The sequence below is a fragment of the Parabacteroides bouchesdurhonensis genome (assembly GCF_900186615.1).
GTDB classification, from domain to species: Bacteria; Bacteroidota; Bacteroidia; order Bacteroidales; family Tannerellaceae; genus Parabacteroides; species Parabacteroides bouchesdurhonensis.
In genome coordinates, this window is sequence record NZ_LT896588.1 from 2,035,442 (window position 1) to 2,150,784 (window position 115,343).

At 40.5% G+C, this 115,343-nt stretch carries 103 protein-coding genes, 9 tRNA genes and 3 pseudogenes (2 of these 115 running past the window's edge); 52 read left to right on the plus strand and 63 right to left on the minus strand.

Annotation, left to right across the window (positions count from 1 at the left end; genetic code table 11):
- The 9 genes and pseudogenes from C1721_RS08725 to C1721_RS08765 all read right to left on the minus strand — a co-directional run.
- A protein-coding gene (locus C1721_RS08725; RefSeq protein ID WP_102408008.1) for an acyltransferase family protein crosses the window boundary here: on the minus strand, positions 1–690 show its 5' portion. The gene continues 465 nt to the left of window position 1, outside the view; 690 of the gene's 1,155 nt are visible here — the first part of the coding sequence; it begins with the start codon at positions 688–690; its stop codon lies beyond the left edge, outside the window.
- Positions 691–712: 22 nt separating this feature from the next.
- The gene (locus C1721_RS08730; RefSeq protein ID WP_102408009.1) at positions 713–1,810 is read right to left on the minus strand and encodes a carbohydrate-binding family 9-like protein; all 1,098 of its coding nucleotides are present in this window, start codon (positions 1,808–1,810) and stop codon (positions 713–715) included.
- A gap of 25 nt (positions 1,811–1,835) precedes the next feature.
- A complete protein-coding gene (locus C1721_RS08735) occupies positions 1,836–2,945 on the minus strand; it encodes a carbohydrate-binding family 9-like protein (protein ID WP_102408010.1) in 1,110 nt (369 codons plus the stop codon).
- Positions 2,946–2,950: 5 nt separating this feature from the next.
- Positions 2,951–3,499: pseudogene (locus C1721_RS08740) on the minus strand (BRO-N domain-containing protein); the annotation flags it as partial.
- Positions 3,500–3,510: 11 nt separating this feature from the next.
- Entirely contained in the window at positions 3,511–4,689 is a 1,179-nt protein-coding gene (locus C1721_RS08745) for a serine hydrolase domain-containing protein (protein ID WP_102408011.1), read from the minus strand.
- Positions 4,690–5,217, minus strand: a complete 528-nt coding sequence (locus tag C1721_RS08750) for a gamma carbonic anhydrase family protein (RefSeq protein WP_102408012.1) — start codon at positions 5,215–5,217, stop codon at positions 4,690–4,692.
- Positions 5,218–7,005, minus strand: a complete 1,788-nt coding sequence (locus C1721_RS08755; protein WP_102408013.1) for an aminopeptidase P family protein — start codon at positions 7,003–7,005, stop codon at positions 5,218–5,220. It abuts the gene before it with no gap.
- A 68-nt stretch (positions 7,006–7,073) separates the two neighbouring features.
- Positions 7,074–7,814: an SGNH/GDSL hydrolase family protein gene (locus C1721_RS08760; protein ID WP_102408014.1), complete on the minus strand. Its 741-nt coding sequence runs from the start codon at positions 7,812–7,814 to the stop codon at positions 7,074–7,076.
- A gap of 146 nt (positions 7,815–7,960) precedes the next feature.
- A complete protein-coding gene (locus C1721_RS08765) occupies positions 7,961–9,676 on the minus strand; it encodes an FAD-dependent oxidoreductase (protein WP_102408015.1) in 1,716 nt (571 codons plus the stop codon).
- Positions 9,677–9,899: 223 nt separating this feature from the next.
- Between C1721_RS08765 and C1721_RS08770 the strand changes: the two genes are divergently transcribed.
- The 22 genes from C1721_RS08770 (at position 9,900) to C1721_RS08875 (ending at position 28,998) form a co-directional block, all read left to right on the plus strand.
- Positions 9,900–10,733 carry a hypothetical protein gene (locus C1721_RS08770; protein WP_227472112.1) on the plus strand — a complete coding sequence of 278 codons (834 nt, stop codon included), beginning with the start codon at positions 9,900–9,902 and terminating at the stop codon, positions 10,731–10,733.
- Positions 10,734–10,738: 5 nt separating this feature from the next.
- The gene (gene mtnA, locus C1721_RS08775) at positions 10,739–11,761 is read left to right on the plus strand and encodes an S-methyl-5-thioribose-1-phosphate isomerase (protein WP_102408016.1); all 1,023 of its coding nucleotides are present in this window, start codon (positions 10,739–10,741) and stop codon (positions 11,759–11,761) included.
- Between the two features lie 98 nt (positions 11,762–11,859).
- On the plus strand, positions 11,860–12,051 hold the full coding sequence (gene rpsU / locus C1721_RS08780; protein WP_102408017.1) for a 30S ribosomal protein S21: 192 nt from the start codon (positions 11,860–11,862) through the stop codon (positions 12,049–12,051).
- 74 nt (positions 12,052–12,125) lie between these two features.
- Positions 12,126–13,031 carry a tyrosine-type recombinase/integrase gene (locus tag C1721_RS08785; protein ID WP_102409357.1) on the plus strand — a complete coding sequence of 302 codons (906 nt, stop codon included), beginning with the start codon at positions 12,126–12,128 and terminating at the stop codon, positions 13,029–13,031.
- A complete protein-coding gene (gene hpf / locus C1721_RS08790; protein ID WP_102409355.1) occupies positions 13,021–13,320 on the plus strand; it encodes a ribosome hibernation-promoting factor, HPF/YfiA family in 300 nt (99 codons plus the stop codon). The genes C1721_RS08785 and hpf overlap by 11 nt, the downstream gene beginning before the upstream one ends.
- A gap of 98 nt (positions 13,321–13,418) precedes the next feature.
- Positions 13,419–13,492 (plus strand) — tRNA-Thr (locus tag C1721_RS08795).
- Between the two features lie 17 nt (positions 13,493–13,509).
- Positions 13,510–13,592, plus strand: a tRNA-Tyr gene (locus C1721_RS08800).
- 18 nt (positions 13,593–13,610) lie between these two features.
- Positions 13,611–13,683, plus strand: a tRNA-Gly gene (locus C1721_RS08805).
- 6 nt (positions 13,684–13,689) lie between these two features.
- Positions 13,690–13,761, plus strand: a tRNA-Thr gene (locus C1721_RS08810).
- A 54-nt stretch (positions 13,762–13,815) separates the two neighbouring features.
- Positions 13,816–15,003, plus strand: a complete 1,188-nt coding sequence (gene tuf / locus C1721_RS08815) for an elongation factor Tu (RefSeq protein ID WP_102408018.1) — start codon at positions 13,816–13,818, stop codon at positions 15,001–15,003.
- 51 nt (positions 15,004–15,054) lie between these two features.
- Positions 15,055–15,127 (plus strand) — tRNA-Trp (locus C1721_RS08820).
- 19 nt (positions 15,128–15,146) lie between these two features.
- A complete protein-coding gene (secE, locus tag C1721_RS08825; protein WP_007654183.1) occupies positions 15,147–15,341 on the plus strand; it encodes a preprotein translocase subunit SecE in 195 nt (64 codons plus the stop codon).
- 12 nt (positions 15,342–15,353) lie between these two features.
- Entirely contained in the window at positions 15,354–15,896 is a 543-nt protein-coding gene (gene nusG / locus C1721_RS08830) for a transcription termination/antitermination protein NusG (RefSeq protein ID WP_102408019.1), read from the plus strand.
- A 64-nt stretch (positions 15,897–15,960) separates the two neighbouring features.
- Complete coding sequence (gene rplK / locus C1721_RS08835) at positions 15,961–16,404, plus strand: 50S ribosomal protein L11 (RefSeq protein ID WP_102408020.1); 444 nt, start codon at positions 15,961–15,963, stop codon at positions 16,402–16,404.
- 15 nt (positions 16,405–16,419) lie between these two features.
- Positions 16,420–17,118 (plus strand): 50S ribosomal protein L1, encoded by a 699-nt coding sequence (gene rplA / locus C1721_RS08840; RefSeq protein WP_102408021.1) that lies wholly within the window; start codon positions 16,420–16,422, stop codon positions 17,116–17,118.
- A 15-nt stretch (positions 17,119–17,133) separates the two neighbouring features.
- Positions 17,134–17,658, plus strand: coding sequence for a 50S ribosomal protein L10 (rplJ, locus tag C1721_RS08845; RefSeq protein WP_102408022.1), 525 nt, complete (start codon positions 17,134–17,136; stop codon positions 17,656–17,658).
- A 49-nt stretch (positions 17,659–17,707) separates the two neighbouring features.
- On the plus strand, positions 17,708–18,085 hold the full coding sequence (rplL, locus tag C1721_RS08850) for a 50S ribosomal protein L7/L12 (RefSeq protein ID WP_102408023.1): 378 nt from the start codon (positions 17,708–17,710) through the stop codon (positions 18,083–18,085).
- A 107-nt stretch (positions 18,086–18,192) separates the two neighbouring features.
- On the plus strand, positions 18,193–22,005 hold the full coding sequence (gene rpoB / locus C1721_RS08855; RefSeq protein ID WP_102408024.1) for a DNA-directed RNA polymerase subunit beta: 3,813 nt from the start codon (positions 18,193–18,195) through the stop codon (positions 22,003–22,005).
- Positions 22,006–22,079: 74 nt separating this feature from the next.
- The gene (gene rpoC / locus C1721_RS08860) at positions 22,080–26,369 is read left to right on the plus strand and encodes a DNA-directed RNA polymerase subunit beta' (RefSeq protein ID WP_102408025.1); all 4,290 of its coding nucleotides are present in this window, start codon (positions 22,080–22,082) and stop codon (positions 26,367–26,369) included.
- 143 nt (positions 26,370–26,512) lie between these two features.
- Positions 26,513–27,376: an endonuclease/exonuclease/phosphatase family protein gene (locus tag C1721_RS08865; RefSeq protein WP_102408026.1), complete on the plus strand. Its 864-nt coding sequence runs from the start codon at positions 26,513–26,515 to the stop codon at positions 27,374–27,376.
- 7 nt (positions 27,377–27,383) lie between these two features.
- Positions 27,384–28,271 carry an AraC family transcriptional regulator gene (locus C1721_RS08870; protein WP_102408027.1) on the plus strand — a complete coding sequence of 296 codons (888 nt, stop codon included), beginning with the start codon at positions 27,384–27,386 and terminating at the stop codon, positions 28,269–28,271.
- A 415-nt stretch (positions 28,272–28,686) separates the two neighbouring features.
- The gene (locus tag C1721_RS08875) at positions 28,687–28,998 is read left to right on the plus strand and encodes a DUF3467 domain-containing protein (RefSeq protein WP_102408028.1); all 312 of its coding nucleotides are present in this window, start codon (positions 28,687–28,689) and stop codon (positions 28,996–28,998) included.
- Between the two features lie 109 nt (positions 28,999–29,107).
- Here C1721_RS08875 and C1721_RS08880 read toward each other — a convergent pair whose 3' ends face one another.
- Complete coding sequence (locus C1721_RS08880; RefSeq protein ID WP_102408029.1) at positions 29,108–30,061, minus strand: N-acetylornithine carbamoyltransferase; 954 nt, start codon at positions 30,059–30,061, stop codon at positions 29,108–29,110.
- 343 nt (positions 30,062–30,404) lie between these two features.
- Positions 30,405–32,618, minus strand: a complete 2,214-nt coding sequence (locus tag C1721_RS08885; protein WP_102408030.1) for a RelA/SpoT family protein — start codon at positions 32,616–32,618, stop codon at positions 30,405–30,407.
- A 170-nt stretch (positions 32,619–32,788) separates the two neighbouring features.
- On the opposite strand from C1721_RS08885, the gene C1721_RS08890 reads away from it, so the two are divergent.
- The 7 genes from C1721_RS08890 to C1721_RS08915 all read left to right on the plus strand — a co-directional run bounded on the left by C1721_RS08890 (position 32,789) and on the right by C1721_RS08915 (position 39,536).
- Positions 32,789–34,309 (plus strand): DUF4301 family protein, encoded by a 1,521-nt coding sequence (locus C1721_RS08890; RefSeq protein WP_102409358.1) that lies wholly within the window; start codon positions 32,789–32,791, stop codon positions 34,307–34,309.
- A gap of 287 nt (positions 34,310–34,596) precedes the next feature.
- Positions 34,597–35,688, plus strand: coding sequence for a PCMD domain-containing protein (locus C1721_RS08895; RefSeq protein WP_102409360.1), 1,092 nt, complete (start codon positions 34,597–34,599; stop codon positions 35,686–35,688).
- A 12-nt stretch (positions 35,689–35,700) separates the two neighbouring features.
- Positions 35,701–36,480 (plus strand): porin family protein, encoded by a 780-nt coding sequence (locus C1721_RS08900; protein ID WP_102408031.1) that lies wholly within the window; start codon positions 35,701–35,703, stop codon positions 36,478–36,480.
- A gap of 54 nt (positions 36,481–36,534) precedes the next feature.
- A complete protein-coding gene (locus C1721_RS08905; RefSeq protein ID WP_102408032.1) occupies positions 36,535–37,470 on the plus strand; it encodes a sugar phosphate isomerase/epimerase family protein in 936 nt (311 codons plus the stop codon).
- Positions 37,471–37,622: 152 nt separating this feature from the next.
- Positions 37,623–38,735, plus strand: coding sequence for a DUF4855 domain-containing protein (locus C1721_RS08910; protein ID WP_159063564.1), 1,113 nt, complete (start codon positions 37,623–37,625; stop codon positions 38,733–38,735).
- 163 nt (positions 38,736–38,898) lie between these two features.
- Positions 38,899–39,069, plus strand: a complete 171-nt coding sequence (locus C1721_RS16170; RefSeq protein ID WP_187117310.1) for a hypothetical protein — start codon at positions 38,899–38,901, stop codon at positions 39,067–39,069.
- 41 nt (positions 39,070–39,110) lie between these two features.
- The gene (locus tag C1721_RS08915) at positions 39,111–39,536 is read left to right on the plus strand and encodes a DUF5053 domain-containing protein (RefSeq protein WP_102408034.1); all 426 of its coding nucleotides are present in this window, start codon (positions 39,111–39,113) and stop codon (positions 39,534–39,536) included.
- Between the two features lie 27 nt (positions 39,537–39,563).
- Here C1721_RS08915 and C1721_RS08920 read toward each other — a convergent pair.
- A tRNA-Ala gene (locus tag C1721_RS08920) sits at positions 39,564–39,637 on the minus strand.
- 84 nt (positions 39,638–39,721) lie between these two features.
- On the opposite strand from C1721_RS08920, the gene C1721_RS08925 reads away from it, so the two are divergent.
- Together C1721_RS08925 and ruvC are read left to right on the plus strand one after the other, a co-directional pair.
- Positions 39,722–40,036 carry a DUF4286 family protein gene (locus C1721_RS08925; protein ID WP_102408035.1) on the plus strand — a complete coding sequence of 105 codons (315 nt, stop codon included), beginning with the start codon at positions 39,722–39,724 and terminating at the stop codon, positions 40,034–40,036.
- Complete coding sequence (gene ruvC, locus C1721_RS08930) at positions 40,033–40,590, plus strand: crossover junction endodeoxyribonuclease RuvC (protein WP_102408036.1); 558 nt, start codon at positions 40,033–40,035, stop codon at positions 40,588–40,590. The genes C1721_RS08925 and ruvC overlap by 4 nt, the downstream gene beginning before the upstream one ends.
- A 67-nt stretch (positions 40,591–40,657) precedes the next feature.
- On the opposite strand, the gene gdhA is transcribed toward ruvC, so the two are convergent.
- Complete coding sequence (gene gdhA, locus C1721_RS08935; protein ID WP_102408037.1) at positions 40,658–41,992, minus strand: NADP-specific glutamate dehydrogenase; 1,335 nt, start codon at positions 41,990–41,992, stop codon at positions 40,658–40,660.
- Positions 41,993–42,444: 452 nt separating this feature from the next.
- Between gdhA and C1721_RS08940 the strand changes: the two genes are divergently transcribed.
- Positions 42,445–45,402 carry a PEP/pyruvate-binding domain-containing protein gene (locus C1721_RS08940; RefSeq protein WP_102409362.1) on the plus strand — a complete coding sequence of 986 codons (2,958 nt, stop codon included), beginning with the start codon at positions 42,445–42,447 and terminating at the stop codon, positions 45,400–45,402.
- Positions 45,403–45,449: 47 nt separating this feature from the next.
- On the opposite strand, the gene C1721_RS08945 is transcribed toward C1721_RS08940, so the two are convergent.
- From C1721_RS08945 to C1721_RS09025, 17 genes are all read right to left on the minus strand, one after another.
- Positions 45,450–46,178 carry a nucleotidyltransferase family protein gene (locus tag C1721_RS08945; protein WP_102408038.1) on the minus strand — a complete coding sequence of 243 codons (729 nt, stop codon included), beginning with the start codon at positions 46,176–46,178 and terminating at the stop codon, positions 45,450–45,452.
- Positions 46,175–47,605: a RapZ C-terminal domain-containing protein gene (locus C1721_RS08950; protein ID WP_102408039.1), complete on the minus strand. Its 1,431-nt coding sequence runs from the start codon at positions 47,603–47,605 to the stop codon at positions 46,175–46,177. Before C1721_RS08950 ends, C1721_RS08945 begins: the two co-directional genes overlap by 4 nt.
- Before the next feature lie 181 nt (positions 47,606–47,786).
- The gene (locus C1721_RS08955) at positions 47,787–49,121 is read right to left on the minus strand and encodes an NADP-specific glutamate dehydrogenase (protein WP_102408040.1); all 1,335 of its coding nucleotides are present in this window, start codon (positions 49,119–49,121) and stop codon (positions 47,787–47,789) included.
- 163 nt (positions 49,122–49,284) lie between these two features.
- Entirely contained in the window at positions 49,285–49,467 is a 183-nt protein-coding gene (locus tag C1721_RS08960; RefSeq protein WP_102408041.1) for a hypothetical protein, read from the minus strand.
- A 13-nt stretch (positions 49,468–49,480) separates the two neighbouring features.
- The gene (locus tag C1721_RS08965; RefSeq protein WP_102408042.1) at positions 49,481–49,870 is read right to left on the minus strand and encodes a putative signal transducing protein; all 390 of its coding nucleotides are present in this window, start codon (positions 49,868–49,870) and stop codon (positions 49,481–49,483) included.
- A gap of 70 nt (positions 49,871–49,940) precedes the next feature.
- On the minus strand, positions 49,941–51,317 hold the full coding sequence (gene hemG / locus C1721_RS08970; protein ID WP_102409363.1) for a protoporphyrinogen oxidase: 1,377 nt from the start codon (positions 51,315–51,317) through the stop codon (positions 49,941–49,943).
- A gap of 12 nt (positions 51,318–51,329) precedes the next feature.
- A complete protein-coding gene (gene hemN / locus C1721_RS08975; protein WP_102408043.1) occupies positions 51,330–52,697 on the minus strand; it encodes an oxygen-independent coproporphyrinogen III oxidase in 1,368 nt (455 codons plus the stop codon).
- Positions 52,694–53,899 (minus strand): MFS transporter, encoded by a 1,206-nt coding sequence (locus tag C1721_RS08980; RefSeq protein WP_102408044.1) that lies wholly within the window; start codon positions 53,897–53,899, stop codon positions 52,694–52,696. The genes hemN and C1721_RS08980 overlap by 4 nt, the downstream gene beginning before the upstream one ends.
- Positions 53,900–53,939: 40 nt before the next feature.
- Positions 53,940–56,015 (minus strand): TonB-dependent receptor, encoded by a 2,076-nt coding sequence (locus tag C1721_RS08985; RefSeq protein ID WP_102408045.1) that lies wholly within the window; start codon positions 56,013–56,015, stop codon positions 53,940–53,942.
- A 46-nt stretch (positions 56,016–56,061) separates the two neighbouring features.
- The gene (locus C1721_RS08990; RefSeq protein WP_102408046.1) at positions 56,062–58,407 is read right to left on the minus strand and encodes a TonB-dependent receptor; all 2,346 of its coding nucleotides are present in this window, start codon (positions 58,405–58,407) and stop codon (positions 56,062–56,064) included.
- Positions 58,408–58,490: 83 nt separating this feature from the next.
- On the minus strand, positions 58,491–59,072 hold the full coding sequence (locus C1721_RS08995; protein ID WP_102408047.1) for a response regulator transcription factor: 582 nt from the start codon (positions 59,070–59,072) through the stop codon (positions 58,491–58,493).
- Between the two features lie 9 nt (positions 59,073–59,081).
- Positions 59,082–59,771 carry a helix-turn-helix transcriptional regulator gene (locus C1721_RS09000; RefSeq protein ID WP_199830429.1) on the minus strand — a complete coding sequence of 230 codons (690 nt, stop codon included), beginning with the start codon at positions 59,769–59,771 and terminating at the stop codon, positions 59,082–59,084.
- 26 nt (positions 59,772–59,797) lie between these two features.
- Entirely contained in the window at positions 59,798–60,751 is a 954-nt protein-coding gene (locus C1721_RS09005) for a sugar phosphate isomerase/epimerase family protein (RefSeq protein ID WP_102408048.1), read from the minus strand.
- Positions 60,752–60,761: 10 nt separating this feature from the next.
- The gene (locus C1721_RS09010; protein ID WP_102408049.1) at positions 60,762–62,180 is read right to left on the minus strand and encodes a Gfo/Idh/MocA family oxidoreductase; all 1,419 of its coding nucleotides are present in this window, start codon (positions 62,178–62,180) and stop codon (positions 60,762–60,764) included.
- Positions 62,181–62,216: 36 nt separating this feature from the next.
- Complete coding sequence (locus C1721_RS09015; protein ID WP_102408050.1) at positions 62,217–63,800, minus strand: SUMF1/EgtB/PvdO family nonheme iron enzyme; 1,584 nt, start codon at positions 63,798–63,800, stop codon at positions 62,217–62,219.
- Between the two features lie 213 nt (positions 63,801–64,013).
- A tRNA-Trp gene (locus C1721_RS09020) sits at positions 64,014–64,086 on the minus strand.
- 82 nt (positions 64,087–64,168) lie between these two features.
- Positions 64,169–64,531, minus strand: coding sequence for an ABC transporter permease (locus C1721_RS09025; protein ID WP_234347399.1), 363 nt, complete (start codon positions 64,529–64,531; stop codon positions 64,169–64,171).
- Positions 64,532–64,592: 61 nt separating this feature from the next.
- Between C1721_RS09025 and C1721_RS09030 the strand changes: the two genes are divergently transcribed.
- On the plus strand, positions 64,593–64,994 hold the full coding sequence (locus tag C1721_RS09030; protein WP_102408052.1) for a tyrosine-type recombinase/integrase: 402 nt from the start codon (positions 64,593–64,595) through the stop codon (positions 64,992–64,994).
- 39 nt (positions 64,995–65,033) lie between these two features.
- Here C1721_RS09030 and C1721_RS09035 read toward each other — a convergent pair whose 3' ends face one another.
- Positions 65,034–65,237 carry a hypothetical protein gene (locus tag C1721_RS09035; protein ID WP_102408053.1) on the minus strand — a complete coding sequence of 68 codons (204 nt, stop codon included), beginning with the start codon at positions 65,235–65,237 and terminating at the stop codon, positions 65,034–65,036.
- An 86-nt stretch (positions 65,238–65,323) separates the two neighbouring features.
- Between C1721_RS09035 and C1721_RS09040 the strand changes: the two are divergent.
- The 6 genes and pseudogenes from C1721_RS09040 to C1721_RS09065 form a co-directional block, all read left to right on the plus strand.
- Positions 65,324–67,720: pseudogene (locus C1721_RS09040) on the plus strand (efflux RND transporter permease subunit); the annotation flags it as partial.
- Positions 67,707–68,954, plus strand: coding sequence for a TolC family protein (locus C1721_RS09045; protein ID WP_102409367.1), 1,248 nt, complete (start codon positions 67,707–67,709; stop codon positions 68,952–68,954). The pseudogene C1721_RS09040 and the gene C1721_RS09045, both read left to right, overlap by 14 nt.
- A gap of 806 nt (positions 68,955–69,760) precedes the next feature.
- Positions 69,761–71,020 carry a putative DNA modification/repair radical SAM protein gene (locus C1721_RS09050; protein ID WP_102408054.1) on the plus strand — a complete coding sequence of 420 codons (1,260 nt, stop codon included), beginning with the start codon at positions 69,761–69,763 and terminating at the stop codon, positions 71,018–71,020.
- 4 nt (positions 71,021–71,024) lie between these two features.
- Complete coding sequence (locus tag C1721_RS09055; protein WP_102408055.1) at positions 71,025–71,789, plus strand: TIGR03915 family putative DNA repair protein; 765 nt, start codon at positions 71,025–71,027, stop codon at positions 71,787–71,789.
- Between the two features lie 100 nt (positions 71,790–71,889).
- Entirely contained in the window at positions 71,890–74,682 is a 2,793-nt protein-coding gene (locus tag C1721_RS09060; RefSeq protein ID WP_102408056.1) for a hypothetical protein, read from the plus strand.
- A gap of 30 nt (positions 74,683–74,712) precedes the next feature.
- Positions 74,713–74,979: a GNAT family N-acetyltransferase gene (locus C1721_RS09065; RefSeq protein ID WP_102408057.1), complete on the plus strand. Its 267-nt coding sequence runs from the start codon at positions 74,713–74,715 to the stop codon at positions 74,977–74,979.
- Between the two features lie 6 nt (positions 74,980–74,985).
- On the opposite strand, the gene C1721_RS09070 is transcribed toward C1721_RS09065, so the two are convergent.
- Positions 74,986–75,633 carry a pentapeptide repeat-containing protein gene (locus tag C1721_RS09070; protein ID WP_102408058.1) on the minus strand — a complete coding sequence of 216 codons (648 nt, stop codon included), beginning with the start codon at positions 75,631–75,633 and terminating at the stop codon, positions 74,986–74,988.
- 73 nt (positions 75,634–75,706) lie between these two features.
- Positions 75,707–75,780 (minus strand) — tRNA-Pro (locus tag C1721_RS09075).
- Positions 75,781–75,964: 184 nt separating this feature from the next.
- Here C1721_RS09075 and C1721_RS09080 point away from each other — a divergent pair.
- Both C1721_RS09080 and C1721_RS16580 read left to right on the plus strand, forming a co-directional pair.
- Positions 75,965–76,037 (plus strand) — tRNA-Phe (locus C1721_RS09080).
- Positions 76,038–76,270: 233 nt separating this feature from the next.
- Positions 76,271–76,333 (plus strand): annotated as a pseudogene (locus C1721_RS16580) (tyrosine-type recombinase/integrase); the annotation flags it as partial.
- Between the two features lie 327 nt (positions 76,334–76,660).
- Here C1721_RS16580 and C1721_RS09085 read toward each other — a convergent pair.
- Both C1721_RS09085 and C1721_RS09090 read right to left on the minus strand, forming a co-directional pair.
- A complete protein-coding gene (locus C1721_RS09085) occupies positions 76,661–77,236 on the minus strand; it encodes a CatB-related O-acetyltransferase (protein WP_102408059.1) in 576 nt (191 codons plus the stop codon).
- A gap of 13 nt (positions 77,237–77,249) precedes the next feature.
- Positions 77,250–78,542 carry an MATE family efflux transporter gene (locus tag C1721_RS09090; protein ID WP_102408060.1) on the minus strand — a complete coding sequence of 431 codons (1,293 nt, stop codon included), beginning with the start codon at positions 78,540–78,542 and terminating at the stop codon, positions 77,250–77,252.
- 344 nt (positions 78,543–78,886) lie between these two features.
- Here C1721_RS09090 and C1721_RS09095 point away from each other — a divergent pair, with 344 nt between their 5' ends.
- Entirely contained in the window at positions 78,887–79,744 is an 858-nt protein-coding gene (locus C1721_RS09095; RefSeq protein WP_102408061.1) for an AraC family transcriptional regulator, read from the plus strand.
- Between the two features lie 100 nt (positions 79,745–79,844).
- Here C1721_RS09095 and C1721_RS09100 read toward each other — a convergent pair whose 3' ends face one another.
- Entirely contained in the window at positions 79,845–80,174 is a 330-nt protein-coding gene (locus C1721_RS09100) for a hypothetical protein (protein ID WP_102408062.1), read from the minus strand.
- On the minus strand, positions 80,174–80,479 hold the full coding sequence (locus C1721_RS09105; protein WP_102408063.1) for an FtsB family cell division protein: 306 nt from the start codon (positions 80,477–80,479) through the stop codon (positions 80,174–80,176). Before C1721_RS09105 ends, C1721_RS09100 begins: the two co-directional genes overlap by 1 nt.
- Before the next feature lie 71 nt (positions 80,480–80,550).
- Between C1721_RS09105 and C1721_RS09110 the strand changes: the two genes are divergently transcribed.
- On the plus strand, positions 80,551–82,323 hold the full coding sequence (locus C1721_RS09110; protein WP_102408064.1) for a DNA polymerase III subunit gamma/tau: 1,773 nt from the start codon (positions 80,551–80,553) through the stop codon (positions 82,321–82,323).
- Positions 82,324–82,417: 94 nt separating this feature from the next.
- Here the strand turns inward: C1721_RS09110 and C1721_RS09115 are convergent, their stop codons facing one another.
- The 3 genes from C1721_RS09115 to queC form a co-directional block, all read right to left on the minus strand.
- Positions 82,418–83,200, minus strand: a complete 783-nt coding sequence (locus C1721_RS09115; protein ID WP_102408065.1) for a 3-keto-disaccharide hydrolase — start codon at positions 83,198–83,200, stop codon at positions 82,418–82,420.
- 90 nt (positions 83,201–83,290) lie between these two features.
- Entirely contained in the window at positions 83,291–83,755 is a 465-nt protein-coding gene (queF, locus tag C1721_RS09120) for a preQ(1) synthase (protein WP_102408066.1), read from the minus strand.
- A 4-nt stretch (positions 83,756–83,759) separates the two neighbouring features.
- A complete protein-coding gene (queC, locus tag C1721_RS09125; protein WP_102408067.1) occupies positions 83,760–84,431 on the minus strand; it encodes a 7-cyano-7-deazaguanine synthase QueC in 672 nt (223 codons plus the stop codon).
- A gap of 118 nt (positions 84,432–84,549) precedes the next feature.
- Here queC and C1721_RS09130 point away from each other — a divergent pair, with 118 nt between their 5' ends.
- Entirely contained in the window at positions 84,550–85,734 is a 1,185-nt protein-coding gene (locus C1721_RS09130; RefSeq protein WP_102408068.1) for an AAA family ATPase, read from the plus strand.
- Here the strand turns inward: C1721_RS09130 and C1721_RS09135 are convergent.
- On the minus strand, positions 85,728–86,288 hold the full coding sequence (locus C1721_RS09135) for a sugar O-acetyltransferase (protein WP_102408069.1): 561 nt from the start codon (positions 86,286–86,288) through the stop codon (positions 85,728–85,730). The genes C1721_RS09130 and C1721_RS09135 overlap by 7 nt on opposite strands.
- 95 nt (positions 86,289–86,383) lie before the next feature.
- Here C1721_RS09135 and C1721_RS09140 point away from each other — a divergent pair, with 95 nt between their 5' ends.
- Positions 86,384–87,133 (plus strand): nitroreductase family protein, encoded by a 750-nt coding sequence (locus tag C1721_RS09140; RefSeq protein WP_102409370.1) that lies wholly within the window; start codon positions 86,384–86,386, stop codon positions 87,131–87,133.
- On the opposite strand, the gene rpiA is transcribed toward C1721_RS09140, so the two are convergent.
- The gene (gene rpiA, locus C1721_RS09145; RefSeq protein WP_102409371.1) at positions 87,130–87,834 is read right to left on the minus strand and encodes a ribose 5-phosphate isomerase A; all 705 of its coding nucleotides are present in this window, start codon (positions 87,832–87,834) and stop codon (positions 87,130–87,132) included. The two genes, C1721_RS09140 and rpiA, sit on opposite strands and share 4 nt — an antisense overlap.
- Before the next feature lie 114 nt (positions 87,835–87,948).
- Between rpiA and C1721_RS09150 the strand changes: the two genes are divergently transcribed.
- A complete protein-coding gene (locus C1721_RS09150) occupies positions 87,949–88,665 on the plus strand; it encodes a DUF5036 family protein (RefSeq protein ID WP_102408070.1) in 717 nt (238 codons plus the stop codon).
- Between the two features lie 29 nt (positions 88,666–88,694).
- Here the strand turns inward: C1721_RS09150 and C1721_RS09155 are convergent, their stop codons facing one another.
- From C1721_RS09155 to C1721_RS09175, 5 genes are read right to left on the minus strand one after another with little or no spacing between them, the layout of a single operon-like run.
- A complete protein-coding gene (locus tag C1721_RS09155) occupies positions 88,695–90,728 on the minus strand; it encodes a right-handed parallel beta-helix repeat-containing protein (RefSeq protein ID WP_159063565.1) in 2,034 nt (677 codons plus the stop codon).
- A 4-nt stretch (positions 90,729–90,732) separates the two neighbouring features.
- A complete protein-coding gene (locus tag C1721_RS09160) occupies positions 90,733–91,602 on the minus strand; it encodes a nucleoside phosphorylase (RefSeq protein ID WP_102408072.1) in 870 nt (289 codons plus the stop codon).
- 4 nt (positions 91,603–91,606) lie between these two features.
- Positions 91,607–92,599, minus strand: a complete 993-nt coding sequence (gene floA / locus C1721_RS09165) for a flotillin-like protein FloA (protein ID WP_102408073.1) — start codon at positions 92,597–92,599, stop codon at positions 91,607–91,609.
- Between the two features lie 29 nt (positions 92,600–92,628).
- Positions 92,629–93,102, minus strand: a complete 474-nt coding sequence (locus tag C1721_RS09170) for an NfeD family protein (RefSeq protein WP_102408074.1) — start codon at positions 93,100–93,102, stop codon at positions 92,629–92,631.
- 12 nt (positions 93,103–93,114) lie between these two features.
- The gene (locus tag C1721_RS09175; protein ID WP_102408075.1) at positions 93,115–94,554 is read right to left on the minus strand and encodes a tetratricopeptide repeat protein; all 1,440 of its coding nucleotides are present in this window, start codon (positions 94,552–94,554) and stop codon (positions 93,115–93,117) included.
- Between the two features lie 440 nt (positions 94,555–94,994).
- Between C1721_RS09175 and C1721_RS09180 the strand changes: the two genes are divergently transcribed.
- A complete protein-coding gene (locus C1721_RS09180; protein ID WP_102408076.1) occupies positions 94,995–95,738 on the plus strand; it encodes a tRNA 2-thiocytidine biosynthesis TtcA family protein in 744 nt (247 codons plus the stop codon).
- Here C1721_RS09180 and miaA read toward each other — a convergent pair.
- Positions 95,717–96,619, minus strand: a complete 903-nt coding sequence (miaA, locus tag C1721_RS09185; RefSeq protein ID WP_102409373.1) for a tRNA (adenosine(37)-N6)-dimethylallyltransferase MiaA — start codon at positions 96,617–96,619, stop codon at positions 95,717–95,719. The two genes, C1721_RS09180 and miaA, sit on opposite strands and share 22 nt — an antisense overlap.
- Positions 96,620–96,766: 147 nt before the next feature.
- Between miaA and C1721_RS09190 the strand changes: the two genes are divergently transcribed.
- Positions 96,767–97,138 (plus strand): DMT family protein, encoded by a 372-nt coding sequence (locus tag C1721_RS09190; protein WP_102408077.1) that lies wholly within the window; start codon positions 96,767–96,769, stop codon positions 97,136–97,138.
- 30 nt (positions 97,139–97,168) lie between these two features.
- Positions 97,169–97,906: an SDR family NAD(P)-dependent oxidoreductase gene (locus tag C1721_RS09195; RefSeq protein WP_102408078.1), complete on the plus strand. Its 738-nt coding sequence runs from the start codon at positions 97,169–97,171 to the stop codon at positions 97,904–97,906.
- Positions 97,907–97,956: 50 nt separating this feature from the next.
- Here C1721_RS09195 and C1721_RS09200 read toward each other — a convergent pair whose 3' ends face one another.
- The 8 genes from C1721_RS09200 to C1721_RS09235 all read right to left on the minus strand — a co-directional run bounded on the left by C1721_RS09200 (position 97,957) and on the right by C1721_RS09235 (position 106,176).
- Complete coding sequence (locus C1721_RS09200; protein WP_102408079.1) at positions 97,957–98,517, minus strand: IS1096 element passenger TnpR family protein; 561 nt, start codon at positions 98,515–98,517, stop codon at positions 97,957–97,959.
- A 139-nt stretch (positions 98,518–98,656) separates the two neighbouring features.
- A complete protein-coding gene (gene lpxA, locus C1721_RS09205; protein WP_102408080.1) occupies positions 98,657–99,442 on the minus strand; it encodes an acyl-ACP--UDP-N-acetylglucosamine O-acyltransferase in 786 nt (261 codons plus the stop codon).
- Positions 99,443–99,453: 11 nt separating this feature from the next.
- On the minus strand, positions 99,454–100,839 hold the full coding sequence (locus C1721_RS09210) for a bifunctional UDP-3-O-[3-hydroxymyristoyl] N-acetylglucosamine deacetylase/3-hydroxyacyl-ACP dehydratase (protein ID WP_102408081.1): 1,386 nt from the start codon (positions 100,837–100,839) through the stop codon (positions 99,454–99,456).
- Positions 100,840–100,848: 9 nt separating this feature from the next.
- Positions 100,849–101,889, minus strand: coding sequence for a UDP-3-O-(3-hydroxymyristoyl)glucosamine N-acyltransferase (gene lpxD / locus C1721_RS09215; protein ID WP_102408082.1), 1,041 nt, complete (start codon positions 101,887–101,889; stop codon positions 100,849–100,851).
- 89 nt (positions 101,890–101,978) lie between these two features.
- Positions 101,979–102,821, minus strand: a complete 843-nt coding sequence (gene pyrF / locus C1721_RS09220) for an orotidine-5'-phosphate decarboxylase (RefSeq protein WP_102408083.1) — start codon at positions 102,819–102,821, stop codon at positions 101,979–101,981.
- Between the two features lie 29 nt (positions 102,822–102,850).
- Complete coding sequence (gene prfA, locus C1721_RS09225) at positions 102,851–103,960, minus strand: peptide chain release factor 1 (protein WP_102408084.1); 1,110 nt, start codon at positions 103,958–103,960, stop codon at positions 102,851–102,853.
- Positions 103,961–103,969: 9 nt separating this feature from the next.
- Positions 103,970–105,136: an AIR synthase related protein gene (locus C1721_RS09230; protein ID WP_102408085.1), complete on the minus strand. Its 1,167-nt coding sequence runs from the start codon at positions 105,134–105,136 to the stop codon at positions 103,970–103,972.
- A gap of 128 nt (positions 105,137–105,264) precedes the next feature.
- Positions 105,265–106,176 (minus strand): glucosaminidase domain-containing protein, encoded by a 912-nt coding sequence (locus C1721_RS09235; RefSeq protein ID WP_102408086.1) that lies wholly within the window; start codon positions 106,174–106,176, stop codon positions 105,265–105,267.
- 131 nt (positions 106,177–106,307) lie between these two features.
- Between C1721_RS09235 and C1721_RS09240 the strand changes: the two genes are divergently transcribed.
- The 3 genes from C1721_RS09240 to C1721_RS09250 all read left to right on the plus strand — a co-directional run bounded on the left by C1721_RS09240 (position 106,308) and on the right by C1721_RS09250 (position 108,943).
- Positions 106,308–106,862 (plus strand): Crp/Fnr family transcriptional regulator, encoded by a 555-nt coding sequence (locus C1721_RS09240; protein ID WP_102409375.1) that lies wholly within the window; start codon positions 106,308–106,310, stop codon positions 106,860–106,862.
- An 83-nt stretch (positions 106,863–106,945) separates the two neighbouring features.
- Positions 106,946–108,319 (plus strand): MATE family efflux transporter, encoded by a 1,374-nt coding sequence (locus C1721_RS09245; RefSeq protein ID WP_102408087.1) that lies wholly within the window; start codon positions 106,946–106,948, stop codon positions 108,317–108,319.
- 132 nt (positions 108,320–108,451) lie between these two features.
- Positions 108,452–108,943: a cytidine deaminase gene (locus tag C1721_RS09250; RefSeq protein WP_102408088.1), complete on the plus strand. Its 492-nt coding sequence runs from the start codon at positions 108,452–108,454 to the stop codon at positions 108,941–108,943.
- Here the strand turns inward: C1721_RS09250 and C1721_RS09255 are convergent.
- The 7 genes from C1721_RS09255 to hisA form a co-directional block, all read right to left on the minus strand.
- Positions 108,932–110,101, minus strand: coding sequence for a glycosyltransferase (locus tag C1721_RS09255; RefSeq protein ID WP_102408089.1), 1,170 nt, complete (start codon positions 110,099–110,101; stop codon positions 108,932–108,934). The genes C1721_RS09250 and C1721_RS09255 overlap by 12 nt on opposite strands.
- Before the next feature lie 15 nt (positions 110,102–110,116).
- Positions 110,117–111,274, minus strand: coding sequence for a diaminopimelate decarboxylase (lysA, locus tag C1721_RS09260; protein ID WP_102408090.1), 1,158 nt, complete (start codon positions 111,272–111,274; stop codon positions 110,117–110,119).
- 64 nt (positions 111,275–111,338) lie between these two features.
- Complete coding sequence (locus C1721_RS09265; protein WP_102408091.1) at positions 111,339–112,655, minus strand: aspartate kinase; 1,317 nt, start codon at positions 112,653–112,655, stop codon at positions 111,339–111,341.
- A gap of 118 nt (positions 112,656–112,773) precedes the next feature.
- Complete coding sequence (locus tag C1721_RS09270; protein WP_102408092.1) at positions 112,774–113,448, minus strand: cell division ATP-binding protein FtsE; 675 nt, start codon at positions 113,446–113,448, stop codon at positions 112,774–112,776.
- A gap of 8 nt (positions 113,449–113,456) precedes the next feature.
- Positions 113,457–114,053, minus strand: coding sequence for a bifunctional phosphoribosyl-AMP cyclohydrolase/phosphoribosyl-ATP diphosphatase HisIE (gene hisIE / locus C1721_RS09275; RefSeq protein WP_102408093.1), 597 nt, complete (start codon positions 114,051–114,053; stop codon positions 113,457–113,459).
- 13 nt (positions 114,054–114,066) lie between these two features.
- The gene (gene hisF / locus C1721_RS09280; protein ID WP_102408094.1) at positions 114,067–114,822 is read right to left on the minus strand and encodes an imidazole glycerol phosphate synthase subunit HisF; all 756 of its coding nucleotides are present in this window, start codon (positions 114,820–114,822) and stop codon (positions 114,067–114,069) included.
- Positions 114,823–114,838: 16 nt separating this feature from the next.
- A protein-coding gene (gene hisA, locus C1721_RS09285) for a 1-(5-phosphoribosyl)-5-[(5-phosphoribosylamino)methylideneamino]imidazole-4-carboxamide isomerase (RefSeq protein WP_102408095.1) crosses the window boundary here: on the minus strand, positions 114,839–115,343 show its 3' portion. Its footprint extends 215 nt past the window's final position; the window shows 505 of its 720 coding nt (coding positions 216–720); its start codon lies beyond the right edge, outside the window; the stop codon is at positions 114,839–114,841.

Genomic DNA, 115,343 nt, shown 5'->3' on the forward strand with positions numbered 1-115,343 from the left:
GAGCATCCGTACCAACCCGCCCAGGAGGTTCACGCTGTCCAGTGTCCAGCCCACGCCGAAGTTGCCGTATCCGGAGACATTAAAGGTGGTGAACACAAACAGTGCCACGCCCATGCCGCAGATGAACAGGGTCAGCAGCTTGTTGGACAGACGGCGGATAAACAGGGCATAAAGGATATTGCCGATGTACTCGAAGAAGAGCGACCAGCTGGGGCCGTTCAACGGGAACATCTCGCCATTCCCTCTTACCTCGTATCCTGCTCCCGGCAGGGCGGGGATGAAGAACAGCGCGCACAGTACGGACAGCATGATCATGGAAGTGGAGACGTGCGCCCCGTCCCATTGTACGCGTCCCTGGATGCAGAAGCTGATAACTCCCAGAACGATGCCCATCACCACCATCGGGTGGAGGCGGATCAGGCGGCGCTTGAAGAAGTCTTTCATCGTCAGCGTCTTTTTCCAACGGTCGTCGTAAGCGTAGCCGATCACGAAACCGGACAGGATGAAGAAGAAGTCCACCGCCAGATAACCGTGGTTGATGCCTTTGATGATAGGGCTGCCTCCGGCAAAAGCGTAGCCTTCGAATACGTGATACCATACGACCAGAAGGGCGGCGACCCCTCTTAATCCGTCAAGAAGGTCGTAGTGGGGTTTAGAGTCTGCAAATGTGGCAGAAGAGTGTGTTAGCATGGTAGAGATATGATTTAGATTATTACTGTGTGACTTCGTGGGAATCCCAAACCAACCCGTCTTGCCGGATATGCCATACCGTTCCGTCGGGAGTCGGTGCGGTTATCTCGTATAGGGATGGTGTGGTGTGCAATGTCAGTTGTCGGGCTTGTTCGAGTGAACAGAGTTCCTCCGGCTTTAGCTCCGTAAGGGTGGAGGCGTAGCTGCCAAAGGTTGCTGCATACTCGTTCTGCCGGTAGTACAGGTTGCGGAGTAGCCATTTGGTTTCTTCCGCCGGGTTCTTTACAAACGGCGTTTCGCCTGTGCCTGCAACTTTGTCGGACAGTTGTACGTATCCCCAGTATTCGGGCAGATGGATACTAACGATGCCCATAGGGGCCCATACCCAGTAGTTCTCGCCCTTTCCGGTCTTGACGTATTTCCCGTCTTTTACCTCCGGCGACCATTGTACGCGCATAAAGTTCATGCGGAGTACGTCGCCGGCTGCGAACTTATCTTTGCCTCGTGTCATCTGGCGGATGGAGCTCCACGGAAAGAATATCTCTATGCTCCACGACTTGTCGGTGTCTTTCGGATTGTTGAGCGTGCCGTCTATATGGACAGCCGATTTCATTCCGGCTGTTTCCCAATTACTCAGCGTTTGCGCTCCGTCCCGATAGGGTTTGGTGAGGAACAAGTCCCATACCGTACCGAGGGCGTTCACTTCGTATTCCAGATAGTTGTGCGTGTTATTATCCGGGTCTATAAACAGTTCGAAAGCATTGTCCAGATAGATAATGGAGTCGTGCTTGGTGATGGTAGCCCATACATGCGGCTCTTCCAGAATGGCACCAACATACAGCCCTTGATCGTCGTAGGCAATCTTTACTTGTGTTTGCAATTCCGGTGCGGGGCGGCTGCCTCCTTCTATATCGGTGAAGTCGGAAACTACCGGAATAGCGCCCCATTCTTCGTCGGTTAGCCTGCCGTCTATGTGGATGGGGGCAGGTGCTTTGTAGCAGACATACGTTGGGGGATTATAGTCCGGTACTTGTTTGTAATCTATCGCTTTGTCTTTAGAGACAGGCTGACTGCATGAAGCAAGCAAAAGCAGCGCGGTCCACAGGTTGTTTTTAATCATGCTATTCGGTTTTAAAGTTTGAAAGCTATTTAGACCAGACCAATCCGTCTTGCCGGATGTGCCATATCGTTCCGTCGGGAGCCGGTGCGGTTATCTCGTATAGGGATGGTGTGGTGTGCAATGTCAGTTGTCGGGCTTGTTCGAGTGAACAGAGTTCCTCCGGCTTTAGCTCCGTAAGGGTGGAGGCGTAGCTGCCAAAGGTAGCTGCATACTCGTTCTGCCGGTAGTACAGGTTGCGGAGTAGCCATTTGGTTTCTTCCGCCGGGTTCTTTACAAACGGCGTTTCGCCTGTACCTGCTACCTTGTCGGACAGTTGTACGTATCCCCAGTATTCAGGCATGTGGATATTGATGACGCCTGTAGGTGCCCATACCCAGTTGTATTCGCGTATATTGTCTTCTCCTCGGATGGGTACTTTTACGTATTTTCCATCTTGTGCCTGGGTGGTCCATTCCACTCGCGAGAAGTTGACGCGTATCTGTTCGCCGGGTTGTGGCTTTTCCTTGCCTCGCATCGTCTGGTAGATCGTGCTCCACGGAAAGAATATCTCTATGCTCCACGACTTGTCGGTGTCTTTCGGATTGTTGAGTGTGCCATCTACATAGACGGCCGATTTCATTCCGGCCAGTTCCCAATTATCCAGTACTTGCGGATTATCGCGGTATGGCTTTGTGAGAAATAAGTCCCATACCGTGCCTAGGGCGTTCACTTCGTATTCCAGATAGTTGTGCGTGTCGTTGGACGGGTTGAGGAATATCTCGAAGTCGTTATCATGGAATATCACAGCGTCGTGCTTAGTGATGGTAGCCCATACATGCGGCTCTTCCATCAATACGGCAAAGTACATGCCTTGGTCGTCGTAGGCCATTTTGGCGCGTGTCTGCAAGAAGGGCTTGGGTTGTTTGTCTCCTTCGATATCTACAAAGTCGTCAGTCCAGGGTATGGCGTCCCATTCTCCATCGGACAATTTACCGTCTATGTGGATAGGGGCAGGCGTTTTGTAGCATACATATGTAGGAGGATCGAAAGGGGGTTGAGGCGTATAGGTGATATCTTTCCCTTTCTCCTGTGGCGCTTGTGCACAAGAAAGTAATATTAGGGCGGTAACTGAGACAGTTAAAACAGTTTTCTTCATTTGTTGTTTGATTTAGTTTGATAGATAATATCAGTTAATGTGGCGAATTGTACTCCTTCCTGCAGTCCGTGCCGTTTCCATTCGTCTGTCAGCTCTTTGCGGATTTCGATGCTTTTTAGCCTTTGGTTGATCCAGTTGTCGGAATAACCAAGCCGTTTATAATCCATTAATGCCTGGTTTATGGATAATTCCGGGTCTTGTATCTGGTCAAGTCTCTCTTTGGCGACCTGAGCCATCCATAGTTTGAAAGGTTCGGCTTTGGGAGAGGGGACGGATTGGATGAGGCGGAATAATTGTTCGGTTGTGGCTACATCGGTTTTATACAATTTTCCATCTGATGCCGGTAATTTCAGTTGTCCGATATCTTCGGACAACTGACTCCCTTCTTTTTTTAGCTTCCTTTTCAAGTCATCCCAATACTTTCTGGGACGTTCACTTTCTGTTAATACTGCAATAACGTCAATCACCGAGAAATACCATTCCTCTGTTTGATCGTCCCATACTGCGCGAACTTTCTTCTCTTCAAAGATTTTGATTGCATTTGTTTGTGTCATATTATATATAGTTAAAAGGTTTGATTAGAATTACTCGTATTGTCTGATTTCTGTATAATATCCATAGCTGCATCCAGCCATGTGTCTATATCTTGTGGATAGTGCTGGGAGGTGTATTCTTTATCTCGTTTATGACCTAGACGTACCACCACAGCGTTTCTTTCAGGAATAACAAATACGTATTGTCCCAGGATACCTCGCATGTATGGGATCTGTATTCCGTCATGGTTGAGGCTCCAGAACTGGAAGCCGTAGCTTTTGTTAGGCTCGTCTGTATCGTTATATAATAAAGAGGAGTCGGGGGTTATTGCTTCTTCAAGGTATGATGCGGAAATAAGTTGCTGTCCGTTCCAGCTTCCTTTGTTTAACAGAAGCTGACCGAAGCGGGCAAAATCCCGCGCGTTGCTGTTGAAGCAGCAGTAGGCTTTTTCGATGCCGTCTTTCCTGTCCATACTCCATAGAGCATCTTCTTCGGCATGCATGGGAGTCCATAGTTTGCGTGAGACGTACGATGAGAGAGGTTCACCGGTTGCCTTCTCTAGAATGAAGGCTAGTAATTGGGTTACTCCGCTTTGGTAGTTGAAGCGCTTTCCGGGTTCTTCTATCTCTTTCATTCCAAAAGCGATCTCTTGCAGGTTGTTGCTGTAATATAGCTTTGTGGTGGGTGAGAAGGGAGAGGAGTAGGCTTCCTGGAAATCTATCCCGGCGCTCATGGTTAGAAGATGACGCAGGGTAAGCTGCTTGCCGTTGAACCCTTCAAATCCGGGGATAAAGTCGCTGACCGGCTGGTCTACGCTTTTTATAAAACCATCGTCTATGGCGCAACCTGTTGCTAGCGATACGATGCTTTTAGCCATGGAGAATGAGTTGCTGTGCGAGTTTGGGGAGTAGTCTTCCCAATATTGCTCGAATAACAGGGAGTCGTTCTGTATGATGACGAAGGCGACAGTTCCCAGTTCTTCGAATGCAGGTATGTATTTCGCTGGAATAGATTGGGTGTTGTACTTCTCTGATATTTTCCAGGGTTCAGGAGCTCCGGCTTTTACGATCCTGTTCTCGAAGATAGGGTATTGGTCTATCTTCGGGAGCAGGTGGACGAGTGCGCGACGCAGATAATAGTTGGAGGGCAGTGCCAGGTAGCCTCCAATGCAGCATATAACCAATAGTATTGCCCATCCGGTCTTTTTCATCTACTTATCGCCCTCTTCTTTATACCAGGATGAATACATGTGGTAATTCTTCGCTATCTTTTGGTTGATCTCCTTCGCTTGCTCGGGGTCTACTTTCTTTACGAACTTGGCGGGAACACCGGCATAGATACTGCCCGGTTCTACAATTGTTTTGCTCAACACAACAGAGCCAGCGGCAACGATAGCTCCTTCGCCTATTACAGCATGGTCAAGTACAACCGATCCCATGCCGATCAGTGCCCCGTTGCATATCTTTGCTCCATGAATAGTAACGTTATGTCCTACGGATACGTCGTCGCCAATCTCTATAGTAGACTTTTCGTATAACGTATGCAGTACGGAACCGTCCTGAATGTTTACACCGTTGCCTATGCGGATGGAGTTTACATCACCACGCAGTATAGTCCCGAACCAGATACTGCAACCTTCGCCAATTTCTACGTCGCCAATGATTGTGGCGTTATCTGCTAAAAATGTGTCTTTGCCTATTTTGGGGGTAAAGCCACGTACGGATTTAATTAATGCCATTTAGATTTCTGTTGTTTTATTCTTTAACCATTCTTTTTCTGCCTCGTTTAAATAGGGGCTTAACTTATCGTACACCATTTGGTGGTATTTATTCAACCAGGCACGTTCGCGGACGGAGAGCATGGGGACAAGTATCGGACGGGTATCGATGGGGCAAAGTGTGAGCGTGTCGAATCTCAGGAACTTGCCGAATTCTGTTTCACTGTCTTCATGGACACAAATCATATTCTCGATGCGTATTCCGTATTCGTCGGCACGGTATATACCGGGTTCATCGCTTATTACCATACCCGGTTTCAGTGGAACAGGATTTTCTTCCATCCGGATGCTTTGCGGACCTTCGTGTACGTTCAGGCAATGCCCAATGCCGTGCCCCGTACCATGCAAATAGTTCAGTCCTGAATCCCACAATGCTTTGCGTGCCAGAATGTCCAGTTGTGAACCTCGTGTTCCGGCGGGGAACTTGGATTTAGCCAGGCTGATTGTACCTTTCAGAACACGGGTATAATCTTTCTTCATGGCTTCTGTCAGTTCGCCCAGTGCAATTGTTCTTGTGATGTCTGTTGTACCGTCCAGATATTGGGCGCCGGAGTCAATTAACAAGAGACCTTGAGGTTTCAGCTCCGCATCCGTCTCCGGCGTGGCTTCATAATGTACGATGGCGCCGTGGGCGGCATATCCGCAAATGGTGGCGAAACTATCCATTATGTACTGTGATTGTTCTGCACGGAGAGAGGTCAGTTTCTCTGCGGCGCTTATTTCGGTAACCTTGTGGCCTGCTTCTATTTCTTTTTCCAACCACATGAAGAAACGAACTAAAGCTACGCCGTCTTTTTCCATTGCGTTGCGAAAGCCTTTCAGTTCGGTTTCGTTCTTGATGCTCTTCAAATGGTTGGCGGGGGATATGCCTTCGATGATGGTGCATCCGGAGGGGATAGCGTTAAACAAGGCTACGTTGGTCTTGTTCATATCTACGAATATGCGGCTATTCTCCGTAATACGGGAAAGGTAAGGTTGTATTTTGCTATAGTCAGCCAATATGACGCCTTCCTTTTTCAGCTGCTCTGCGGCTTCGGCGGTCAGCTTCCGGGGATCGATAAATAATACATTCTCTTTGTCGGATACATAGGCATAACTGATTACTACCGGGTTGTATTCTACATCTGTACCACGAATGTTGAATGTCCATGCTATCTCATCAAGTGCCGCCAGAATGATACCTTCTGCACCATTTGCATGCAAGCAGTCGCATATTTCGTCCAGTTTCTCATGAACAGATTTACCGCTTAGTTCTACCGGCATTTCAAATAAAGGATTGGTTGGAATAGCCGGACGGTTTTTCCATATCTCGTTTATTAGATCTGCCGAAGTATCCAGTTTTATTTCTTTTCTTTTGAGTTTGTTTTCCAATGTACAGGCATCGGAGGCGCTATAGGTTTGTCCGTCCAGTCCGACAGTTTGTCCGCTATGTAGTTCGTGCGACAGAAAGTCGGGGATAGAAAGTGTCTCCGGTAAAGCCATTTTATAAAGCTCTATACCTGTGTTTTCAAGTTGTTTGGCAGCTTGCAAGAAATAACGCGAGTCTGTCCATAATCCTGCTTTGTCAGCTGTGATCACCACTGTTCCAGCCGAACCGTCGAAACCGGATATCCATTCGCGGGATTTCCAGCGGCTTGCCGGGTATTCGCTTAGGTGCGGGTCTGAACTGGGGATGATATAGGCATCCATCTTATGTTGCTTCATTGCTTCCCGTAAGGCTGCAATGCGTTCGGGTATATTCGTTTTCATTGTATTGTGTATTTTGTCAACATTACTATTTGCAAAGTTAATCAAAATAATAATCAAAAGAAAACGGATTATTGACTTCCTGAGAGCCTGTTGTTGATTAAACGCTTCAATATTGCAGGATACGTATTCCCTTCGGATGTCCCGGCTCCTTCCATATAAACGCTGTTCGTAATTGAATCACCAAAGCAGACTATCTTTTTTATTTTGGAGAAGTCGTAGCATGCGAGCAGATGACAATAAATATAGTATGCCAGTAATTCATTCCCTTTCTTTGTAAAATGAACGCCGTCGGCAGCATTGCTGTTGGTTATATTCCGGATTATGTCATCGGTGTTGTGCTGTGGGATATTCAGGCATTGTAAAAAATTCAGCAAGTCTACAAAAGGGAGGTTCTTTTCTTTACTGATTTGCTTCATTACATCTCTTCCTAACTCAAGTTTCTGGGAAGGTGGAAGATCAAATTTGGTGGAATCGTGCCGTTGGTATAAATAAACGACATCTGCAGTAGGGGGACTTACCAAAACAACTTGAATTTGATGTTTGAGAAGAGTATCAGCTAATGTTTCTATGTTTCTATGGAATGTTTCTATCGGGACGATCTTTTGTGTGTTTAATAAATCGTTTGTTCCGACCAGTATAATAACTAAGTCCGGTTGTTCGTCTATTACATCTTTTTGGATGCGGGATAATAATTGAGCAGAAGTATTTCCCGGTATTCCGCGATTAATAACTTCCGTGTGATTCTGTCCGAAAAGGCTAGACGGTATAATTTGTAATAATATTAGTAGAATATAGATCGTATGCTTCATAATGTAGTTTTGTAGAATGATCCCGATGATTTTATAAAATCATCGGGATCATTTTGAAAAAAGATCGGGATGATTTGGAAAAAGCTGCCATCCTTGTGTGAGTTGGAACGGCAGCTTTTTGTTATATCAGAAAAAGAAACGTTTGCTTAGGGCCAATGGGTCTCCAAGCCTTGTGAACGTATCCATTTTTGAAAATCTTCCAATAAATCTTTACGTTCTCTGACTGCGCGTGGCGGTATTTTCTTTTCTTTTGAATATGCGATAAGCATACCAACAGCTTCCCCTATACTCCATTCCACAGGATGTTCCCTGTAACAGCCGTTTGTTATATGTGTTGTGCCGATATTTTTATTTGCAGGCAACAGGTTGTTCATCCGCTGAGGTAACAATGCTCCTAAAGGGATTTGATATGGCAAAGATGCGAAATCAATATAATTATCACCTTCATTACTAGGATGTAAATCTATATGATAGTAGCCGATACCAATACTATCATAGAAATCTGCAGCTTTTTTTCCTGCTTCTTCCCCGGCTACCAACTTTCGGTTCTCTGCACCCACGTGCTCTTCAAGGATTGTAAATTCTGATTTAATACGCCTGGCTTCCCGAATATACGGATATTTAGCCATTCCGTCTTCTGTTCCCATAACACTGCCTCTTAATCGCAGCCCAGCCCATCCTGTTCCTCCATCCGGACGTGGAGCTTCCGTTTGAAGCCAATAGAAGAAGCTCTTGTTCATTTCTTTTGCTGCATTTACATGCTTGTCAAATTCTTCTTCCGAAACGTCTATTAAATTCCCCATCATATAGTCCTGCTGTGGCCAGTTTACAAGAGTTATATCGCCATTGTATGTGCCGGACATAAAGTTATGACGATTGATGATTTTTCTATAGTTCCATAAATTAAGTGCATTTTCTGTTCTATTTCCCTCTGGATGAAAACCCAATGTTTTAGGTACTAATGTTCTAGGGTCGGAATAAGATAAACTTAATAATTTCCCGGACCAGGCAGGTGTTAGTTTTGGTACGAATGAACTCCAATAATCATAATTTTTGGGACGGTCTATCACTAAGTTTGCTCCCGGAATGTAGTCCATGGCAAAACATACGGTAAAGGCTTGATTGTTTCCCGGTCTTGCTTTGTCCGGGGCATGGAGTTCATTTGTCTGGGATTTTGATTCAGTTCCTGTAACGTATTCGGTACCTGTTAGTGGCAGTAAATCTCCACATTCGGTCGCATCAACAAAATAAGGAGCTTTCAATGTCAATGAACGATCTTGCTTTTTGTTATATACTTGGACTGCTTTTACGTCATCTCCGGTTACATCTGCTTTTTTTACTTTATATTCAAGGAGAATGAGAAGCTGGCCGTTGCTGATATATGGAGCTAACATTTCAGTTAAAACTACAACCGTAACATATGGCTCATGGCAAATTCGGGATACAGAACCGTCTCCCGGATTCAGAAATTCTCTGGTTTTGGCTTCGTCTGTTAACGGATAATTCTGTTTATAATAATTTCGTATTCTATTCCTATAGCTACGATAAGAAGACGGAGCGCCATGGGTTTCTATCCAAGGGTGTTCATCGGGGGGGACGCCTTGCTGGGACGCTTGTCCACCTATCCAATCTGTTTCTTCAGTCATAATTACATTAAGTCCGTTTCTGCATGCGGCAAGAGCGGTAGCACACCCTCCCATGCCACCTCCTAAAATAATAATGTCTGCATCTAATTCATTACAACTGGTTTTACCAGATTGGGGGAGGCGGTCTTTTTTCGTACTAGCGGAAGCTGAGTAGGGAAAAAGCAGTTTACTACCTCCGGCAACGGCTGCATAAGCCAGGAAATTGCGTCTTTTCATGTTTGATAATTTAAGAAAAATGAATATTCGTGGTTTATATAATATAGAATTTTACAAATATAGTATTTTTTTTGAAAAGTATTTCGTTTTGACTGTAAATTTATACTAGGGGTGTTTTTATTATATGGTTGATGGTTTAAAACTATATTCAAAAGGAATAGAAATACATCCGAATGTTACTATATTTGCATGTATAATAAAGTGTGAATTAAAAAATAATGTTATGAAGCATGTATTCTGTTCTTTAATTATTGCAATGCTTTTGTTTGGTTTGAGCAGTTGTTCTTCTTATTATTATTCAATATTGAGTTCAAATGACAGTATTGGAACAAGAAATAATCTGGGTGATTTCGTACAAGAAACAGATACTGTAAGTATTTCTTATTCTTTTAATGGAGAAGATGCTCCGATATCCATTACTATATATAATAAATTGAACGAGCCTTTATTTATAGATTGGACACGTTCTGCATTAATCGTGGATGATGTTGCAAATGTTTATTACGATGGTCCTATGTCTGTTGAAGGAATGACCGAATCTGTTTTTTTGGATAATACTTCGTGGGGGTCTTTTTCTGGTGCAATTTCATTGCCTAAAGGAGTGAGTTTTATTCCTCCTGGATCGAGAATTGAAGAGTCTCCTTTGAAATTGGCTAATTTCCCATATGATAAGATATCGAATGAAGAATATTTAAAAGAAGATGTGCCGGTTCGTAATGGAACTGTATCGGTACGGACAAAAGAATTTACGGAGGAAAATTCTCCATTGTATTTTAGAAGCTATCTTACTTTGTATACTGGAGACCATAACGGAAAACAGACAAAGTCTATGTTTTTTGAACGTAGTTTTTATGTGTCTAAGTTGATAAAAGCAGGAAATTTACCTCCAGTAGATTTTAGTGAACAACAACAGCAGGCAGGTGATTTTTTTTATATTCATAACGTGAAAGGAACTAAAGCCGGCCTTATTATAGGTAGTGTCGCTGTTGCGGTAGGCTGCGTTAGTATCGGAATTGCATTAGGAACAGAAGGTGAAGACCTGGATATTGGTTTTTAATAGGTATGATAAAGGAGCTTTTTTCTTTAAAAACTGTTTGTCTGAATGAGGCAGAAGATGCTGTGGTAATTCTGGATCAAACATTGTTGCCTGAAAAGGAAGAATATGTTCTGTTGACGGCAGAACAGGAAATCTGGGATGCTATTTATAAATTAAAAGTAAGAGGAGCTCCTGCGATTGGAATTGCTGCGGCTTATGGTCTTTATATTTGTAGCCGGAGGATTGTGGCGAATTCTTTTGATCCTTTTTATTTGGAATTTTGTAGGATAAAGACGTATCTTTCGGGGGCACGGCCTACTGCAGTGAATTTGATGGCGGCCTTAAATAGAATGGATAAAAAGGTTTTGCTGAATAAAGAAAAGAGTATTGATGAAATTAAACTGATATTATTACAAGAAGCATATGCTATTCGGGATGAAGACGCTAGGGCTTGTCGACAAATAGGTGAGAATTGTCTGTCTTTTTTTAAACCCGGGATGGGGATATTAACACACTGTAATGCCGGACATTTGGCTGTTTCTGAATATGGGACGGCGTTGGCTCCGATCTATTTGGGGCAGGAGCGAGGTTATAATTTTAAGGTATTTGCGGATGAAACACGTCCGCTGTTACAAGGTGCTCGTTTAACGGCTTATGAATTACAACGTGCGGGTGTTGATGTTACTCTTATTTGTGATAATATGGTTGCTTCGGTAATGCAAAAAGGTTGGATACAAGCTGTGGTTGTGGGATGTGATCGTATTGCTGCGAATGGAGATGTCGCTAATAAAATAGGAACGTTGGGTGTTGCTGTTTTAGCTCATTATTATGGTATTCCATTTTATGTATTGGGCCCTACATCTACAATAGATAAACACTGTCCCGATGGTAATTCGATTGTTATAGAAGAGCGAGACCCGGAGGAGGTTACAACAATGTGGTATGGTAGACGGATGGCGCCTGAAAATATAAAAGTTTATAATCCTGCGTTTGATATTACCCCTCGTAAATTGATAACAGCTACAATAACCGAAAAAGGAATTTATTAGAAAAATATTTCAACGAAAGTTTTGATAATAACGAAACTATCAGTAATTTTGCTGCCCGATTTGTGGATAGACTAATAAACAATATAATACATTAAATTATGATCGTAGTTCCATTGAAAGAAGGCGAAAACATTGAAAAAGCGCTGAAGAAGTTTAAAAGAAAATTTGAGAAAACAGGTGTGGTGAAAGAGTTAAGAAGCCGTCAGGCTTTTGAAAAGCCTTCTGTTTCTAAGAGAAAGCAAACTATGCGTGCAATTTATGTTCAGCATTTGCAACAAGTAGAAGAATAAATATATCTAACAGGGCTTGTTTTATTGAATTCTTATTCCTATTTTCGTTGCATAAAAGTTGATGCAACGTGGACATTCTGATTGATGACTTTTTAAATTATCTTCGCTATGAAAGGAATTATTCCGATTATACAGTGAAGGCGTATTCAAAAGATTTAAACCAATTTGAAGAATATGTAAAGTCGTGTCAAGAAGGGGTGTTTGTTCCTGATATTATTGATGCGGATATAGTGAGAGATTGGATCGTCTGTTTATTGGACGAAAAAATATCCCCAGTGTCGGTAAATCGGAAATTAAGTTCTTTGAAATCTTTTTTTAAGTTTCTCATGAAACAGAAAATTGTCTCTGTGAATCCGCTCCGGTTGATTGTTGGACCAAAGACAAAAAAGCCATTGCCTTATTTTGTAAAAGAAGGGGATATGGAAGCTTTGTTGGATGGAGATGGGTTTGATGAGGATTTTGAAGGTGTAAGGGATCATTTGGTGATTGAAATGCTTTACGATACCGGATTGCGTCGTTCGGAATTGATCGGGATAAAAGATGCTGATGTGGATTTTGATGCGTCGTTGTTGAAAGTGACGGGAAAGCGTAATAAACAGCGTTTGATTCCTTTTGCGGAAGGTTTAAAAGACTTGATGCTTGCATACACGGAAGTTCGAAATCGTGAAGTTGGCGCGCAAAGCGAGTGGTTCTTTGTAAGAAAGAATGGACAACAGTTATCTGCCGGTATGGTTTATAATATTGTAAAAAAGAAACTGTCGGATATTCCAACATTGGCAAAACGTAGTCCGCACGTATTGAGACATTCATTTGCAACAAGTATGTTGAACAATGGGGCAGAGTTAAATGCTGTGAAAGAATTGCTCGGACATAGCAGCTTGGCTTCAACCAGTGTTTATACACATACGACTTTTGAGGAATTAAAAAAAGTGTATCATGCTCATCCCAGAGCTAAAAAAGGAGGTAATTATGGAAATTAGAATTCGAGCTATCCATTTTGATGCTACCAGTCAGTTGGAAACATTTATTCAAAAAAAGGTTTCTAAATTAGACCAGTATTTTGACGGTATTCTATCAGCAGAAGTTACTTTGAAAGTAGTTAAACCGGAAACTGCCCAGAATAAGCAGGCGGGAATTCTGTTAAATATTAAGAATGGCGATTGTTTCGCAGAGAAGGTTGCCGATTCTTTTGAGGCTGCTATAGATGACTGTGTTGAGGCTTTAGAAAAGCAGTTGGTTAAATTCAAAGAAAAAATAAGAGCCAAATAAAAAAAAACGGTAGATAAATTTGGTATATAAGAAATAATATCTAAATTTGCAGCCGTTTCGCCATGATGACGAAACGGCTTCTTTTAGAAGTTTATAATGCCTCTTTAGCTCAGTTGGCCAGAGCACGTGATTTGTAATCTCGGGGTCGTTGGTTCGAATCCGACAAGAGGCTCAATTAATGTATTGAAAGGGCAGTTACCAGAGTGGCCAAATGGGGCTGACTGTAACTCAGCTGGCTTTCGCCTTCGGTGGTTCGAATCCATCACTGCCCACATATATATTAATGACAGGCGGAAGTAGCTCAGTCGATAGAGCATTAGCCTTCCAAGCTGAGGGTCGCGGGTTTGAATCCCGTCTTCCGCTCTATTTGCCTAAATAGCTCAGCGGTAGAGCACTTCCTTGGTAAGGAAGAGGTCCCGAGTTCAAGTCTCGGTTTAGGCTCGCTTGTATTTTTTTTAGAACATGATCATTAATTAAATAAAGAACAATTAAGTTATGGCAAAAGAGAAATTTGACAGATCGAAACCACATGTGAACATTGGTACGATTGGTCACGTAGACCACGGTAAAACAACTTTGACAGCTGCAATTACTACAGTATTGGCAAAGAAAGGTCTTTCAGAATTGCGTTCATTCGATTCAATCGACAATGCTCCTGAAGAAAAAGAAAGAGGTATTACTATTAACACTTCTCACGTAGAGTATTCGACTGCAAATCGTCACTATGCTCACGTAGACTGTCCGGGTCACGCCGACTACGTAAAGAACATGGTAACTGGTGCTGCTCAGATGGACGGTGCTATCATCGTAGTTGCTGCTACTGATGGTCCTATGCCTCAGACTCGTGAACACATTTTGTTGGCTCGTCAGGTAAACGTTCCTAGATTGGTTGTTTTCATGAACAAATGTGACATGGTAGACGATGAAGAAATGTTGGAATTGGTTGAAATGGAAATGAGAGAACTTCTTTCTTTCTATGATTTCGACGGCGATAACACTCCTATCATTCGTGGTTCTGCTTTGGGTGCATTGAACGGTGATGCAAAATGGGAAGAAAAAGTAATGGAACTGATGGATGCGGTAGATACTTGGATTCCGCTGCCTCCGCGTGAAGTTGACAAACCTTTTTTGATGCCGGTTGAAGACGTGTTCTCTATCACAGGTCGTGGTACAGTTGCTACTGGTCGTATTGAAACAGGTATCGTAAAAGTTGGTGAAGAAGTTCAGATCATTGGTCTGGGTGCTGACGGAAAGAAATCTGTTGTTACAGGTGTTGAAATGTTCCGTAAATTGTTGGATCAAGGTGAAGCTGGTGACAACGTAGGTCTGTTGCTTCGTGGTATCGACAAGAACGAAATCAAACGTGGTATGGTAATTTGTCACCCGGGTCAGGTTAAAGAACACTCTAAGTTCAAAGCTGAGGTTTATATCCTGAAAAAAGAAGAAGGTGGTCGTCATACTCCATTCCATAACAAATATCGTCCTCAGTTCTATATCCGTACATTGGACGTAACTGGTGAAATTACTCTTCCTGAAGGAACTGAAATGGTTATGCCTGGTGATAACGTAACAATTGAAGTTGAACTGATTTATCCGGTAGCTTGTAATGTTGGTCTTCGTTTCGCTATTCGTGAAGGTGGACGTACTGTAGGTGCTGGTCAGATCACAGAATTAGAAAACTAATTCAAATTAAACATAGAGTTTTAGCCAGTCTGTAAAAAGACTGGCTATTTTACGGAAGTAGCTCAGTTGGTAGAGCACTGGTCTCCAAAACCAGGTGTCGGGAGTTCGAGCCTCTCCTTCCGTGCTAAAAATCTATAGATTCGATGAAAAAGATAATTACTTATATTAAGGAATCTTATAACGAACTTGTTTATAAAGTTTCTTGGCCTACAAGAACAGAGCTTTCCAATAGTGCTGTGGTTGTTATGTTTGCTTCCCTTATAATCGCGGCAGTAATCTTTGTTGTAGACTTAGGCTTCGAAAGCGTAATGCGTTTCTTCTACGAGAAAATCTTTTAATCAGTTTTAGATATGTCTGATATCCAAAAGAAATTTTATGTTCTGCGTGCCATTAGTGGTAAGGAGAATAAAGTCAGAGAATATCTCGAGGCTGAACTGAAGAATACGGATCTGGGTGAATATGTCAATCAGGTTCTTATTCCTACGGAGAAGACTTTTACGGTGCGTAACGGTAAGAAAGTAATGAAAGAGAGAGCTTACTTACCGGGATATGTGTTGGTAGAGGCTGCATTGGTTGGTGAAGTCGCTCATCGATTGAGAAACATTCCCAATGTTATTGGATTTTTAGGAGGATCAGATAATCCTGTTCCATTGCGTCCTGCTGAAGTGAGTCGTATTTTAGGTACGGTTGATGAATTACAGGAACAACAGGAAGACTTGGATATCCAGTTTTATGTTGGAGAAAATGTGAAAATCACTTTTGGACCGTTTAACGGTTTTACTGGTGTGATCGAAGAAGTCAATGCCGAGAAAAAGAAACTTAAAGTGATGGTTAAAGTCTTCGGACGGAAAACCCCGCTTGAGCTGGGCTATATGCAAGTTGAGAAAGAATAGTACTCTTGTTACGAAAAGTACTTGACTTTCTGTTTTTGATGTTATATATCTAAATTTTAGAAAAATGGCTAAAGAAGTTGCTGGACAAATCAAATTGCAGATTAAAGGAGGAGCAGCAAACCCTTCTCCCCCAGTAGGACCTGCTTTAGGTTCTAAGGGTATTAATATTATGGAGTTTTGCAAGCAATTTAATGCCAAGACCCAAGACAAGGCTGGTAAAGTATTACCTGTGGTAATCACTTACTATGTTGATAAGTCTTTCGACTTTATTGTTAAAACCCCTCCTGTTGCTATTCAATTATTGGAAGCTGCTAAATTAAAGAGTGGTTCTGCTGAGCCAAATCGTAAGAAAGTTGCAGAAGTTTCTTGGGATCAGGTAAAAACTATCGCAGAAGACAAGTTAGTCGATTTAAACTGCTTTACTGTTGAGTCTGCCATGAAAATGGTTGCAGGAACAGCCAGAAGTATGGGTATCACTGTTAAAGGGACATTCCCGGGTAATAATTAATAAACTTCAATTGAGATGAGTAAACTTACAAAAAATCAAAAGTTGGCTTTGGGCAAAATTGAAGCTGGGAAAGCATATACATTGAAGGAAGCTTCAGCTTTAGTAAAAGAAATTACTACTACTAAATTTGATGCTTCTGTGGATGTTGATGTTCGTTTAGGTGTTGACCCCCGTAAAGCCAATCAAATGGTAAGAGGCGTCGTTTCGTTGCCTCACGGAACAGGTAAGCAAGTTAGGGTTCTCGCATTATGTACACCTGACAAGGAAGCTGAAGCAACTGCTGCTGGAGCTGACTATGTTGGCTTGGATGAGTATATCGATAAAATTAAAGGTGGTTGGACCGATATTGACGTTATCATTACTATGCCTTCTATCATGGGTAAGATCGGTGCTTTAGGTCGTGTATTAGGCCCTCGTGGTTTGATGCCTAATCCTAAGAGCGGTACGGTTACTAATGAAATTGGCAATGCGGTGAAGGAGGTTAAGCAAGGTAAGATCGACTTTAAAGTAGACAAATCCGGTATCGTTCATACATCAATCGGAAAGGTATCTTTCAATGCCGATCAGATTCGTGATAACGCGAAGGAATTTATTTCAACTCTTCTGAAGTTGAAACCGTCTGCAGCTAAAGGTGCATATATAAAGAGCATTTATCTTTCAAGTACAATGAGTGCGGGTATTAAAATTGACCCCAAATCAGTTGAAGAAATCTAAAAAAATAATTAGACAATGAGAAAGGAAGATAAAGGTGCTATAATAGAACAGCTTACTGCAACTGTTAAAGAATATCCTAATTTCTATTTGACTGATATCGAAGCATTGGATGCTGAGAAAACCAGTAAATTGAGAAGAGAATGTTTTAAACAGGAAGTAAAGCTTGTAGTAGTAAAGAATAGCTTGCTTAAAAAAGCGTTGGAAAATGTTGATGGTGATTTTTCATCGTTACATGATGCAATGAAGGGCAATACAGCTGTGATGTTTTCACAGGTGGCTAATGCTCCTGCTCGCCTGATCAAAGATTTTACTAAGGATACTAAGGGTGAAGGTAAACCCCAGTTGAAAGCTGCCTATGTACAGGAAAGCTTCTATATTGGTGCTGAAAACTTAGAAGCTTTGGTAACTATAAAGAGCAAAAATGAACTTATCGCAGATGTTATTGCTTTGTTGGAATCTCCAGCGAAAAACGTTATTTCTGCTCTACAGTCATCAGGACAAACTATCCATGGTCTGTTGAAGACTTTGGAAGAAAGATAATTTATCAATTTATTTATTACAGATTATAATCATTTAAATCATACAAAAAATGGCAGATTTGAAAGCTTTTGCAGAACAATTAGTAAACCTGACCGTAAAAGAAGTTAGCGAATTGGCTACAATCCTTAAAGAAGAATATGGTATTGAACCTGCTGCTGCAGCTGTTGCTGTTGCTGGTCCTGCTGCTGGTGGTGCTGCTGCCGCTGCAGAAGAAAAAACTTCTTTCGATGTAGTATTGAAAGCAGCTGGTGCTAATAAATTAGCTATCGTTAAGTTAGTAAAAGAATTAACTGGTCTGGGCTTGAAAGAAGCTAAAGATTTAGTTGATGGCGCTCCTAGCAACCTTAAGGAAGGTCTTGCTAAAGCAGATGCTGAAGCATTAAAGAAAAGCTTAGAAGAAGCTGGAGCTGAAGTTGAGCTTAAATAGTATTTATAGCCTGGTAATCAGGTGAGTTGGTTAAGAGTCTCCGACTTCGAGGACTCTTAACCTTTTTGTGTCTATATTTTCAATAAGTTCAATAAATTCCCTATTAGATGTCTTCAACAGCTGAAAACCAAAGAGTTAATTTTGCTTCGATAAAGAATCAATTTCCGTATCCTGACTTTCTCGAAGTTCAATTGAAGTCATTTCAAGACTTTCTTCAACTTGACACACCTCCTGAAAAAAGAAAGAAGGAGGGGTTGTATAAGGTATTTGCGGAAAATTTTCCAATTGCAGATACGCGTAACAACTTCGTGTTGGAGTTCTTAGATTACTATATAGATCCGCCCCGTTATACTATTGACGAATGTATTGCGCGCGGATTAACCTATAGTGTGCCTTTAAAAGCGAAGTTAAAATTATATTGTACGGATCCTGATCATGAAGATTTTGATACGGTGATACAGGACGTATATTTAGGCCCGATTCCGTATATGACGGAAAGAGGTACTTTTGTGATAAATGGTGCTGAGCGTGTTGTTGTATCCCAATTACACCGTTCTCCTGGCGTGTTTTTTGGACAAAGCATACATGCTAATGGAACAAAACTATATTCAGCACGTATTATTCCGTTTAAAGGTTCATGGATCGAATTTGCAACAGACATTAATAATGTGATGTATGCATATATTGATCGTAAAAAGAAATTGCCTGTAACTACCCTTTTAAGAGCTATTGGTTTTGAAAGTGATAGAGATATTCTTGAAATTTTTAATCTTGCTGAAGAAGTAAAAGTTTCCAAAACTAATTTGAAGAAACTGATTGGTCGTAAATTGGCTGCTCGTGTTTTGAAGACTTGGGTGGAGGATTTCGTGGATGAAGATACTGGAGAGGTTGTTTCTATTGAACGTAATGATGTTATCATAGATCGTGAATCGGTTCTTGATAGCGATAGTATTGAAGCTATTCTTGAATCTGGAACTCAAAATGTCTTGTTACATCGAGAGGATCAGAATTTGTCGGATTATGCTATCATATATAACACACTTCAGAAAGACCCGAGTAATTCAGAAAAAGAGGCTGTTTTATATATTTACCGTCAGTTGAGAAACGCGGAGCCTGCCGATGAAGCAAGTGCACGTGAAGTAATCACAAATTTGTTCTTCTCGGAAAAACGTTATGATCTGGGTGAAGTAGGGCGTTATAGAATAAATAAAAAGTTAGGCCTTTCTACAAGTGAAGATGTTAAGGTTTTAACGAAGGAAGATATCATTGAGATCATTAAATATCTGATTGAGTTGATTAACTCAAAAGCTATTGTTGATGATATTGACCACCTAAGCAATCGCCGTGTACGTACAGTTGGTGAACAGCTTTATAATCAATTTGGGATAGGGCTTGCCCGTATGTCCCGCACGGTACGTGAACGTATGAATGTTCGCGATAATGAGGTATTTACCCCGATAGATTTGATTAATGCTAAGACTATTTCTTCTGTTGTTAATTCATTCTTCGGAACAAATGCTTTATCTCAGTTTATGGACCAGACAAATCCATTGGCGGAGATTACGCATAAACGCCGTTTGTCAGCTTTAGGGCCGGGTGGTTTGTCTAGAGAGCGCGCCGGATTTGAAGTCCGTGACGTTCACTATACTCACTATGGTCGCCTTTGTCCAATTGAAACACCGGAAGGTCCGAATATCGGTTTGATATCTTCTTTATGTGTGTATGCAAAAATAAATGATTTGGGCTTTATTGCAACTCCATATCGTAAGGTTGTTGATGGTAAAGTTGATTTTTCAGAAGAAGGTTTGCAATATTACACAGCTGAAGAAGAGGAGGAAATGACAATTGCTCAGGGGAATGCACCTTTGAACGATGAAGGTGTTTTTATCCGTGATAAAGTAAAAGCCAGATTTGAAGCAGATTTCCCTGTTGTTACCCCTTCTGAAGTAGATTTGATGGACGTTGCTCCGCAGCAGATCGCTTCTATTGCAGCTTCATTGATTCCTTTCCTTGAACATGATGATGCTAACCGTGCGTTGATGGGATCTAACATGATGCGTCAGGCTGTTCCTTTGTTGCGTACAGATGCGCCGATTGTTGGTACAGGAATTGAAGCCCAGGTGGCAAGAGATTCACGTACTCAGATTATGGCAGAACGTGACGGGGAGGTAGTATTTGTTGATGCTACTTGTATTAAAATTAAATATGATCGTACGGAGGACGAAGAATTTGTAAGCTTCGAAGATTCGATCAAAACATATGTTATTCCGAAATGGCGTAAAACAAATCAAAGTACAACTGTTGATTTACGACCGATTTGTTCTCGTGGGCAACGTGTAAAAGCCGGTGATATTTTGACAGAAGGTTATTCTACCCAGAATGGAGAACTTGCTTTGGGACGTAATGTCAAGGTTGCATATATGCCATGGAAGGGATATAATTATGAGGATGCTATTGTATTGAACGAACGTATGGTTCGTGAAGACTTCTTTACTTCGGTTCATGTAGATGAGTATATACTTGAAGTGCGTGAAACTAAACGTGGTATGGAAGAATTAACATCAGATATACCTAATGTAAGCGAAGAAGCGACAAAAGATTTGGATGAAAGAGGTATTGTCCGTATTGGCGCTCGCATAGAACCCGGTGATATTTTGATTGGTAAGATTACTCCAAAGGGTGAGTCTGATCCTTCTCCGGAAGAAAAGTTACTACGTGCTATATTTGGTGATAAGGCTGGGGATGTAAAAGATGCTTCATTAAAAGCTACTCCCTCTTTACGTGGGGTCGTTATTGATACAGCTTTGTTCTCAAAGGCCGTAAAGAAACGTAAATCGAGATTAACTGATAAGGCTATTCTTCCGAAATTGGACGAAGAGTACGAGCAGAAAATGGCTGATTTGAAGAATCTGCTTGTTGACAAATTATTGGTTTTGACAAGTGGCAAAACTTCTCAAGGTGTTAAAGATTACACGAATACGGAAGTTATTGCAAAAGGCTCAAAATTCTCTCGTAAGTCTTTGGAAGAGTTAGATTATAATGCTGTTCAAGTAAGTAAATGGACAGTTGACGCAGACAAAAATGAGTTAATTAAGCAGGTTATTCTTAATTATCTGAAGAAATATAAGGAATTAGATGCTGAACTGAGACGTAGGAAATTTGATCTTACTATCGGTGACGAATTACCTACAGGTATTGTTCAGATGGCTAAAGTTTATATTGCGAAGAAACGTAAAATTCAAGTAGGGGATAAGATGGCCGGTCGTCATGGTAACAAAGGTATTGTTTCCAAGATTGTTCGTCAGGAAGATATGCCGTTCCTTGAAGATGGAACTCCAGTTGATATCTGTTTGAATCCTCTGGGTGTACCTTCTCGTATGAACCTGGGACAGATATTTGAAGCTGTATTAGGTTGGGCTGGTCGTTCTTTGGATGTTAAGTTCGCAACTCCAATTTTTGATGGTGCCACTTTAGACGATTTGAATAAATGGACAGACAAAGCTGAACTTCCTCGCTATGGTAAGACTTATTTGTATGATGGCGGAACGGGAGAACGTTTTGACCAGACTGCAACGGTAGGTGTTACATACTTTTTGAAGTTGGGACACATGGTTGACGATAAGATGCACGCACGTTCTATCGGTCCGTATTCTTTGATTACTCAACAACCGTTAGGTGGTAAAGCTCAGTTTGGTGGTCAGCGTTTCGGTGAAATGGAAGTTTGGGCACTGGAAGCATTCGGTGCTGCTCACATTCTTCAGGAAATACTTACAATTAAGTCTGATGACGTCATTGGACGTTCTAAAGCTTATGAAGCAATCGTTAAGGGTGATCCTATGCCTCAGCCGGGTATCCCTGAATCTTTGAATGTATTGTTACATGAGTTGAGAGGTCTTGGTTTAAGTTTTACTTTGGATTAATTCAACAACAATAAGAGTAGATGAGTTTCATCTCATCTACTTTATCTATTGATAACTCTTTATAAATAAAAAATATGGCCTTTAGAAAAGAAAACAAGATAAAGAGTAACTTTTCAAAAATAACCATCGGTCTGGCATCTCCTGAAGAGATTCTTGAAAACTCCAGTGGTGAGGTTTTAAAACCTGAAACGATTAACTATCGTACATACAAGCCAGAACGTGACGGTTTATTCTGTGAGCGAATCTTTGGTCCTATTAAGGATTATGAGTGTCATTGCGGAAAATACAAACGTATTCGTTATAAAGGTATAGTTTGTGATCGTTGTGGTGTGGAAGTTACAGAAAAGAAAGTTCGTCGTGAACGTATGGGACACATTCATTTGGTAGTTCCTGTAGCTCATATCTGGTACTTCCGTTCTTTGCCTAATAAAATCGGTTATTTGTTGGGCTTGCCTACAAAGAAATTAGATTCTATTATTTATTATGAACGCTATGTAGTTATTCAACCGGGATGTGTTGATACTGTTGCTGAATTGGATTTATTGTCAGAAGAAGAATATTTACAGATTCTGGATAATCTGCCAAAAGAAAATCAGTTGCTGGAAGATACTGATCCTAACAAATTCATAGCTAAAATAGGAGCTGAAGCTGTATATGATTTGTTAGCTCGTTTGGACCTTGATTCGTTATCTTATGAATTACGTCACCGCGCAAGTACAGATGGTTCACAACAACGTAAAAACGAAGCTTTAAAACGTTTGCAAGTTGTTGAATCTTTTCGTGCTTCGAAAGGACGTAATAAACCGGAATGGATGATCATGAAGGTGATTCCGGTTATTCCTCCGGAACTACGTCCTTTAGTACCATTGGACGGTGGTCGTTTTGCAACATCTGACTTGAATGATCTGTATCGTCGTGTTATTATCCGTAATAATCGTCTGAAACGATTAATTGACATTAAGGCTCCGGAAGTAATCTTGCGTAATGAAAAGCGTATGCTTCAGGAAGCAGTGGACTCTCTGTTCGATAACTCTCGTAAGTCGAGTGCTGTTAAGACGGATGCTAATCGTCCGCTGAAATCTTTATCAGATAGTTTGAAGGGTAAACAAGGACGTTTCCGTCAGAATTTGCTGGGTAAACGTGTTGACTATTCGGCACGTTCGGTTATTGTTGTTGGTCCGGAGTTAAAAATGCACGAATGCGGTTTGCCGAAGGGTATGGCTGCCGAATTATATAAACCTTTTGTTATTCGTAAATTGATCGAACGTGGTATCGTTAAAACGGTGAAATCTGCTAAAAAGATTGTAGACCGTAAGGAACCTGTTGTTTGGGATATTTTGGAATATGTAATGAAAGGTCATCCTGTATTATTGAACCGTGCGCCAACATTGCACCGTTTAGGTATTCAGGCATTTCAACCGAAACTGATTGAAGGTAAGGCTATCCAGTTGCATCCATTGGCATGTACGGCATTTAATGCCGACTTTGACGGTGACCAGATGGCTGTTCATTTACCTTTAGGCAATGAAGCTGTTTTGGAAGCGCAAATGTTAATGCTTGCTTCTCATAACATTTTGAACCCGGCAAATGGTGCTCCTATTACTGTACCTTCTCAGGATATGGTGCTTGGTTTGTATTATATAACAAAAATGCGTCGGGGTACTCTTGGTGAAGGATTGGTGTTTTATGGAGCAGAAGAAGCGACAATTGCATATAATGAGAAGAAAGTGGATATTCACGCTCCGATCAAAGTTTATGTTGAAGATATCGATGAGGAAGGCAATATTATCAGGAAAATGACGGAGACTTCTGTTGGTCGTTTGATGGTTAATGAGTTTGTTCCTGCTGAAGTTGGATATATAAATGAAGTACTTGGCAAAAAAGCACTTCGTGACATTATCGGTAAGGTTATTAAAGTTTGTGGTGTTGCCCGTACAGCCCAATTCTTGGATGATATTAAAAATCTGGGATACTACATGGCCTTCAAAGGTGGTCTGTCGTTTAACCTTGCAGACGTTCTTATTCCACCGGAAAAAGATGCCTTGGTGAAAGAAGGTTATGATGAGGTAGAGCAAATTCTGGCTAACTATAACATGGGTTTCATTACCAATAATGAACGTTACAATCAGATTATTGACACGTGGACACATGTTAACAGTAAGTTGTCAAATATTTTGATGAAACAGCTTACTAATGACAATGATGGTTTCAACTCTATCTATATGATGATGGATTCTGGAGCCCGTGGTTCTAAAGAACAGATTCGTCAGTTGTCCGGTATGCGTGGTTTGATGGCAAAACCGCAAAAGAGCGGTGCAGAAGGTGGCCAGATTATTGAAAACCCGATTCTTTCAAACTTTAAAGAAGGTCTGTCTGTATTGGAATACTTTATTTCTACTCACGGTGCTCGTAAAGGTTTGGCCGATACTGCATTGAAGACTGCAGATGCTGGATACTTGACTCGTCGTCTGGTTGATGTTTCACATGATGTAATTGTGAACGAAGAAGACTGCGGTACATTGCGTGGTTTGATTTGCACGGAGTTAAAAAATAACGAAGAAGTAATTGCTTCTTTGTATGAAAGAATACTTGGACGTGTATCTGTTCATGATATTATTCATCCGATTACCGGAGAAATTATTGTTCGTTCCGGAGAAGAAATTCGTGAAGATGCAGCTCAAAAGATTCAGGATTCTCCAATCGAGAGTGTTGAAATCCGTTCTGTATTGACATGTGAATCAAAGAAGGGCGTATGTGCGAAGTGTTACGGACGTAATTTAGCCACTGGCCGAATGGTTCAGAAAGGTGAAGTTGTTGGCGTAATTGCTGCACAGTCAATTGGTGAACCGGGTACACAGTTGACACTGCGTACATTCCACGTCGGTGGTATTGCATCTAATATTGCAACAGAAAATAGTATCACATCAAAATATGATGGTATACTTGAAATAGATGAACTTCGAGCTGTAGAAGCTGAAGAAAATGGAAAGAAACATAAAGTTGTAGTAAGCCGTTTGGCTGAAATGCGTATTGTAGATCCGAATACGAAAATTGTATTGCTTACGCATAATATACCTTATGGTTCAAAATTATTCTTTGACAATGGCGCTACGGTTAAAAAGGGTGATGTAATTATTGAATGGGATCCGTTCAATGCTGTTATCGTATCTGAAGTTTCGGGTAAGATTGAATTTGAAAGTTTGGTAGAAAACATTACTTACAAAGTAGAAAGTGATGAAACTACAGGCTTGAAAGAAAAGATTATTATCGAGTCTAAAGATAAGACGAAGGCTCCGGCTGCTCATATTGTAGATGAAAATGGAAATTATTTGAAAAACTATTCATTGCCGTTAGGCGCACACGTTGTTAAAGAAAACGGAGATGCGGTTAAGGCTGGTGAAGTTTTGGTTAAAATTCCTCGTGCGGTTGGTAAAGCCGGTGATATCACTGGTGGTCTTCCTCGTGTTACCGAATTGTTTGAAGCCCGTAATCCGTCTAATCCTGCTGTTGTTTCTGAAATAGATGGTGAAGTAGGATTTGGCAAAATCAAACGTGGTAATCGTGAAATTACAGTCACTTCTAAACTTGGCGAAGTTAAGAAATACATGGTTCCTCTGTCAAAACAACTATTAGTTCAGGAAAACGATTATATTCGTGCAGGTATGCCATTATCCGATGGAGCTATTACTCCTTCTGATATCCTTGCTATTAAAGGACCGACTGCCGTTCAGGAATATATTGTGAATGAAGTTCAGGATGTTTACCGTTTGCAGGGTGTAAAAATCAATGACAAACACTTTGAGGTCATTGTGCGTCAAATGATGCGTAAGGTAGAAGTGGTTGATCCGGGAGATACTCGTTTCTTGGAACAGCAGGTTGTTGATAAGTTGGAGGTAATGGATGAAAACGATCGTATCTGGGGCAAGAAAGTTGTTACGGAGCCAGGAGATTCTCAAACATTACAAGCCGGTCAGATTGTAACAGCTCGCAAGTTGAGAGATGAGAATAGTATGTTGAAACGTCGTGACCTTAAACTGGTTGAAGTACGTGATGCTATTCCTGCTACGGCTAACCAAATACTTCAAGGTATTACGCGTGCTGCATTACAAACTAACAGTTTTATGTCTGCTGCCTCTTTCCAGGAAACAACTAAAGTTCTGAATGAAGCTGCAATCAATGGAAAGGTAGACCGTTTGGAAGGTTTGAAGGAGAACGTTATCTGTGGACATTTGATTCCGGCAGGAACAGGACAGAGAGAGTTTGACAAACTGATTGTTGGTGCTAAAGATGAATTTGAACGGATTTTCGCCAATCGTAAAAATGTGGTAGATTTTAATACCATGGATAGAGAAGGTGAAGAATAAAACGTTTAAAAACTATAAAGAAAAGCCGTCGAAGTAATTCAGACGGCTTTTTTTGTTTTTCTAATTTGCTTAATAAAGAGAGATCATTTACATTTGTAGCTGTAGCCTTGGATAATTGAAACATAAAACATAAAAATAATATCATGAAAAAAATTCTCTTCTGTTTAATGGCTGTATTGCTATCCATGAACTATTTATTCGCAAAAGACGCTGGCGCTAAATTAAATGTAATGTCTTATAATATCCGGTATGATAATCCGGAAGATAAGGACAATCAGTGGAAATATCGTAGAGATTTTGCTGCTGACTTGATTAAATTCCATGATGTAGATGTATTTGGGGCTCAGGAAGTATTAAATAATCAATTGAATGATTTACTTGCTCGTTTACCGGAATACGCTTATGTAGGCGTAGGCCGTGAAGATGGTAAGACAAAAGGAGAATATGCTCCTATCTTTTATCGCAAGGATCGATTTCTTGCAGAGAAAAGCGGTAATTTCTGGTTAGCAGAAGATATGAACGCTATAGGGAAAAAAGGTTGGGATGCTGCTTGCGAACGTGTTGCTACCTGGGCTATCTTGAAAGATAAAAATACAGGAAAAAAAATCTTTTTCTTGAATACTCATTTAGATCATATGGGAAAAGTGGCTCGTCATGAAGGTGCATCTCTCGTGTTGGAGCAAGCCCGAAAATTATCCGGTAATTTGCCAATTATTGTAACCGGAGACTTTAACGCGCTACCTTCAGATGAACCTATTCAGGTTTTAACTAATTCGAGTGATCCCCGTCATCTGATACATTCCCGTACAATTGCTGAATTTATTTATGGACCGGAATGGACTTTCCACGACTTTGGAAAGATTCCTTATGACAAACGTAAATGGATTGATTATATCTTTATAAAAGGTGATATTAAAGTATTACGTCATGGAGTGCTAACGGAAACGATGAATCAAGTATATCCCTCAGATCATTGTCCGGTAATAAGTACTCTGGTTATTCAATAAATGAATTATGGATAGAGCGATGGATGTATTAAAAGAACTAACTCCACTTTCGGACGAAGATTGCTTTTTGGTAATGCAACGGCCGAAACATGGATTTAATTACCCTTTGCATATACATCCGGAGTTTGAACTTAATTATTTGGAGAATGCCTCTGGTGCTATTCGGATAGTAGATGATTCCATAGAAGAAATGGACGATTTGGATTTGGTGCTGATTGCAGGTAATACAAAGCATGCATATTCTACTCATAAATGTTTGTGCAATAATATTTTTGAGATAACGATCCAATTTCACCATTCATTATTTGATAGTTTGATAAATAAACGCCATTTTCAGACAATGAAAAATATGTTTGCGAAGGCTTCACAAGGATTAGTATTTAGTAAGGATATGATTATTCGTATTCAGCCGGAGTTGAAAAATTTGTCAAATGATGAAAAGCCTGATTCGTTTCATAATCTATTAAGATTAATAGAGATATTAAAGATACTTTCATTAGATAATAAGGCACGTCCTTTAAATGCCGCGAATAAGATCAGTAATTATAAAAGTAATGATAGCGATCGGCTTGGATGTTTAATGCTTTATTTGCACGAAAATTATCAACAACAAATTTTACTATCGGATGCTGCTTCGTTAATAAATATGAGTGAGGCTTCACTAAATCGTTTTCTTAAAAAATGGACAGGTAAAACATTTGTTGATAACCTGAATGACATTCGTATAGCAGAAGCCGTTTGCCGTTTAATTGATACAAGCGATTCAATATCTGAAATATGCTATAAATGTGGTTTTAATAATCTTTCAAATTTTAATAGGCTGTTTAAAAATCGCAAAGGAAATACTCCTACAGAGTATCGGGAGAAGTATGCCCGCACCCGTTTCAGGATTTAAAACAGGAATTTATACTATTTTACATTGATTTATGTCAAGAGTTGACAAAATAATATTATTTATTGTAGGAATAGTATTTGGATGGTTTTGTTAAACCCGTTAACTTTGCAGAATTCAAGTGAAAGAGATTAGCATTTAAATCATAGCCTTAACCTAAACGCCAAAACCTGTTTTGTAAACACAAAAGGTATTTTTACATTGGTCTAAAGAATTGAGAATTAAAAACACAACAAGGAAAGGGCTACCTGTGAAGGGCGCCCTTTTCGCTTTTAGATTTCCATATACATCTGTTGAATTGAATGTAATACAGTTCGCAACGTAGTATTACCGTAATTTATATAATAGGTTTCTATAGATATAATTATAAATCGTATCTTTGTATTAGATATAAATCATTAAATAGAGGTAAATAAATATGGAAAACAACAAACCTGCCAACGAAATACAAGTCGAGTTGTCCGAAGATATGGCTCAAGGGACATATGCTAATTTAGCAATTATATCACATTCGTCTTCTGAATTTATTTTGGATTTTATTCGTGTTGTACCGGGAGCTCCGAAAGCTCAGGTAAAAAGTCGTGTGATTTTAACACCGGACAATGCAAAGCGTCTATTATTTGCATTGCAAGATAATCTGGCAAAATTTGAAGAACAACAAAAAGGAAATAAAACAGCTCAATTTGAAGATTTTATTCCTCCTGTCGGAGGTGTTAAGGGGGAAGCATAACCTGTTAATATTTAAAGCTGTTATAAGAGTAACGCTGGAAAATAAGAATTTCTTATTTTCCAGCGTTACCTGTTTAATAATGTATTGCCAAATAATTATTGCAGTTAATTTACAACCCCATCAATATCTTTTTCAGTGCGGTTTGTGCTGATATTTCACGATTGGCAGCTTCCGGAATGACGATACTTTGAGGACTTTCAATCACATCATCGGTTACAATCATGTTTCGGCGCACAGGTAAACAATGCATAAAGTAAGCATTGTTGGTTAGTGCCATTTTTTCCGTGTCAACTGTCCAACTACGGTCTTTATTGATAACCTGTCCATAATTGGGATCACTGTATGCTGCCCAGTTCTTTGCATATATGAAATCCGCACCTTCAAAAGCTTTTTTCTGATCGTATTCAACACTGGCATTGCCTACAAACTTCGGGTCCAGTTCGTAACCTTCCGGATGTGTGATGACAAATTCATAATCTGTAGCATTCATCCATTCTGCAAAGCTGTTAGGTACGGCCTGTGGAAGTGATTTGGGGTGCGGTGCCCATGTCATAACGACTTTCGGACGGGCTGTCTTTTTGTATTCTTCAATAGTTATCAGATCGGCAAAACTTTGCAACGGATGACGCGTTGCCGCTTCCATGCTGAATACGGGACGACCGGAGTGCTGAACAAACTGGTTCAATATCTTTTCATTATAATCGTCTTCTTTACTTTCAAAACGGGCGAACGAACGTACTCCGATTATATCACAGTAACATCCCATTACCGGAATGGCTTCCAGCAGATGCTCAGGCTTGTCACCATCCATAATCACACCACGTTCGGTTTCCAATTTCCAGGCTCCCTGGTTCACATCGAGTACCATTGTATTCATTCCCAGGTTCATCGCGGCTTTTTGAGTGCTTAATCGGGTACGCAGACTGGAATTGAAGAATATCATCAGCAGGGTTTTGTTTTTACCTAACTCGGTAAATTGATAACGGTCTTTCTTGATCTCGAAAGCTTCATTAAGCGCCTGTCTCAGGTCGCCTAAGTCTTGTACACAGGTGAAGTTTCTCATATTTTTAATTCTTCATTGTTTTTGGATATGACAAAGATAGGAAATATATTGAAAGATACCGTAGAAGACTGTCTTATGTATTCCCTCGCATTAGGGAACGCGTGTCACGTGGGCGGAGTAAATGAATCCTGCTAGCTAGCGGGAAAAAATCCCCCTAGCTAAGGGGATTCGCTCGCACCGACGGGGGAATGCTTTCAGCCTTAGGCTGTGGTATGTGTATAAAAAGGACAGGCGCAGGGCATAGCAGAGATTGTTTGTTCTTCTGAATCAATCTGTTTGCTGTGCTTTGCGCCTGTCCGCATTTTGAAGGCTTTCGCCGGTCTTTTGCCGGGTTGTGGACTTATTAACTGTTTAACCTGTCTACCGTTTTCACGCCTTTTACGGTTTTGATTTTCTTGGTGAGTGCGTTTAGTGATGTGGTATCGCGCACCATCACGGTGAAATTGCCTTGAAACAATCCGTCTACCGAATCGATATTAAGTGACCGCAGCGTTACGCCGTTTTCCTTGCCAATCACGGAGGTGATGTTGCTTACTATCGTAATGTCGTCCCTGCCTATAACGCGGAGGGTTACGGTATAGCCGTTGTCTCCTTTGCCGCTCCATTTAGCACGGATAATACGATAGCCGAAACGGCTGAACATTTCTTGTGCATTCGGGCAATCCATGCGATGTATTTTTATCCCCTGGGTGGACACGAAACCGAATACCTCGTCTCCATAAATCGGGTTACAACATTTGGCCAGTTTGTACTCAATGCCTGTCAGGTTTTTGTCTATTACCAGTACATCTTTGTTTGTGGCTATTTCTTCGGCTTCGGTGGTCGTGATGAAATCTTCGGCGCTGCGTACTTCCACGCGGTCGTTAATCTCTTTTTCCTTGCGTTCCATTTCCAGGTATTCGTCTATAACGCTGTTTGGATCAAGGCGTTCTTCGGATATCTCTATATAGAAGTCTGTAACGGTTTTGAAGCCTTTCTTCTTGATGTAACGCATCAGGATGGCTTCTTCCACTTCGATCTTACGGTTTTTGAAACGCCGTTGCAGCATCTCTTTGGCAAAATCGGCAGCTTTGGATGCCTCTTCACGTAATGCCTGCTTTATTTTAACGCGGGCTTTGGAGGTCACCACAAAGTTGAGCCAATCTCTTTTGGGCGATTGCGTGGGAGATGTAACGACGGATACACTGTCACCGTTGTTCAATACATATTTAATAGGAACGTTCTTTCCATTTACTTTGGCCGATACGCATTTGCTGCCCAATTTGGTGTGGATAGCAAAGGCAAAGTCCAGAACTGTGGCGCCTTTGGCCAGCTTGATAAGCTCGCCGGTAGGAGTGAATACATATATTTCATCCTTATAGAGGTCCATTCTGAATTCCTGCATCAAATCCAGCGGGTTGGTCCCTTTCGTTTCCAATGCGGCGCGTACGTTATTCAGAAATTCGTCTAATCCGGTTTCTGCTTTTACCCCTTTGTATTTCCAGTGTGCCGCTAGACCACGTTCGGCAATTTCATCCATGCGATGGGTTCGTATCTGTACTTCCACCCACTTGTTTTGCGGTCCCATAACTGTGATATGGAGGCTCTCGTAGCCGTTGGTTTTGGGGATGGAAATCCAGTCTTTCATACGGTTGGGATTGGGCTGATACATATCCGTCACGATGGAGTACACCTGCCAACATTCCGAACGTTCCTTTTCCAACGGCGTGTCAAGCACTATACGGATGGCAAACAGATCGTAGATACCTTCAAATTCGATCTTTTGCTTCTTTAATTTATTATTAATGGAATGGATGGATTTGGTGCGTCCTTTGATGTCGAACCTGAATCCGGCTTCCTGCAGCCTTTTCTTTATAGGCGCGATAAACTCGGCAATGTAGGCATCGCGTGAACGCTTGGTTTCATTTAGCTTTTGCTTGATGAAATCGTACTGTTTGCGGTCTGTATACTTTAATGAGAGGTCTTCCAGTTCGCTTTTTATCGTATATAGTCCCAGCCGGTGGGCCAGAGGCGCATAAAGGTAGGATGCTTCGGTAGCCAGACGGATGCGGTCGTCTTCCTGTAAATTCTTTCCCAGTCGCATCAGGCATAGACGGTCTGCAATCATAATGAGAATAACGCGTACGTCTTCCGCAAAAGAAAAGAGCAGATGATGGAAGTTCTCCGAATTCACGGCCGTATTACGGGCATAGAGTTCGGATGTTCTCAGCAGGCGTTTTATGATAAGAGTTACGTCCGCGTCGAATGTTTGTTCCACCTCTTCCATTGTGACCACTTTCTTCAAAACCGGGCGGTATAATAGCAAAGCAATAACGGAAGTGCGCTTCAAACCTATTTCGCAGGTTGCTATCAGAGCGGTGTCAATATTACGTAATAATCCATTAATGCCATTTTTGTCTCTTCCGTAGCAGTCTAATGCTACAACGCGTTTCATAAGTTCTTTCATCTTCCGTATATCCTCTTTTTGTAGAAAAGAATAGAGGTTACGAAGTAATAATTTATATTTAGAGAAGAACGTTTTCTTCTCTTCTTCTGTAAAGAATGATGTTGTGTCCATGTTTTGTTATTTTTACTGCCCAATGGCGGACAGGCCGTAAAACATGTTGTAAAAGTATCTTTTTTATCGAAATATCAGAACTATTCTAATGGTTATTTTATACATTTGCGATATTCATAGTCCGTAAAGACTTTGAAATGAAACAGATTATCAATATTAAAAATAATACTATGTTAAACGCGAAAGACTTTGAACTGTTAGCTGCCAAAGGGATCAATGAAAAGCAGATTGAAGAGCAGTTAGCTTGTTTCAAGAAAGGTTTTCCTTTTCTGGAAATCGCTGCTTCTGCTTCTGTTGAAAAAGGCATAATGGTAATTAAACAGGAAGATCAGGCTACTTATATGGAGGCTTGGGATGCTTATCTGGCAAAAAACAAGAAGATCGTAAAGTTTGTACCGGCTTCGGGTGCTGCCAGCCGTATGTTTAAAAACTTGTATGAGTTCCTTTCCGCCGGTTATAATGAACCGTCCAATTCATTTGAACAAAAATTCTTTGGTGAAATAAATAAATTCGCTTTCTATGATGCTCTGAATGCCGTCTGTCTGGCTAATGAAAAGAAAGACATTCCCGCTTTGATGAAGGAGGGGAAGTATAAAGCAATCGTATCCAACCTGCTGGAAAAACAAGGGTTGAACTACGGACAGTTACCCAAAGGTCTGTTGCTTTTCCATTCTTATCCGGGCAAAGTGCGTGCGGCTATGGAAGAACATCTGGCTGAAGGAGCTATGTATGCCAAAAATAATGCCGGTGAGGTGAATATTCATTTCACCGTGTCTCCGGAACACAAAGCCTTGTTTGAGAAGCTGGTTACGAACAAAAAGAGAGAATATGAAGAAAAGTTTTCTGTTAAATATGATGTCTCTTTCTCTGTCCAGAAACCGAATACCGATACGATAGCTGCCGACATGGATAATAATCCGTTTCGTGATAAGGATGGGAATTTACTATTCCGTCCGGGAGGACACGGCGCTTTGATAGAGAACCTGAATGACATAGACGCAGATGTGGTGTTTATAAAGAATATAGATAATGTAGTCCCCGACAGCTTTAAATGTTCTACAGTTATCTGGAAAAAGGTACTTGCCGGTGTACTGGTCACATTACAGGAAAAAATATATTACTATCTGCATCTGATAGAGACTGGCAAATATAGCCATCAGCAAGTGGAAGAAATGATTCATTTCCTGCAAGATGACCTATGTATTAAGAATCCGGAGATGAAGTTGCTGGAAGACGCCGAGCTGGTACTTTATATAAAGAGTAAGCTGTTGCGTCCGTTGCGCGTGTGCGGTATGGTGAAAAATGTAGGCGAACCGGGTGGCGGTCCGTTCCTTGCCAGGAATCCGGACGGAACGGTTTCTTTACAGGTGCTGGAAAGCTCACAGATTGATATGAACGATCCTGCAAAGAAAGCAATGTTTGAAAAAGGCACACACTTTAATCCTGTGGATCTGGTATGTGCTGTGAAGAATTACAAAGGGGAGAAATATAACTTGCCGGATTATGTAGATAAAAATACCGGATTTATATCCTATAAGAGTAAAGATGGCAGGGAATTGAAAGCTTTGGAACTTCCGGGTTTGTGGAATGGCGCGATGAGCGATTGGAATACCGTATTTGTGGAGGTGCCTATCGAAACATTTAATCCGGTAAAGACTGTTAACGATCTATTACGTCGGGAGCATCAGTAAGAAGAACTGAAAAGTCTATATAGGAGAAACGCAGATAATGCAAAACAGATAGATTATCGCGGACTTATTGGTTAATAATCAATAGAGTCGGCGATATTCCATATTTGTTGGTATTGTCTGCGTTTTTTAATGTGTTTTGATATGTTTTCTTTTTATCCTGCACTGAAAACCAACGTTGTAAAAAAAGTTATTAAATATATAAGTGCTATACTTTTCAAAATATAGATTTACCTTTGTGTTTAGTTTTATCAAAAAGATTGCGAATGAATAGTTTAAAAGGGAAAAACATGAAAATACGAAATTTGATAGGTCTTCTCTTTAGTGTATTCCTGTTCTCTTGTATACAAAGTGAAGCACCCAATGCAGAGGCGGATATCTTAACATGCACAGTACCGGATGATATACTAAAGGCAGAACCTGAAATAGAGAACGAGAGTGTTACGCTTATCGTTAAGAGTGATGCCGATATAACGAATCTGGCTCCTGTTTTTACCTTGACTCCGGGAGCAACCATCAATCCCGCGAGTGGAACCGCTTTCGATTTTACAACCCCACATACATATACAGTCACTTCCGAAGATAAAAACTGGACAAAGAATTACAATGTACGCTGTATTGTATCGGGCATTAGTACGGAATACCACTTTGAAACGGTGTCATTGGAACCTAAATATGAACGTTACCAGGTGTTTTATGATATTTCATCCAGTGGAGATGTTGTAAACTGGGGTAGTGCAAACAGTGTATATGTCCTGACAAATGTGGCAAACAAGATGACGGACTTCCCGACAAGTCAGGCTGACAACGGATATGAAGGTAAGTGTGCCAAGCTGGTTACCTGTAGTACCGGTAGTCTGGGTAGTTTGGTGGGGATGTATATTGCCGCCGGTAATTTGTTTATCGGAACGTTTGACTCTGGCAGTGCTTTGACGAATCCTTTGAAATCCACTCGTTTTGGTAAACCGTTTGAACATATTCCTACTTACTTAAGTGGGTATTATAAATACCAGCCCGGTAAAGAATATACATCCAAAGGACAAGTAGTTCCGGGAAAGACTGATCAAGGCGATATTTATGCTATTTTCTATGAAACGGATGATAACGTACGTTATTTGGATGGGACGAACGCATTGACAAGTCCGAACCTTATTTACGTAGCCCGTATTTCCGACTTGAAGCCTACGGATGAATGGACACATTTCTATATTCCTTTTGTTCCCCGTCCCGGAAAGTTCGTGGATAAAGAGAAACTGAAAAATGGCGGTTACCAGTTGGCTGTAGTATTCTCTTCCAGTATACGGGGAGATTATTTTGAAGGTGCTGTGGGTAGCACTTTATACGTAGATGAGGTGGAGGTAATTCATTCCGATAACGAATAAAAGACAGGAATAATGAAAAAGCATATATTTTTAATTTGTGTATTGGCGTTGTTTACTGTTTCAGCAATGGCACAGGTAGAGAGGAATATGGGGATTATCAAATCGTCTCTGATCGGATTGGAGTATGAAGTAAAGGCCGGATTTAATATTGGAGGAACTTCTCCTCTTCCACTGCCTCGTGAAATACGTTCTATTGATGGTTATAAACCTACGTTATGCGTGGCTATAGAAGGTGATGTAACCAAATGGTTTGGTGTAGAGAGGAAGTGGGGGATGACTTTAGGCTTTCGTGTTGAGAATAAAGGAATGGAGACGAAAGCAACAGTGAAGAATTACAGTATGGAGATTATAGGAAGCGGCGGAGAGAAACTGAAAGGAAACTGGACAGGAGGAGTGCAAACAAAGGTACGTAATGCCTATCTTTCTATCCCGGTGTTAGCTTCTTATAAACTCAGCAAACGTGTTAATATTTCGGCCGGACCATATGTTTCTTTTATGCCGAATGGAGATTTTTCCGGATATGTATATGATGGTTATTTGCGTGAAATAAATCCGACGGGGACGAAGGTAGAGTTTCAGGGCGATAATCGTGCTTCATATGATTTCTCCGATAACTTACGTACGTTTCAATGGGGCGTACAGGCTGGAGTATCCTGGCGAGCCTTTAATCACTTAAATGTGCATGCCGATCTCACCTGGGGCTTGAATGACATGTTTGAAAAAGACTTTGATACGATAACATTTGCTATGTATCCGATATATTTAAATGTTGGCTTTGGATATGCTTTCTGATATTTTCATAACTTTGGAACAAATACCATATAAATAAACATTATTAATATTATTATGAGTAACAGACGTGATTTTTTAAGAAAAGCATCCTTCTTTTCTACTGCCGGACTGCTGGCAGGCAAAGTAGGATCAGTGTATGCAGACACTACTTCAGCTCCTGCTCCTGTAGCCGCCGCGAAAAAGAGAATAGGTTTACAGATATACTCTTTGGGTAAAGAGTTATATGAAGACCTACCTAAACGTTTGAAGGAAGTGAAAAGTATGGGTTATACCGACCTGGAACTTGCCGGATATGATAAAGGAAAAATAGGAGGCGTAGACATGATGGAATTTAAGAAGATGGCAGAAGATGCCGGTCTTAAAATTATCAGTTCTCACGTAAATCCTCCGGTACGTCACTATACGAAAGAGAACAAGTCCCAAATTCTGGAGTATTGGAAGCCAACGGCGGAAGATCATGTTAAGCTAGGTTGTAAATATCTTATCCAGCCAATGATGCCGGAGTGTGGATCGTATGAAGATGCTGCCTTTATTTGTGATATATTCAATGAAGGTGGAGAGATTGTTAAAGCGACGGGACTGCCTTTTGGTTACCATAATCATAATATGGAATTTCAGCGTGTAGTTAAGGCATCGGAACAAAAGACTTCAAAAAATCCGGGTGATCAGATTTATGATCTTTTCCTTGCAAAGACAGATCCTTCACTGGTATTCTTTGAAATGGATGTGTACTGGACTGTAATGGGACAAAATGATCCTGTGGAGTATATGCAAAAGCATCCGAACCGTATAAAAGTGCTTCATATAAAAGACCGCGCCGTATTTGGACAGAGCGGTATGATGAACTTTGAAATGATCTTCAAGCAAATGTATGCTAATGGTATCCAGGATTATTTTGTGGAACTGGAACACATGCCTGACGGACGTACTCAGTTTGCCGGTGTTAAAGATTGTGCTGCTTATTTGCAAAAAGCTTCGTTTGTGAAGTAAAATAGAAAATAACCTATAGAAAAGGCCGCCTCAGGTCAGATTGAGGCGGCTTTCTTTTAATCAAGATAAAGATTGGGCAAAATCTTTAGTGGTTTGTTTGTTTATCCCCTCAATAATGGTCTGAATGTAAATGTTTTTAACTGATTATGAAAATGAAGAGAATAGTTAATTTATTAAATCTGAGAAGTAGTAAGTTTTTTGTATATGTGTTGATGTTGACCTTTGTATTACCACAGTTGGCTTCCGCTATTAAACCTTTTGCGAGAGATATGGTGCTGATTTATTCCGGTGGACAGCATCGGTCGTATGTATGGAATAAAGATAAACTGACTCCTTATGTATCTATGGAGGATGAAAAGGGAAATTTTCATTGGTTGTTTGATGGATTCTTATTTTTAGAGATTCATAATGGCAATGGTCGTGGGTTTGCTTCATATTATCAGAAACAAGCGGCACGTAAACTGGAATGGAAAAAATTACTTGACGATTATTTTACTCCGGGATTAAATATATGTGCATTGAATGATGCTATTGAAGCTGCCCGTAAAGAGAATCCGAAGAATTTTACAAAGAGAAAAATTGTATTGGGTATGCCTGAACCTATTCCTAATGTGGATTATTGGGGGGGCATAGATGGTAAGAGCCTCGATTTCTCAAAACAGGAAGATCGTTTGGCTGCATGTCAATGGTTTGTTGATTATGCGACAAAGAAGTTTGAAGAAGCAAAATTAGATAATCTGGAGCTGTCCGGATTCTATTGGATTGCCGAAGAAGCAACCAATAGCCGTGATCTGGCACGTAATGTTGGTGATTATGTTCGTTTGAAAGGATACAATTTCAATTGGATTCCTTATTTCAAGTCTGACGGATTTCAGGAATGGCGTAACTTAGGTTTTGATATAGCCTATTTGCAGCCTAATTATTTCTTTAATCAGGATGTGCCTTACGAACGTATGGATGAAACGAGTAAACTGGCTTTTGAAAACGGTATGTGTGTTGAGATGGAATTTGACGAACGTGCGATGAAAAGTAAAGGATTCGGATATCGTTTGAGCGATTATATAAAGGCGTTCGACCAATATGGTATCTTTGAGAATCTGCCTATCGCCTATTATCAAGGAGGAACAGCTTTCTATAACCTCTGCAATTCACCTGAAAAAGAAGATAATGATTTATACATGGAGTTAGCTCGTCGTATTGCAAACCGTCAGGAGAAGAAAGAATTAAAAGGCATGGAGCATATTAAAGAAATGATGAGGAAATGATCCTAAGAAAATGTGCTGCTCTATCTGCAGCAACGGATTGTAGAATCAATAGCCGATAGATAGAAAAACTGGTAAATAATCCTTAGCTTATTATGTAAATAAGCTAAGGATTATTACATTTGTAACGTCAGACAATACGAGTATTAAGATTAAATTCAAGTCTATGACAAAAGAAGAGCGAGAAAAGCTCATTGAACAAAAGGAAAATCTAAAGTTATTATTCGAATTCCATACAGGAAACAGGGTGATAAAAGGAGATCCGGAATTCGAGCAATATATCAACGATATTTTAGATATGATTGCAGAGATTGAAGAGAAACTAAAATCAGAGTAATAAACAAAGCCTTTCTCAAGAGGCGTAAAAAGCATATAAATATGGGAGATTTATCTAAATTTTTACCTACTCAAGACATGATGTCGGACTTTGAAAAGTTTAAGAACATGTCTCCTGAAGAACGAGTTGTATTTCAGGAAGAGCGTGCCCGAAAGGTCGACGCAATGTCTTCCGAAGAACGTACATCTTTTGTTAATGCTACCTACAAAGGATTAAAAACAATCAAAGATGAGTTACAAGATGTGAAGTTGGCTTTGGAATTGGGAGATGTCGCCAGTGCAATTTCTTTAAGCTATATAGCCAAGGTTTATTTCGGCAAAAGTAAAAACTGGCTTTATCAGCGTATAAATGGTAATATTGTAAATGGGAAACCTGCTCAATTCACAGAAGAAGAGAGGAAACGTTTTGTAGAAGCTTTGCGTGATTTGAGCCGGAGAATAAATGAAACTGCGCTTAAGTTTGCTTAGGCTCGGATTGTTTGTAGTTATTAAATGTGGAGCATATCGGACTCGAACCGATCACCTTTAGACTGCCAGTCTAACGCTCTAGCCAGATGAGCTAATGCCCCGTCAGGATATTTCATGGGTGCAAATATAGAGGTTTTCCTGATATATCCGTTATCTTTGTCCGATAAATTTAAGGTATAAAGAGAATGATTATTTATAATACGACTTTTCATATAGAGAAAGACGTTCACGATGAAGGTCTGGATTATCTAAAGAAACACTATATTCCACAGGTTATTGCCAGCGGCTTTTTACAATCTCCCGGTTTGCGTCGTGTGATGCAGACAGAGGAAGATGAAGGTTATAGCTATTCCGTCCAGTTCTGTGTGAAAAATGTGGAAACGCTGGATTATTGGCTTCAAACGGAAGGAACTGCTATCCATAAGGAACTTGTTGCCCGCTTCGGACATAAGATTGCCGGATTCAGTACCTTGCTTGAAGAAATAAATTGGGAGAAATGACGAAAGACCGTATCATATTAGGCATTGATCCCGGAACAATTGTTATGGGATATGGTGTGTTGAGAATAGAAGGCAACAAACCTAAGTTGGAAGCGATGGGCATTCTGCAATTGGATAAGTTTGAGAATCATTACTTGCGTTTACGTAAGATTTTTGAGCGCGTATTAGGACTTATCGACCAATATCATCCGGACGAACTGGCTATTGAAGCGCCTTTCTTCGGGAAGAATGTACAGAGTATGTTGAAGTTGGGACGCGCGCAAGGCGTCGCGATGGCTGCCGCTTTAGAGCGGGATATACCGATCTTTGAATATGCCCCGTTGAAAATAAAAATGTCTATCACAGGGAACGGAAATGCAGCAAAGGAACAAGTTGCAGGCATGTTACAACGCTTTTTGTCTATTCCGCAAGATGCCATGTTGCCTCAACTGGATGCTACGGATGGATTAGCTGCGGCTGTTTGCCATTATTTCCAGACGAATAATCCTGTACATGAGAAGAAATACACCGGTTGGAAAGATTTCATAGCGAAGAATCCCGGTAAAATACGATAAGAGAAAAAGGGGTAGAGCAAACGCTCTATCCCTTTCGTTTGTAAGATTTAGATACTATTCTTTGGCGTTATACAATGCCTTGTGCCATCATTGCCTTGGCAACCTTCATAAAGCCGGCAATATTGGCTCCTTTTACATAATTGACATATTGGCCTTCTTTACCATGAGCTACGCACTGGTGATGTATGTCGCTCATAATTTGGTGTAAGCGGGCATCTACCTCTGCCGCAGTCCATGAAATGTGCATGGCGTTTTGTGTCATTTCCAAACCGGAAGTTGCTACGCCTCCCGCGTTAACGGCTTTACCCGGAGCAAAGAGTTGCTTATGTTCGATAAATAAATCTACAGCTTCGGCAGTACAACCCATATTGGAAACTTCGGCAACACATAATGTCTTGTTCTCTATTAGTCTGCGTGCATCATCAGCATCCAGTTCATTTTGAGTGGCACATGGCAAGGCGATGTCTACTTTCTGTTCCCAAGGCTTCTTGCCGGGATAGAATGTTGATCCGGGAAATTCATCTGCGTATGGCGCAACAATGTCGTTTCCCGAGTTACGAAGTTCAAGCAAATAATCTATCTTCTCGCCGGAAATGCCTGCCGGATCATAAACATATCCGTCAGGACCGGAAATAGTAACTACTTTTGCTCCCAGCTCTGTCGCTTTGGTGGCAGCGCCCCAAGCCACGTTACCAAAGCCCGAAATCGCTACGGTTTTCCCCTTTATATCTATGCCGTGAGTTTCCAGCATCTGATGAACAAAGTATAATGCGCCGAAACCGGTAGCTTCGGGACGAAGAATAGAACCGCCGAATTCCATGCCTTTACCTGTAAACGTGCCTGTGTTCTCGCGGGCCAGTTTTTTATACATGCCGTACATATAACCCACTTCACGTCCGCCTACGCCTATATCACCGGCAGGAACATCGCGATCCGGACCTAAATTACGCCATAATTCCAGAATAAATGACTGGCAGAAACGCATAATCTCCGCATCGCTTTTGCCTCTCGGAGCAAAGTCCGAACCGCCTTTACCTCCGCCCATAGGCAAGGTTGTCAGCGCGTTTTTAAATGTTTGTTCGAATCCCAAGAATTTGAGGATAGACAGATTTACCGAAGGGTGAAAACGAATGCCTCCTTTATACGGTCCGATGGCGTTATTAAATTGTACGCGGTATCCGAGGTTTACTTGTACCTCTCCTTTATCATCTACCCAGGGAACACGGAACGTAAAAATTCGATCCGGCTCTACCAGGCGTTCGATAATTTTAGCTTTCTCGAACTCAGGATGCTGATTGTACACTTCTTCAATAGAAAGAAGGACTTCCTTCACTGCCTGTAAATACTCTTTTTCGCCCGGATGTTTTGCTTCCAGAGCCGATAAGATTACTTCTGTCTTCATAGTATCTGTGTCTTTTAAGATTACTTTCTGTTTGCAAATGTAGAGAATGTTACGGAATGACAATGCTTTTTCTTGACTTTTTGATAGTTTATAATATGTTTTGAAGCATATTCAAGGACGAATATAGATGCGTTACTGCCTTAAACGGTGTTACGGGCTGACATTTTATTAGTAAGAATGTGCCGGAGTAATATATGAAAGCCCTATTTTGTTCCACCGGCATGAAACACTTGTTCCGTCAGCATGAAACATTTGTTCCACCAGCATGAAACACTTGTTCCTTCGGCTTGAAACTTTTGTTCCATCGGGATGAAACTTTTGTTTCACCGGCATGGAACAAAATGGAACAATTTTGCCTTTTTTCGGCAGGCAGGCTATTTGACGCTGATATCTCGGATATGTTTGCGGATTTTTCTTTACTTTTGGCTGCATGTAACTCTATTAAATCAATTATGAGCGGTATTCCGGACTTTAAAGACCTTGTGTTCAGAGACACATCGTTCGCCAATCTGATGAATAAGCGTATATATAATGTATTGCTTATTGCTACCAAGTATGATGCCTTTATGTTGGAAGACGACGGGCGCGTGGATGAGCAGATATTTAATGAATATACTTCGTTGAGCTTGCGTTACCCTCCGCGTTTTACCCAGGTAACAACGGAGGCTGAGGCATTGGCCGAGTTGAAAGACCGTAACTTTGAACTGATTATCTGTATGCCTAATATGGATAACCGCGATATATTTGCGGCCGCCAAAGAAATTAAGATCCATTATCCCAATATTCCTATCGTTGTTCTTACTCCATTCTCAAAAGAAGTCTCCAAGCGTATGGCACAGGAAGACCTGAGCGCAATAGACTATGTGTTCAGCTGGTTGGGAAACTCGGAATTGCTTCTTGCCATTATCAAATTGATAGAGGATAAGATGAATGCTCCGGATGATACCGCGAGTGTAGGTGTGCAGATTATCATGTTGGTGGAAGACTCCGTTCGTTTCTATTCGTCCGCCTTGCCCCATTTATACAAATTCGTGCTTGAACAAAGCCAGATGTTTGCTAAAGAAGCATTAAACGGCCATCAGCGAACCTTGCGTATGCGCGGACGTCCGAAAATAAAACTAGCCCGTACGTATGAGGAAGCCGTACGTATTTTTAACCAGTATCAGGATAATATATTGGGTATTATATCGGATATGAGTTTTATGCACGATGGCGTAAAAGATCCTTATGCAGGCTATAAGTTCGGGCAATATGTGAGGAAGACTGGGCAGATAATACCTTTTGTGCTCGAATCGTCCGAGGCAAATAATTATGTATATGCTAAAGAATTAGGAGCTTCCTTTATAGATAAGAACTCGAAAAGTTATCCGCAGGATTTACGGAAGAAGATAATGGCACGCTTTGGGTTTGGTGACTTTGTGATTCTTAATCCGCAGACGAAAGAGGAGATTATGCGTATCACCGACTTGAAAGATTTGCAGAAAAAGGTCTTTCAGATACCCGACGATTCACTGGTTTATCACCTCTCCCGCAATCATTTCTCCCGCTTTTTCTATTCACGGGCCATGTTTCCGCCGGCCGAAGTGCTGAAACATGTCGATGTGAGTGATTATAAGGATATGGACGAAGCGCGTAAGCTGATATTTGATTTGATTGTACAATACCGCCGGATGAAGAATACCGGTGTGGTTGCAGTCTATCAGAAAGACCGCTTTGACGAATATAGCAACTTTGCCCGTATCGGTGACGGTTCGTTGGGAGGAAAGGGTAGAGGCCTTGCTTTCATCGGCGCTATGGTAAAGCGTTATCCGAAGCTGGGTAATGAGAACCTGAATGTGACGATTCCGAAAACGGTAGTTATCTGTACCGACATCTTTGATGAGTTTATGGAAACAAACGAACTTTATCCGGTTGCCTTAGGAGATGTTGACGACGATACTATTTTGAAATATTTTCTTCGTGCCAGCCTTCCGTCACGGTTGATTGAAGACCTGATGGCTTTCTTCGAGGTGGTGAAAAGCCCGGTTGCCGTCCGTTCGTCCAGTCTTTTGGAGGATTCGCATTACCAGCCTTTCGCCGGAATATATTCTACCTATATGGTTCCCAGGATAGAAGATAAATATGAAATGCTGCGTACGGTAAGCGATGCTGTTAAAGCGGTATATGCTTCGGTGTTTTACCGTGACAGCAAGGCTTATATGACGGCTACGTCTAACTTGATAGATCAGGAAAAGATGGCAATTGTCTTGCAGGAAGTGGTGGGTAATTGCTATAATGATCATTTCTATCCTACGCTTTCGGGCGTTGCACGCTCGTTGAATTTCTATCCAATCGGGAATGAGAAAGCGGAAGACGGTATAGCCAACATCGCATTGGGACTGGGCAAATACATTGTAGACGGCGGTATGACCCTGCGTTTCTCGCCACGCCATCCGCACAATATTTTGCAGATGAGTACAATGGATTTTGCTTTACGTGAAACACAGACCCGTTTTTACGCGCTCGATTTAAAGAACCTGGCGGAAAACTTTTCTGTAGATGACGCGTTCAACCTTTTGAAGTTGAACCTGAAAGACGCCGATGCCGATGGAGCTTTGAAATATATCGTTTCCACATACGACCCGTATGACCAGATTATTCGTGACGGATATTATCCCGGAGGACGTAAGATTATTTCTTTTGTCAATATCCTTCAGCATGATGTGTTTCCTCTGGCCGAAAATCTGGATAAGATTTTACATATCGGACAAGATGAGATGGGGCGTCCTATAGAAATAGAGTTTGCCGTGAATATTCATCCCGACGATAGCAGCAAGGCTACATTCTACCTTCTGCAAGTGCGTCCTATTGTGGACAATAAAGAGATTATGGATGAAGATCTTACTGTAGTGAAGAATGAAGATACGATACTTTCTTCGTCCAGTGTGTTAGGACATGGTATTGTGAATGATGTGCAAGACGTGATTTATGTAAAGACCGGTGCTTTCAACTCGTCTAACAATCAACTGATAGCTTATGATATAGAAAAGATGAACCGCCGGTTTACCGAACAGGAAAAGAGCTATGTGCTGGTAGGGCCCGGCCGCTGGGGAAGCAGCGATTCATGGTTGGGCATTCCGGTAAAATGGCCGCATATCAGCAATGCCCGGGTGATTGTGGAATGCGGTTTGGAAAACTATCGGATTGATCCGAGCCAGGGAACGCACTTTTTCCAGAATCTGACTTCGTTTGGCGTAGGCTATTTTACGGTCAATCCATTTAAAGGAGATGGCTGGTTTGATGAAGCATACCTGAATGCCCAGCCGGCTGTAGAAGAAACGGAATATCTCCGCCATGTTCATTTTGACAAGCCCGTCGTTATAAAGATGGATGGGAAAAAGAGTTTGGGAGTAGTGATGAAACCGGAATAATATATAAAAAGGGGAGGCAATGACCTCCCCTTTTTATGTGGGTTAAACTATTTCATCCATTCTTCCGCCTGGGCTAATGTTTCCGCTTTGCCAATATCAAGCAAGCGCAGGTTTTCGGCCGCGAATGCCTGTATGTTTGTTTTTGCACAGACCGACAAATAAAAGTTGATGATAGAGAATTTGCCAGTCCATTCTTCCATCCAGTCGAATATTTCGGGCGATAGAACATGGATGCCGCCGAATGCGTACTCGCTGTATTTATCCGGATTAAAGTCCGGATAATGAGATTTGACTTCTCCTGTCTCGCGATTGTGCCAACCGCAGAGATTGTTCTCTTTATTGAAAAGCAAATAACGGGATGTTTCCCGTTTGCTTACCAGCAGAGTTGCCAGCGGGTTTGCTTTCTGATGCTTTTCATATAGCTTGCGTAAGTCGATGTTCGATAATATATCTACGTTATGTACAAGAAACGGCTCTTTGCCACGCAGGAAAGGTGCTGCATGCTTGATTCCTCCGCCGGTGTCGAGCAGATAATCGCGCTCGTCGGAAATGTATATCTGTATCCCGAAGTTGTTGTTTGCTTTGAGGAAATCTATGATTTGTTCTCCAAAATGATGGATGTTGATTGCAATTTGGTAAAACCCGGCATCTTTCAGTTTAAGGATAACATGTTCCAGCATGGGTTTTCCTGCAATCGGAACGAGCGCCTTAGGCATCGTGTCTGTTATCGGTTTGAGTCTGGAACCCAAACCGGCTGCAAAAATCATTGCTTTCATAATGTTGCGTCAAAAATTTGTTCAATATTTTGTTCTCTGTGTACGAGATGTACTTTTACACCGTATTTGGAGCTGAGGTGCTCTGCCAGATGCTGGGCGGAATATACGGAGCGATGCTGGCCGCCTGTACATCCGAAGCAAACCATGAGGTTGGAAAATCCACGGTCGAGATAGCGTTTCACCGAAGCGTCTACCATAGTATATACATGTTGCAGGAAGTCGGTTATTTCTCCATCGTTTTCCAGAAAACTGATAACCGGTTCATCCAGTCCGGTGAAGTGGTTGTAGCGTTCATACTTTCCCGGATTGTTGATGGCGCGGCAGTCAAATACGAAACCTCCGCCATTGCCTGTAGGATCGTTTGGAATGCCTTTCTTGTAGGCAAAGCTGACTATTTTGACTTCCAGCATCCGCTTTTGTCTGTCGTCCGAGAATTGTTTTAACTCTGTCAATTCTCTTAATACGGAACTAAGATAGGGATATTCAGGGTAATTTTCCCGCAATAACTGGCGCAGGTTCTCGATGGCGAACGGTACGCTTTGGATAAAGTGGGGCTTCTTCTCAAAGTAACCTCTGAATCCGTATGCTCCCAGCACTTGTAAGGTACGGAAGAGTACGAAATGGCGTAGTTGACTAAGGAAATAGTTCTCGTCTACCGGGATATATTTACGTAAAGCCTGCATGTAATCGTTCAGCAGTTCCTTGCGTAAGTCTTCCGGATAGCGTGCCTTTGCCTGCCATAAGAAGGAGGCTACATCGTAATATACCGGACCTTTGCGTCCGCCCTGAAAATCAATGAACCAGGGTTCTCCATCCTTTATCATGACGTTACGCGACTGAAAATCGCGGTACATGAAAGTGTCTGATGTATTGTGGAGCAACACGTCGCTCATCTTCTGGAAATCGTCTTCCAGACGGTTTTCTTGAAATTCCATGCCGGTAGCTTTCAAGAAACAGTACTTGAAGTAATTCAAATCCCAGAGGATGGAACGTTTGTTGAATTCCGGTTGTGGATAGCAATAGGAGAAGTCGAACCCGTCTGTGCCTGCAAATTGGATGGAAGGCAGGAGGGTAATGGTTTTACGTAACAGGGTGCGTTCGCATTCGTCAAACACGCAGCTTTTACGGCCTTTTTCTATGGCATTGAATAATAATGTATCTCCAAGGTCTTCCTGCAGATAATAGCTTTTGTCGTCAGACCAGCAATAAACCTGCGGTACGGGCAGTCCTTTTTTACCAAAATGATCTGCCATGTAAAGGAAGGCCGCGTTTTCTTCGGGAGATGTTCCACTTACGCCTATCAGGTTTTTTATTCCGTTGAGACGGAAATAGCGGCGGTTTGAACCCGAGGAGGGAAGCTCGGTAATGTCTTCGGTCTCTTGCCCTGTGTATTTGTAATAAAGTCTTTTTAGTGCTTCTGTAACCATGTTTCTGTAATTATGGTACGAAGGTAATGCTTTAATTGAAGAAGAAGTGTTTAAAATTGGAAATTTATATTGGCGTGTGCGTACCGATAGGTATCTCCGCTTCCTCCGGTTAAAATAAAAAGGGACTGCCCGGCAATAAAAAGCCGGGCAGTCCCCTATATGATCATTAATCTTCAAAATACTACAGGATTCCCTGTGCCATCATGGCTTTTGCAACCTTCATGAAGCCACCTACGTTAGCGCCTTTTACGTAGTTTACATAGCCGTCTGTCTGCGTGCCGTACTTAACGCATTGTTCGTGGATGTCGTGCATAATCTGTTTCAGCTTGTCATCTACCTCTTCGCTGGTCCAGCTTAACTTCATTGCGTTTTGGGTCATTTCCAAACCTGATACCGATACACCGCCTGCATTGGCAGCTTTACCCGGAGCATACAGTATTTTTGCTTCAAGGAATGCGTCGATAGCTTCGGGGGTAGAAGGCATGTTTGCTCCTTCCGATACGGCGAAGCAACCGTTGGCCAACAGCGCTTTGGCATCGTCGCCATTCAACTCGTTTTGTGTTGCACTAGGCATGGCGATGTCGCATTTTTCGTTCCATGGACGAGCGCCTTGTACGTATTTGCAACCGTATTTCTCGGCATACTCACGGATACGTCCGCGATACAGGTTCTTCAATTCCATGATATAATCCAGCTTCTCACGGTCAATACCGTCCGGATCGTAGATATAGCCGTCGGAATCTGACATGGTAACTGGCTTGGCACCCAGCTCAATTAGTTTTTCCACTGTGTATTGAGCAACGTTGCCGGAACCGGAAACTGTAACTACTTTGCCTTTTATGTCGATATTGCGAGTCTTAAGCATTTCCAGCAAGAAATAAACATTTCCATAACCTGTTGCTTCCGGACGGATCAATGATCCTCCGAATTCGCGTCCTTTGCCTGTAAATGTACCTGTGTTTTCGTGTGCCAGCTTTTTGTACATACCGTACATATAAGCAACTTCACGTCCGCCTACGCCAATGTCACCGGCCGGAACGTCTGTGTCAGGGCCGATATGACGCCATAATTCAAGAACGAAAGCCTGGCAAAAACGCATGATTTCCGCGTTGGATTTACCTCTCGGGCTGAAATCCGAACCACCTTTACCGCCACCCATTGGCAATGTGGTCAATGAGTTTTTAAAAGTCTGTTCGAAAGCTAAGAATTTAAGGATAGACTGGTTTACGGAAGCGTGGAAGCGGATACCGCCTTTATACGGGCCAATGGCATTGTTGTGTTGGATACGGTAACCCATGTTTGTTTGGATCTGACCTTTATCATCCATCCATGTAACACGGAAAGAGAAAATGCGGTCGGGAATGCAAAGACGTTCTATCAGATTGCTTTTTTCAAACTCAGGGTGTTCATTGTACGCCTCTTCAATTGTTCCTAATACTTCGGAAACTGCTTGATGATATTCCGGTTCATTCGGAAATCTTCTTTTCAAGTTGTCTAAAACTTCACTTGCCTTCATAAGACTGATTTTATTTAGAATGTTATACCAAATTGTTATTCTGTAGCTGTTGCTTTGCAGCGCCACAAAGGTAAGTTAATTTTTGATGTATGCAAATAATTGAAAGAAAAAAAGCGTAAAAAATATCATTTAGCTAGATTAATCTTGGAATAACTACTAAATGTTATTCATCTCTACGCTTTACATTCTTATATATGGGAACAAACACAATGATAGCGGAGGCTACCAGCGTGAATATGACGTCGAAGTTAATTGTTTGGCTGTTTGCCAGTAGTATGTAGCATAAAATACCCCACAAAAGAGTAATGCAAACAATCTGACTATTTGTTATCTTTCTGCGTGCCATTGGTTACATTTGTTTAGTTGGAAGAAACCAGAGAACCGAAATAAATGACCAGCGCAAGGAATACCGCAACGATTACAAATAGGATGATGATTTGTTTTTCTAACGGGTACTTCCGGAGGAATGGAATATGACTGGCTAAACCGGCAACTTGTTCGATGGGTTCATCTTCGTCAATTTCTTCCTGAGAGGCATATCCGCCTTCTTCCATAATTTCGAGGGCACGCGGCAAGTCTTTTTCTAATATTTCCACACGCGCACCGCCTATATCGGCATATCCGGCCATGACCTGGCTGCTTATTTCGTTACGCAAATAACAGTCAATACCTTCTGCCCTTAAGAGAGACATTAGGGTTTGTGCTTCTGCAGGGAAAGCAAACCTTGCTATTTCAACCATTTTATCCATATCCGTAATCTTTTGTACAAAGAAAGTAATTAATAGCCGTTTTGCAAAATATGGATAAAGGTAAACGCGCTTAGTTTTCCAATATCGTTCTGGCTATTTCTGTCCCTTGGCGTATGCGGTCGGCCATACCGATGCCTCCTTTGATATTTCCGGCAAGTATCAGGCCGGAATAACGTGATTCCAGCATTTCAATTGTTTGAAAACGTTCGCCACTGTTAACTTCATACTGCGGAATGGCACGTGAATGACGGAATATACGTATGAGGTCCGGTTGGATATTATCAGGGAATTTCAGCATGTCATGGAATGCGCGGAGAATTATATCTTTCAGTTCTTCGTCCGTTTTATCCATTAATTCCGCACGCTTCACACCTCCTATGAAGAAAGAAAAGACAGCTCCCTTTTCCGGTGCACGTCCGTAAAAACAAGCGGAAGGATATAAGATACCCAGTACTTCTTTCTCTTCACATGACGGAACCAGGCCGCCAAATGCGTCAAAGCACAATTTTCCGGTATCACGGATTCCTACGCTGGCTTGGATAACCGGGGCATAATGGAGGCTGCTGATCTTATCCATTATTTCTTTTTCTATAAACGGGAGAAGTTCCGGCAAGGTATATGCTCCTGTTGTGGTAATGACTTGGTTGGCTTGAATGGTTTGTTCTCCTGCAGGAGTGGTAAAAGAAATAGTCCAGCCTTTATCTGCCGGCTCTATTTTCAGGTGATTTGTCGATAACGTAATGTTTTCTGTTCCGATCGTTTTAGCCATTGCATCTGTTAGGTTACTTAGTCCTCCTTCTGCGGAGAACACTTTCTTTGTTGCGAGTCGGTCTCGTTCTGTTTTGGGTTGTTTCGCTTTGGCTATAGAGCCTTTGATAAAACTGCCGTACTGCTGCTCCAGATTGTATAGTTTTGGCAAAGCATAGCGGGTGACCAGTTTCATTGGATCTCCGGCATAAACACCTGATAAGAATGGGTCTACCGCGTATTTAAGGAAAGATTCTCCCAAGCGGCGGCTGGCCAGTTCTCCAACCGATTCATCCGGGTTTGTTCCTTTGGCCCGAAACGGTTCTCCCAGTATGCGGAATTTGTCTCCGAGAGTGAACAGGGGAGTAGTTACCGCAGTGAGTAATCCCGACGGTAATGCATGGAACCGGTTTCCTTTCCAAATCAGGCGGCGTTTAGATTCTTCTCGAGCCGTCTCCAATGTGCAGGTGCCGGAAAGGGCGGAAAACAACTCCGCTACTTCCGGGTAAGATACTACTCCGGTATTAGGGCCGCTCTCGAAAGTGAAACCATCTTCGTGCAGTGTGTGTATCTGCCCTCCAATGCGGTTGCTCTTTTCCAGTACAGCTATGTTTTTTTTACCTTTTGCCAGATAAAAGGCTGTGGTAAGTCCGGTGAGCCCTGCTCCGATGATAACAATATCCTTTTGTAATATCTCCATGTTCATGATTGGTTATACCGGTTTAGAAAATGATTTGTTTGTTTTAAGCATCAGTTTGTCTAATGATGCAGCTATGTTGCGGACGAAAAGAGTTCCTTCCTGAGTTATCTCTATGTGGTTGGCATCATATTCGATGATGCCGTCATTCGCAAACTCGCTTAGTTTAGCTTCATTGTATGCAGTAGCCTGCTTTATAGTATCGACAGGCATTGATAAATGTTCGGATAACTCTTGCCAGTCGATACGGTAGTTGCACATTAATATTTCTATTACTTCGCGGGTTACTTGTTCTTCCACTGTTAATGTATATCCTTTGGCTACCGGTAATATACCGGCTTCTATCTTTTCGATATACTCCATGATATCTTTTGTGTTTTGAGTATAAGCCGTGCATAACTGGCTGATGCCCGTAACGCCGAAAGCATACACTTGCCCGGTAGTACGCCGTGTACAATATCCTTGGAAATTACGATGCAACTTCCCGTTTTGGAGTGCCGTATATAACTCGTCATCCTTGCGCACGAAATGATCTAACCCGATTGGCTCGTAACCGGCTTTGCACAAGATGTGACGTGCCGATTCATACATTTTACTTTTCTCGTCGGAAAGAGGTAACCCGGCTTTTTCCAATACCTGTTGACGAGGGAAGGCCCAGGGAACGTGAGCGTATGAGAACGTTACCAACCGGTCCGGTTTGATGGCGGCTGCCCGTATGATGGTTTCTGTAAAACTTTTCTCTGTTTGGTTAGGTAGTCCATAGAGAAAATCCATGTTGACCCGCGCACCGAATCCATGTAACATTTTTACCAATTCTTCTTCGTTCATGAGTGAGTATTGGCGGTTTACGGTGTCGAGTACTTTCCGGTTGAAATCCTGAATACCCAGACTAAAGCGGTTGAACCCAGCTTCCGATATTTCATTCCAATCTTTTTCCGACAACCATCCCGGATGACATTCCAGGGCTATCTCAGGATTCTCTATTGTTCTGAACTTATGTAGCAAACGTTCGTTTAACGCTTTGAGGTCAGACGCTGGAAGGATAGTCGGAGTACCTCCTCCATAATGTATCTGAGCGATTTTCCGCTGTGGATCGAGCATGCTTGTTACCATTTCTACCTCTTTGTGCAGAGCGGAAACATAGCGGTCTATTATGTCTTGTGTGGAAACAGGGTAGGAGTTACATCCGCAATAATGGCAAAGACGCCGGCAGAAGGGGATATGGAAGTAAAAGGATAGTTCCGCCGGTTTCTGGTGGTTCGATTCACGTATTATCTTTGTATATTCTTTATTGCAGAATCCTTCCTGAAAATAGTTAGCAGGCGGATAACTGGTATATCGGGGTACCGGTACGTTGTATTTATCCAGAAGTTCTTGTTTCATACCATCTCCTTGTCTTTTCTAAATACGATTAAAATATAAATGAGGGAGGTCAGGGCTATACTTGATTCAAAGAAAAAAAGTCCGTGATATCCCGTATGATCAGCGATCTTCCCGCTGAGTATTGCCATCAGCATACCGCTTAGGTGGGTGATAACTGTTTGTATGGTAAAATCTGTCCCTTCACGACCGGGACGTACACAATCCATTGCGGTGGTGTAGACTACGATAGTAGCCATTCCATAACTTCCCCAAAGAAGGAAAATGCCTCCGTAGAGCAGTGCCGTAGTAGGAGTGGCATAAGAAAGCCCCAGAAAGTAAAGTGTAGCCACTAAAACAAACAGGGCAAATAAGATTCGTGCTTGGAAGCGTCCGATACGCCGTACTATTATCCCTCCCGTAAACGAAGCAAGGAAACCGATGGACGTTCCGGCTACTCCACTCATTATTCCGATTTCCTTCATGCTGTATCCTAAATCTACTAAATAAGGTTTTAGCATTGCCAATGTTCCGATAAGTCCGGAATAGTATAGGAATAAAAAGCCTATTTGTTTCCATATCTTTCGTTGGGTAAAGAAATAAAACACATCTGCCTTTTTGGCTCTTTCATCAGGTTGTTTGGGTTGTATCTTAATCCCCTTATTGAACAACAACGGCAACAATGCGACAATAACGAACAGTGCCAGGCAAGGTAGCAGGTCATTCCATCCTATTTGTTTGAACAGCAGGAGTAACACGCCTCCTCCGATCATGGAACCTCCGAAACTTCCCATTGATTGCATACTGTTTGCCAAACTTTTATCTTTCCTGCTAAAAGAGAGTACGGCAAGTGCATCGGTGGCAATGTCTTGGGTGGCAGAGGCAATGAATGAGATGATAATAAGGGCGACGATTGCATAAAAATCGGTATGGAAATCGAGGAAGGCTACACCGAATATTAATGCGGCGTAAATCAATTCTGACGAAAAAATCCAGCGTTTGTAATCTCCTGTGGTCAGAGCATGACGGTCTATCATTGGTGACCAGAGGAATTTCAGAATCCATGGCAGTTTGATGAGTTGCAGCAATCCTATAGCGGAGAGCGAGAAGTTTTCCTGGCGCATCATTACCGGTATGACAGTAGAAAAAAAGCTCATTGGTATTGTCTGCGCGATATAGAGGCAGAAAAAAGTTGCGAGATTGTATGTCTTGTCTTTTTGTATCATCTATCTCTGTTTGTTTATTCTTTTGCCGATAATCCGGTGATTAAAAACTGACCTGAATGTCTGCTCCGATGGTAAACGGACGTCCTTTCTGTGCTAATCCTTTACCTCCGGTTTCAAAATAGAAAGCCGTATATTCCGTATTGGTTATATTTTTAGTCCAGATTGCAAAGGTAAGAAAATCTTTTGTTGCCGAAATTTTTCCATTTAGTTGACCGTAATAGGGTTGCGATACATTGTTATCTTCTTTCCAATATATGCGTCCCGTGCCAATGTAGTTGGTGCTTATGGTAAACCGGTCGATATGATTGCAGGGACGTGAGATGGTATAATCGGCTCCTACAGAAAATGTGTGGGCCGGAACCATTGGCAGAAAATTGCCCGCGTAACTTTTATTTCCATTTGTGTAAGTTTTGAATGTAGCCTGCGTAAAACCATAGTTTGCTTGCAACATGAAACCATTAAACAGATTCCCTTGCAGGCTTAGTTCTATTCCACGGCTCCGGCTGCGTCCGGCATTTTTTAGCATCGAACCTTTTCCTGAAGGAAGAGGCTGACTTATCTGCTGATTTTTCCAGTCTATCCAGAAGAAAGCGACTTCTGCTTGCAGGCGTTTGTCTAATAGGGGGTGTTTGGCTCCTATTTCATAATTCCAACTATTTTCGGGAAGGAACGAACGATCCTCGTCTCGCTCGAAAGAAGTGTTGAATCCCCCTGTCTTATAACCTTTAGCTACAGTGGCATATATCATTCCTGCGGAAGGGAACATATATTGCAGGGCTATTTTAGGTGTAATCTGACTGAAATTGAGCTTACTGTAAAACGCATCTACTTGTTCGCTCTGGCTTTGTGTATCTTTATGATAGATAAAATCGGTAGAGGCTCGCTCATAATCGTAACGAATACCTAACGTAAGGGAGAGCCCCCTTGTGAATAGATTATCTATAGAAGATTGGTGGTACAAGGCAATGCCGTATGTAGGTGTATCGTATATTTTGCGGGTGCTGTAATCTTTGGAAAGATAGTTTAATATTACAGTGTTATCTATTCCCTGCCAGAAGGCGAAAGCTCCGAATAACCAGTTATATTGTCCTTTTCCGGTAGATTTGATGTTGAATTCCTCGGATACCATCTTCTGCCTTTGGTCTTGTTTGGCAAAATAGACAGGTTGAGGAGAGAAGTCCTGATCTATTCCCTGGTGGTCGTTCAGATATTGGAAAGCCGTTTGACTGTTTATACTGTATTGTTCCGTGTGGTATTCCAATGTTATGCCTGTAGTGGAAATCAAACGTTTGTAATAACTGTAGTCGTTATAGTTTACACTGCCCGGTTTATAAGTCGCTGAATCGCAAACAGCATAAGGATAACCGCCTTGATCGGAGTAATCGAGGTTACTTATCAATTGCATGGTGAGCTGGGGTTGTAATTCCCATTCCAAACGCATGCGACCGGAACCGGAGTTTTGCCTGTCGGCTTTATTTCCTGTATACATATTGATAAAATAGCCTCCCGCATGATTGTAGTTACCGGATAGTGCATAGCCCAGCTTTTTGTTAATGCGTCCGTAGTGAGAGGCGGATGCATCAATATTTGTATAATTACCTCCTGAAAAAACAATATTCGTTCCCTGATATTTTAAGGGAGATTTGGTATATACGTTTATAATGCCACCCATTGTGTTACGTCCGTATAATGTTCCTTGCGGACCGCGAAGCACTTCAATACGGTCGATTTCTGTAAAATCAAAGTCGAAGGCGGACTTCTCAAAGTAAGGAATACCGTCTACGTAAAGCCCGACAGAAGGAGCATTAATTTTCGATCCGATACCTCGTATGTAAACCGGGGACGTTAATTTTGATCCGTAATCAGGCATGAACAAATTGGGAATAGCGGCGCTGAAATCTTTTATATTGGTAATGTTCCGGTTTCGGATAGCTGTTCCGCTGATAGATGTGGCGGCTATCGGTGCAACCCGCAGGTCTCTTCCCTGTTTAAACGATTGTATGACTACTTCATTCAAATCCACTTGCTGGAGCTTTAGGGTATCATTTTCTACATCTACCCCTAATACCGTTTGTGACAGAATAAGCAGCATAGGAACATAATATAATAGTTTCATGTATGAATAAATTGCGTTGTTATTAGTAGCCGCAAATGATAATTTATCAAAATGCTACAGCTATTTCTCCACCTATCTGAAAAGGTTTGCCTTTCTGAATAAAAGACTTATTGAATGACTCAAAATAAAATGCCTGATAATCCGTATTGGTTATGTTGCGGCTCCATACATTCATACTAACAATGCCTTTACGAACACCGGTCTTGGCATTTAGTATACCATAGAACGGCTGGTGGATATCATTCTTTTCAGTCCAGAATATCTTTCCAGCTCCGGTAAATTGAGCGGAAGCGGAAAACTGATCGATAAACTTATTCCTGAACAATTTTATATATTGTATTCCGGCACTTACCGTATGACGTGGCGTGTAAGGGATAAAATTGTTTTTTAAGTCGGTTTTGCTTCCGTCTTTTTCTGCATACATGTAATCCCGGAATGTGGCGCGGGTGAAACCATAATTTACGTCGGCAGTCAGACCGTTGACGATCCGGCTGCGAAGACTTAATTCTACTCCGTAACTATTTGCTTTTCCTCCGTTGGTGATCATACGTCCACTTCCATTCTCAGCAAAAGTTGTCAGTTGTATGTCGCGGATATCCATATAGAATAATGTCAGTTCTGCATTCAATCTGTTTTTAATTAGTTCGCTACGGATTCCTGCTTCATAATTCCAGCTATGTTCCGGTTTATAAGATGCTACATCAGAAACAGCCGGAGGTTCCGGATTGTTGATTATTCCACTCATCGAAGGTGGCATTAGTTTTTTTAACTCTTCTTTCAGGTCATACTGGGCTTGTACCTGTACCAAATCACCAAACATTTGAACATTGTAACCGCCGGTTTTATATCCTTTGGCAACCGACATATATGTGAATGTTCGAGGCGTGCATTGATAGCGCAAGGATATTTTAGGAAGTACTTGCAGAAAGTTTTGTGTTTCTTCACCCAATAAACGGGAGTCCATGAGAAAATCCTGATCAATTGTAGGCATGCTGGGGTGCATACTTGGCATAAAAACATTCATCGTCATACCTTCGACGGATGAATCGTATTCCATCTTTGCCTTTTCATAGTCTAAACGTATTCCGGCAGTAACAGAGAATCCGGGAGTGAACAAATTATTGTATGTAGATTGATGGAAAGCGGCAAATCCGTAGGTTGGTGTGTCGAACGTTCCGGGAAAATAGATTTGGTTGTTGTCTCCCTTTACTGTTAGTTTGGGCATTTTTATTTCGTCAAATGCTTTTTGCAGTATTCCTTCTATTCCGTCTTCTTTGAAGATTACAGGACCATCCGTTTTCAGACTGTTATAAAAACCGTATCCTCCAAAACTCCATTGATAGTTACTTTGGCTATTCGATTTGATTGCTACTTCTTCACTCCATGCATATTGTTTTTGCTTTTGGTTAAGGGTAAAAACCGACAGTTCTGTGTAGTCCTGATCCATTTTCATGTCATCTTTCAGATATTGGTAAGCAGTAGTGGAGGAAAGAATAAAACGTTCGGTTTTCCACTGCAGATAAAGACTGTTATTTAATGTGCGTCGCCAATAGGAACTGGGATCATTGATACGAATAGGCTGTACCGCTCCGGTTTCTTTATCATACTGACCATATGGAAAAGCCCCTTGATTTACATAGTCGTAATTAAATGTATACTGGGCGGTTAATTGGTCGGTAATCCGCCAGTCCAGTTTGAAACGTCCACCGGCTGATTCTTCTTTGTCAGCTTTTGTATGATTATATTCATTCATGAAAAAGCCATTGTTCCTATCGTAATATCCTCCGATTGAAATACCGATACGGTTGCCTATATTCGTATAATGGGACGCTTTTGCCTTGAAAGCTCCATGATTCCCTCCTGATACTAAAAGCTTTGTTCCCTTGTGGTCAAATGGTGAGAGTGTATAGATATTTACAATACCTCCCATTGCATTACGACCGTATAAAGTTCCTTGAGGACCTCGTAAAACTTCAATGCGTTGGATATCGTTTAGTTCAAAATCGAAAGCGCTCTTATCCAGATATGGAACATTATCTACATACAGTCCGATAGACTGTCCGCTGCTTCGTGCGCCAATTCCCCGGATGTAAATTGCAGAAGTCATTTTTGATCCATAATCCGGCATGTATAGATTGGGAACGAATGCACTGATATCTTTCAGTGCATCAATCTGCCACGCGGATATTGCTTGCGGAGAAAGAATAGATACCGATCCCGGTAATGTACGCAGATCATTTGTTTCTTTGGTGGAAGAGGTAACGATGATTTCATCGATATTGTATGTTTTGATAGTATCATTGTTTAAGGATGTGTTAACCTTTTCAGTCCTAACTGTTTGAGTACTGATACAAATTGTCGTCAAAAGGATATACAGATAACGTTGTTTCATCGTATTAACATATTCTGTTTGTTTTTTACGATTGCAAAGAAACGTGAAAGATTACAGAAAATCAATCACTACATGTAGTGATTTTAAAGTCCTATTTCATCTCCGGAGATGAAACCGTTCATGATGGCATAAAAGGTGAGACCGGATATCGTTTTGATACCTAGTTTGGCTGTGATATTTTTTCGGTGGGAGAGGACTGTGTTGAGACTTATATTGAGTTTGTCGGCAATCTCTTTATTGGTGATTCCTTTTACGATTAATTGCAAGACTTCTATTTCCCGGCTGGAGAGTTCTTTATTGTTTTCATTGGAAAAACTGCCGCTACTATCATTGCTAAAGAACTGTCCCAGTTGTTCAATGATGGTTTCTTGTGAAGCGGTGGTTATAATATGATTGGATGGTGAAGATTCTTCATTATTGTTACGGCTTTCGATAAGTATCATCGTTTTGTTTTTTCTCGGAAGAAAAAAGTCTGTGTTTAAAACCATTGTTTCCGCATTCGTGAAATAATAATCGAACGTATCGTTTCCGCTATTTGACAACTCTTCAAATGCAGGGAAATAGCTGATCTCTACCGGAGCGAAATAATCGGTCAGTATACTTTGCAAACCAATACATTGTAATGTATCGGATAATATAATCGCTATTTGTTTGTTGTGGTGCATCCGATGGGCTTACATACATAATTTCTCCATGGCTGAAACCATCGGAGTCAAGATTCGGTAACGAATCCGATTATGTTGTTTAATATCTTTTTGCAGGCTGCTGATAGCGAAGATAACGGCATAACATAAATTCTCATTATAATCGCCCGACAAATGTTTGACCATGATACTTTTTAAATCAGCCAGTAAAGCTTCAATCGGATCGTCTAATCGTTGTTCTGAGTTGAGATGCAGTGCATCTTCCCGTCCTTCGGCAGAAAATACTTGCAGCTTTTCACTTAAAGAACGGCAGTATGGAAACCATACTTGCTCATCTTTTTCAATACGAGCTGTAAACTCATTTTTGAAAGAAGAAAAGAATTTACCTATCAAATTAAGAGAATTGTTACCTGGCGTACTCATGGCTATAAACGAACCAAGATGTCTTTCAATGTTCGGAATCTGGTAACGTTGGTAATATTGGTTCGTTTTAGTCAGATAATCAATGATCTGCGATGTATGGAAGGTTTGTAATTTCTTTTCCGGAAAGTACTCTTCGTTAAGAAACGTATTGATAACGGTAAGCAAGAAATCGGTATCCAATTTGTATTCGTCACAAACAGTTTTAACTGATTTGTCACCCAATCCAAGGCGGATACCAAAACGGTTAATAACAGGAATAAGTGAGGGGTGTTCTTCCACCACCTCACTTAACTGCATATTTGAATATACTAAAGGCATACTTATTAAGCTTCTTCCCATTGTTCACGCAGTAATTTAACTGCTGCGGGGAGTACAACGTTGCGGTCACCTTGACATCCGCATTCAAAGCTGACGTATTTGTTGTAGCCAATCATCTTGAGGCCTTTGAATCCGTTTACATAGTTATCTGCTTCACCATCTTCACCCGGCATACTGCGGCGTTTACGGCTGGCAACATGTACGTGTTGCAAATATTCACCTCCGCTGATAAAAGCTCCCATATCAGACGTTTCTTCTGCAGTCATATGCCAGAAATCGCCCATACAACGAACTCCCGGGTTATTGATGTCACGACATATAGATGCAGCATCAGCTACCTGGCGCAGATAGAAACATTCTTTCCGGTTCAATGGCTCAAAAATAACAGTAGTGCCATGTTGAGCAGCAAAAGTTCCCATTTCGTTGAATTGCTCACAAAGGAAGTCTCTTGTTTCCATTGTATGAGGCAAAACAGGAACTTGTCCGTTGAATGCCGGAACAATGATAACTCCGGTAGAGCCTAATTCTCCGGCAGCAGCAATGATTTCCTTCATTGTGTCCATACATTGTTTGCGGATGGCGGGATCAGTAGAAAGTATGAAACCGTCAAAGCCTGCACAAATAGCACTGACTTTGATATTGCGTCCGTTTAATGCCTGCTTGAATTCGTCTACTCTTCCGGATAATCCTTTTCCACTTAGTTCTATCCCTACAATGCCTAGCTTTTCCATATAGTCCAGCTTTTCATTCAGGCTATCGCCGGGAGGAGTCCATTCTTGAAAAGAAAGTTTCAGTTCCGCTTTTGGATTATAGTTTGAATCGCATGCACTTTTTTCACCGGCTAAAGTAGCCGATTGCTGCCCTGGTTTGGAGGAACAGGCTGCAATAGTCGTACCTCCAATTGCTAACGCGGCTCCAGACAATGTAGTCCGTAAAAAGTTTCTTCTGTTTAATGTCATATTCTTAATCTTATTTATCCAAAGGTTTACCAGGAACCGGCACAACGAAACCGCTCATGTCCATTTTGCCTAAGTTCAGGTCTTTCGGTGTATAATCAAGTGGAGAAGCTGTCATGGCATCCCATGTTACTTCTGCACCAGTGTAAGCAGATTCGCGTCCCATGATAGCGGCCATATTTGAGACTGCTGTTTCGGATGCTTGTTCTATCGGAGTATTCTTACGGATACAGTTAATCCAGTTAACATGTTCCAATGTATAAGGATCGTTTTGTTGGTAAATTTCTACAGCAACTTCTTCGCCATTTTCGTTTTTTTCTTTTCTGGTTTCCGGTTCGTATTTCCAGATAACGTTACCTGCAAGGTCTTTTATAACAGTTTCATTGTTTGCTGTAGACCATGAACCTTTTGTTCCCTGTATGAATTCACTGACGTTGTTTGCACAACCGTCTATCTGGCGAGACATACTGTGCAAGTGGATACCGTTTTCCATTGTAAAGTCAATGCTGAAATTATCAAATTGATCACCTGTGATACGACGTTGACGAGAACCGAAACCTACGGCTTTTACAGGTTTTAATCCACTGAACCATGTAAATACATCTATATTATGTACATGCTGTTCTACGATATGATCGCCGGAAAGCCATTTCCAGTTTACCCAGTCTTTGATCATATATTCGCAATCGCTCCAACCTGGTTGACGGTCGCGGTACCAAAGCATATTTTGGTTCCAGTATACACAACCTCCGGTGATTTCACCGATCATACCTTCCATGATCTTTTTGTAAGATTCAACATAGTTGCGTTGATGATGACGTTGTGTACCTGTTACTACGCGCAAATTTTTCGCAGCGGCTTGTTTGGCTGTTGCCATGATCGTACGATAGCCTGCAGGGTCTACGCAAATAGGTTTTTCCAGGAATGCGTGTTTGTTTTTCTCTACGGCATATTGGAAATGTACCGGACGGAAGACTGGGGGAGTTGCTACAATCACTACGTCTACGCCACTATCAATGACTTGCTTATAAGCGTCTAATCCAACGAAACGTTTGTCTGCCGGAATATCTATATTTTTTTCTTTTTTCAGTTTGTCTGCTAAACCGTCCACGCGATCCTGAAAAGTATCACCCAAGGCAACGATTGTTACCCCGTTAGCAGCATTCAGGAAGTTGAATGTTGCGCCCGAACCACGTCCGCCGCAGCCTATAACACCTGCCTTAATCTCTTTTCCGTCACTTGCTAAATCGGGTAATTCCGGAATATAATATGTTCCTGGTTTTTTTAACGGTTTAAGGGCATTCGCCTTTTTCCCTCCATCGCAAGACGTTAATACGCTAGCTGCACTACCTGTTCCTATAGCTCCTAAAGCACCTGCCATGGCGGAGCTTTTCAAGAAAGATCTTCTACTGATACTGTTTTCTTTTTTCATGATATTCTATATAAGTCTTTTTATTGTTTAAAATGTCTATTTTGCACCTATTGATGCATCCGGCTCGCAGACTACACGGAAACCGATGCCTCGAATATCGGAATACCACCAGATACTTTTTGGTTGTTGTGGGTCTGTTTTCAACCATGCGTCGTGTTTTGTATAGTCACGTGCTGCACAACGAACATCGGCGGCATCTGAAGTATAGTTACCTCCACGTACTACCCATTCGGTACCTTCGGTTACTAACGGATCTTTTACATTGTTACCGCTTTTTGCATAAGCATCTGCTTTATATTTATCGGCACAATATTCCATTACATTACCTAACATATTCTTTAGCCCAAAAGGATTGGGTAATACATTGTCCGGTTCTTGCGTTCTGTTCTGGCTGTTATTACCGTAAATAACGAATGAACTGATACTGTCTGTTTTTGCATCAAAGAACTTACGCCAAAAACCTTGATTGGAGAAATCTTTTGGATTACCGGCAAAGAAATAAGGTGTCTGTGTTCCTCCACGTGCGGCATATTCCCATTCAGCTTCAGTTGGCAGACGATATTTCTTACCTGTTTTTTTAGATAACCATTGGCAAAATGTTTCAGCGGCATAATGTGTCATTGTGATAGCCGGGCGATCACCGCCGCCCCAACCCTGATCCGGAAAACCGAATGGCGGTGTAGGACCAGAGATAGCATCTACGTTCGAGTTACTATTGTTAGCATAAACAGTTTCCGGAGGAGTACGCCCTTCACTCATTGTATTACCATAGAATGCCCAATATTGATCCCAGGTTACTTCTACTTCTGCCATAAAGAAAGGACTTACGGTAACATTTCTTACCGGAGCTTCATCTGCTTTATGGAACGGTTCTTTATCTGTGCTACCCATTTCAAATGTACCGCCGGGAATAGCAATCATCTTAAAGGAAGCCTGAGTTCCGGGTATTTGTTCTATATAATCATTGAATGATGTAATCTTAACTGTGTCGGTAAAGAGAGTTTTCGGATCGGCTGATGAGTTTGTTATTCCGGGAATACCTGTCATCTTTGAGTGATTATAATTAGGATTATAATGACCTGCATCCAAATGGCAACTGATACATTGCAGGTTCAGTTTCTTTTCGTTTTCATCATAATAAAGGTGAGCTGTTATTCCATCATTGGAAATACCTTCGGGAAATAGGTTCTGATGGCATTCTTTACATGATTCGTTCGGGATGTATTTTACGGCATTTTCCAATTCCGATTTGCTATCCCAATTAAAGTCTGCGCTGTCTTTGGTTAAATAAGACCAAACATCTTTAATACCTAATTGGGCTTTGGCGGAATAATGTTTCCAAGTATTATTTTGTGGGGGGAGATGGCAGGCCACACAATGAGTCTTAACTCCGCTTCTGTTATTTACATGTTTTGATAATTTCCAACTGGCTTCTACATGCGGATGCACGTGGCATATCATACATGATTCGTCTGTTGAGAAATAAACTGATGTTTTATAGGTGGCAATAACAATGCCTGCTCCCAAGAGTGCTCCTATCAGAAGAATGAAAGTTTTTCCCCTAAAAAAACTTTTCTTTTTCTCGGATGAATAACGATTCGCAAATCTGTTGTCCGTCATTTTGTTTTTTATGGTATTCTAGTTAGTCTTATAATTAGATTTAAAATCGGCAATAAATGTAGCATATTCATTCTATAAAATAAAAAAGTGCTTACTTTATTTAACGAATTATGTCTTGAATTAGACTTTTTTTGTACCAAAATAGGGAGAAGTATTAGAATGCTTTATAAAGAGGAAGAATAGATAATAAAATATTTTACAATTACCTTTTAGCACGGAAGGAGAGGCTCGAACTCCCGACACCTGGTTTTGGAGACCAGTGCTCTACCAACTGAGCTACTTCCGTATCGCGTCGTTGCGGGTGCAAAAGTAGTTTATTATTTTTAATGTGCAAGAAATGATGTGAAGTTTAAAGTGATTATTTCGATTTACTCGCTTTTTACTACCTCTGCCGGGTTACTGTTAGCTGCTTTCAACACTTGCCCTAACACGGTAAGCAAAACTAAAGTGATTACTCCTGTGATAGCCCCTGCCAGTAACCATAAAGGAATGCTTATTCGGTAAGCATATCCTTGCAGCCATTTGTTCATTGCAAGATAAGCTAGTGGGAGAGCAAAGGCTCCGGCAATCAGTACTTGTATAATGTATTCCTTGAAAAACATGCGAATGATATCATGGGAATCGGCCCCCATTACTTTATGTATGGCTACTTCCTTACGTCTTCGTTTGGTGGCTGCCGAAGCAACTGCATATATCCCAAACAGTGAAATCAGTAAACAGACTGTTGCCAAAATAAAAAAGATTTTTAAACCAATCTGTTCCGATGTGTTTAATCTGTTAAGTATTCCTTTGATGATTATTGAGAAGTACAAGAACGAACGAAAAACGGATAAGGTTTTCAATATGATAAATCTTTCTTGTATATGCACCAATCTGAAAGAGGTAGCTAGATTATGCAGTATAGAACGGAATTTAACCTATCACCTTGCACGTCATACTTATGCAACCCAAACGTGTATCTCTCAAGGAGTTCCGATAGAAACGCTCTCCAAGCTCATGGGACACTGTTCTATTCAAACGACACAGTTATATGCCAAAATCACCAATCAGAAAGTAAACGAGGACATGAAAAAACTATTTACCAAAGTAAACGGTAAATACCAAGTCCTTGAAAGTAATATTACTTCGGACATAGCACACAAGAAATTTTCTCAATGGCTGAAAGTAAAGAAGATATTTCCCGAAAAGAAATAATATACAGGTTAAAGAAGATAGGCAAAACCTATCTTCTTTTTAATTCATTCCTGCCACCTTGATTAGTTGCATTATCTCCGACAATGTGCCTTTAGGCTTGATTGTACCGTTCAGGAAACCGCCCAATTCCTCACTAAGTGTCTGACTGTCATAAACCGTAGTAATCGAACCACTGAAAGAAAAATCCTTTTTCCCCTCTTCATTCAATAGTTGTTGCGAAGTATCAACAAATTTATCAGCCATTTCACGCCTTTTAAAAACAAGGTTTGTCAGTTGTTTTTCCTTGTAATAAATAGTCAGTACGGCAACCGTATTTTCATTTTCGCTTAAATCTTCAAGATTTGGGAAACATTGTTGTGAGTTCCGAAGCCGGTGTACCGATCTTTCTTAAAGATTTGGGTTCTCTGAAATACGGGAATCTGGAACGAAAAGGCGTGTTGGGCTATACAGACCGTCAGAGAAACTATTCGGAAAGTTTGGAAGGAATCGTACTTTTACTCAAACACGAAAACCCTTCGCTTGTGCTGGATGGAGTGCATGAGGCGATAGATGAACTGAATAACGGAGGTTTGCCGGAAGGAGTACGTATTCATGCATTTCTGGATCGTACCAGTTTGGTAAATACGACCTTGAATACCGTTTCTCAGACATTGTTGACGGGAATGGCGCTGGTCGTTCTGGTTCTTATCCTTTTTCTGGGCAACTGGCGAGGTGCGTTGTTGGTTTCTGTCACAATTCCACTTGCGTTGTTAATAGCCTTTATATTAATGCATCTGACAGACATTCCCGCCAATCTGCTTTCTTTGGGAGCAATCGATTTCGGAATTATTGTAGATGGGGCGATTGTCATGCTGGAGACAGTTCTGAAAAAACGCGAAGATCATCCGGAAGAGTATATGGAAGAGAAAAGTATTGCCGCTCGTGTGAAAGAGGTCGGGCGTCCCATTCTGTTTTCCACATTTGTTATCATTACTGCCTATCTTCCGCTATTTGCTTTTGAACGCGTGGAACGTAAGCTCTTCACACCGATGGCATTCACTATGAGTTATGCCATGCTTGGTGCATTGCTGGTGGCTTTGCTGTTGATTCCCGGAATAGCTTACGCTATTTACCGGAAACCTCGCAAGATTTACAAAAATCGCTGGCTGGAGAAGTTACGGGATAAATATATGTCAGTACTTGCTAAGTTATTGAAGAAACCGCGTTGGGCAGTTGTTGCTGCTTCCGTCATTTTATTGTCTGGTGTTGCATTAAGTATCGCAGTCGGAAAAGATTTTCTTCCGGAATTGGATGAAGGATCTATTTGGCTGCAAGTGAATCTTCCCCCCGGTATTTCGGTGGAGAAGGCCAGAGCTTTGTCTGATACGTTGCGTGTACATACTATGAAATATCCGGAAGTAACGTACATCATGGTACAAGCCGGACGTAACGATGATGGAACGGATCCTTTTACTCCTTCGCACTTTGAAGTGTCTGTTGGCATAAGGCCTTACAGTGAATGGCCAAAAGGTAAGAAAAAGAGAGACCTCATTAACGAACTGGCAACCGAGTATGCAACGTTGCCTGGCTTTAGTGTAGGGCTCAGCCAGCCAATGATAGATGGAGTGATGGACAAGATTGCTGGTGCGCATAGTGAACTGGTGGTGAAAGTATACGGAAATGATTTCCGTGAAACACGCCGGATCGCAGAAGATATTGTTAAGACTTTGGGTTCCGTGCCGGGTGTGGTAGATTTGGATATTGACCAAGAACCTCCTTTGCCCCAGTTACAAATCATTATGAACCGGGGTGCTATAGCCCGTTATGGATTGAATGTGTCGGAAGTTTCCGATCTGATAGAAGTTGCAATTGGCGGAAAAGCTGTAGCCCAACTTTATCAAAGTGGCCGGCAGTATGATATTACCTGTAAATATAAGGAAGATGCTCGCAATACGCCTGAAAAGATTGCCGGACTGATGCTTACTTCTTCTACCGGGGCGAAGATTCCACTTTCACAAGTAGCCGATATCAGGTTAAGTATTGGAGAAAGTATGATCACACGTGAAATGAACAGAAGACACTTGACCGTGAAGTTGAATCTTCGTGGACGAGACCTTTCCTCTTTTCTGAAAGATGCACAGAAGGCTATTGATGAAAAGGTGAACTATGACAAAAGTCTGTATACTGTTAAATGGGGCGGAGCATTCGAAAACCAACATCGGGAGTATTCTCGGTTGGCAATTATTGTTCCTCTGACTTTGATGTGCATGTTCATTCTGTTGTATATTACTTTCGGGAAATTCCGTCAGGCAGGTCTGGTGCTTTCCATCGTACCTCTGGCACTGTTCGGGGGAATGCTGGCACTGAATCTGCGAGGTATGACTCTGAATGTATCTTCAGCCGTGGGATTCATCGCCATGTTCGGACTTTCTATACAGAACGGCATCATTATGGTTTCACAGATAAACGAACTGCGCAGGAAAGGTGCGAATCTGTTCAATGCCGTGTCGGAAGGCGCCCGGCAGCGTTTTCGTCCTATACTGATGACATCTGCCACTACGATTATCGGTCTGCTTCCGGCTTCGGTGGCAATTGGTATCGGCAGTGATGTACAGCGCCCTTTGGCTACGGTGATTGTTTATGGCCTGATATTTTCGACTCTGATGTCGATGTTTATCTTGCCCGTGTTTTATTATCTGGTAGAAAACAAAATAATGAATAACAATGGCAAACATGATAACAAATAACATCCGCATATTCTTGCTGTCGGTTATGTTGACCGTAACCGTAACTGGACTTCGGGCACAAACAGGTGGACTATCCGGTGACGGACAGAAAATGACTTTTGATCTTTATCTGAACCGGGTAGGAAAACAGAATCTGGAATATTTGGCAAACCGGTTAAACGTAAGTGTCGCTGAAGCTGAAATCATAGCTGCGAAAGTCTTACCAGATCCATCGCTTGACTTTGAGGGGAGCAAGGATACATATACACTTGGACTTTCTTATTCTTTGGAATTGGGAAAACGTTATGCTCGGGTTAAGCTGGCACGTAGCCAAGCTGAATTGGAAAAGTTGGTTCTCGAACAGAATTTTCAAGACTTGCGTGCTCAGGCTGCCGAATTATTTCTTGATGCTATCTTACAACGCGAATTGTTGAATGTGAAGGAAAATTCTTATCAATATATGGTTCGACTGAGCCAATCGGATAGTCTTCGCTACGTTTCGGGGGAAATAACCAAAAACGACGCACGGCAGTCTTGGCTGGAAGCGGTGGGCTTGCTGAATGAGGTATATGATCAGGAAGCGGTTTATTATTCCTCATTGGTGGAACTGAATAAATACATGGGAGCGAATGCAGACATACTGAATATCCCTTTAGGAAACTGGGATAGCTTGGAGAGGGATTTTACACTTGCTTTGCTGCTGGAACTGGGACAAACAAACCGGGTAGAATTGTTGGCTGCATCGAAAAACATAGGGGTTAATTCACGGGCATACAAACTGACACGTGCCGAGCGTCGTCCGGATATCGGCATGTCACTTTCCTATGAGAGGGACTGGAACGGTTTTCTGCCACAGGCTCGTTATGCTATTGTCGGAGTCTCAGTTCCGTTATCTTTCTCCGCGATCAACAAAGGTGCGGTTAAGTCTGCAAAATACAGAATAGATCAGGCAGCCATCATGCAGAAGAATGTCGAATTGCAAATACAAGCGGAGGTCACTCAGGCTTGGTTCGTTTTTGAAGCGGAAAAGAAAAAGGTTACGCAGTACAAGTCTGGCGTGTTGGAAGAATCACAGAAAGTGCTGGATGGCATGGTCTATAAATACAAGCGTGGGGAAGCTACTATTTTGGATGTCCTTATAGCTCAACGATCTTATAATGAAGTTCAGCAGAACTATTTGGAGACGATGAAGGGATATATGTCCGCTTTGGTTACACTTGAAAGGTCATGTGGAATATGGGATATTCATTTTTAGTAGATAAATGAACGTCTTTTATACGGTTTTAATCTATGTGTTTGCCTGTAAGAAAATGAATTACTTATTTTAATCTGCAAAATAAGAGTTTGTGATGTGAAAAAAAAGAAAGGAACAGACAGTCTCATTCAATACTGAAAAAACGTTTGAATATTTTCGGGGTTAACGAAGTGGTACACGAGAATCGCAAGCACCCAATTGTTATGTTCATTAAGACTGTCTTATTGTATATTGACACAGCTGATAAAAATTGGTATATTAAGCGTTTTGTAAAATGGCTGTAATGGTATTTTGTATAAATTGCTGCTCGTAATATGAAAATGCAATTTGAATGTTTATTTTAAAGCTTGTGTGTTTAGTATAAATTAATATAAAAGTGTTGATTTTCTATGTGTTTCAAGCTTTAGGGCATGGCCTGCTAAAATTTTATATTACATTTTGTATTGATGTGTACTCTTGAATATTGTGGATATTATAAATATCTTTTATTATCATGATTTATATTTTGATATTTATAGGGATGTTTATTTGAAATAGTTGGTAATTTGAAAATAATATTTATCTTTGTGCTGTCTTAAAAAATAAAAAATATATTTATAAATGAATATTAATTTTAAGACATAAAACCAATACTTTAATTATGATTATTCCCGTTCCATTAAGGATTTGGGCCTTAACTGTGAGACGGAAAAGAGAGAGCATCGTATGGTGCTCTCTTTTATTTTGATATTCTTGTTAAATCTGTTGAAGTAACAGTTTTGTTTGTTGAATATCCTTACATTTGTAATATTTAATGTTGGATTAGTATGAACGAAAGCGTACTTGAGAAATTGAAGATATTGGTTGAATCTGCAAAGTATGACGTTTCCTGTGCTTCCAGCGGAACCTCCCGTTCCCATAAGAAGGGAAATATAGGAAGTGCTGCTGGTTGGGGAATTTGTCACTCTTTTGCGGAAGATGGACGCTGTATATCTCTTTTGAAGATTATGCTGACGAATTATTGCATATACGATTGTGCTTATTGCATCAATCGCCGGAGCAATGATATACAAAGGGCCACTCTTTCTGTGACGGAACTGGTTAATCTTACCATTGAATTTTATCGTCGGAATTATATAGAAGGACTTTTTCTTAGCTCTGGTGTGGTTCGTAATCCCGATTATACGATGGAGAGACTTGTAAGAGTAATAAAAGACCTTCGTTTGGTATATCGTTTTAACGGATATATCCACATGAAAAGTATTCCTGGAGCAAGTCCGGAATTGGTAAATGAAGCCGGACTCTATGCAGATCGTCTTAGCGTGAATATTGAAATTCCAAATGAGAAAAGCCTTCAGATGCTTGCGCCGGAAAAAAACTTTCAAAGTGTTTTTACTCCAATGCGCTATATTCAGCAGGGAGTACTTCAAAGTGCAGAAGAACGGAAACGTTTCCGCTCTGCTCCCCGTTTTGCTCCGGCTGGGCAAAGTACACAAATGATTGTTGGTGCGACAGCTGACACAGATAAGGATATATTACATCTTTCTTCGGCTTTATACCAACGTCCCACAATGAAGCGGGTTTATTATTCTGGTTTTATCCCTGTTAATTCATATGATAATCGGTTACCAGCGTTGAAACAACCTCCACTAGTCCGCGAAAACCGTTTGTACCAGGCTGATTGGTTGTTGCGTTTCTATCAGTTTAAAGTCGATGAGATTGTGAATGATGCTTATCCTGATTTGGATTTGGAAATAGACCCTAAACTCTCATGGGCGTTACGTCATCCGGAAGCTTTTCCGGTTGACATAAATCGGGCGGATTATGAGATGTTACTTCGTGTGCCGGGAATAGGAGTGAAGTCTGCTAAAATTATAATTGTTTCCCGTCGTTATTCAAATCTGGGAGCTGAGCAGTTAAAGAAAATAGGTGTAGTGATGAAAAAAGCACAATATTTTATTACCTGTCGTGAATTACCGATGCAGACGATACATGAAGTGAGTCCGGATGCCGTGCGTCGCTTATTTATAAAGAAAACGGGACGTAATGTAGACGAACGTCAATTAGTGTTACAATTCGAGGATTGACAACATGATTATTTTTATCTATGATAAAACCTTTGAAGGTCTGTTGACTGCTGTTTTTGATGCCTATGTGCGTCATTCATTTCCTGATGTACTTTTGGCAAAAGACGAACCTCTTCCCTTGTTTTATGATGAAGTAGTCACTATTTATACAGATGATACAAAAGCCGATCGCGTATGGAAAGGACTTCGGAAGAAAATATCAGAAATGTCTCTTTCTATTTTGACTGTTTCTTGGCTGTCCGAGCTTCCCGAAGTTGATATGCTTTTGTTCCGGTATATACGGAAAGCGATAGATGCACCTAATACTATAGAGTTCAATTTAGGTGATCCGGATGTGCTATCCGTTTCTAAAATCTGGAAAAAAGTCAGCAATGAGCGCCTTCATATAATACAATTCCTCCGTTTCCAGAAAGCTGCAGACGGAACTTTCTTTGCCGCAGTAGAACCATTATATAATGTTCTTCCTCTTGTGATTCCTTATCTACAGGACCGTTTTGCCGATCAGAAATGGTTGTTTTATGACTTAAAACGTGAGTATGGTTATTATTACGATTTGAAAGAAGTCTCAGAAGTCCGTTTTGAAGAAAAACAAGCCCATCTTTTGTCTGGTTTACTTAGTGAGGATTTGATGGATGAAAACGAGAAGTTATTTCAGCGGCTTTGGAAAGAATATTTTAAGACTATCGCTATTAAAGAGCGTGTCAATCCGAGATTGCACCGTCAGAACATGCCTGCTCGCTTTTGGAAGTATATGACCGAGAAACAATAGCTTATAATTTGTATTTTTGGCTCGTCCGGGGCAACTTAATGATTTTTCTTTTGTTCAATATAATATAGAGACATTTAAGTTTTAGTCTGCGAATGAGTCTATGGGCGAGAAGAAAAGAAAAAAGATATGGCGTTTTTGGGGAATAATACTTTTATTGGTTGCCGGGCTTTTTGTGTTAAACTTTTTTTTGACGAAACGTTTGGAAAAGTTTCTGAAAGAAGAATTGGCTGTGCGTACTTCCGATGCTACGGATGGCTTTTATCGCCTTTCGTTTCAAAATCTCTCAATTAGTTTCTTTAAAGGTGAACTGAAAATAGAAGGTATCCGTTTATATCCGGATTCTGTGGCGTTTTGCTACCGGAAGGAGAAAGACAGTCTTCCTTCCATTTATGTGGATGCTCAGATTGGGATGATTGATTTTAAAGGGGTAGACTTGACATGGCGGAGAAATTTTAGACGCTTGAATTTCAAATCTTTCGAGATTAAAAAGCCTGACATTAAAGTGTTTGGCCCAGATGATTCGTCCATAGCGGAAAAAAAATTAGGACAAGTGGAGTCAAAAACCTCATATGAAGTTATTTCCCCTTATATAGATGTATTAAGTGTACAAGCTTTGAATCTGGAGAATGCTAGTGTTTCTTATGAAACTATAGATTCTCAGCCGCCTATTTCGTATGCGTTGAAGAATGTTAGTTTTCATGCTTATGGTTTTCGTTTGGATAAAAACTCATCGGAGAGTGGTAAACTGCTTTATTGTGATAACTTTGATTTTGTTGCCAATCATCCTCAGACTCTCTTGAAGGCCAATGATTTTATGTTAGAAACAGATCGTATCGTGCTTAACACAAAAGATTCGGTTATTTGTATTTCCAATATAGAAATGAAGCCCTTAAATAGCCTGCAGAGGGAAGATGGAAGGCTTCCTCATAGCTCTTTGAATGCGTTTGTGAAAGCTGTTGAAGTACGAGGTGTCGCTTTCCACCGTAAAGATGCTTTAAACTATTTGACTGCCAATTCATTCCAAATTGTATCTCCTGATATAAATATTTATAATTTTGCGAATAAAGGCAAAAGGACAGAGCAAAAGTATATTCCTTTAAATGCGGATTCAATAGTTCATTCTTTGTCTTTGTATGAAATTATCTCTCCGGTTTTACATAGTGTCTCTATCCGCACAATTGGTATCAGTGAGGCGAAAGCACGATACTCTTATGCTCTGAAAGATTCTGTAGAAGTTTATAAGTTGGCAAATTTTAATTTCCGGGCAAACGATTTTCTTATTGATTCTTTATCGGAATTAAAACATGGCTTTTGGTATCCGGGTAGCTTTTCTTTTGAAGCAAGTGGCATTGAAGGCTTGATGACGGCCCGGAATTATCATGTTAATATCGAAAAAATGGCATTTTGTTCGGAGACGGAGAGTTTAAAAATAGAGCAGATGTTTTTACGTCCATTGTCTAGTAATACTCCATCAGCTTACAATATTCGTGTATCGTTGAAGGCTCTTATGGTGGATCATATTATTAAGGATAGTACTATGCTCAGATTGAGAACTATTGATGTTGACAGTCCGGTTATAGATCTTTTGCTTTCACACTCGGCCCGCCAAACAAAACCTGTTTCATTTAAGAGAAGTGACTTGTATAAATCATTGGGAAATATCGCCGAAAAAATAGTTTTGGAGCGTTTTAATGTTTCAGATGCGACACTAAATTATGCTTTTCGGGGAAGGGGAGACTCCTTGCATCATCAAAGACTAAACACAGCCAATCTAATAGTCAAAGGATTACTTGTTGATAATCGTAAATGTACTTTTAAATTAGATGACATCCGTTTTTCTACAAATAACCTGTCGTTCCCGTTGGATAATGGTTATTATACATTGCATATTGGTGATATAAACTTGGCGGATTCAGCCTTGAACATGGAGCATTTACATTTGGCTGCTTTGTATCCTAAAATGAAATTTGCCTATTTGCAACCGCATCATAAAGACTGGTTTGATGTGAAAATAGACAGTGTTTCACTATTGGGTATCAATTTTTCTCGCTATTTTGAAGATAATATATTGCGAATAAAAGATGTGCAGGTGAAAAATGCTGTATTGCAAAATTTCAAGAATCAAAAAATTGCCGTTCCACGTCATGTCATTCCAATGATTTATTCCGGTTTGCAGAAAGCTCCTGTAAATTTAGATATACAAAAAGTGGAAGTGAAAAATTTATCTGTTGTTTATGAAGAATTAGCAAAGAAAGGAACTGTTCCCGGAAAGTTGTTTTTTACGGATATGAATGGAGTGTTTTCGGGCTTCACTAATATCATTTCCAAACCGGATCAATATATCCGTCTCGATGCAAATGGTAAATTAATGGGAAGAGGCTATTTTACAGCTACCTGGTTGCTACCGGTTGATTCATTGAACGACCGTTTTTTGCTAAATGCGCATATGACAAACTTCGACCTTACGGCATTGAATGAATTAATAGAACCTTTGGCTTTCGCTGAGATTAAGAGTGGTTATTTGAATGAGATGACTTTTAGTACAGAAGCGACAAGCAAAGGCGCTACTATAGACATGATATTCTTATATACGGATTTACGAGCCGCACTGTTGAAAGAAAAAAACGGAGAACTGGTAGATAAAAGGTTTCTTTCAGACCTTGTTAACTTAGTATTGAAGCATGACAATCCGGATAAAAAGAAAAGAAAACATAACAAACCAAGACTTGCAAATGTTTCAATAATAAGGGATCCATATCATTCTACGTTTAATTACTTGTGGCAAATTTTACGACCGGCTTTAATGGAATCGGTTGGTGTTCCTTTGTTACATGACAACAAGAAATCTGCGAAAGAGAAATTGTCGGAAGTAGAAGATGAGGATGTGATGTAGATAAATTTTGAACTAATAAATTAATGAAATATGGAATACGAAATTACTCATTATCCGGAGAAGAAGCGCTTTGAAATAAAGTTAGAAGGAGTTACCGCATTTGTACAATACCGTTTGAGGGATGGAAAACTGGATATTATCCATACCATTGTTCCTCCGCTTATTGAAGGACGTGGTGTTGCTGCTGCATTAGTAAAGTACGCATACGATTATGCCTTGGCGAATGGGATGAAACCACAGGCTACTTGTTCTTATGCTGTGACCTGGTTGCATCGCCATCCTGATTATGTGCAGTAGTAACATTTAATCTTTGATGTTTATTCCTAACATCCTTGCCAGTTCCAAGGCCTGTATTGATGTAACGGTGGCTCCCCGTAGCTCGCTGCTATTTAGTGCTGTTACGTGAATACCGGGGATTTCGGAATCTGAAAAATCTATTCCTTTTAAAGATGTCCTGTAAAATTCGGCTTCCATAAGATTGCAATTCCCAAAGGCTACATGGTTTAACTGGCAATTTTCCATACTTGCTCCTCTCAACTTACAATGTGTAAGATTAACATTTGTCAGTTTGCTTGTTGTAAAGTTAGAATATTCTCCAAGGCATCCCTGAAAGAGAGTATGATTAAATATACATTCTGAGAAATTTGTTCCGGTTAATTTACAATCGATAAACTCGATACGGTGAAATCCGCATCCGTTCAGGTTTATATTCGATAAGTCACAGTTATGAAATATAACATCACTGAATTGGGATTTATTTATTTTACATTCAATAAAGCTACAATTCGTGAAAATGCAAGATTGGATAGAAAGATTGTTTTTCGACAAAGACTCAATTTTCTGAGACTTGAATTCATATTCAATCAAATCTTCTTCGTTTTTTGCTAATGCAGTGTAAATGTCAACTTCGTTATGAAGCTTTTTAGCAATACGTGGCTGTGTTAGTTTCATGTTCCTGATTATATTTGATGGAATAACGACAAACAAAAAGAGGACGTATCTTTCGATATATCCTCTTGTGTAGTCGGGATGAGAAGACTCGAACTTCCGACCTCCACGTCCCGAACGTGGCGCGCTAGCCAACTGTGCTACATCCCGTTTTTGTTTACGGCTGCAAAGGTATAAATAAAATTGAACATGCAAGAATTTTCCCTGTTTTTTTCTTTGAAAATACCCTTTCTTACTCCTGCATTTCTCCGTGATATTTCAGAAATAGCACTTTTTTGTGAAAATGTTTGGAGTATAATAGATAATGTTTACCTTTGCACCCGTCAAATCAAAAGGTGCCATAGCTCAGTTGGTAGAGCAAAGGACTGAAAATCCTTGTGTCCCCGGTTCGATTCCTGGTGGCACCACTTTTAAAAGACTTCAAATTTGGTAAATCCCTGAAATGTTTAATTTTCAGGGCTTTTCTTTTTCTCCTAATCCGCATATTTTTGGCAAAATAACGCACTTCCGTAGTGCTAAATCGTGGACAATTTTAGTCTTGAAATAAATGTCCACGAATTATACTCTTTTTTTTATTCAAGGATGGACAGCTAACGACATAAACATACTTGATTATCTGGATTTTACATTTTTTTTGGCATCTAAAATACTTGGTCATTCTTCCACCCGAATGACACAACATTATGCAAAGGTTATGAATTAGAGTATTTTGAAATATATGAAAGAAGTAGATTTAAAATTAGGATTAATATAATATTTTCATTATTTGTTCCCTTTTGTGTATTTTTGATTCCTTTCGGAAGAAATTTGAATTTCTCTCGGAAGGAATTCAAATTTCTTCCGAAAGGGTGCTTTTTGTGCTCGGATAAGAAACAGTAAAAAGAATAGCTATTAAAATAAGTTCTTTGACATATTGGTTCAGGGTAGGAATATACTGTGATTTTGGAGGAAATTACGCAAATTCATATTAGCTGTCTTTCATGGCTGTTCGCAATTTATTAATATCTCCTTTTGCTAGATAGGGTATGCATTACCGTATTTTACAAATAGGCCAATTCCACCATTTCAATGCCTGTAATTGCTTTATTACATCCGGATCAAAGCGTTTTCGTATTTCTTTGGCAGGAGTACCGCCAACAATCGTATACGGGGGGATGTCTTTTGTCACAACGGAGCGGGCTGCAATAATTGCTCCATCCCCAATATGTACTCCGGACATAATAACAGCTTCATATCCAATCCAAACATCATTGCCTATGATAATATCGCCTTTGTTATCCCATGCAGTAACTACATCTGCTTTATCTAATTTCCATTCTTCGTAAAACAAGGGGAATGTATAAGTTGATAAGGACTTTAGAGTGTGGTTGGCACAATTGAATAGGAATTTTGTACCGCAGGCAATAGAACAAAATTTTCCTATTATTAATCTTTCCTGATGGATAGGATAGTGATAGAGTACATTGTTTTTTTCAAACAACAAAGGATCGGATATAAAGTCATTGTAAATTGTGTAATCACCAATCTTTATTAGCGGATCTTTCACAATGGAATTCAAATATACCGTTTGTTTATCTCCTGTGCGGGGATATATTTTCGTCATCATAACTTTCTGATTTTTAATAATGTTTTCTTTTTAAATATACTATAGACTGTATGGCTAACAGAATAACAAATAGATATTCTGCTGTCAGGTAAACGGCTAAAGAAGCTTTTGTACAGTAGCTTAGCCAATAGAGGTAAATCAAATAAATCACTGTTGTCGTAAGCTGAAAGGCAAATGTGATTTTCGTTTTCCCTGTTCCGCCGACGGCATTAAGATATACATAACCGGGTAAAGCAAAGGTGTAGTTAAGTAACATTACAACAAATGGTATAAAAGTGAACTGCATCAATTGCTTATTATCTGTGTATAAACCTATAATCCATTGGTTACTCAATAGGGCAACTCCTACTAACGGAATCCCTACTGCATATCCCAGTTTTACAATCTTCCGGCAGATTGTAAAGATGTCTTTTCCTTCTCCGGCTCCAATGGCATTACTAACCAATGATCCGGTAGTGAGTGAAAAGGAATTTGCTATAACAAAAAACATTGTGGAAACGCTTCTGGTAATATTGGATATTGCTAATTCTGTTTTACCTAAATGTTCAATTGCTACAAAAAATAGAAACCATGGGGCTACGCTGATAAAAGCATGAAGCATGCTCCATATTGACAACTTTAATACTTTTGCTAGTAATTGTCCGTTATAGACAGGTTTTAATCCGTATTTGAATTTATCTGTTTTTATCCACATATAGACACAAAGTATAGTAAAGGAACTCACTTCTGCCAATGATGAAGCGATTGCAGCTCCGGAAATACCTGAATTCAAGATGAATATTAAGACATAGTTGAATGGGATATTGACCAATACTGCTACAATAGCTGCCCATGACAATGCTTTAGTATTTGTTATTCCCACGAAAAAAGAACGGATTGCCAAAAATGGAAATGAAAATAATAATCCGAAACTACGCCAGTTTAAATAATGAATAACGGCTTGGTAGATTTCCGGTGAAGCTATTAAACGTTTTAAAATTAGTGGAGAAAACAGGTATATCGATAGACAAAGAACGATTGCCATCCCTGACAAAAAGAATAAACCTTGAAAAAAAGTTTTACCCGTTTCTTTGTATTTTTGCTCTCCGTTTCTCCTGGCTATCATTACTTGTAATCCGATACTAAAGCCGAAACCAAGCATGTAGATTGCCAAATAGTAGATTCCGGCAATAGCGGATGCTCCCAACTCTATTTCTCCAACATGACCTAGAAAGATGGCATCAGTAATATTGATTAATTGTTCCATCAGAATGCTCATCATCACCGGAAAGTTGATGAGCCAGATTTGCTTGTATGTATAATTCATTGCTCAACTTTAAATAACACGGTATGGCACTCTGTATCCCGACAGTCTGCCATCCTGTAAATTCATAAATAAAAGGTTATAAAATCTCTGTGGCAAATAAATCATTATTTGTCAAATAGCTGAATAGCTTTATTGGGTAATGCTATTCGTTGAGCGTAGCTATATACAGAGTTTCATAAGAAGTGAATATTTTTTGCATGTTGATTATGATGCAAAAATATAAAAATAATACAATTAAAATAAATATCACGGAATATTGGTGAATTTTTTTTATTCCGCAACATCGGACAAGTCATATGCTTATTTCTATCATATATTTGCGCAATGAAATATAAAAACAAATTATGCAAGAGAAGAAAACAACCCGGGAAGAATACCAGAAGTGTGTAAATGCTGTAGTGGATTATATTAACCTTCATTTAGGGGAAGAGATTGATTTGAAATCACTGGCCAAGATTTCTCATTTTTCTCCTTTCTATTTCCACCGCATCATGAGGGCCTTTTTAGGAGAGCCAATCGGTATGTTTATTGTTCGGACACGAACCGAAGCTGCTGCCCGTTTGCTGCGCTATTCTGATATTCCAATTGCCGATATAGCCTATCGTATCGGATATTCTTCATCCTCTTCATTATCGAAAATTTTCAAACAGTTTTATGGTATTTCGCCTTTAGAATATCGAAACAATAAAAATTTTGTAATTATGAAACCAGCTATTATCAGACCGGATTTGGAACTGAAAAGTGAGATAAAGAATATTCCTGCGCGGAATGTGATTTATATTCGTCTATTAGGCGATTACAAGCTCAATGACTATGGAGGTACTTGGTGCCGTTTGTGCCAGTTTATTAAAGAACAAAATCTGCCGATGGGTGAATTGTCTCCACTTTGTATTTACCACGACGATCCGAAAGTAACTCCTGTGGACAAGTTGCGTACGGATGTATGCATGGTATTGCCTGTAACGGCTGTTCCTAAAGGAGATATCGGATTCAAGCAACTTCCGGCCGGACGTTACGCCATTTTTGTCTATCAAGGCTCGTATGACAATCTGCAAGCGGTATATGATACGATATACGGAAAGTATTTACCCGAAATGGAATGTACTATTCGTGATGAAGCCAGTGCGGAACGTTATCTGAATGATCCTTGCACTACTGCACCGGAGGATTTGCTGACGGAAATTTACATTCCGATAGAATAGATAAAAGGAATGCATGGTAAGTGACCTGTTTAGATTCCTTTCGGAAGAAATTCTATTTTCTTCCGAGAGGGATTTATTTTTCTCCCGGATGTAATTCTGATTATTGTTTGCTCTTAGGGGAGACGAATGCCGTATAAACCTGTAGAATGGCGGCGATCGTTAAGCAAAGAATCCATTCTGTCCGGTCTTTAAACATGAAACCGGAAGCGAATACCATTAAGATACCGGAGATAACATTGAAACGGTGCAAGCGGCGACTCCGAAAATCCATTTCTTTAACAGAGATAGTGAGATAGCATACCGTATAACCGGCAGCTCCTATTGCAAACAGGTAAGGAGCAGCTATCCAGTGAATAAAATATAATATAGCTCCGGCAAGGATAAGCAGACCGGAGATGTTAAACAGGAACGTTCTTACTTTTTGATTCATTACTTATTTTTGATAATATAGACATCTTCATCCGGTTTCTTCATAAAATACTCTTCACGGGCAAATCGTTCCAAGCCTTCTTTATCAGTGTGAAGGTCATTTAGTTTTTTGGTATTTATTTCAATTTCTTCCTTGTAATGCTTTATTTCTTTTTCCAAACTGCGTATTTTCTCGTCATATATATAGCGTTGATATAAACTACTGTCACCTGTCGTAAAAGTAAGCGCCAGGAACACAATGGTAACCAACCAATAAATGTTGATCCATGAAAGATACTTGTTGTAAAAGTCTTTTATGCGTGACATGGAATATAGTTTTATGCAAAGGTAAATGAATTATTTTGTTTATCTTTGTCTTATCAATAAAAAAGCAGCAAATGGATAATTATATTGTATCGGCAAGAAAATATCGTCCTTCTACATTTCGCAATGTGGTGGGGCAGAAGGCTCTTACCATTACATTGAAAAATGCAATACAAAGTAACAAGCTGGCACATGCTTACCTGTTTTGCGGTCCGCGAGGTGTGGGAAAGACTTCGTGCGCACGTATCTTTGCTAAAACCATTAACTGCTTGAATCCTACGCCGGAAGGAGAAGCTTGTAACGAGTGCGAGTCTTGTAAGGCTTTTCTCGAACAGCGTTCTTATAATATACATGAGTTGGATGCTGCATCCAATAATTCGGTAGATGATATTCGTGCTCTGATTGACCAGGTGCGTATTCCGCCTCCTATCGGTAAGTATAAAGTATTTATTATTGATGAGGTACACATGTTGAGTTCGGCGGCTTTTAATGCATTTCTTAAAACGCTGGAAGAGCCTCCTCATCATGCGCTTTTTATTCTGGCTACAACAGAGAAACACAAAGTATTGCCTACGATCTTGTCGCGTTGCCAGATATATGACTTTTCCCGTATCTCTATTAAGGATATGGTGGAACATCTGGAGTATGTTGCTTCATGTGAAGGAGTGACAGCCGAACCCGAAGCACTGAATGTGGTTGCACAAAAAGCCGATGGAGGCATGCGTGATGCATTATCCATTTTTGATCAGGTTGTCAGCTTCACAAATGGAAACATTACTTATCAGGCTGTAATAGATAATCTGAATGTACTGGATTATGAATATTATTTTCGTTTAACTGATGCTGTTTTGTCCGGCAATGTGCGTTCCGCCATGTTGATATTGAATGAGATATTGAATAAAGGCTTCGACGGGCAGAATATTATAACAGGTCTGGCCGGACATTTTCGTGACTTATTGGTGTGTAAGGATGAGGCTACGTTAGTCTTGTTTGAAGTAGGAGCATCTATACGCGAGCGTTATAAGGAGATGGCAAAACGGTGTCCGGATACATTACTGTTCAAGGCTATAGAACTGGCTAATACTTGTGATTTGAATTATCGTGCCAGCCGTAATAAGCGGTTGTTGTTAGAATTGACGCTGATCCAGTTATGTCAGCTAAACAAACCGCAGCAAGCGGACGATAGTAAAAAAAAAGGATTGATTGAACCGATTGCTCAGGATAATCAACCCTCTGTTTCTCAATCTGTTTCTGTTCCGGCTTCAAATGGTGTCTCTGTAGCGTCTGCTCCGCAGCCGGTTTCCTCGCAGCCACAGGTTGTAACAACACATATGCCTTCTTCTATTTCTGTTCCACCGCCTCCAGCTACAGCTCCAACGCGCAGATCTTCACGCCCGCCTATTGGAACGTCTTTGAAGGAGATAGGTGTTGAAAAACCTAAGGAAGAGGCTGTGCAACAGACCGCAACTGTGGTAGATGAACAGACCAATTCGTTTACAAATGAAGAACTGGTTCAGTATTGGGATGCATTTTCTAATACAATCGACAAAAAGGTTTATCTCAAAAATACAATGATAAATTGCAAACCTGTATTGCAGGAAAATTATTATTTTGAGGTGGCTGTGCACAATCCTGGCCAACAAGAAGAGCTGATTAACGCAGCTATAGATATTCTATCTTACCTTCGCTCAAGTTTAAAGAATACGCGTATCCAGATGCGTGTACGAATAATTGAAACGAATGAAAAACGCTTGGCTTATACTTCGACTGAAAAATATGAACATCTGTTAGAAATTAATCCGAATTTGTCAAAACTAAAGGAGGAATTTGATTTAAGGCTTGATTAATAGATTTTCATTGAAGGTATATAAAAAGATAAAGGCCCGCAGAGTTCGCGTTACGAATCAGCGGGCCTTTTATATTTTATCTTAGGACTATTTTTTAAAGTTCCCTTAGCCAGATGTTACGGAAACTAATTGGTTCGCTTGGATCACCATGACTTTGCAGGATGATTGGGCCGGCTCCGTGTTCAACCACTCTGGGGAATCCGATATATTCTGTTGTTCCTAGTATTGTGGTGTTATTTTGTAAAACAATGCCATTTTGGATAACAGTTACACGTGGTGGTACGCGATAAGTACCGTCTTCTTTAAAAACAGGTGCTGAATAAATAATGTCATACACATTCCATTCACCCGGTTTACGCATAGCATTTGCTAACGGTGGTGTCTGCTTGTAGACACTGCCGGTCTGCCCGTTTACATAGGTTTCGTTATTGTAACAATCCAGTATCTGGATTTCGTACATACCTTGCAGGAATACACCACTGTTTCCGCGTGCCTGATTGCTGCCGGAGATGTTTTGGGGGATGCACCATTCGATATGTAGCTGGAAGTTATCAAACTTTTGTTTTGTGCGAATATCTCCCGCTTCCTTATTTACAGTGAAAATACCGTTATTTACATTCCATTTTGCAGGACCGCCATTGGCACTTTCCCAGGCAGAAAGATCTTTTCCGTCAAATAAAACGATAGCATCAGACGGGGCAGAGTTTGTGCTTATGTCTCCTGGTGTTACTACTTTAGGTTGCGGAGTCCAGTATTCAGACATGCCGGGAGTCATTTTTTCTGGTTGAGGATACTGTTTTTGTGCATTCATGCTCACAAAGGCCGTGCATGCCAAAGCAAGCAATGCGGCTTTCATTGTAAAGTTTCTTTTGTTCATGGTCTAAAATATTATCTAGGTTTACTAATATTATTGCTACAAACTTACTATTTTTTCAGAATAAAAAGTTGTTGCTTGTCTTGTTTTTTTCTAACAGTTGTGACTGAAAAGACGTTTTTCCGCCAGTTCTTCATATTTTGTACCCGGACGTCCATAATTGCAATACGGATAAATGCTAATGCCTCCTCGTGGGGTGAATATTCCTGTTACTTCTATGTATTTGGGATTCATCAGGCGGATCAGGTCCTTCATGATGATATTAACACAGTCTTCATGAAAAGCGCCGTGATTGCGGAAACTGAATAGATACAATTTTAAACTTTTGCTTTCTACCATTTTTACATCAGGTATGTAATCTATATGAATCGTTGCAAAATCCGGCTGTCCGGTGATTGGGCAGAGACTTGTAAATTCGGGACAGTTGAATCGTACCCAATAATCATTATCCTGATGCTTGTTGGTAAATGCTTCCAGCACTTCGGGGGCATAATCCTGTTTATATACGGTGCTGCTGCCAAGCAGGTGCAGTTCGTTTTCTCCTTTTCTGGTGTCCATTATATTATTGTTTTTTGTTTTTCTTTCTGTTCAGGTATTTTTCTAGACCTTCACGGCGGAGTTTGCAGGACGGACAATGTCCGCAGCCATCTGCCGGAACGCCGTTGTAGCAGGTTAGTGTTTGTGTGCGAACCAAATCAAATACGCCAAGTTCGTCTGACAGTTCCCATACATCACTTTTATCTCGTTTCATCAATGGCGTATGAATAACGAACTGTTCGTCCATAGCCAGATTCAAAGTAACATTGAGTGAACGGATAAAAGTATCCCGGCAATCCGGATAACCGCTGAAATCAGCCTCGGATACTCCGGTTACCAGATTAAAAATCCCTTTGCTCCTTGCCATGATGGCAGCGAAGGTGAGAAATACCATGTTGCGTCCCGGTACAAAGGTGTTGGGATAACTGTCTGCCGGCTTTTCCTGATCCATGACAATTGACGTGTCGGTAAGTGAGTTAGGAGCTAACTGGCTTATAAGCGATACATCCAATAAATGGAAAGGAACATTGGCCTCGTCGGCAATCTTGCGTGCAATATCAATCTCTAAGGAATGTTTTTGTCCGTATGTAAAACAAACGGCTTCTACTTTTGTAAAATGCTTTTTTGCCCAAAAAAGGCAGGTGGTGGAATCTTGTCCCCCTGAAAAGCATACCATAGCGGCTTCTTGATGTTTCATATCTTTCTTGTTTTTAATACGTGGTTAAGCAAGCACACGGAAGGAAATTCTCTCCTTCACTGCAAATGTACATGATTATTTTTATACATTTGTTATCTTTGCAAAAAACGACTTATTTATGAATAGTTTCCAACTGAATCACCACGAATTAATAAGAGGAGTGAATTGTACTTTTCGCCGTTACCTGTATCAGCAAATAGATTGGAATGATCGTTTGATTGGTATATTTGGCCAGCGGGGGATAGGAAAAACTACCTTGTTGCTGCAACGTATTAAGTCTGCTTTTGATAATTCAAACAGCGCTTTATACCTTAGTCTCGATCATTTGTGGTTCCAACGTAATACGCTATTGGATACGGTAAAGGAGTTTTGTGCTGATGGCGGTACGCATTTATTTCTGGATAATGTACATGCTTATCCGGAATGGATGGTTGAAGTTGGCCAGTTGTTTGATCGGAATCCTTCGCTCCATATCCTATTTACGGCATCCAGCTTTCAATCGATGGAGTTGGTAAAGGAAGAGATAAAGAGGGGTATAAAGTGTTATCACATGAACACGATGTCTTTCCGGGAGTTTCTTGCTTATGAAAGCATTTTGGATGTGCCGCCTGTATCGTTGGATGATTTGTTGGCTAACTATGCGGAATTTGTGAAAAAGATTAATGCCCAGTTCAATGTAGTTCCGGCTTTCCGTAATTATCTGGAACATGGATGTTATCCGTTTTATTGGCAAGATCCGGAAACATTCTTTTTCCGTTTAGCCGATGTGGTGCGCGAAACGTTGGACGTGGATATGCCTTTCCTCAGAACTCTTTATCCGGCGGGTGTGAGTAAAATAAAGAGGTTATTGATGTCTATTGTTGGGCGTGTGCCGACACGAATGATGCCTGCTGATATGTTGAAGGAACTGGATATGCACTATAAACAGGCAAAAGAATATATAAGTTGCCTTAAAGACTCGGAAATCATACGTTACCCTAATTATACGGCAAAAGTGATGCCCGTCCGTCAAAAAACTTTTATCGGGAATACAAATCTGCTGGTTGCCTTATTTGGAGATAAAGATAACCGTAGGAATATGGGAGAAACGTTCTTCCATGATCAAATTTCCAGTGTAGCTACTTTGGAGGTGCAAGAGAATGACGACATTATAGTGAATGACAAATACACCTTTATGGTAGGCGATCCGTTACGCGATTATGAACGTATAAAATATATGGAAAACCATTTTGCCGCTGTTTATGGTTTGCCGAAATGTTCATATAACCGGATTCCTATCTGGGCATTTGGATTTTGTTATTGATTTAAATCCCTGATAACGCGGGCAGGAGAGCCTACAGCCATACTGTCATTGGGAATATCTTTACTAACCACGGCACCGGCTCCTATAATGCATCGGTTTCCAATGGTTACTCCGGGGCAGATAATGGCACCGCCTCCAATCCAACAATCGTCTCCTATGGTGATAGGTTCTCCGTGTTCCACTCCTGTAGCACGCTTTTTATAGTCTATCGGATGCATAGGTGCGTAAATCTGTACATTGGGGCCTATCAAGACATTTTTTCCAATCGTAATTTTTGCTGTGTCCAGAATGGTGCAGTTATAATTAATAAAACTGTTTTCCCCGCCATAGATATTAAAACCGAAATCGCAGTTAAACGGGGGCTGTATAACGAGTGTTTCATCTGCATTAGGGCATAGTTGGTGTAATAGTTCTTTGCCTTCGAAGCAATTGATGTAGTGTAGGTTATTATACTGCTTTGCCAGTTTGAGAGTACGTTGGTGAATAGCAACTAACTCTGTATCGAACGGGCTGTATTCTTCTCCGGACATCATTTTTTCTCGTTCGCTTTTCATAAGATAATTTCATTATATATTGCGTGGTAAAAGTAATAAAATAGAGTTTAACTGTTATATTTGTGCCGAACTATTAATATGATGACATGATGGATATATTAGAAAGCATGAAAAATAGAAAGAGTATCCGCAAATATACAACGCAAGATATTCCGAAGCCTTTGCTGAATGAATTGTTGGAAGTTGCAACTCGTGCATCCAATACGGGAAATATGCAATTATATAGTGTTATAGTAACACGGGATAAGGCGAACAAGGAGAAATTGGCTCCTGCCCATTTTAACCAGCCAATGATAACTACAGCACCTGTTGTCCTTACCTTTTGTGCCGATGCTAATCGCTTCGTGAAATGGGCGGAACAAAGAAAGGCAGAGGCTGGTTTTGATAATTTGCAGACATTTATTGCATCCACAATTGATGCGATGTTGTTTGCTCAAAGTTTTTGTGACGCAGCTGAAGCAAAAGGATTAGGTATTTGTTATCTGGGTACAACAGCCTACAATGCCGATCAAATTATTAAAACTCTTTCACTTCCTCGTTTGGTTGTTCCTATTGTTACGGTAACAGTTGGTTATCCGGCAGAACCATTGCCGGGGCAAGTGGAACGTTTGCCTTTAGCAGCCGTTGTCCATCAAGAAAAATATGAAGATTATACACCAGCTTCCATTGATGCTTTTTATAAAGATAAAGAAGAACTGGAAGTTAATAAACAGTTTGTAAAAGAAAATAATAAAGAAACTTTAGCTCAAGTTTTTACAGATGTACGTTATACAAAGAAAAACAATGAGTATTTCTCTGATGTATTAATGAAGGTCTTGAAAGAGCAAGGCTTTATTAAAGATTAATCATCACCGGTTATTAGTTGCACATTGTAGTGCATAAAGAGTCCGCTTTCAATGACCCCAGTGATGGCTTTGATAGCGGATTCTAGATATCCGTGAATCTCATCGAACCACACGTCTAATATAAGATTGCCGTTTTCGGTGATAACGGGACCATCTTTCTTCTGTGCTATTCGCAAATTAAATTCCTTTACCGGAAATTGTTTCAGGGATTGTTCTACATGTGTAAGTGCTTCCGGAAATATCTCTATGGGAACCGGAAAATGAGTTCCTAATTTCTTAACCATCTTGGATGGATCGGCAATAATATATGTCGAGGGAGAAGAGGCTATTAATAGTTTCTCGCGGAACATAGCACCTCCGCGGCCTTTTATTAGATTATAATCCTGGTCTACTTCATCGGCACCATCAAAAGTCCAGTCCGGTTTGTGTGCTAATAACGTTGTTTGGGGAATATTTAACTGTATGCAAGCCATGCTTATCTCACGGGAAGAGGGAATAATTAGGATATTTAGACTTTCATCCTTAATTCGTTTGGCTATCTGTTTCAGTGCCAGATAGACTGTGGAGCCTGAACCGGCTCCAACCACATTTCCGTCACTCACCATAGATGCAATCTTGTCCGCAATCTTTAACTTTCTGTCTTTGTTTATGATATTGTTGCCCCATTCAAAGGATTCTAAAAAACTATCTTCCCATTTCATGTCCATTCCATATTATATATGTATAAAACAAATAGTAATAACTTAAAGTTTTGAGAAGAGTATTCGTGAATTTTTTTTACTTTTGGCGAGTCTTAATTAAAAAATTATAGAAAGATGGGAAAAAACATATTATCACGATTCTTGCTTATTGGTTTTTTGTTTGCTGGAGTTTCATGTTCAAATGACGATGTTCCTAATGATCCGGAAAGTACTGTTTCTCTAAATATGCTTGATGAAGGACATGGAAAGACATGGCTGGGGGAATCTGATGTATATATAAACGATGCGAATAATTTTTATGCTTATTCTTGCTTGATTGCAGATGTAGGTGAAGCAGGCGGAGTAGGGGTAACGATGCCTCCGAAACTGGAAAATCTTGTTCACGAAGTTGCTGTAACCCCGGGACATATTTATCAAGTATTCGATAACGAGGCTGTACGTGAGTTTCCTTCGGGAGCTCGGGCTGTGGCAGTTGGCGCTGAATATTATCGCTTTTTTGTTGTTTCTCCTATTTTGGTAGATGATAAATCTACCGGTGCTATTGTTAAGTATGTCTTAGTTTCCCCGGATACGAAAGAATTGCCTGAATATGGACACGTAATTGGTAAAGTAAATTATGTTGGTGAACAAGCCTCGATGGAATTGCCGGAAGGTGCTGAGTGTTTTTGGTATGGTGGTATTCCTGAAGTGTTTGATGTATCGACAGATGATGGAATCCTGAAAATGACTTTAGCTAAAACACCAACGGAGTATAATGGTGTACAGGGCAATTATAATGTGTACGTGCGTCTTGATGATGTTTATACAAGCGTTGTTGTTCAGGTAAAATAACGTGTTGTTGAAATAAAATAGGCAGGTTTCTAAAAAACTTTATTGTTATATCCTGCATTGCCAACAGGAGAACCCGGCAATGGAGAATAGAAATTGTTTATATCTACCTGAGCTTCGGAAACGGAATTGAACTGCTTGTCGTTTTCCTGTGTTACAATGGCATCATTCATTTTTCTTATATATTTTCCGGGAGTATCATTTTGCAGAGAACAGGCAATGTAAACATTATTATTTAATATCACTTGCGTATTGTAGTATTTGCCGTTTGCCTGAACTGCAAAAGAAAAACAATTAGCTATCGTATTATTTGAAATATGAATGGTGGCGGCGTCTGTTAAACCATATATTCCCATGCCGCTGGATTGGCCATTAACAAATAAATTATTACAAACAATATGTGAAGCATTGTTTTCATTAGAACCGTGGAATTGGAAAATTTCTCCATATCCGTCGTGTACATAGTTGTCATGTACATATGTGTTTGTCGTATTTCCTCCAATAAGAAGTCCCATGCACTGCCCAAACTGCTTTTCTGTTCCGAAATTAGCAATTTCATTGTTATATATCTCTAGTTGGTCAATAGATGATGTTTGTATGCCTTCATATCCCTGGTTGTGCATTTCATTATTATAGATTTTTACATTCTTCCACATAATAGGTCTTACATAAGTATGGGAAGGATTGGTTGGATGTGCTCCGGCATTATATCCTTTTCCATTCTCGTCCCAACCCCAATAAATAGAAGAATGGCCTATGTACATTGCTTCACCTTTTGTATTTGATATACTTATATCGTGGATAAATAAGTTCTCCAATTGGGAATTAGGATACCATGTTGTAGGATCGTCTTTTACAGGATCCGTTTTTGCAGTTATACCGACGCCTCCGTTTGTGATGATTAGGTTTTTTACTTCTGCATTGTCCGTGAAAGGCCTTAGATTTATTCCAAAATAAGCCGATTGCGCATTCCATTGCTGGCTTCCTTCCACTTTAAAATTGGAAGAATTATCTTCACTTCCAAGAGTTATATAATGACAATCTATTAGCTGAATAGCACTTGAATAAGCACCGTTTCTCCAACTTGGATCTCCTATTGTCAGTTTTTCTCCCGGGTAATTGGTTATACGGATCGGATTTTGAGCATCTCCGTTTAATCCGACAATTCTTACACTCAAGAAGTTCCCTCTTAAAAAAATAATATCTCCGGGCTTTATATCTTTCGTCTGGGGGAGATTCATATCTAACCTTCCCCTTGAATCAGGATATATTTGATGCGTATTTGTAAGGTTAACCTCTATGTCTTCATTCTTAACCTCGATATTATAGACCTGATTCCTTTTTAGTTCAGGGATGGTCTTACTAATAGTAACAGGAATATTTTTATTGTGACCATACATAACAGCCGTAACAGGTGTATCGCTTTCGTAAAGGTTGGTTATGCCGGAAGTGAAGCCTGATATGGGGGATGTGAAATATATCGTAAGGTCTTGTTTGTTGTCGGATGAAAGGATTTTTTCTTCTTTAAACAGTCTTGTGTCTAAGGATACCTCTTTTATTTCTATACTGTCAATTTGAATATCCGCGTTTGAACGAATGTCAATATTGATTTGCGATACACTATGAAAAAGTTTGACAGTATTGTTTGTATTCATCGGGTTGGCAATAGTCTCTCCGGAGTAAAAATCTATTGCTTCCCATGGATCATTGTTGTTTTCAGTGCGTAGATTGAGGAATGATGTTCTGCTTGTTTTCCCTTCTTCCAAAGTAAGAAGAGACTCCGGCAGATCGAAATTAGCAAGAAAATATAGTTGGGACATTGCCGGCACTTTTACAGCGATATGATTGTCGCTGTCTATTGTTAGGTTGCGTATTTCTTTGTAAAATGTGTCGTTAACAAATACATAGCAGTTTACATGTTCCAGTTTTGCCTCCGTCTCTAGATTTTCAGTCTCTAATCGAAGTGATACATTAATGTCTTCCTTGCTATAAGAATTATCCGGTGTATCCTTCAAACAGGAACATAAAAAAATCATTATAAATATGGGGAGGCATAATTTCTTCATTTACTTATATTCTATCCAGTACAGTTTCTATCAGATTAAGTATGGAACCTTTATATTCTGTATTCATGTTTTTATTGACACGGCCGGCAATAATACAACAAACAGTCATTGCCCTGTGTCCCATTAATGCCGATAAACCGGCGAGAGACGAACTTTCCATTTCAAAGTTTGTAATCCGGCTGCCGTTATAATCGAATGCTTCTATTTTCCGGTTCAATTCAGGGTCGGTGAGCGGAAGGCGCAGCTCCCGGCCTTGCGGACCATAGAATCCATTGGCGGCAATTGTTACTCCACGAATAATATCATCGCGTGTGATTTGCTCTATTAACGAATGGTCGGCTGAAACAACATAAGGAAACAGACCGGTTAATTTCCAATCCAATTGTTTTATTAATTCTTCTTCATATTCCTTGTCTCTTACTTTACCGGAATTGGCATAAAAATAGAGTACGCCATCGAATCCTATTGACTTTTCTGCGGCAACATAAGTTCCAACCGGAGTAAAAGGTTGGAGTCCGCCGGACGTTCCTACACGTACAAGCGTTAATTGGCGGAATTGGGGTTTGACTGTGCGCGTTGCAAAGTCTATGTTGGCAAGTGCATCCAGTTCATTTAATACAATATCGATATTATCTGTTCCGATACCATGCGAAACGACAGTGATTCGTTTTCCTTTGTAGGTTCCGGTTATAGTATGAAATTCCCGGCTCGATACTTCACATTCTTTACTGTCGAAATAGGATGCAACCGTTGTTACACGTGACGGGTCGCCAACCAATACTATGCGGTCTGCAAGCTGTTCCGGTTTCAGATGCAGATGGAAAGCACTTCCATCTGCATTGATAACCAATTCTGATTCGGGAATTATTCTCATTCTCTTAGTCTTTTAAAGGTTTTGAAGGAGCATTGCTTGGTTTGGCAATTGCTTCACGCATAGAAGTATCGGCTTCTATGTTCTTCATTTTATAATAATCCATCACCCCTAAATTTCCGGTGCGGAAGGCATCAGCCATTGCTTTAGGAACTTCTGCTTCTGCTTCAATCACTTTCGCACGGGCTTCTTGAGCTTTGGCTTTCATTTCCTGTTCCAGAGCTACAGCCATCGCACGACGTTCTTCTGCTTTAGCCTGAGCAATGTTTTTGTCTGCCTGTGCCTGATCCATTTGCAGATAAGCGCCGATGTTCTTTCCTATATCAATATCGGCAATATCAATGGACAAGATTTCAAAAGCAGTTCCCGCATCCAGTCCTTTGCGTAGTACGAGCTTGGAGATTGAATCCGGGTTTTCCAATACAGTCTTATGACTGTCTGATGAACCGATAGACGATACAATGCCTTCTCCAACACGGGCAAGGATTGTTTCTTCGCCTGCTCCACCAACAAGTTGTTTGATATTGGCACGTACAGTGACGCGGGCTTTTGCTATCAGCTGGATGCCGTCTTTGGCCACTGCAGTAACCGGCGGAGTGTCAATTACTTTGGGATTTACAGACATCTGCACTGCTTCAAATACATCTCGTCCTGCCAAGTCGATAGCTGTTGCCATCTGGAAGGGCAAGTCGATGTTTGCCTTAGAGGCGGAAACAAGTGCGTGAACCACTTTTTCTACATGTCCGCCGGCCAGATAATGTGCTTCCAGTTCATCGCGGGTCAATGTCTTAAGACCGGCTTTGTGGGCTTCAATCATGGCTCGTGTAATGATATAAGGAGGCACGTTTCTTATTCTCATCAAAAACAATTGAATAAGCGAAATGTTTACGCCCGATACTTTGGCCGAAATCCATAACAGAAACGGCACATAATAGAAAAAGATTACCAGCAGCAGCACCGCAGCACCTAGCAGGATAAGAGGCAAAAAGGTCATTTCCATGTGTGTGTAATTTTAAAATGAGTATTTGTTTATTCGTTTTTTAATCTCACTATAATATTATAACTGTCTATGCGCACTACAATAACCGGAGTATTCTCATCTATGAGTTCCTCCTGGGCCTTTGCTTCAACGGTTATTCCTTTAATCCGGGCTTTGCCGATGGGAGCTAAGCGAGACAGCGTAATACCTTCGTCTCCGGGCTGAATACCCAGATCGCGACTTGATGTCAATTTGGAATCTATATCTGTTTTCAATGCTATCCGGTTAAAAGATTTAGCCCTTAACAGCCAGATAAATATAAGTCCGAAAACGATGGCGGATGATGCCAAAGTGATATGGCCTATCATCGCTCCTGCCGTATATGCGTAGATAATTCCCCCGGCTGCGAAAATAAATCCTCCTATGCCTGCCAGTGTAATGCCGGGCAAAAGAAATATTTCCAGCAGAATGAGCACAATGGCTACAATCATAAGGAATGCAATGATAGCAATCTCCAATATCATAATAGTAATTAATTATCTGTTCTTTTTCAGAAATGTCATTTCCGCATTGCGAGCTTTCTTTTCCAGTTCGGAAGGCTGGGAGAGTAACTCGTCCAATTGTTCTTCTGCCTGTAAAATAACAGGTTTTAATTGATCCCGCTTGGCATTATTGCCATTGTTCCAGGATGTACGCAGATTATTTATCTTGTTTTCCAGTTCTTTTATTTGCTTATTAAGTGCTATTACCTTTGTATAATAGTTCTTTGCTTCGGGGCTTTTTATTTCGTCCAGCGTATAATAAACCGTGTTGTTGTTTATTACAAATTCAAAGTCTTTTTTGATTTCTTCCACTCCATAAGGTATTTCTTTATGCGCTAATTGTATCAAGCTCGCATAATTGCTGTCCGGTTTCCACGAATCTTTGATGGAAGATAACATCCCACGGGAACGTTTCAATTCTATGTCGTCGCTATCTACACGTGTGCGGTTATCGTTTGGAATGAACAGATAGACACATACTTTGCTTTCCGGCTGATAACGGTCGGAAACAAACCAGCCTAACCCTTTCACTTCATCTATTACCATCATGTAGTCGTTGAAGGGCGAATTATAAGGCATGCCCAGTTGTTCCGGTGCCAAATAATTATCGGAATTCATATTATAGCGGGTAACAAACAGATCGTATCCGCCCAATGAACCGTTTCCTTTGGAGGCATAATAAATGGTTACTCCATCAGGAAGGACAAATGGATAGTTGTCATCGTCATTGCTGTTTACATTCATTGGTAATTGTTTCTCGTCACCCCAATTATCCATTATGTATGATTGGTTGAACAGGCAGTAGCGGTCGCCATCGGTAGGATGGGCATAATATACTTTATCTCCTTTCTGGTTCATATATACAGTGGATTGCACAGGTATATCCGTTTCGAAAAACTCTTCAAAAGGCATTAGCTTTCCGCTTTCTTCACTTAATATGTATGCAGAAAGAAAAGCGTCTTTGTCTACAACCATACTGTCTATCACTTGTACGTTTTCCACCTTTTCCATCATTCGGAGAGCTTTGTCTGCCAGTTCCTGACGGGCTTCGTATATTTCTACCGGCTGTTTTTTCTTTGACAGCAAACTGATATATTCTTCATACATTTCGGAGGCTTCTTCAAAACGGTATGTCTGGTAATATACTTCTGCCAGGTAGCGATATGCTTCCTGAACTTTTCGTTTGACGGCCACTTTCAAATGCTTCTCCGCACCGTCCAGATCGCCGGTTTCAAAGCAGCAAACGCCGTACCAGTGATTGTATGACGAGTTACTGGGTGCTTGTTTTACTAACTTTTCAAATGCGGGCTTTGCTTCGGCATAATTCCCTTCATTGTATAATTTCTTTGCCTGATCCAGACTTTGTGCTTGCAGTCCGCTGCATAGCAATGCTATTGCTATAGTATAAAATATTTTTTTTGATAACGGTTTCATTTATTTTGTGCCTTCTTATGTCTTCAACAAAGATAATGTGTTTGCAGATATATCAAAAGTAATCGGTGAAAAACTTCTTATGTAAAGCGTAAGAAGTTGAATCTGTTCGTATTTGAATGCAGGAACGGTTATTCGGTTGAGCCGGAAAAGTATTGTTTTGGTCGTGACATATTAATTCATTAGTCCTGTTCTTTTATGTAAAAGATCCCGCATTTTTATTCTTTTGACCTAGGGCAAAATCAATTTTGAGCCTGGTCAAAATCAATTACGACTTAGGTCAAAATTAATTTCTAGCCAGGTCAAAAGAATAAATATTGCTATACTTTTTGCTAAATCTTCCTGAATTTAAAGATAGAGACAGGTATGAATTGAGGTAAAATCGGTGCAGATATGCGGATATTGGGCTTCAATGATTATTTTTGCAATCTATTCAATTGGGTATGGCAAAATTGACAGAAGAGGAGAAATTGTTCCGTAAGGTGGAAGAAAAGGTGAAGAAGGCTATTTTTGATTATGGTCTGATTCAAGATGGCGACCGCATATTAATAGGACTCTCAGGAGGAAAGGACTCGTTGGCTTTGGTGGATTTATTGGGGCGACGTTCCAGGATATTCCGCCCGAAGTTTGAAGTGGTGGTGGCACATATCGTTATGACGAATATACCCTATTGTTCGGATATGGAATATTTGAGAAGCTGCGCCGAAGAATACGGGCTGCCGTTTATTGTACATGAAACCAGTTTTGATGCTTCTACCGATACCCGTAAATCGCCTTGCTTTTTGTGCTCGTGGACGCGCAGAAAGGCTTTGTTCGATATAGCTAAAGCAAATGGTTGCAATAAGATTGCGCTGGGACATCATCAGGATGATATTCTGGAAACGCTATTAATGAATATGGTTCATCAAGGAGCTTTCGGTACAATGCCGCCTCGCTTGAAGATGGATAAGTTCGATATGGAGGTTATCCGTCCGATGTGTTTGGTAGAAGAAAAAGAGCTGATGCGGATTGCTGCCTGGAAAGGATATAAGAAACAGGTGAAAAACTGTCCTTATGAATCCGGCTCAAGCCGTTCGGAAATGAAAGAAGTGCTTGCCCGTCTGGAAGCTATCAATCCGGAGGCTCGTTATAGTTTATGGGGCAGTATGACGAATATTCAGGATGGTTACTTACCGCGCAAGGTCTGAATATGGGCTAATATCTCGGCTTCCCGGTCGGGATGAAACCAGCTTATTTCTTCGTCACGTTTAAACCATGTCATTTGTTTGCGGGCATATACGCGTGAATTTCGTTTGATTTTTTCTACAGCGAAATCCAATGTCCATTCTCCATCCAGGTATTTAAATAATTCCTTGTAACCAACTGTGTTTAAAGAGTTCAGGTGTTTGTATGGATATACCCGGCGGGCTTCTTCCAGCAATCCGTCGTTCATCATCTGGTCTACCCTGCGGTTGATGCGGTCGTACAGTTCTTCACGCTCGCAGGTAAGTCCTATCTGTATGATGCGGAACGGGCGTTCTTTCCGGCTATTGGTGCGGAATGATGAATAGGGTTTTCCGGTCATGCGGCAAATCTCTACGGCATGGATGACGCGTTTGTAGTTGTTGCGGTCTACTTCTTCGTAGTGAACAGGGTCACAGTCTTTAAGCTCTTTTAGAATGGGAGCAAGTCCTTCGCGTTCATATTGAGCATATATAGCGTTGCGGATTTCGGGGGTAACGGTCGGGATATCGTCTATCCCTTTACATACGGCATCTATGTACATCATACTGCCGCCGGTCATAATTACTGTGGAAGTTGCCTGGAATAATGAAGGAAGCAGCGATATGACATCTTCTTCAAAACTGCTGGCGCTATAGTAATCGGTAAGTGCTAATGTGCCAACCATGTAATGCTTTACACGTGCTATCTGTTCGGCTGTAGGAGCTGCGGTACCAATTGGCAGGTCGCGGTAAAGCTGGCGTGAATCGGCCGAAATAATGGGCGATTGGAAATGTTCGGCTATACGCAGGCTGAGTTCCGTTTTTCCAACACCGGTCGGTCCTAATAATATAACTAAAGTGTTCATAGGTGGATGTCTTGATAAAATAGTACTTTTTAGCATGCCGGCGGGCAGGGCCGTGTCAAAGATAAGTATATTTTGACGTGGAAAGAATTGCCTGTCGGATATAATGTCATATTTTTGCATTTTGTTAAGCTAAAGATAAAAAATAATATGCAGGGTTTTTATGCGATTTTGTTATTGCTTGTTTCTAATATATTCATGACCTGTGCGTGGTACGGACATTTGAAGATGAAACAACAGTTCAGCTGGTTTGAACATTTGCCGCTTATCGGCGTTATTCTATTTAGTTGGATAATTGCTTTTTTTGAGTATTGTTGCCAGGTGCCGGCCAACCGTATCGGTTTCCGTGATAACGGCGGGCCGTTTAACCTGATTCAACTGAAAGTAATACAGGAAGTAATTACCCTGGTGGTGTTTGTTGCTTTCAGTACGATTGCTTTTAAAGGAGAATCATTTAAATGGAATCATGCGCTTGCATTCTTGTTTTTGGTCGCTGCCGTTTATTTGGTCTTTAAAAAGTAGAGAATATTTATCTATAAACTGTGTTATTCCATGAAGCGAATCGTTATTATAGGTGCTACTTCCGGAATAGGAAATGAAGTTGCGAAAATTTATTTGGAACAAGGTTGCCGCGTTGGTGCTGCCGGACGGAGACAGAAAGAGCTGGAAGAACTAAAGGCGTTGTTCCCCGGTCAGGTGGAAATACAACCTTTGGATGTGACAGAGAGTGATGCTCCGGAAAAACTGCAACTCCTGATCGACAAGTTGGGCGGAATGGATTTGTTTCTGTTGAGCTCGGGTGTAGGAAGTCAGAATCTGCAACTTGATCCTGCTATCGAGTTGAAAACAGCGAGTACGAATGTGGATGGTTTTATCCGGATGGTAACTGCTGCGTTTGACTATTTTAAGAAGCAGGGGGGCGGACATTTGGCCGTTATCAGTTCCATTGCCGGGACGAAGGGGCTTGGTTCTGCTCCGGCGTACTCGGCAACCAAGCGTTTTCAGAATACATATATTGAAGCGCTGGAACAGTTGTCATATATGGAGAAATTGAATATTTGCTTTACTGATATCCGTCCGGGTTTTGTGGCTACGGCTTTGTTGAAAGATGATACATATCCAATGCTGATGATGCCTGCTGATGTGGCTCGCTATATTGTGAAGGCGCTTAAAAAGAAACAACATGTTGTAACGATTGATATTTGCTATGCAGTGTTGGTGTTTTTCTGGCGGATGATTCCCCGTTGGCTCTGGAGAAGGCTTCCTATAAAAACAAAGCATCAGCAATAACAAAAGGAATAGTTATTGCTGATGCTTTATATGAATATGTGAATTTGCTATTAGAACCGTTCGTCGTCGTACGGATTATCCATTGGACCGTCTCCCAATCCTTCAAAACCTTCTTTGTCCAGTTCGTCAATATCGAATTCTGAATCTCCGTAGAAATCTTCACCAACTTCGGTATTTCCATTTTTGGGATCGAATTCATCAAAAGAAATAAACTGGGGCGGAGGTGTTCCGATAGCCTTGTCGCAGATTGGTTTATCTAAGTCTTTACCCGGAACTATTTCACGTAACTCCATGAAGAATGCACGTTCTGTCATATAATCGAAAACGAAGAGTAACTTTTGACGTTCATCTTCCAGGAGTTCTTCCAGTGGTGTTTCTTCCATGATATAACTATCAACTTCAGAAGAAGTATCCATTTCCACTAATGTAATTTCGGTTTTCTTACTCCAGTCATCTTCACAAATAAAAAAAGAACACATTTGGTCTTTTGTATAACCTACGGAGTCCAGAATTACATTATGTAAATCCAAGAAGGTGGCTTCGGAATCAATAGTGATTTCACGCTTGAAGTCATCTGCTTCGTCTGATAGGATTAGAAATCTAAACAACATAATTTTATTTGTTTTTTTGTTGCTTCAAAAGTAGTAAAAATATCTATTTCTCCTTATAAATGACATAAAAATTAAACGGCCTCCTTTATCCTTTTATAAAGAAGAGGAGGTCGTTTTTCGTTTTATATCTTTTTATGCTTTATTCGTCGATAGAGCCTCTTACAATTCCACGACTGGAAGACTTGATGAAATTCAATATCAGGTCTCTTTCTATACAAGGCTCGTATTCTGTTTCAATAGCTTTCAGGGCTTCGGTATTATTCAGACCGCGAGTGTACAGTGTACGGTAAATATCCTGGATAAGGAATACTTGTTGATTTGTAAATCCACGGCGTCGCAAGCCTACGATATTGATGCCGCAGTAAACAATCGGATCACGGCCGATCAGTGTATAAGGAGGTATATCTTTACCTATACGTGAACCTCCCTGAACCATGACATGTTTTGAGATTCTACTGAACTGATGCACCAGGCATCCGCCACTGACAGTTGCAAAATCGTCAATCTCTACTTCTCCTGCTACCTGGGTTGCATTACCAACGATGATATTATCCTTTAGTACACAATCGTGCGCTATATGAGAATAAGCCATGATAAGACAGTTGTCGCCAATGATAGTGCGCCCTTTTGAAGCTGTACCTCGGTTTACTGTTACACATTCGCGCAGCGTAGTATTATTTCCGATTTCAGCGGTTGTAATCTCACCTTTAAATTTTAGGTCTTGAGGGATACCGGCAACAACTGCTCCCGGAAATATATTGCAATTAGTGCCTATTCTTGCTCCATTTAAAATAACTGCATGGGAATAAACGTGACAATTGTCTCCAATAATAACGTCTTTCTCAATGATAGCAAACGGATCAATCGTTACATTTTCTCCGATCTTGGCTTCGGGATGGACAACTGCTAAAGAAGATATATTCATTTTCTGTTTTATTATTTGTTTTTGACAATCTGTGCCATAAATTCGGCTTCGCTCACTAATTTATCACCTACAAATACATATCCTTTCATGGTAGATATGCCTCGGCGGATAGGAGCTAATAATTCTAACCGGAGAATTAAAGTATCACCTGGTACAACTTTTTGACGGAACTTTACGCCATCTATTTTCATGAAATAGGTAGAGTAGCGTTCCGGTTCGTCTACGGAGTTAAGTACGAGCAATCCTCCGGTTTGCGCCATTGCTTCTACTTGTAATACGCCAGGCATTACGGGTTCTTGCGGGAAGTGCCCTTGGAAGAAAGGTTCGTTCGTTGTGATATTCTTTACTCCGACAATGTAGTCACCTCCGATTTCTATAATTTTGTCAACCAATAAGAACGGATAACGGTGAGGCAATAGTTCACGAATACGATTAACGTCCATAACCGGAGCTGTATTCGGATCATAGATAGGAGCTTGCACTTCATTCATCTTAATGTCCTTGCGGATCATGCGTGCCAGCTGATTGTTAATTTTATGTCCCGGACGAGTGGCTATGATACGGCCTCGTATTGGCTTGCTTATCAAAGCCATGTCTCCAATCACATCAATAAGTTTATGACGTGCCGGCTCGTTATTGAATACTAATGGTTTATTGTTGATATATCCAAGATCGTGTACATCTTTATGTGGAAGATTCATCATGTCTGCCAACTTATCCAAAGATTCCTGAGGAATTTTCTGGTCATAGATAACAATTGCATTATCTAAATCGCCACCTTTAATGAGATTGTGCTGAAGTAGTGTTTCTACTTCACGAACAAATACGAATGTACGAGATGCCGCCAATTCTGTAGGGAACTCACTTAAGTCGTTTAATGTGGCAAATTGATTGGATAATACAGGAGAATCAAAAGAAATTAATACATTCACACTGAATTTATCATCCGGAAGAATAACCAATGAAGAACCGGTTTCTTCGTCTTTTACTTCTATCTTGTGCTTTACGATATAATAATCTTTTGGTGCGTTCTGTTCTGTTAGACCAACCTTTTGTATTTCTTCAGAATAAAAACGGGAACTTCCGTCCAAAATAGGAAATTCGGGAGAGTTTACTTCAATCAGACAGTTGTCGATGCCAAAGGCATAAAGGGCTGCCATTGCATGCTCTACCGTGCTTACTTGAACACCGTTTTTGGAGAGAACAGTGCCACGCTGTGTATTGACTACATTCTCAGCAAGAGCATCTATTACAGGTTGATCTTCCAGATCGACACGTTTAATTTTGTATCCGTGATTTTCGGGAGCCGGATTAAATGTAATCTGTATATCTAGTCCCGTGTGCAGTCCTTTTCCCTGTAAAGAGAAACTTGCCGCAAGCGTTTTCTGTCTATGCATAGAATTATGTTATTTATTAATTTCTTTCTTTAGTTGTTCTATTTCACGTTGTAGTTGCCCGATTGTGCGATATACTTCTGGCAGGCGATTGAATATAGCGCTTGAACGCATAAATGCTTTTGCATTGATAGCAGGTGCTCCCAATACTGTTGTGGCCTCTTTTATGTCGCTGATAACACCGGCCTGCGCACCGAATACAACGTTGTCGGCAATATGTATATGCCCGGCCAAACCTACCTGTCCGCCGAACATACAGTGTTTACCTATTTTTACAGAGCCTGCGATACCAACTTGCGAAGCCATTACCGTATTGTCTCCCACTTCCACATTGTGAGCAATCTGAACCAGATTATCAAGCTTGACTCCACTGTGGATAATTGTAGAATCCATTACAGCACGGTCTATTGTTGTGTTAGCTCCGATTTCTACATTATCTTCTATAATCACGTTTCCCAGTTGAGGAATCTTTTTATAACATTCACCTTCCGGTGCGAATCCAAATCCGTCCGAGCCGATGACAGAACCTGCGTGCAGAATACAGTTATTGCCGATTATACAATCGTGATAAATAGTAATATGCGGATAAAGAATAGAGTTATCTCCAATTGTTACATTATCTCCAATGTAAGCGTAAGGATAAACTTGACAGTTTTTGCCGAGTTTCACATTCTCACCGATATAAGCAAAGTTCCCTATGTAGCATCCTTCTCCAACGGTTGCAGTAGTTGCAATAAACGCGGAAGAATCTATGCCGGCCTTTGGTTTTTTTGATTGTTCAACCATATTCAGTAACATGGCTAATGCAGCGTATGCATTAGGTACTTTTACCAAGGTGGCTTTTATCGGCTCGGCAGGAGAAAAATCATTGTTTACCAAAACAATACTGGCTTCTGTATTATAAATATGATGCTCATACTTAGGATTAGCCAGAAATGTTAATGTACCTGGTTTGCCTTCTTCTATCTTAGAAAAGTTGCTGACTTTCACTTCCGGATTTCCTTCGATTGTTCCACCAAGAAAGCCTGCAATTTGTTGGGCTGAAAACTCCATTATTTATCGATTATTATAGTATCTCTGTTGATATGCCGTACTTTTACAGCACGACAGTTTGCAAAAATGGTGAAAATTATTTGGATAGCCTATGCTTTGCACGGAATAATTCCATTATCATACAAATAACCTGCCATTTCTTTTTGTACAGCTTGTGCAGCTTCACGTGCAGCGGATGCAAAACGTTCTGTTGTATCTGCATATATAATTGCGCGGGATGAATTAACCAGCAAGCCGCATTGATCGTTCATTCCATATTGTGCTACTTCTGCCAAGCTACCACCTTGAGCTCCTACGCCCGGAACGAGTAAGAAATGGTTTGGCACGTGTTTGCGAATATCGAGAAACATTTTTCCTTGTGTAGCACCTACAACATACATCATTTGTTCGTCATTAGCCCATTCTTGCGATTTTTTTAATACCTTCTCGAACAAACGTTCTCCGTTAGCATCTTTTGTCAGTTGGAAATCATGCGAACCTTTGTTTGAGGTTAGGGCTAATAATATTACCCATGCTTCCGGATAAATAAGGAAAGGTTTTACGCTATCTTCTCCCATATACGGAGCGACTGTTACAGCATCTACTTTGATGTGATCGAAGAAAGAGCGGGCATACATTTCGGATGTATTTCCTATATCTCCGCGTTTAGCATCTGCAATAATGAATTGGTCCGGATAATTCTTTTTTAAATAAGAAACTGTCTTTTCGAATGCCATCATGCCCTTAACTCCCAAACTTTCATAGAATGCAAGATTGGGTTTATAGGCTACACAATAGTCGGCGGTAGCATCAATAATTGCTTTATTAAATGCAAAGATCGGGTCTTCCTCCGAAAGCAAATGCTGAGGTATCTTTTTTATGTCAGTATCAAGTCCGACACAAAGGAAAGATTGTTTTTTCTTGATGTTCTCGAATAATTGTTGCTTGTTCATCTGTTTAGTTACGTCTTTTTAATAGTATATTATAGCTCGGACTCTTTCAGTCGTTCTGCATTTTCAGCAACAATCAGTTGGTCAATACAACCTTGTATGTCTCCATCCATAAAGGCTGAAAGATTATAAATAGTGTAATTAATACGATGATCGGTGATACGTCCTTGCGGATAGTTGTAAGTCCGTATCTTTGCCGAACGGTCACCTGTTGAAACCATCGTCTTACGTTTACTTGCTATATCATCCAGATATTTCTGGTGTTCTTTATCGTAAATAAAGGAACGCAAACGGGTAAGAGCACGTTCTTTATTTTTCGGTTGGTCACGGGTTTCCGTACATTCAATCAATATTTCTTCACTTTCACCCGTATTTGGATTTTTCCAGACATATCTCAGTCGTACACCCGATTCAACCTTATTTACATTCTGTCCTCCGGCTCCTCCGGAACGGAAAGTATCCCATTTGATCTCTCCTTCGTTTATTTCAACATCAAACTCATCCGCCTCAGGAAGCACAGCAACCGTAGCTGCCGATGTGTGAACGCGACCTTGCGTTTCCGTAGCAGGAACGCGCTGTACACGATGTACGCCGGATTCATATTTTAAGGTGCCATAGACTTTCTCGCCGGAAACCGTAAAAATGATTTCTTTAAATCCTCCGGAAGAACCTTCGCTTAAGCTGGACACAGCTATTTTCCATCCTTTGGTTTCGCAGTATTTTACATACATACGATACAAATCTCCGGCAAATAAAGCAGCTTCGTCACCTCCTGTACCTCCACGTATTTCAACAATCGCATTTTTGTCATCTTGTGGATCGGTAGGAACCAGAAGTAACTTTATTTCTTCTTCTATCTCAGGAATGCGAGTGTTACAATTATCCAACTCTTCACGAGCCATTTCTCTCATTTCTGCATCTTGCTCGTTATCTAAAATATCACGAGCTTCTTTAATGCCGTTTAATGTCCGGATATATTCTTCACGGGTTTGTACTATCTTTTCTAAATCCCGGTATTCTTTATTTAATTTAACAAACCGTTTCATGTCGGCAATCACTGCCGGATCGGTAATTAGAGTACCGACTTCTTCAAAACGGCTTACTAATCCGTCTAATTTATCTAATAAACTGCTCTCAGCCATTCAATCTTATTAATAAGTAAAGCGACCTTTTTCGCTTTCAATAATCAACTCATTCTTTTCCGCTTCTTCTACAAAGCCAACGATCTGTGCATCTATGCCAAAACTTTTGGAAACATTAATTACTTCGTCGGCATATTCCGGTGAAATATAAATTTCCATACGATGACCCATGTTGAATACTTTATACATTTCACTCCAATCCGTACCGCTTTGTTCCTGAATAATACGGAACAGTGGAGGAATTGGGAATAAATTGTTTTTGACAACACGTTTGTTTTCTACAAAATGCATTACTTTCGTTTGTGCTCCACCTGAACAGTGAACCATTCCATGTATTTGCGGACGTAATTTATCCAGTATTATTTTAATAACAGGTGCATAAGTACGGGTGGGAGAGAGCACTAACTTGCCGGCGTCAATGCCTAATTCGGCTATTGGGTCGGTTAGCTTTAAGCCTCCGGAATAGACTAATTCTTCAGGTACAGCCGCGTCATAACTTTCCGGGTATTTTGTTGCCAGATATTTGGCAAACACGTCATGACGTGCGGAAGTAAGCCCGTTACTGCCTGTTCCTCCGTTGTATTCTTTTTCGTATGTCGCTTTACCTGATGAAGCCAAGCCCACAATAACGTCGCCACCCTTAATATTTTTGTTGTCAACAACATCTGTGCGTTTCATACGACAAGTTACTGTACTGTCAACAATAATCGTACGAACCAAATCACCAACATCGGCCGTTTCGCCTCCTGTAGCATAACAACCTACACCCAGTTCGCGTAGTTCAGCCAGTAACTCGTCTGTTCCGTTGATAATAGCAGAAATAACTTCTCCGGGAATCAGTAATTTGTTACGTCCGATAGTGGATGAAACAAGAATATTATCTACGGCTCCTACACAAAGCAAGTCGTCTATGTTCATAATTAATGCGTCCTGTGCGATACCCTTCCATACTGAAAGATCACCTGTTTCTTTCCAGTACATATAAGCTAATGACGATTTTGTTCCGGCTCCATCTGCATGCATTATATTGCAATATTCCGGATCTCCGCCCAGAATGTCCGGGATAATCTTACTGAAAGCTTTTGGGAAAATTCCCTTGTCAATGTTCTTTATTGCGTTATGAACATCTTCTTTTGAAGCGGATACTCCGCGTAAATTATAACGTTGGTCACTCATTGTAATGCTAGTTTGAACTGCAAATATAGTGTAAACCTGATGCAGAGCCAAGTTTACTTGAATTCTGCAGAGGTGAAGCTGGTATTCGCGATATTTGTGTTTGCAAAGGTAATACTTTTTTATGTTACTTATCTAAGTTTTAGGACATCTCCTTCTTCAGGCACATAATCTTTTGGCTTTTTATTTAATTTATATAAGCTCTTTATCTGTATGCCGAATTTCTGCGCAATACTATGCATTGACTCTCCAATTTGTACAACATAGTCGTAATGAGGTTTATCTGCTTTCTTCTTTTTCTTTTCCAGATAAACGATATCTCCTTTTTGTAATGGAAAATCTTCGGGAACTTCGTTATATTTTTTCAATTCCTTTACGGAAAATCCCAGACTGGCGGCAATTTGTTCAAAACTATCGTTATCTGTTGCGTAGACGTAGAGCAAACCATGTGTGCGATAAACAGTGCGTTTTGTTGCGACGATTGCCGGCTTTTTGCCTGATGATTTTGTTTTTTGTGTTTTACCGGAATCAAAGCGGTATAATTCGTAGTCTTCTATGACTTTAATGAGTTTGTTGGCATAAGCCCTGTCGGTGGCATAACCGCATTTCTGTAAACCTCTGGCCCAACCTTTATAGTCTTTTATATTTAGTTTAAAAAGCGAGGCATAGCGCGGACGTTCTGCCAGAAAGCGGGAATGATCCGTATAAGAGTCTTCTACTTTTTTGTATTTACGGAAACATTCACCTCGTAAATCGTCATCATGATATACGCGTCCTCCTCGCCAGTCGGAGTGGCATTTTATGCCGAAATGATTGTTGGAACGGCGTGCCAGATCGCTTTGCCCTGCACCTGATTCAAGTAAGCCCTGGGCTAATGTAATACTTGCCGGAATCCGGTATTTTCGTTGTTGTTCAACGGCTAGTCCACTATATTCGCGGATATATTTTTGATAAGAAGCTAGTTTTCGTTGTCCACTGGCAACAGAAACACTTACTATAAACAATAGTGTAACAAGTCCGCAGAACCGTATGCGTAATTTCATGGTTGATTGTACTCTATGAATAATTATTTTCGCAAAGATAAATACAAGGAACCAAATTTGCCTCATATTTCTTAAAATAAACGTATCTTTATATCATTGTTTAATAGACCTCGGTTTGCTTTATGGAAGATATGAATACATTTATTGCCCAACAACGTATGGTCTCTTCACTATCGGATGAGACGGTTAATCAATTATTGGATGAAATGGAAGAAATATCTTTCCGAAAGAATGAATTTGCTTTTTATGAAGGTGACCGGGAGTTATACGTCTGGTTTGTAAAATGCGGACTTGTCCGGAGTTTTGTGGGAAGAGAAGGAAAAGATGTGACTCTTTGGTTTGCATCAGACGGAGAGATGATCAACTTTGTTTATCGTGAAATAGCGGCATATAATGTTGAAATGGTGGAAGATTCGGTGTTATTGCGTATTCCTGTAACTAAAATGAACTCTCTTTTAGATCAATCTCTTGAACTTTCTAACTGGGGAAGACGTTTGTTGGATTATTATTTATGTGAATATGAAAACTATTTTATCAATGACAGTTGGAGTGATGCACGTGAACAATATGAGACATTGCTCCGTACGCGTCCTGAATTATTCCAAAGAGTACCGTTAAAACACATCGCCTCTTTTCTCCAGATTACACCTCAGTCATTAAGCCGTATTCGTTCAGGAATTAAATAAAAAGCGAATTTACCATAGGGTAATTTTTATTTAATAGGCTTCTTCTACTTTTGCCCCCCGAATGTAACAAAAGAAGAAGAGATATGAGTACGGATAAAGCTTTGCGTCGTCAGAACAGAGAAGAGTTGTTGTTAACGGGTAATATTCCTCATTTATTTGTCAAATATGCTTTACCTGGTGTGGCAGGTTTGCTGTTTCTTGGACTGCAATCGGTTGTAGACGGCATTGTATTAGGACATTTTGTAGGAGCTAATGCTTTAGCAAGTGTAAATCTGATTCTTCCTTGCTATAGTTTGATCACGGCTATTGCGATTGTTATAGGTGTAGGTTGTCAAACGATTGTGAGTATCAGTCTGGGACGATCAAATCGTCAGGAGGCAAACGATGCTGTTGCTTCTCTGTTTTATTTTTTGATAGGATTTTCGGTTTTGATAAGTCTTTTGATTTATTTGTTTGCCGAACCAATAACCGTTTTTCTTGGAGCAAATGCGGTTTTATTGAATGGCTCGGTTGGATATATAAGAACATTGGTTCCGTTTTTTCCGATATTATGTGCGATGTTTTTTGGCGATTATATTCTTAAAGCAATGGGGAAACCTGTTTATGCCACAACAATAATGGGAGCAACGGTGCTGATTAATATTTTGCTCGACCTGCTGTTTGTCGGTATTTGGAATTGGGGAGTTGAAGGAGCCGGATTGGCTACCGGATTTGCTTTTAGCGTAGGTGCTTTTTGTAATGTTCCTTCTTTGTTCAGCCGGAAGCAGATTGTTTCCGTACAATGTGGACGTTTTAGAAGTAGTCTTGTTTGGAGTGCTTTCTATAACGGTTCATCGGAAGGCATGTCTGAATTGGCAGTGGCTATTACTGTCTTTCTTTTTAATATTACAATGATGCGGTATTTGGGAGAAGATGGAGTTGCAGCTTTTACTGTAATTAATTATGTGTCATTTATTGCCACTACTTTATATTTGGGCGTTTCAGACGGTATTATTCCTGTTATCGGATACAATTTCGGTGCAGGATGTGAAAGTCGTATCCAGGCTATTTTGAAATTGGCAGCCCAGACAAATATGCTTATCGGAAGTGTCTTATTTATTGCTTTATTTGGGTTTGGTGAGCAAATTATATCGCTTTTCTTTAAAGAAAGAAACAGTGCTGCTTTTGATATTGCTTTAGAAGGTGTTGTCATTTATTCTTTCGCATTCTTAATAAACGGATTGAATATTTTGGCTTCCAGTTATTTTACGGCAATAGGAAATGCGAAAGTTTCTATCATTATTTCAATGCTGAGAGGATTGGTGTTTGTCGTTTTTGGTATTTTGGTTTATCCTCGGATTTGGGGCATACAAAGTATTTGGTTTAATGTTCCCGTAGCTGAGATATGTACCTTATTTATTTCCGGTTATTTGGTCTGGAAATCTTTTAAGAAAGAAGTCAATGTTCGGGTAATATAAATTAGCGGCTTTTTAGTTCCATCCGAGAGAAATTTTATTTTCTTCCGAAAGGAATTGGAATTTCTCTCGAAAGGAACTAATTTTACCCTTGGTGGAAATTTTTATATTTGTCGGGTTAATAAATGAAATATAATGAAAGAAATAATACTACAAACGAAGATAACGGAGTTTGCCGCCGATGAACTTCCAGAAGATTTTCGTAAATTGGCAGATACAGCTTTAAGAGCTGCTAAAACGGCTTATGATCGTTATTCTCATTTCCAGGTAGGCGCCGCGGTATTGTTGGCAAATGGAGACGTAATTTGTGGCAGTAATCAAGAAAATGCCGCTTATCCTTCCGGCCTTTGTGCCGAACGTGTTGCCTTGTTCTATGCGGGTGCTAAATATCCGGATACACCGGTCTGTGCATTGGCTATTGCGGCTATATCGGACGGTCGACAAGTGAAAAATATAACTCCTTGCGGTGCTTGCCGTCAAGTGTTATTGGAAGTAGAAAATAGATATAATCATCCGGTAAAAGTGCTTCTTTGTAATGCTGATTGTATTTTGCAGATAGAGAATGCAAAATCATTGCTGCCATTGTGCTTTGATGGCGGAGAATTACCCGGTGCATCACATTCCTAAATGCATGGTAAAGTCGTTTTTCTTTTTTAAAGCACAATGAATCCGGATATGTAAATTAAAGAGAGGTTGTATTAGTTCAAGGAAAGGTAACCAACCTGTTATAGGTTTTTGTTGTAAAAGTTTGGCAGATTTATGTAATACGATTGCTTTGGTGGTAAAAAGTCCCAAATAAAGTAATATGCTCCATACGGAAATCAACCAATTACCAGAAATGCCGAATGCAATAGATGCAATAACAACCAAGACAAATAGAAAAAAACTGATAGTTTCCAGTTGATAAAAGAAAAGTTGTCCTCCGCGATAATATTGATAAGTAGCAGCACGGGATGTTTTCGTTTCCTTCCAATTCTTGACTTGTTCGATTTTTCCCATTTCGATTATACTGTCTGCCGAATATTCAACTTGAACATTTTTTGCTGTAGCTACTTGGTTAATGAACAAATCATCATCGTTAGCTCGAAAACTAAAAGACTTATAATAATCTTTGTGTTGGAAGAATAGTTTTTTTGAATATGATAAATTACAACCGTTTCCGGTATAAGGATGATTAGCTAAAGCTGCAGAAATATATTGTAGTCCGTTTCGCAGATTATCATAGGCGATAAATTTCTGCATGAAACCTTTGTAGTTGCCATAAGCACAGAATCCGAGTATAATTTCGGTTCCAGGTTGATATTTTTGTGTCATACAGCGAATCCATTGATCACTTAGTGGATGACAATTAGCTTCTGTAAATAATAATATTTCATGTTTAGCCGCTTTAATACCAAGAGTGAGTGCTAACTTTTTGCGGCTCATATATCTGTCATCATGTGGAATATAAGTATGGTAAAGATGCTCGTTCTTATTTTTGTATAACTTTAGTATGTCCTCTGTTTCATCAGAGGAACCATCATTTACCACAATTACTTCGTAATGCGGATAATCTTGTGAAAGTAGGGATGGAAGACATTTTTTCAAATTTTCGGCTGCATTCTTTGCATAAACAATTATAGATACCGGTTGCAATTCACTTTGTGTTGGAGAATTCGTTTTTTCAGCGGCATAAAGTGGACGAGTGTATACTACCAAGTAATATAGTAATTGTATGATAAACAGCAGAAATGTTACTCCGGCAAGACAGAGCTCTACTGTGTTGAATACAAGCAGTTTTTCCATCCCTTGAATACGGCTTTATAATTGATCTGAGTAATATGCTTTCGGCAACTGGCGACAATTATATTGTGATGCCATAACTTCTCCATATGCACCGGCTGAACGCAAAGCAATCAAGTCTCCACGATGTGTTTTGTTCAATTCAACGTCTTTGCCAAATACATCGGACGATTCGCAAATTGGACCAACTACGTCATAGATTTCTATCTCTTCATCGCTGGAGATGTTCTCCATACGATGGTGAGCATCATACATCGCCGGGCGGATCAGTTCTGTAAAGCCTGCATCCAGAATAGCGAATTTCTTTATTTCTCCTTCTTTTACATATAGAACTTTGGAGATAAGCGTTCCGCATTGGGCTACGATAGAGCGTCCTGGTTCAAAGTGTACTTGCTGTCCCGGACGTACTTGAAGTAGCTTGTTGAATACGGCAAAATAATTGTCGAATGCCGGAATAGGCAAGTGGTTAGGATGGTAATAATCAATGCCTAAACCTCCGCCAAAATTTATATTTTGTATTTTGATATTTCTTGCTTCAAGCTCATCTTGTATTTCATTTACACGAATAGCCAGATTACGGAATGCTGACATGTCTGTAATTTGTGAACCAATATGTGAATGAATGCCGGTCAGTTTTACGTTTTTTAATGTGCAGATTTCGTCTAGAACTTTACCGAGTAAACTAAGGTTGATTCCAAACTTGTTTTCTTTCATTCCGGTTGTGATTTTGGCATGTGTATGTGCATCTACTTCTGGATTGATACGGAGTGCGATAGAGGCAACTTTGTTTTTTGCTGCTGCCAACTCATTGATGATTTGAAGTTCAACGGCAGATTCTACATTGAAGCATAGTATGTTATTATCCAGTCCCAGATTAATTTCCCAATCAGCTTTTCCAACTCCGGCATATACAATTTTGTCAGCAGGGAAACCGGCATTTAACGCTGCTTGTATTTCACCGCCACTTACACAATCTGCTCCCAGTCCAAAACTGGAAATGACAGAAAGAATTCGTGGGTTGGCATTTGCTTTTACAGCGTAATGGACATGATAACCATATTTGTTAGCCTCGGTTGTTACCATTTTAAGAGTCTCTTTTAATAACTCTATATCATAAAAATAGAAAGGCGTTTGTAACGCTTTGAATTTTTCTACAGGAAATGTTCCTTTGAGCATATGTGTAAAAAATTATATAATGAAGATAAACAAGGGCAGTCTGTAAAGGCTGCCCTTGTTTTATTTATTTGTTGTTAAATAGATGGTCGCTTAATGCTTGCAGCGCTTTTTTCTTATCGCTTGCTTTAACAAGAAGAGATACATTATAGTTGCTTCCTCCATATGAAATCATACGAACCGGAACGTCTTTCATGGCTTGTACAATGCGGGCTTCGAAACCTACATTATCCCATTCCAAATCGCCTACAACACATACAATAACCATGTCTTCGTCTACGGAAACTGTTCCATATTTCTTTAGATCATCTACAATTTCCTCCAGATGCTTACGATTATCAATAGTTACGGAAACACCTACTTCTGAGGTTGTTACCATATCTATCGGAGTTTGGTAATTTTCGAAGATTTCAAATACTTTACGTAAAAATCCTGTTGCCAATAACATGCGTCCACTTTTGATTTTGATGGCCGTGATATTATCTTTAGCCGCAACAGCTTTGATTTTTCCTTTTTCTGTAGAATTGGAAATCAAAGTTCCCGGAGCGTCAGGTTGCATTGTGTTTAGCAAACGAACCGGAATGTTGTTTAATTTGGCTGGTAAAATGCAAGTTGGATGTAATATCTTTGCTCCAAAGTATGCAAGTTCAGCAGCTTCTTCAAAATGCAGGTGACGAACGGGAGAAGTACTGTCTACAATACGAGGGTCATTATTATGCATGCCATCGATGTCTGTCCAAATCTGTATTTCTTCAGCATTGATAGCCGCTCCGATAAGAGATGCACTATAGTCGCTTCCTCCACGTTGTAAATTATCTATTTCGCCATAAGCATTACGGCAAATGTAACCCTGTGTGATGAAAAGTTCAGCATCCTTATGTTGATCCAGTTGTTTCAGAAGTTTGTCTTTAATATAAGCAGGATCCGGCTCCGCGTTCTTGTCTGTGCGCATGTATTCTAATGCCGGAAGCAGAACGGATTTAACGCCTTGCTCATTTAAATATAAATTCATCATTCCTGTGGAGATAAGCTCTCCTTGCGCAAGAACCACTTTTTCTTCAAATAGAGTAAAAAGATCTTTTGTGAAAGTTCTGATATAATCAAAATGAGACTTTACCAGTTCTTTGGCCTTTTGTTTGTATTCTTCAGTGTTATAGAGTTCTTCAATGTGGCCATTATATTTCTGAGCCAACTTGTTGATGACCTCGTTTGCACCGTCAGGATTTTTTTTATACAAATAGTCTGAAATTTCGACCAGCGCGTTGGTTGTACCCGACATGGCAGACAATACTACGATATTACGCTCGCCCGTAATCAGTTTTGCTACATCTTTTATTCTCTGTGCTGACCCCACAGAAGTACCGCCAAACTTTAAAACTTTCATTTTCTTTTTACTATATTAAATTATTCATCTTATCTGTCAAAAACGGGATTTACCCGGAATAAATGTTCTCAAAAATTATGCCATTGTATTTAAATACGTTGCAAAGGTATATAAAAAATTATTCTCCAACATCACTTAGACAGGCATTCTCGCATTTTACTATACGTGCCGGATAATTGTGTACCAGCGTATAGTTGTGGGTTGTCATAATTACTGCTGTTCCTTTCTGGCAAATATCATGCAATAACTGTACGATTTGTCCGCTGGTTTCCGGGTCTAGGTTTCCGGTTGGCTCGTCAGCAAGAATTAATTTAGGCTCATTTAGCAAAGCTCGTGCAATAACGATACGTTGCTGTTCTCCTCCCGATAATTCATGTGGCATTTTGTATCCTTTATCCTGCATACCAACTTGTGCTAGCACTTCTGCAATACGGGCATTGATTTCGTTTTTCTTTTTCCATCCGGTTGCTCTCAGAACAAATTCCAGATTTTTCAAAACCGAACGGTCGGTAAGCAATTGGAAATCCTGAAAAACAATGCCCAATTTCCGACGGAGATAAGGAATGTCTTTTCGCTTCATCTTACAGAGATTGTATTCCATTAGCCAGGCTTCTCCTCGTACGATCGGAATTTCACAATACAGTGATTTTAACAGGCTGCTTTTGCCGGAACCGACTTTCCCGATAACATACACAAATTCTCCGTTATGCAGTGTAAAAGATGCGTCATGAAGTATTACATTTTCTTCACGGCATATTTCTACATCTTCCAGTTTGAGCAAAGTTTCTTCCATATAATAAATTATCCTTTGTGCCTTTTCTTTAGCTCGCGGGCAAGGTCTTCCAAACGAATTCCTTTGCTGGTGAGTAATACGATTAAGTGATAAACAAGGTCTGAAGCTTCATAAATGAAACCTTCTTCTGTACCGTTTGTTGCTTCAATAACTGTTTCTACAGCTTCTTCACCAACCTTCTGTGCCATGCGGTTTACGCCTTTTTGGAATAAAGACGTAGTGTATGATCCTTCCGGCATTTCCTGACGACGTCTTTCTATGAAATTCTGAAGATATTTCAGGAACATGATATCTTCTATATTCTTTTCTCCGAAACAAGTATCTGCCCCTGTATGGCAAACCGGACCAGCCGGAATTGCTTTGATTAACAGTGTGTCATTGTCGCAATCAGCCATCATGCTGACTACTTGTAGAGTATTACCGCTCGTCTCACCTTTCATCCATAAACGATTCTTCGTGCGGCTAAAAAATGTAACCTTTCCTGTTGCTTTTGTTTCTTCATAAGCTTCTTGGTTCATAAATCCTAGCATTAACACTTTGTTTGTGTCGTTATCCTGAACAATAGCAGGGATCAGGCCACCCATTTTTTCGAAGTCTAGTTTCATTTTATCTTAATATTTATATTCTTACATTGATTCCTTCGTTAAATAGATATTGTTTTAATTCGCTAATACCTATTTCTCCAAAGTGGAATACACTTGCAGCCAATGCCGCGTCTGCTTTCCCAGATGTGAATGTGTCACGGAAATGTTCTTTTTTACCGGCTCCTCCCGATGCAATTACCGGAATATGTAACGAATCGGCTAAAGTGGCGAGGGCTTCGTTTGCATAACCATCTTTCACTCCATCATGTGTCATGCTTGTGAAGAGAATTTCTCCGGCACCACGACTTTCTGCTTCTGCTGCCCATTCAAATAGAAATTTGTCAGTCGGAATGCGTCCTCCATTCAGGTAGCAAAGCCAATTTTTATTTTCATAATTTGCATCAATGGCTACAACGCAAACCTGACTACCGAAATTCTTTGCAATATCTTCAATTAATTGAGGATTTTTTAAAGCAGCAGAGTTGATAGAAACCTTGTCGGCTCCGGCACTTAGAAGGCGGTCAACGTCTTTCATTTCGTTAATGCCTCCGCCTACAGTGAAAGGTATACTGATATTGGCTGCTACCTTTTTTACCAGTTCTGTGAAGGTTTTTCGCCCTTCATGAGAAGCGGTAATGTCTAGGTATACCAATTCGTCAGCTCCTTCGTTGCTGTACTGAGCTCCCAGTTCTACAGGGTCTCCGGCATCGCGGAAGTTTACAAAATTGATTCCTTTTACAGTTTTTCCGTCTTTAATATCCAGACACGGTACTATTCTTTTTGCAAGCATATATTGTTTCGATAATTTATGTAAATCTGAGCAGGTCTTTTAGTTGAATTTTACCTTCGTATATGGCTTTCCCGAAGATAACAGCCGGTATTCCTGCCTCTGATAATTTTTCGATGTCTTCAACTGAACTGACACCACCGCTGGCTATGATATATATAAAAGGAATTGCTTCTCGTATTTCTTTATATAGTTCAATAGCCGGTCCTTGCAGCATGCCATCCCTGCTGATGTCCGTACAGATTACTTTTGTGATGCCTTTATCATAATAATCACTGATAAACGGGATCAATTCTTTATCTGTTGTTTCTTCCCATCCATTGATGGCTATTTTTTTCTCTTTAGCATCTGCTCCCAGAATGATTTTCTCGCAACCGAATTTTTTTATCCAGGAAGTAAATATCTCTGGATTTTTTACGGCGATACTTCCACCTGTAATCATTTGCGCACCACTTTCAAATGCGATTTCCAAATCGTCTTCCTGTTTTAGTCCGCCTCCAAAGTCAATAATGAGTGACGTACGG

Coding starts and splice junctions, on each gene's coding strand:
- C1721_RS08990 (WP_102408046.1), bottom strand. CDS start 58,407: ATGAAACAACGTTATCTGTATATCCTTTTGACGACAATTTGTATCAGT.
- C1721_RS09015 (WP_102408050.1), bottom strand. CDS start 63,800: ATGACGGACAACAGATTTGCGAATCGTTATTCATCCGAGAAAAAGAAA.
- rplA (WP_102408021.1), top strand. CDS start 16,420: ATGAGTAAACTTACAAAAAATCAAAAGTTGGCTTTGGGCAAAATTGAA.
- C1721_RS08755 (WP_102408013.1), bottom strand. CDS start 7,005: ATGAAAACGAATATACCCGAACGCATTGCAGCCTTACGGGAAGCAATG.
- C1721_RS09110 (WP_102408064.1), top strand. CDS start 80,551: ATGGATAATTATATTGTATCGGCAAGAAAATATCGTCCTTCTACATTT.
- C1721_RS09000 (WP_199830429.1), bottom strand. CDS start 59,771: ATGCAGTTAAGTGAGGTGGTGGAAGAACACCCCTCACTTATTCCTGTT.
- C1721_RS09160 (WP_102408072.1), bottom strand. CDS start 91,602: ATGAGAATAATTCCCGAATCAGAATTGGTTATCAATGCAGATGGAAGT.
- C1721_RS09170 (WP_102408074.1), bottom strand. CDS start 93,102: ATGATATTGGAGATTGCTATCATTGCATTCCTTATGATTGTAGCCATT.
- C1721_RS08955 (WP_102408040.1), bottom strand. CDS start 49,121: ATGAAGGCAAGTGAAGTTTTAGACAACTTGAAAAGAAGATTTCCGAAT.
- C1721_RS08765 (WP_102408015.1), bottom strand. CDS start 9,676: ATGAAAAGACGCAATTTCCTGGCTTATGCAGCCGTTGCCGGAGGTAGT.
- gdhA (WP_102408037.1), bottom strand. CDS start 41,992: ATGAAGACAGAAGTAATCTTATCGGCTCTGGAAGCAAAACATCCGGGC.
- C1721_RS09095 (WP_102408061.1), top strand. CDS start 78,887: ATGCAAGAGAAGAAAACAACCCGGGAAGAATACCAGAAGTGTGTAAAT.
- C1721_RS09190 (WP_102408077.1), top strand. CDS start 96,767: ATGCAGGGTTTTTATGCGATTTTGTTATTGCTTGTTTCTAATATATTC.
- C1721_RS09045 (WP_102409367.1), top strand. CDS start 67,707: ATGATAACAAATAACATCCGCATATTCTTGCTGTCGGTTATGTTGACC.
- C1721_RS09105 (WP_102408063.1), bottom strand. CDS start 80,479: ATGTCACGCATAAAAGACTTTTACAACAAGTATCTTTCATGGATCAAC.
- C1721_RS08985 (WP_102408045.1), bottom strand. CDS start 56,015: ATGAAACTATTATATTATGTTCCTATGCTGCTTATTCTGTCACAAACG.
- C1721_RS09135 (WP_102408069.1), bottom strand. CDS start 86,288: ATGAAAAGCGAACGAGAAAAAATGATGTCCGGAGAAGAATACAGCCCG.
- C1721_RS09010 (WP_102408049.1), bottom strand. CDS start 62,180: ATGAAAAAAGAAAACAGTATCAGTAGAAGATCTTTCTTGAAAAGCTCC.
- C1721_RS08965 (WP_102408042.1), bottom strand. CDS start 49,870: ATGGATAAAATGGTTGAAATAGCAAGGTTTGCTTTCCCTGCAGAAGCA.
- rplJ (WP_102408022.1), top strand. CDS start 17,134: ATGAGAAAGGAAGATAAAGGTGCTATAATAGAACAGCTTACTGCAACT.
- C1721_RS08880 (WP_102408029.1), bottom strand. CDS start 30,061: ATGAGAAACTTCACCTGTGTACAAGACTTAGGCGACCTGAGACAGGCG.
- C1721_RS09115 (WP_102408065.1), bottom strand. CDS start 83,200: ATGAACAAAAGAAACTTTACAATGAAAGCCGCATTGCTTGCTTTGGCA.
- C1721_RS08915 (WP_102408034.1), top strand. CDS start 39,111: ATGGGAGATTTATCTAAATTTTTACCTACTCAAGACATGATGTCGGAC.
- lpxD (WP_102408082.1), bottom strand. CDS start 101,889: ATGGAGTTTTCAGCCCAACAAATTGCAGGCTTTCTTGGTGGAACAATC.
- C1721_RS08940 (WP_102409362.1), top strand. CDS start 42,445: ATGAGCGGTATTCCGGACTTTAAAGACCTTGTGTTCAGAGACACATCG.
- C1721_RS09130 (WP_102408068.1), top strand. CDS start 84,550: ATGAATAGTTTCCAACTGAATCACCACGAATTAATAAGAGGAGTGAAT.
- C1721_RS08750 (WP_102408012.1), bottom strand. CDS start 5,217: ATGGCATTAATTAAATCCGTACGTGGCTTTACCCCCAAAATAGGCAAA.
- C1721_RS08950 (WP_102408039.1), bottom strand. CDS start 47,605: ATGGTTACAGAAGCACTAAAAAGACTTTATTACAAATACACAGGGCAA.
- C1721_RS08770 (WP_227472112.1), top strand. CDS start 9,900: ATGAAGCATGTATTCTGTTCTTTAATTATTGCAATGCTTTTGTTTGGT.
- C1721_RS09175 (WP_102408075.1), bottom strand. CDS start 94,554: ATGAAACCGTTATCAAAAAAAATATTTTATACTATAGCAATAGCATTG.
- C1721_RS09240 (WP_102409375.1), top strand. CDS start 106,308: ATGAATACATTTATTGCCCAACAACGTATGGTCTCTTCACTATCGGAT.
- C1721_RS08900 (WP_102408031.1), top strand. CDS start 35,701: ATGAAAAAGCATATATTTTTAATTTGTGTATTGGCGTTGTTTACTGTT.
- C1721_RS09180 (WP_102408076.1), top strand. CDS start 94,995: ATGGCAAAATTGACAGAAGAGGAGAAATTGTTCCGTAAGGTGGAAGAA.
- C1721_RS08735 (WP_102408010.1), bottom strand. CDS start 2,945: ATGAAGAAAACTGTTTTAACTGTCTCAGTTACCGCCCTAATATTACTT.
- secE (WP_007654183.1), top strand. CDS start 15,147: ATGAAAAAGATAATTACTTATATTAAGGAATCTTATAACGAACTTGTT.
- queF (WP_102408066.1), bottom strand. CDS start 83,755: ATGGACACCAGAAAAGGAGAAAACGAACTGCACCTGCTTGGCAGCAGC.
- C1721_RS09085 (WP_102408059.1), bottom strand. CDS start 77,236: ATGATGACGAAAATATATCCCCGCACAGGAGATAAACAAACGGTATAT.
- C1721_RS09065 (WP_102408057.1), top strand. CDS start 74,713: ATGGAATACGAAATTACTCATTATCCGGAGAAGAAGCGCTTTGAAATA.
- prfA (WP_102408084.1), bottom strand. CDS start 103,960: ATGGCTGAGAGCAGTTTATTAGATAAATTAGACGGATTAGTAAGCCGT.
- C1721_RS09090 (WP_102408060.1), bottom strand. CDS start 78,542: ATGAATTATACATACAAGCAAATCTGGCTCATCAACTTTCCGGTGATG.
- floA (WP_102408073.1), bottom strand. CDS start 92,599: ATGGAAATGACCTTTTTGCCTCTTATCCTGCTAGGTGCTGCGGTGCTG.
- C1721_RS09100 (WP_102408062.1), bottom strand. CDS start 80,174: ATGAATCAAAAAGTAAGAACGTTCCTGTTTAACATCTCCGGTCTGCTT.
- C1721_RS09210 (WP_102408081.1), bottom strand. CDS start 100,839: ATGCATAGACAGAAAACGCTTGCGGCAAGTTTCTCTTTACAGGGAAAA.
- queC (WP_102408067.1), bottom strand. CDS start 84,431: ATGAAACATCAAGAAGCCGCTATGGTATGCTTTTCAGGGGGACAAGAT.
- C1721_RS09050 (WP_102408054.1), top strand. CDS start 69,761: ATGAACGAAAGCGTACTTGAGAAATTGAAGATATTGGTTGAATCTGCA.
- C1721_RS09200 (WP_102408079.1), bottom strand. CDS start 98,517: ATGTTGTTTAGATTTCTAATCCTATCAGACGAAGCAGATGACTTCAAG.
- C1721_RS08875 (WP_102408028.1), top strand. CDS start 28,687: ATGGAAAACAACAAACCTGCCAACGAAATACAAGTCGAGTTGTCCGAA.
- mtnA (WP_102408016.1), top strand. CDS start 10,739: ATGATAAAGGAGCTTTTTTCTTTAAAAACTGTTTGTCTGAATGAGGCA.
- C1721_RS09055 (WP_102408055.1), top strand. CDS start 71,025: ATGATTATTTTTATCTATGATAAAACCTTTGAAGGTCTGTTGACTGCT.
- C1721_RS09060 (WP_102408056.1), top strand. CDS start 71,890: ATGGGCGAGAAGAAAAGAAAAAAGATATGGCGTTTTTGGGGAATAATA.
- C1721_RS09250 (WP_102408088.1), top strand. CDS start 108,452: ATGAAAGAAATAATACTACAAACGAAGATAACGGAGTTTGCCGCCGAT.
- C1721_RS08960 (WP_102408041.1), bottom strand. CDS start 49,467: ATGGCACGCAGAAAGATAACAAATAGTCAGATTGTTTGCATTACTCTT.
- hisF (WP_102408094.1), bottom strand. CDS start 114,822: ATGCTTGCAAAAAGAATAGTACCGTGTCTGGATATTAAAGACGGAAAA.
- C1721_RS09155 (WP_159063565.1), bottom strand. CDS start 90,728: ATGAAGAAATTATGCCTCCCCATATTTATAATGATTTTTTTATGTTCC.
- C1721_RS08890 (WP_102409358.1), top strand. CDS start 32,789: ATGTTAAACGCGAAAGACTTTGAACTGTTAGCTGCCAAAGGGATCAAT.
- C1721_RS08995 (WP_102408047.1), bottom strand. CDS start 59,072: ATGCACCACAACAAACAAATAGCGATTATATTATCCGATACATTACAA.
- rplL (WP_102408023.1), top strand. CDS start 17,708: ATGGCAGATTTGAAAGCTTTTGCAGAACAATTAGTAAACCTGACCGTA.
- tuf (WP_102408018.1), top strand. CDS start 13,816: ATGGCAAAAGAGAAATTTGACAGATCGAAACCACATGTGAACATTGGT.
- C1721_RS08905 (WP_102408032.1), top strand. CDS start 36,535: ATGAGTAACAGACGTGATTTTTTAAGAAAAGCATCCTTCTTTTCTACT.
- hemN (WP_102408043.1), bottom strand. CDS start 52,697: ATGAAACAAGAACTTCTGGATAAATACAACGTACCGGTACCCCGATAT.
- C1721_RS16170 (WP_187117310.1), top strand. CDS start 38,899: ATGACAAAAGAAGAGCGAGAAAAGCTCATTGAACAAAAGGAAAATCTA.
- C1721_RS09245 (WP_102408087.1), top strand. CDS start 106,946: ATGAGTACGGATAAAGCTTTGCGTCGTCAGAACAGAGAAGAGTTGTTG.
- C1721_RS09030 (WP_102408052.1), top strand. CDS start 64,593: ATGATTATTGAGAAGTACAAGAACGAACGAAAAACGGATAAGGTTTTC.
- C1721_RS09230 (WP_102408085.1), bottom strand. CDS start 105,136: ATGAGTGACCAACGTTATAATTTACGCGGAGTATCCGCTTCAAAAGAA.
- C1721_RS09070 (WP_102408058.1), bottom strand. CDS start 75,633: ATGAAACTAACACAGCCACGTATTGCTAAAAAGCTTCATAACGAAGTT.
- rpiA (WP_102409371.1), bottom strand. CDS start 87,834: ATGAAATGGGAAGATAGTTTTTTAGAATCCTTTGAATGGGGCAACAAT.
- ruvC (WP_102408036.1), top strand. CDS start 40,033: ATGACGAAAGACCGTATCATATTAGGCATTGATCCCGGAACAATTGTT.
- C1721_RS08760 (WP_102408014.1), bottom strand. CDS start 7,814: ATGAAGCATACGATCTATATTCTACTAATATTATTACAAATTATACCG.
- C1721_RS09195 (WP_102408078.1), top strand. CDS start 97,169: ATGAAGCGAATCGTTATTATAGGTGCTACTTCCGGAATAGGAAATGAA.
- C1721_RS08945 (WP_102408038.1), bottom strand. CDS start 46,178: ATGAAAGCAATGATTTTTGCAGCCGGTTTGGGTTCCAGACTCAAACCG.
- C1721_RS08865 (WP_102408026.1), top strand. CDS start 26,513: ATGAAAAAAATTCTCTTCTGTTTAATGGCTGTATTGCTATCCATGAAC.
- rplK (WP_102408020.1), top strand. CDS start 15,961: ATGGCTAAAGAAGTTGCTGGACAAATCAAATTGCAGATTAAAGGAGGA.
- C1721_RS09255 (WP_102408089.1), bottom strand. CDS start 110,101: ATGGAAAAACTGCTTGTATTCAACACAGTAGAGCTCTGTCTTGCCGGA.
- rpsU (WP_102408017.1), top strand. CDS start 11,860: ATGATCGTAGTTCCATTGAAAGAAGGCGAAAACATTGAAAAAGCGCTG.
- nusG (WP_102408019.1), top strand. CDS start 15,354: ATGTCTGATATCCAAAAGAAATTTTATGTTCTGCGTGCCATTAGTGGT.
- C1721_RS09235 (WP_102408086.1), bottom strand. CDS start 106,176: ATGAAATTACGCATACGGTTCTGCGGACTTGTTACACTATTGTTTATA.
- C1721_RS08925 (WP_102408035.1), top strand. CDS start 39,722: ATGATTATTTATAATACGACTTTTCATATAGAGAAAGACGTTCACGAT.
- C1721_RS08980 (WP_102408044.1), bottom strand. CDS start 53,899: ATGATACAAAAAGACAAGACATACAATCTCGCAACTTTTTTCTGCCTC.
- C1721_RS08895 (WP_102409360.1), top strand. CDS start 34,597: ATGAAAATACGAAATTTGATAGGTCTTCTCTTTAGTGTATTCCTGTTC.
- C1721_RS09270 (WP_102408092.1), bottom strand. CDS start 113,448: ATGGAAGAAACTTTGCTCAAACTGGAAGATGTAGAAATATGCCGTGAA.
- hisIE (WP_102408093.1), bottom strand. CDS start 114,053: ATGAAACTAGACTTCGAAAAAATGGGTGGCCTGATCCCTGCTATTGTT.
- miaA (WP_102409373.1), bottom strand. CDS start 96,619: ATGAACACTTTAGTTATATTATTAGGACCGACCGGTGTTGGAAAAACG.
- C1721_RS08910 (WP_159063564.1), top strand. CDS start 37,623: ATGAAGAGAATAGTTAATTTATTAAATCTGAGAAGTAGTAAGTTTTTT.
- C1721_RS08730 (WP_102408009.1), bottom strand. CDS start 1,810: ATGATTAAAAACAACCTGTGGACCGCGCTGCTTTTGCTTGCTTCATGC.
- lpxA (WP_102408080.1), bottom strand. CDS start 99,442: ATGAATATATCTTCTTTAGCAGTTGTCCATCCCGAAGCCAAGATCGGA.
- hpf (WP_102409355.1), top strand. CDS start 13,021: ATGGAAATTAGAATTCGAGCTATCCATTTTGATGCTACCAGTCAGTTG.
- C1721_RS08870 (WP_102408027.1), top strand. CDS start 27,384: ATGGATAGAGCGATGGATGTATTAAAAGAACTAACTCCACTTTCGGAC.
- C1721_RS08885 (WP_102408030.1), bottom strand. CDS start 32,618: ATGGACACAACATCATTCTTTACAGAAGAAGAGAAGAAAACGTTCTTC.
- C1721_RS09150 (WP_102408070.1), top strand. CDS start 87,949: ATGGGAAAAAACATATTATCACGATTCTTGCTTATTGGTTTTTTGTTT.
- pyrF (WP_102408083.1), bottom strand. CDS start 102,821: ATGAACAAGCAACAATTATTCGAGAACATCAAGAAAAAACAATCTTTC.
- C1721_RS09005 (WP_102408048.1), bottom strand. CDS start 60,751: ATGACATTAAACAGAAGAAACTTTTTACGGACTACATTGTCTGGAGCC.
- rpoB (WP_102408024.1), top strand. CDS start 18,193: ATGTCTTCAACAGCTGAAAACCAAAGAGTTAATTTTGCTTCGATAAAG.
- C1721_RS09035 (WP_102408053.1), bottom strand. CDS start 65,237: ATGGCTGATAAATTTGTTGATACTTCGCAACAACTATTGAATGAAGAG.
- rpoC (WP_102408025.1), top strand. CDS start 22,080: ATGGCCTTTAGAAAAGAAAACAAGATAAAGAGTAACTTTTCAAAAATA.
- hemG (WP_102409363.1), bottom strand. CDS start 51,317: ATGGAGATATTACAAAAGGATATTGTTATCATCGGAGCAGGGCTCACC.
- C1721_RS09265 (WP_102408091.1), bottom strand. CDS start 112,655: ATGAAAGTTTTAAAGTTTGGCGGTACTTCTGTGGGGTCAGCACAGAGA.
- lysA (WP_102408090.1), bottom strand. CDS start 111,274: ATGCTCAAAGGAACATTTCCTGTAGAAAAATTCAAAGCGTTACAAACG.
- C1721_RS08745 (WP_102408011.1), bottom strand. CDS start 4,689: ATGAAAAAGACCGGATGGGCAATACTATTGGTTATATGCTGCATTGGA.